This is a genomic window from Microbacterium sp. Leaf159 (assembly GCF_001423615.1).
Lineage (GTDB): Bacteria > Actinomycetota > Actinomycetes > Actinomycetales > Microbacteriaceae > Microbacterium.
Genome location: NZ_LMOU01000001.1, coordinates 963,779 through 1,078,565 on the forward strand (window position 1 = coordinate 963,779; position 114,787 = coordinate 1,078,565).

General features: G+C 67.4%; 99 protein-coding genes and 1 tRNA gene (1 of these 100 only partly in view). 42 read left to right on the forward strand and 58 right to left on the reverse strand.

The window, feature by feature from the left end:
* On the forward strand, positions 1-2,611 hold the 3' portion of the coding sequence (locus ASF80_RS04715; protein WP_056308421.1) for a multifunctional oxoglutarate decarboxylase/oxoglutarate dehydrogenase thiamine pyrophosphate-binding subunit/dihydrolipoyllysine-residue succinyltransferase subunit. Its footprint begins 1,073 nt before the window's first position; 2,611 of the gene's 3,684 nt are visible here — the last part of the coding sequence; its start codon lies off the left edge, out of view; its stop codon occupies positions 2,609-2,611.
* An 87-nt stretch (positions 2,612-2,698) separates the two neighbouring features.
* On the opposite strand, the gene ASF80_RS04720 is transcribed toward ASF80_RS04715, so the two are convergent.
* Genes ASF80_RS04720 through ASF80_RS04730 form a run of 3 tightly spaced genes read right to left on the reverse strand, consistent with a single transcriptional unit; the run spans position 2,699 to position 4,949 of the window.
* A complete protein-coding gene (locus ASF80_RS04720) occupies positions 2,699-4,003 on the reverse strand; it encodes a GNAT family N-acetyltransferase (protein WP_056308423.1) in 1,305 nt (434 codons plus the stop codon).
* A gap of 41 nt (positions 4,004-4,044) precedes the next feature.
* Complete coding sequence (locus ASF80_RS04725; protein WP_053095677.1) at positions 4,045-4,290, reverse strand: zf-HC2 domain-containing protein; 246 nt, start codon at positions 4,288-4,290, stop codon at positions 4,045-4,047.
* Positions 4,287-4,949, reverse strand: coding sequence for a sigma-70 family RNA polymerase sigma factor (locus tag ASF80_RS04730; protein WP_056308425.1), 663 nt, complete (start codon positions 4,947-4,949; stop codon positions 4,287-4,289). The genes ASF80_RS04725 and ASF80_RS04730 overlap by 4 nt, the downstream gene beginning before the upstream one ends.
* Positions 4,950-5,019: 70 nt before the next feature.
* Here ASF80_RS04730 and aroA point away from each other — a divergent pair, with 70 nt between their 5' ends.
* The 3 genes from aroA to bcp are packed head-to-tail and all read left to right on the forward strand — an operon-like array spanning position 5,020 to position 7,895.
* Positions 5,020-6,345: a 3-phosphoshikimate 1-carboxyvinyltransferase gene (gene aroA / locus ASF80_RS04735; protein WP_056308427.1), complete on the forward strand. Its 1,326-nt coding sequence runs from the start codon at positions 5,020-5,022 to the stop codon at positions 6,343-6,345.
* Entirely contained in the window at positions 6,342-7,412 is a 1,071-nt protein-coding gene (rsgA, locus tag ASF80_RS04740) for a ribosome small subunit-dependent GTPase A (protein WP_056308430.1), read from the forward strand. The genes aroA and rsgA overlap by 4 nt, the downstream gene beginning before the upstream one ends.
* 9 nt (positions 7,413-7,421) lie before the next feature.
* Complete coding sequence (gene bcp, locus ASF80_RS04745) at positions 7,422-7,895, forward strand: thioredoxin-dependent thiol peroxidase (protein ID WP_056308432.1); 474 nt, start codon at positions 7,422-7,424, stop codon at positions 7,893-7,895.
* A gap of 24 nt (positions 7,896-7,919) precedes the next feature.
* On the opposite strand, the gene ASF80_RS04750 is transcribed toward bcp, so the two are convergent.
* A complete protein-coding gene (locus tag ASF80_RS04750) occupies positions 7,920-8,303 on the reverse strand; it encodes a hypothetical protein (RefSeq protein WP_056308434.1) in 384 nt (127 codons plus the stop codon).
* 235 nt (positions 8,304-8,538) lie between these two features.
* On the opposite strand from ASF80_RS04750, the gene ASF80_RS04755 reads away from it, so the two are divergent.
* Positions 8,539-8,787 (forward strand): WhiB family transcriptional regulator, encoded by a 249-nt coding sequence (locus tag ASF80_RS04755; protein ID WP_028503730.1) that lies wholly within the window; start codon positions 8,539-8,541, stop codon positions 8,785-8,787.
* A 74-nt stretch (positions 8,788-8,861) separates the two neighbouring features.
* Here the strand turns inward: ASF80_RS04755 and ASF80_RS04760 are convergent, their stop codons facing one another.
* Together ASF80_RS04760 and ASF80_RS04765 are read right to left on the reverse strand one after the other, a co-directional pair.
* Entirely contained in the window at positions 8,862-10,346 is a 1,485-nt protein-coding gene (locus ASF80_RS04760; RefSeq protein ID WP_056311771.1) for a sensor histidine kinase, read from the reverse strand.
* A 24-nt stretch (positions 10,347-10,370) separates the two neighbouring features.
* The gene (locus ASF80_RS04765; RefSeq protein WP_056308436.1) at positions 10,371-10,757 is read right to left on the reverse strand and encodes an Rv3235 family protein; all 387 of its coding nucleotides are present in this window, start codon (positions 10,755-10,757) and stop codon (positions 10,371-10,373) included.
* 128 nt (positions 10,758-10,885) lie between these two features.
* Here ASF80_RS04765 and ASF80_RS04770 point away from each other — a divergent pair, with 128 nt between their 5' ends.
* Complete coding sequence (locus ASF80_RS04770) at positions 10,886-11,497, forward strand: hypothetical protein (protein ID WP_056311773.1); 612 nt, start codon at positions 10,886-10,888, stop codon at positions 11,495-11,497.
* Here ASF80_RS04770 and ASF80_RS04775 read toward each other — a convergent pair.
* Positions 11,485-11,763 carry a helix-turn-helix domain-containing protein gene (locus ASF80_RS04775; RefSeq protein ID WP_056308438.1) on the reverse strand — a complete coding sequence of 93 codons (279 nt, stop codon included), beginning with the start codon at positions 11,761-11,763 and terminating at the stop codon, positions 11,485-11,487. The genes ASF80_RS04770 and ASF80_RS04775 overlap by 13 nt on opposite strands.
* A 97-nt stretch (positions 11,764-11,860) precedes the next feature.
* Between ASF80_RS04775 and ASF80_RS04780 the strand changes: the two genes are divergently transcribed.
* Both ASF80_RS04780 and ASF80_RS04785 read left to right on the forward strand, forming a co-directional pair.
* Positions 11,861-12,484, forward strand: coding sequence for an SAF domain-containing protein (locus ASF80_RS04780; RefSeq protein ID WP_056308440.1), 624 nt, complete (start codon positions 11,861-11,863; stop codon positions 12,482-12,484).
* Positions 12,481-13,722 (forward strand): AAA family ATPase, encoded by a 1,242-nt coding sequence (locus tag ASF80_RS04785; RefSeq protein WP_056308442.1) that lies wholly within the window; start codon positions 12,481-12,483, stop codon positions 13,720-13,722. Before ASF80_RS04780 ends, ASF80_RS04785 begins: the two co-directional genes overlap by 4 nt.
* On the opposite strand, the gene ASF80_RS04790 is transcribed toward ASF80_RS04785, so the two are convergent.
* Together ASF80_RS04790 and secA are read right to left on the reverse strand one after the other, a co-directional pair.
* Positions 13,646-14,872, reverse strand: a complete 1,227-nt coding sequence (locus ASF80_RS04790) for a pyridoxal phosphate-dependent aminotransferase (protein WP_056308444.1) — start codon at positions 14,870-14,872, stop codon at positions 13,646-13,648. The genes ASF80_RS04785 and ASF80_RS04790 overlap by 77 nt on opposite strands.
* 71 nt (positions 14,873-14,943) lie before the next feature.
* On the reverse strand, positions 14,944-17,754 hold the full coding sequence (gene secA, locus ASF80_RS04795; protein WP_056311775.1) for a preprotein translocase subunit SecA: 2,811 nt from the start codon (positions 17,752-17,754) through the stop codon (positions 14,944-14,946).
* A gap of 164 nt (positions 17,755-17,918) precedes the next feature.
* On the opposite strand from secA, the gene ASF80_RS04800 reads away from it, so the two are divergent.
* A complete protein-coding gene (locus ASF80_RS04800) occupies positions 17,919-18,521 on the forward strand; it encodes a PadR family transcriptional regulator (protein WP_056308447.1) in 603 nt (200 codons plus the stop codon).
* Between the two features lie 63 nt (positions 18,522-18,584).
* Positions 18,585-19,925, forward strand: a complete 1,341-nt coding sequence (locus ASF80_RS04805) for a hypothetical protein (RefSeq protein WP_056308449.1) — start codon at positions 18,585-18,587, stop codon at positions 19,923-19,925.
* A gap of 82 nt (positions 19,926-20,007) precedes the next feature.
* Here the strand turns inward: ASF80_RS04805 and hpf are convergent, their stop codons facing one another.
* From hpf to mtrA, 5 genes are all read right to left on the reverse strand, one after another.
* On the reverse strand, positions 20,008-20,664 hold the full coding sequence (gene hpf, locus ASF80_RS04810; protein ID WP_056308450.1) for a ribosome hibernation-promoting factor, HPF/YfiA family: 657 nt from the start codon (positions 20,662-20,664) through the stop codon (positions 20,008-20,010).
* Between the two features lie 94 nt (positions 20,665-20,758).
* On the reverse strand, positions 20,759-21,445 hold the full coding sequence (locus tag ASF80_RS04815) for a ComF family protein (RefSeq protein WP_056308452.1): 687 nt from the start codon (positions 21,443-21,445) through the stop codon (positions 20,759-20,761).
* 104 nt (positions 21,446-21,549) lie between these two features.
* Positions 21,550-23,268 (reverse strand): LpqB family beta-propeller domain-containing protein, encoded by a 1,719-nt coding sequence (locus tag ASF80_RS04820; RefSeq protein WP_056308454.1) that lies wholly within the window; start codon positions 23,266-23,268, stop codon positions 21,550-21,552.
* Positions 23,265-24,944, reverse strand: a complete 1,680-nt coding sequence (gene mtrB, locus ASF80_RS04825) for an MtrAB system histidine kinase MtrB (protein WP_056308456.1) — start codon at positions 24,942-24,944, stop codon at positions 23,265-23,267. The genes ASF80_RS04820 and mtrB overlap by 4 nt, the downstream gene beginning before the upstream one ends.
* 7 nt (positions 24,945-24,951) lie before the next feature.
* Complete coding sequence (gene mtrA, locus ASF80_RS04830) at positions 24,952-25,632, reverse strand: MtrAB system response regulator MtrA (RefSeq protein WP_056308458.1); 681 nt, start codon at positions 25,630-25,632, stop codon at positions 24,952-24,954.
* A 96-nt stretch (positions 25,633-25,728) separates the two neighbouring features.
* Between mtrA and ASF80_RS19535 the strand changes: the two genes are divergently transcribed.
* The 6 genes from ASF80_RS19535 (at position 25,729) to ASF80_RS04860 (ending at position 32,237) form a co-directional block, all read left to right on the forward strand.
* The gene (locus ASF80_RS19535; RefSeq protein ID WP_056311776.1) at positions 25,729-27,255 is read left to right on the forward strand and encodes a hypothetical protein; all 1,527 of its coding nucleotides are present in this window, start codon (positions 25,729-25,731) and stop codon (positions 27,253-27,255) included.
* Entirely contained in the window at positions 27,252-27,893 is a 642-nt protein-coding gene (locus tag ASF80_RS04840) for a DUF4129 domain-containing protein (protein WP_056308460.1), read from the forward strand. Before ASF80_RS19535 ends, ASF80_RS04840 begins: the two co-directional genes overlap by 4 nt.
* Entirely contained in the window at positions 27,890-29,083 is a 1,194-nt protein-coding gene (locus ASF80_RS04845) for a DUF4350 domain-containing protein (RefSeq protein WP_056308461.1), read from the forward strand. Before ASF80_RS04840 ends, ASF80_RS04845 begins: the two co-directional genes overlap by 4 nt.
* A 102-nt stretch (positions 29,084-29,185) precedes the next feature.
* Positions 29,186-30,109 carry an AAA family ATPase gene (locus tag ASF80_RS04850; RefSeq protein ID WP_235559985.1) on the forward strand — a complete coding sequence of 308 codons (924 nt, stop codon included), beginning with the start codon at positions 29,186-29,188 and terminating at the stop codon, positions 30,107-30,109.
* Positions 30,110-31,417 (forward strand): DUF58 domain-containing protein, encoded by a 1,308-nt coding sequence (locus ASF80_RS04855; RefSeq protein WP_056308465.1) that lies wholly within the window; start codon positions 30,110-30,112, stop codon positions 31,415-31,417.
* A 34-nt stretch (positions 31,418-31,451) separates the two neighbouring features.
* Positions 31,452-32,237: an aquaporin gene (locus ASF80_RS04860; RefSeq protein WP_056311779.1), complete on the forward strand. Its 786-nt coding sequence runs from the start codon at positions 31,452-31,454 to the stop codon at positions 32,235-32,237.
* 27 nt (positions 32,238-32,264) lie between these two features.
* Here the strand turns inward: ASF80_RS04860 and ASF80_RS04865 are convergent, their stop codons facing one another.
* A complete protein-coding gene (locus tag ASF80_RS04865; protein WP_056308468.1) occupies positions 32,265-33,257 on the reverse strand; it encodes a stage II sporulation protein M in 993 nt (330 codons plus the stop codon).
* A 16-nt stretch (positions 33,258-33,273) separates the two neighbouring features.
* On the opposite strand from ASF80_RS04865, the gene ASF80_RS04870 reads away from it, so the two are divergent.
* Entirely contained in the window at positions 33,274-34,083 is an 810-nt protein-coding gene (locus ASF80_RS04870) for an RDD family protein (RefSeq protein ID WP_056308470.1), read from the forward strand.
* 28 nt (positions 34,084-34,111) lie between these two features.
* Here ASF80_RS04870 and ASF80_RS04875 read toward each other — a convergent pair whose 3' ends face one another.
* The 4 genes from ASF80_RS04875 to ASF80_RS04890 form a co-directional block, all read right to left on the reverse strand.
* Positions 34,112-35,326 (reverse strand): ABC transporter permease, encoded by a 1,215-nt coding sequence (locus ASF80_RS04875; protein WP_056308473.1) that lies wholly within the window; start codon positions 35,324-35,326, stop codon positions 34,112-34,114.
* Positions 35,323-36,111, reverse strand: a complete 789-nt coding sequence (locus ASF80_RS04880; RefSeq protein ID WP_056311781.1) for an ABC transporter ATP-binding protein — start codon at positions 36,109-36,111, stop codon at positions 35,323-35,325. The genes ASF80_RS04875 and ASF80_RS04880 overlap by 4 nt, the downstream gene beginning before the upstream one ends.
* Positions 36,108-37,067: an efflux RND transporter periplasmic adaptor subunit gene (locus ASF80_RS04885; protein ID WP_235559883.1), complete on the reverse strand. Its 960-nt coding sequence runs from the start codon at positions 37,065-37,067 to the stop codon at positions 36,108-36,110. The genes ASF80_RS04880 and ASF80_RS04885 overlap by 4 nt, the downstream gene beginning before the upstream one ends.
* An 82-nt stretch (positions 37,068-37,149) precedes the next feature.
* Positions 37,150-37,356 (reverse strand): DUF3499 family protein, encoded by a 207-nt coding sequence (locus ASF80_RS04890; protein ID WP_056308474.1) that lies wholly within the window; start codon positions 37,354-37,356, stop codon positions 37,150-37,152.
* Between the two features lie 165 nt (positions 37,357-37,521).
* Between ASF80_RS04890 and ASF80_RS04895 the strand changes: the two genes are divergently transcribed.
* Positions 37,522-37,863, forward strand: a complete 342-nt coding sequence (locus tag ASF80_RS04895; protein ID WP_056308476.1) for a metallopeptidase family protein — start codon at positions 37,522-37,524, stop codon at positions 37,861-37,863.
* A 30-nt stretch (positions 37,864-37,893) separates the two neighbouring features.
* Here the strand turns inward: ASF80_RS04895 and ASF80_RS04900 are convergent, their stop codons facing one another.
* The 4 genes from ASF80_RS04900 to manA all read right to left on the reverse strand — a co-directional run bounded on the left by ASF80_RS04900 (position 37,894) and on the right by manA (position 44,113).
* Positions 37,894-39,276 carry a DUF5719 family protein gene (locus ASF80_RS04900; RefSeq protein WP_056308478.1) on the reverse strand — a complete coding sequence of 461 codons (1,383 nt, stop codon included), beginning with the start codon at positions 39,274-39,276 and terminating at the stop codon, positions 37,894-37,896.
* Positions 39,273-42,347, reverse strand: coding sequence for a glycosyltransferase (locus tag ASF80_RS04905; RefSeq protein WP_082488185.1), 3,075 nt, complete (start codon positions 42,345-42,347; stop codon positions 39,273-39,275). Before ASF80_RS04905 ends, ASF80_RS04900 begins: the two co-directional genes overlap by 4 nt.
* 148 nt (positions 42,348-42,495) lie before the next feature.
* Positions 42,496-42,813: a WhiB family transcriptional regulator gene (locus ASF80_RS04910; RefSeq protein ID WP_082488186.1), complete on the reverse strand. Its 318-nt coding sequence runs from the start codon at positions 42,811-42,813 to the stop codon at positions 42,496-42,498.
* A gap of 157 nt (positions 42,814-42,970) precedes the next feature.
* Positions 42,971-44,113, reverse strand: a complete 1,143-nt coding sequence (gene manA / locus ASF80_RS04915; RefSeq protein ID WP_056308480.1) for a mannose-6-phosphate isomerase, class I — start codon at positions 44,111-44,113, stop codon at positions 42,971-42,973.
* Between the two features lie 87 nt (positions 44,114-44,200).
* Between manA and ASF80_RS04920 the strand changes: the two genes are divergently transcribed.
* From ASF80_RS04920 to ASF80_RS04935, 4 genes are all read left to right on the forward strand, one after another.
* Positions 44,201-45,616 (forward strand): O-antigen ligase family protein, encoded by a 1,416-nt coding sequence (locus ASF80_RS04920; RefSeq protein WP_056308482.1) that lies wholly within the window; start codon positions 44,201-44,203, stop codon positions 45,614-45,616.
* A complete protein-coding gene (locus tag ASF80_RS04925) occupies positions 45,613-46,911 on the forward strand; it encodes an O-antigen ligase family protein (protein ID WP_056308484.1) in 1,299 nt (432 codons plus the stop codon). The genes ASF80_RS04920 and ASF80_RS04925 overlap by 4 nt, the downstream gene beginning before the upstream one ends.
* A 100-nt stretch (positions 46,912-47,011) precedes the next feature.
* The gene (locus tag ASF80_RS04930; protein WP_056308486.1) at positions 47,012-47,968 is read left to right on the forward strand and encodes a glycosyltransferase family 2 protein; all 957 of its coding nucleotides are present in this window, start codon (positions 47,012-47,014) and stop codon (positions 47,966-47,968) included.
* 5 nt (positions 47,969-47,973) lie between these two features.
* Positions 47,974-48,564 carry a hypothetical protein gene (locus ASF80_RS04935; protein WP_056308488.1) on the forward strand — a complete coding sequence of 197 codons (591 nt, stop codon included), beginning with the start codon at positions 47,974-47,976 and terminating at the stop codon, positions 48,562-48,564.
* A gap of 18 nt (positions 48,565-48,582) precedes the next feature.
* Here the strand turns inward: ASF80_RS04935 and ASF80_RS04940 are convergent, their stop codons facing one another.
* The gene (locus ASF80_RS04940) at positions 48,583-48,948 is read right to left on the reverse strand and encodes a hypothetical protein (RefSeq protein WP_056308490.1); all 366 of its coding nucleotides are present in this window, start codon (positions 48,946-48,948) and stop codon (positions 48,583-48,585) included.
* 48 nt (positions 48,949-48,996) lie between these two features.
* Positions 48,997-49,695: a hypothetical protein gene (locus ASF80_RS04945; RefSeq protein ID WP_200934744.1), complete on the reverse strand. Its 699-nt coding sequence runs from the start codon at positions 49,693-49,695 to the stop codon at positions 48,997-48,999.
* Between the two features lie 66 nt (positions 49,696-49,761).
* Here ASF80_RS04945 and pseI point away from each other — a divergent pair, with 66 nt between their 5' ends.
* Positions 49,762-50,823: a pseudaminic acid synthase gene (pseI, locus tag ASF80_RS04950; RefSeq protein WP_235559884.1), complete on the forward strand. Its 1,062-nt coding sequence runs from the start codon at positions 49,762-49,764 to the stop codon at positions 50,821-50,823.
* 2 nt (positions 50,824-50,825) lie between these two features.
* On the opposite strand, the gene ASF80_RS04955 is transcribed toward pseI, so the two are convergent.
* Positions 50,826-52,322: a bifunctional UDP-2,4-diacetamido-2,4,6-trideoxy-beta-L-altropyranose hydrolase/GNAT family N-acetyltransferase gene (locus tag ASF80_RS04955; protein ID WP_056308492.1), complete on the reverse strand. Its 1,497-nt coding sequence runs from the start codon at positions 52,320-52,322 to the stop codon at positions 50,826-50,828.
* A gap of 107 nt (positions 52,323-52,429) precedes the next feature.
* Between ASF80_RS04955 and pseB the strand changes: the two genes are divergently transcribed.
* From pseB to ASF80_RS04970, 3 genes are read left to right on the forward strand one after another with little or no spacing between them, the layout of a single operon-like run.
* A complete protein-coding gene (pseB, locus tag ASF80_RS04960) occupies positions 52,430-53,419 on the forward strand; it encodes a UDP-N-acetylglucosamine 4,6-dehydratase (inverting) (protein ID WP_056308494.1) in 990 nt (329 codons plus the stop codon).
* Between the two features lie 2 nt (positions 53,420-53,421).
* Positions 53,422-54,546, forward strand: coding sequence for a DegT/DnrJ/EryC1/StrS family aminotransferase (locus tag ASF80_RS04965; protein ID WP_056308496.1), 1,125 nt, complete (start codon positions 53,422-53,424; stop codon positions 54,544-54,546).
* Positions 54,543-55,274 (forward strand): cytidylyltransferase domain-containing protein, encoded by a 732-nt coding sequence (locus tag ASF80_RS04970; protein ID WP_082488187.1) that lies wholly within the window; start codon positions 54,543-54,545, stop codon positions 55,272-55,274. The genes ASF80_RS04965 and ASF80_RS04970 overlap by 4 nt, the downstream gene beginning before the upstream one ends.
* A 25-nt stretch (positions 55,275-55,299) precedes the next feature.
* Here ASF80_RS04970 and ASF80_RS04975 read toward each other — a convergent pair whose 3' ends face one another.
* The 8 genes from ASF80_RS04975 to rfbA all read right to left on the reverse strand — a co-directional run bounded on the left by ASF80_RS04975 (position 55,300) and on the right by rfbA (position 65,669).
* Positions 55,300-56,037: an ABC transporter ATP-binding protein gene (locus ASF80_RS04975; protein WP_056308498.1), complete on the reverse strand. Its 738-nt coding sequence runs from the start codon at positions 56,035-56,037 to the stop codon at positions 55,300-55,302.
* Positions 56,037-56,855: an ABC transporter permease gene (locus tag ASF80_RS04980; RefSeq protein ID WP_056308500.1), complete on the reverse strand. Its 819-nt coding sequence runs from the start codon at positions 56,853-56,855 to the stop codon at positions 56,037-56,039. The genes ASF80_RS04975 and ASF80_RS04980 overlap by 1 nt, the downstream gene beginning before the upstream one ends.
* Positions 56,856-56,865: 10 nt before the next feature.
* Positions 56,866-58,002 (reverse strand): UDP-galactopyranose mutase, encoded by a 1,137-nt coding sequence (gene glf / locus ASF80_RS04985; protein WP_056308502.1) that lies wholly within the window; start codon positions 58,000-58,002, stop codon positions 56,866-56,868.
* Between the two features lie 93 nt (positions 58,003-58,095).
* Entirely contained in the window at positions 58,096-60,165 is a 2,070-nt protein-coding gene (locus ASF80_RS04990) for an acyltransferase family protein (RefSeq protein WP_056308504.1), read from the reverse strand.
* A gap of 75 nt (positions 60,166-60,240) precedes the next feature.
* On the reverse strand, positions 60,241-62,385 hold the full coding sequence (locus ASF80_RS04995) for an acyltransferase family protein (protein ID WP_082488189.1): 2,145 nt from the start codon (positions 62,383-62,385) through the stop codon (positions 60,241-60,243).
* Positions 62,382-63,797: a dTDP-4-dehydrorhamnose reductase gene (gene rfbD, locus ASF80_RS05000; protein WP_056308506.1), complete on the reverse strand. Its 1,416-nt coding sequence runs from the start codon at positions 63,795-63,797 to the stop codon at positions 62,382-62,384. Before rfbD ends, ASF80_RS04995 begins: the two co-directional genes overlap by 4 nt.
* Positions 63,798-63,801: 4 nt before the next feature.
* A complete protein-coding gene (gene rfbB, locus ASF80_RS05005; protein ID WP_056308507.1) occupies positions 63,802-64,800 on the reverse strand; it encodes a dTDP-glucose 4,6-dehydratase in 999 nt (332 codons plus the stop codon).
* Positions 64,800-65,669 (reverse strand): glucose-1-phosphate thymidylyltransferase RfbA, encoded by an 870-nt coding sequence (rfbA, locus tag ASF80_RS05010; protein WP_056308509.1) that lies wholly within the window; start codon positions 65,667-65,669, stop codon positions 64,800-64,802. The genes rfbB and rfbA overlap by 1 nt, the downstream gene beginning before the upstream one ends.
* Before the next feature lie 104 nt (positions 65,670-65,773).
* Between rfbA and ASF80_RS05015 the strand changes: the two genes are divergently transcribed.
* From ASF80_RS05015 to ASF80_RS05045, 7 genes are all read left to right on the forward strand, one after another.
* Positions 65,774-68,521, forward strand: a complete 2,748-nt coding sequence (locus ASF80_RS05015; protein ID WP_157520977.1) for an LGFP repeat-containing protein — start codon at positions 65,774-65,776, stop codon at positions 68,519-68,521.
* A gap of 42 nt (positions 68,522-68,563) precedes the next feature.
* Complete coding sequence (locus ASF80_RS05020; RefSeq protein ID WP_056308513.1) at positions 68,564-69,289, forward strand: glycosyltransferase family 2 protein; 726 nt, start codon at positions 68,564-68,566, stop codon at positions 69,287-69,289.
* Complete coding sequence (locus ASF80_RS05025; RefSeq protein WP_056308516.1) at positions 69,286-69,684, forward strand: DUF2304 domain-containing protein; 399 nt, start codon at positions 69,286-69,288, stop codon at positions 69,682-69,684. The genes ASF80_RS05020 and ASF80_RS05025 overlap by 4 nt, the downstream gene beginning before the upstream one ends.
* Positions 69,671-70,927, forward strand: a complete 1,257-nt coding sequence (locus tag ASF80_RS05030; protein WP_056308517.1) for a hypothetical protein — start codon at positions 69,671-69,673, stop codon at positions 70,925-70,927. Before ASF80_RS05025 ends, ASF80_RS05030 begins: the two co-directional genes overlap by 14 nt.
* A 71-nt stretch (positions 70,928-70,998) precedes the next feature.
* Positions 70,999-72,027, forward strand: coding sequence for a GDP-mannose 4,6-dehydratase (gene gmd, locus ASF80_RS05035; protein ID WP_056308519.1), 1,029 nt, complete (start codon positions 70,999-71,001; stop codon positions 72,025-72,027).
* A 3-nt stretch (positions 72,028-72,030) separates the two neighbouring features.
* On the forward strand, positions 72,031-72,969 hold the full coding sequence (locus ASF80_RS05040) for an NAD-dependent epimerase/dehydratase family protein (protein WP_056308521.1): 939 nt from the start codon (positions 72,031-72,033) through the stop codon (positions 72,967-72,969).
* On the forward strand, positions 72,966-74,153 hold the full coding sequence (locus ASF80_RS05045) for a DegT/DnrJ/EryC1/StrS family aminotransferase (RefSeq protein ID WP_056308523.1): 1,188 nt from the start codon (positions 72,966-72,968) through the stop codon (positions 74,151-74,153). Before ASF80_RS05040 ends, ASF80_RS05045 begins: the two co-directional genes overlap by 4 nt.
* A 3-nt stretch (positions 74,154-74,156) precedes the next feature.
* Here ASF80_RS05045 and ASF80_RS05050 read toward each other — a convergent pair whose 3' ends face one another.
* Genes ASF80_RS05050 through ASF80_RS05080 form a run of 7 tightly spaced genes read right to left on the reverse strand, consistent with a single transcriptional unit; the run spans position 74,157 to position 82,957 of the window.
* Positions 74,157-75,257, reverse strand: coding sequence for a glycosyltransferase family 4 protein (locus ASF80_RS05050; RefSeq protein ID WP_056308525.1), 1,101 nt, complete (start codon positions 75,255-75,257; stop codon positions 74,157-74,159).
* Between the two features lie 26 nt (positions 75,258-75,283).
* Complete coding sequence (locus ASF80_RS05055; RefSeq protein WP_056308530.1) at positions 75,284-76,375, reverse strand: acyltransferase family protein; 1,092 nt, start codon at positions 76,373-76,375, stop codon at positions 75,284-75,286.
* Positions 76,372-77,508, reverse strand: a complete 1,137-nt coding sequence (locus ASF80_RS05060; RefSeq protein ID WP_056308531.1) for an NAD-dependent epimerase/dehydratase family protein — start codon at positions 77,506-77,508, stop codon at positions 76,372-76,374. The genes ASF80_RS05055 and ASF80_RS05060 overlap by 4 nt, the downstream gene beginning before the upstream one ends.
* A 52-nt stretch (positions 77,509-77,560) precedes the next feature.
* A complete protein-coding gene (locus ASF80_RS05065) occupies positions 77,561-78,451 on the reverse strand; it encodes a glycosyltransferase (RefSeq protein ID WP_056308533.1) in 891 nt (296 codons plus the stop codon).
* Positions 78,448-80,379, reverse strand: coding sequence for a DUF6541 family protein (locus ASF80_RS19540; RefSeq protein ID WP_321163975.1), 1,932 nt, complete (start codon positions 80,377-80,379; stop codon positions 78,448-78,450). Before ASF80_RS19540 ends, ASF80_RS05065 begins: the two co-directional genes overlap by 4 nt.
* The gene (locus ASF80_RS05075) at positions 80,376-81,275 is read right to left on the reverse strand and encodes a glycosyltransferase family 2 protein (protein ID WP_235559885.1); all 900 of its coding nucleotides are present in this window, start codon (positions 81,273-81,275) and stop codon (positions 80,376-80,378) included. The genes ASF80_RS19540 and ASF80_RS05075 overlap by 4 nt, the downstream gene beginning before the upstream one ends.
* A complete protein-coding gene (locus tag ASF80_RS05080) occupies positions 81,272-82,957 on the reverse strand; it encodes a glycosyltransferase (RefSeq protein ID WP_056308539.1) in 1,686 nt (561 codons plus the stop codon). The genes ASF80_RS05075 and ASF80_RS05080 overlap by 4 nt, the downstream gene beginning before the upstream one ends.
* Before the next feature lie 230 nt (positions 82,958-83,187).
* Here ASF80_RS05080 and ASF80_RS05085 point away from each other — a divergent pair, with 230 nt between their 5' ends.
* Both ASF80_RS05085 and ASF80_RS05090 read left to right on the forward strand, forming a co-directional pair.
* Complete coding sequence (locus ASF80_RS05085) at positions 83,188-84,021, forward strand: ABC transporter permease (protein WP_056308541.1); 834 nt, start codon at positions 83,188-83,190, stop codon at positions 84,019-84,021.
* The gene (locus ASF80_RS05090) at positions 84,005-84,748 is read left to right on the forward strand and encodes an ABC transporter ATP-binding protein (RefSeq protein ID WP_056308544.1); all 744 of its coding nucleotides are present in this window, start codon (positions 84,005-84,007) and stop codon (positions 84,746-84,748) included. The genes ASF80_RS05085 and ASF80_RS05090 overlap by 17 nt, the downstream gene beginning before the upstream one ends.
* Positions 84,749-84,782: 34 nt before the next feature.
* Here ASF80_RS05090 and ASF80_RS05095 read toward each other — a convergent pair whose 3' ends face one another.
* Positions 84,783-85,814 carry a glycosyltransferase gene (locus ASF80_RS05095; RefSeq protein WP_321163958.1) on the reverse strand — a complete coding sequence of 344 codons (1,032 nt, stop codon included), beginning with the start codon at positions 85,812-85,814 and terminating at the stop codon, positions 84,783-84,785.
* Positions 85,815-85,963: 149 nt separating this feature from the next.
* Here ASF80_RS05095 and ASF80_RS05100 point away from each other — a divergent pair, with 149 nt between their 5' ends.
* Together ASF80_RS05100 and ASF80_RS05105 are read left to right on the forward strand one after the other, a co-directional pair.
* Entirely contained in the window at positions 85,964-87,724 is a 1,761-nt protein-coding gene (locus ASF80_RS05100) for a DUF4012 domain-containing protein (protein ID WP_056308548.1), read from the forward strand.
* A gap of 194 nt (positions 87,725-87,918) precedes the next feature.
* Positions 87,919-88,449: a hypothetical protein gene (locus tag ASF80_RS05105; RefSeq protein ID WP_235559886.1), complete on the forward strand. Its 531-nt coding sequence runs from the start codon at positions 87,919-87,921 to the stop codon at positions 88,447-88,449.
* A 352-nt stretch (positions 88,450-88,801) separates the two neighbouring features.
* Here the strand turns inward: ASF80_RS05105 and ASF80_RS05110 are convergent, their stop codons facing one another.
* From ASF80_RS05110 to ASF80_RS05135, 6 genes are all read right to left on the reverse strand, one after another.
* Positions 88,802-90,256, reverse strand: coding sequence for an LCP family protein (locus tag ASF80_RS05110; protein WP_056308551.1), 1,455 nt, complete (start codon positions 90,254-90,256; stop codon positions 88,802-88,804).
* Complete coding sequence (purE, locus tag ASF80_RS05115; RefSeq protein WP_056311793.1) at positions 90,253-90,720, reverse strand: 5-(carboxyamino)imidazole ribonucleotide mutase; 468 nt, start codon at positions 90,718-90,720, stop codon at positions 90,253-90,255. The genes ASF80_RS05110 and purE overlap by 4 nt, the downstream gene beginning before the upstream one ends.
* A gap of 108 nt (positions 90,721-90,828) precedes the next feature.
* A complete protein-coding gene (locus ASF80_RS05120; protein ID WP_056308553.1) occupies positions 90,829-91,953 on the reverse strand; it encodes a 5-(carboxyamino)imidazole ribonucleotide synthase in 1,125 nt (374 codons plus the stop codon).
* A 106-nt stretch (positions 91,954-92,059) separates the two neighbouring features.
* A complete protein-coding gene (locus ASF80_RS05125) occupies positions 92,060-92,614 on the reverse strand; it encodes a PH domain-containing protein (RefSeq protein WP_056308555.1) in 555 nt (184 codons plus the stop codon).
* Positions 92,615-92,672: 58 nt separating this feature from the next.
* A complete protein-coding gene (locus ASF80_RS05130) occupies positions 92,673-93,437 on the reverse strand; it encodes a biotin--[acetyl-CoA-carboxylase] ligase (protein WP_235559887.1) in 765 nt (254 codons plus the stop codon).
* Positions 93,438-93,439: 2 nt separating this feature from the next.
* The gene (locus ASF80_RS05135; RefSeq protein ID WP_056308558.1) at positions 93,440-94,723 is read right to left on the reverse strand and encodes a CDP-glycerol glycerophosphotransferase family protein; all 1,284 of its coding nucleotides are present in this window, start codon (positions 94,721-94,723) and stop codon (positions 93,440-93,442) included.
* A gap of 152 nt (positions 94,724-94,875) precedes the next feature.
* On the opposite strand from ASF80_RS05135, the gene ASF80_RS05140 reads away from it, so the two are divergent.
* Positions 94,876-95,901, forward strand: coding sequence for a glycosyltransferase family 2 protein (locus ASF80_RS05140; RefSeq protein ID WP_056311797.1), 1,026 nt, complete (start codon positions 94,876-94,878; stop codon positions 95,899-95,901).
* Between the two features lie 39 nt (positions 95,902-95,940).
* Here the strand turns inward: ASF80_RS05140 and ASF80_RS05145 are convergent, their stop codons facing one another.
* From ASF80_RS05145 to ASF80_RS05155, 3 genes are read right to left on the reverse strand one after another with little or no spacing between them, the layout of a single operon-like run.
* Positions 95,941-97,377, reverse strand: coding sequence for a CDP-glycerol glycerophosphotransferase family protein (locus tag ASF80_RS05145; RefSeq protein WP_056308560.1), 1,437 nt, complete (start codon positions 97,375-97,377; stop codon positions 95,941-95,943).
* Entirely contained in the window at positions 97,374-98,627 is a 1,254-nt protein-coding gene (locus tag ASF80_RS05150; RefSeq protein WP_056308562.1) for a CDP-glycerol glycerophosphotransferase family protein, read from the reverse strand. Before ASF80_RS05150 ends, ASF80_RS05145 begins: the two co-directional genes overlap by 4 nt.
* 53 nt (positions 98,628-98,680) lie before the next feature.
* Positions 98,681-100,369: a S1C family serine protease gene (locus ASF80_RS05155; protein WP_056308564.1), complete on the reverse strand. Its 1,689-nt coding sequence runs from the start codon at positions 100,367-100,369 to the stop codon at positions 98,681-98,683.
* A 100-nt stretch (positions 100,370-100,469) separates the two neighbouring features.
* Here ASF80_RS05155 and ASF80_RS05160 point away from each other — a divergent pair, with 100 nt between their 5' ends.
* Complete coding sequence (locus tag ASF80_RS05160) at positions 100,470-101,669, forward strand: aminotransferase class I/II-fold pyridoxal phosphate-dependent enzyme (protein WP_056308566.1); 1,200 nt, start codon at positions 100,470-100,472, stop codon at positions 101,667-101,669.
* Between the two features lie 30 nt (positions 101,670-101,699).
* On the opposite strand, the gene ASF80_RS05165 is transcribed toward ASF80_RS05160, so the two are convergent.
* Complete coding sequence (locus tag ASF80_RS05165; RefSeq protein ID WP_056308568.1) at positions 101,700-102,512, reverse strand: carbon-nitrogen hydrolase family protein; 813 nt, start codon at positions 102,510-102,512, stop codon at positions 101,700-101,702.
* A 92-nt stretch (positions 102,513-102,604) separates the two neighbouring features.
* Between ASF80_RS05165 and ASF80_RS05170 the strand changes: the two genes are divergently transcribed.
* Positions 102,605-102,678 (forward strand) — tRNA-Met (locus tag ASF80_RS05170).
* Positions 102,679-102,744: 66 nt separating this feature from the next.
* Here the strand turns inward: ASF80_RS05170 and ASF80_RS05175 are convergent.
* The 3 genes from ASF80_RS05175 to ASF80_RS05185 all read right to left on the reverse strand — a co-directional run bounded on the left by ASF80_RS05175 (position 102,745) and on the right by ASF80_RS05185 (position 107,214).
* Positions 102,745-103,002, reverse strand: a complete 258-nt coding sequence (locus ASF80_RS05175; protein ID WP_056308570.1) for a hypothetical protein — start codon at positions 103,000-103,002, stop codon at positions 102,745-102,747.
* A gap of 176 nt (positions 103,003-103,178) precedes the next feature.
* On the reverse strand, positions 103,179-106,073 hold the full coding sequence (locus tag ASF80_RS05180) for a UPF0182 family protein (RefSeq protein WP_056308572.1): 2,895 nt from the start codon (positions 106,071-106,073) through the stop codon (positions 103,179-103,181).
* A 46-nt stretch (positions 106,074-106,119) separates the two neighbouring features.
* Positions 106,120-107,214, reverse strand: a complete 1,095-nt coding sequence (locus ASF80_RS05185; protein WP_082488191.1) for a PDZ domain-containing protein — start codon at positions 107,212-107,214, stop codon at positions 106,120-106,122.
* Between the two features lie 117 nt (positions 107,215-107,331).
* Here ASF80_RS05185 and ASF80_RS05190 point away from each other — a divergent pair, with 117 nt between their 5' ends.
* Positions 107,332-108,765: a zinc-dependent metalloprotease gene (locus ASF80_RS05190; protein WP_056308575.1), complete on the forward strand. Its 1,434-nt coding sequence runs from the start codon at positions 107,332-107,334 to the stop codon at positions 108,763-108,765.
* Between the two features lie 816 nt (positions 108,766-109,581).
* On the opposite strand, the gene ASF80_RS05195 is transcribed toward ASF80_RS05190, so the two are convergent.
* Positions 109,582-111,303, reverse strand: coding sequence for an ATP-dependent helicase (locus ASF80_RS05195; protein ID WP_056308577.1), 1,722 nt, complete (start codon positions 111,301-111,303; stop codon positions 109,582-109,584).
* On the reverse strand, positions 111,300-112,196 hold the full coding sequence (gene nudC, locus ASF80_RS05200; protein WP_056308578.1) for an NAD(+) diphosphatase: 897 nt from the start codon (positions 112,194-112,196) through the stop codon (positions 111,300-111,302). Before nudC ends, ASF80_RS05195 begins: the two co-directional genes overlap by 4 nt.
* Positions 112,197-112,293: 97 nt before the next feature.
* On the opposite strand from nudC, the gene ASF80_RS05205 reads away from it, so the two are divergent.
* On the forward strand, positions 112,294-113,610 hold the full coding sequence (locus tag ASF80_RS05205) for a phosphotransferase (RefSeq protein WP_056308580.1): 1,317 nt from the start codon (positions 112,294-112,296) through the stop codon (positions 113,608-113,610).
* Here the strand turns inward: ASF80_RS05205 and ASF80_RS19245 are convergent.
* On the reverse strand, positions 113,556-114,787 hold a 1,232-nt coding region (locus ASF80_RS19245; RefSeq protein WP_235559888.1), incomplete at its 5' end, for a PD-(D/E)XK nuclease family protein. The genes ASF80_RS05205 and ASF80_RS19245 overlap by 55 nt on opposite strands.

A 114,787-nucleotide genomic window follows, 5' to 3' on the forward strand; every position in this document is an offset into this window, starting at 1 on the left:
CATCTTCGCGGCGCTCCGCATCCCGTACGCTCCGATCCGCTGGAACCCCGACATCGCGGTCGACCTCGCAGAACGCGTCGACAAGCAGTCCCGCGTGCAGGAGCTCATCAACTCCTTCCGCGTCCGCGGCCACCTGATGGCCGACATCGACCCGCTCGAGTACGTGCAGCGCTCGCACCCCGACCTCGAGATCGAGAGCCACGGCCTCACCTTCTGGGATCTCGACCGCGAGTTCGTGACCGGTGGATTCGGTGGACGACGCATCGCGAAACTCCGCGACATCCTCGGTGTCCTGCGCGACTCGTACTGCCGCACCCTCGGCATCGAGTACATGCACATCCAGGACCCGGAGCAGCGTCGGTGGTTCCAGGAGAAGGTGGAGGTCAAGTACCAGAAGCCCGGCCACGACGAGCAGCTGCGAGTCCTTCGCAAGCTCAATGAGGCCGAAGCGTTCGAGACCTTCCTGCAGACGAAGTTCGTGGGCCAGAAGCGCTTCTCACTCGAGGGCGGCGAGTCCCTCGTCCCTCTCCTCGACGAGATCCTCCAGGGCGCGGCGACCGCAGGCCTCGAGGGCGCGGCGATCGGCATGGCTCACCGCGGCCGTCTGAACGTCCTGACGAACATCGCCGGCAAGACCTACGGTCACGTCTTCCAGGAGTTCGAGGGCACGCAGACGCCCGGTAACCAGCGCGGCTCCGGCGACGTGAAGTACCACCTCGGCACCGAGGGCACCTTCATCGCCGACGACGAGTCGGAGCTCCCGGTCTATCTCGCTGCCAACCCGTCGCACCTCGAGACCGTCGACGGAGTCCTCGAGGGCATCGTGCGCGCCAAGCAGGACCGCAAGCCGATCGGCACCTTCGCGTGGCTTCCGATCCTCGTGCACGGCGACGCCGCCTTCGCAGGCCAGGGCGTGGTCGTCGAGACGCTGCAGATGTCGCAGCTTCGCGGATACCGCACGGGCGGCACGATCCACGTGGTCGTCAACAACCAGGTCGGCTTCACCACCCTCCCGAACGACTCGCGCACCTCGGTGTACTCCACCGACGTCGCCAAGACGATCCAGGCTCCGGTGTTCCACGTGAACGGCGACGACCCCGAAGCCGTCATCCACGTCGCTCAGCTCGCCTTCGAGTACCGCGAGCGGTTCCACCGCGACGTCGTCATCGATCTCGTCTGCTACCGCCGCCGTGGTCACAACGAGGGAGACGATCCCTCGATGACGCAGCCGCTGATGACCGACCTCATCCAGGCGAAGCGCTCCGTGCGCAAGCTGTACACCGAGTCGCTCGTCGGTCGTGGTGACATCACCGAAGAGGAGTACGACGAGGCCAAGGCGGACTTCCAGAACCGCCTCGAGATCGCCTTCGCCGAGACGCACGCCGCCGAGACCGGCGCGAACCCGGTCGCCCAGGAGCTCCCCCCCGTCGACGAGCAGGTCGGCGCCCCGGAGGTCACGGGGGTATCGAACGAGGTCATCCAGCTCATCGGCGACGCGTTCGTGAACAAGCCCGAGGGCTTCACGGTGCACCCCAAGCTGCAGCAGCAGCTCGAGAAGCGTCTCGACATGAGCCGCAACGGCAACATCGACTGGGGCTTCGGAGAGCTGCTCGCCTTCGGCTCGCTCCTCGTCGAGGGAACCCCCGTGCGTCTCGCCGGTCAGGACTCGCGCCGCGGCACGTTCGTGCAGCGTCACGCGACCCTGCACGACCGCGCCAACGGCCAGGAGTGGCTGCCGCTGTCTAACCTCTCCGACTCGCAGGGCCGTTTCTTCGTCTACGACTCGCTGCTGAGCGAGTATGCGGCGCTCGGATTCGAGTACGGATACTCGGTCGAGGCGCCCGAGGCGCTCGTGCTGTGGGAAGCGCAGTTCGGCGACTTTGTCAACGGCGCGCAGTCGGTGATCGACGAGTACATCTCGGCGGCCGAGCAGAAGTGGGGCCAGCAGTCGAGCGTCACGCTGCTCCTCCCCCACGGCTACGAGGGCCAGGGACCGGATCACTCGTCGTCGCGCATCGAACGATTCCTGCAGATGTGCGCGCAGGACAACATGATCGTCGCGCGTCCGTCGACACCCGCGTCGTACTTCCACCTGCTGCGTCGTCAGGCCTACGCCCGTCCGCGCAAGCCGCTGATCGTCTTCACCCCGAAGGCGATGCTGCGTCTGCGAGGCGCGACGAGCCCGGTCGAGGCCTTCACGCAGGGCCGGTTCGAGCCCGTGCTCGACGATTCCCGCGATCTCGACCGCACTGCCGTCAAGCGCGTGCTCGTGCACTCCGGCAAGGTGCACTGGGATCTGCGCGCCGAGCTCGAGAAGAACCCGAACCCCGAGGTCGCCCTCGTGCGGCTCGAGCAGCTGTACCCGACCCCGATCGAGGGGCTGAAGGCAATCACCGACTCCTACCCGAACGCAGAGCTGGTCTGGGTTCAGGAGGAGCCGGAGAATCAGGGCGCGTGGCCGTTCCTCGCTCTCGCCTTCGCCGACGTCCCCGGTGACCGGACCTTCCGTCCGGTGTCGCGTCCGGCATCCGCATCGCCGGCCACGGGATCGTCGAAGGTGCACGCCGCAGAGCAGGCGAAGCTGCTCCGCGACGCCCTCACACTGAGCTGAGAGACACCACCACACGAAGAAGGAGCCTCGACGAGATCGTCGAGGCTCCTTCTTCGCGTGCGCGGAGGATGCCGGTCCGCGGACCCGTCAGTACCAGATGTCGAGCGCCGGCGCAGGGAACGAGACGAACGCGCGGTCCAAGGACTCGACGACATCCCGGTCGGCGACGATACGTCCTGCACCGTGCAGCGATGCGGCGCGGACTCCCCCGGCATACAGGATCGAGAGCGCGGAGATGTCGAGCTCAGCGTCCACCCGGTCCGCGTCGTCGACCGGGTCGACCGCCGGCGTGCCCTGAGCGTCCACCCGCAGGCGCCAGTCACCCGCAGTGAAGCCGAGCGGATCGCTGACGCGGATGATCACATCGAGCGGCGCGGAGTACGTCCTCGCAGTGAGCGCGGTCGAGATGTCGAGGATCCGCAGCCAGCCGTGGTCGTGAACGGTCTGCGTCACACCGCGCGGATCGCGCACGAGCCAGGGAAGAGCGTCGTCCAGCGGACGGAGATCCGCGGTGACCTCATCGACGAGGTCGTGCTGCAGAGCGAACTGCCAGAGCGCGGCCGTCGCCTCCGGCGTCTCCGCGACGAGCAGCCGGACGTCGAGGGCGAAGCGGAAGGATCCGCTTCCGTCACGCAGGGTGATCGCCATCGCTCCGCGCACCTCGCCATCCCGATCGATGAAGCGGATGCCGCGAACCTTGGCGCCGTCGGTGTTGCCCGGCGCGAGCCCCGCGATACCCGTCCACCGCGACGGCCAGCCGGGGATCTGTCCGGAGCGCGCACTGCGTGCGCGGTCGTGCACTGTGCCCAGCGCCTCGGCGAGGGCTTCCCGATCGACATACTCGACACGTCCCTCGACGGCGGGTCCTGCCCACCCGGCGTGGCGCGTGTCCACGGTGAACTTCGCCATCGGCAGCGCCGAGCCGAACCCATACCTGCCGTAGATCGTCGCTTCGGAGACGGTGAGACCGGCGATCGGCACTCCCGCGGCCGCTGCGGACCGCAGTTCGCCCTCGAGAAGAGCCCTGGCGATCCCCCGGCGTCGATGCGTGGCGGAGACGGTGACACCGCTGATCGCCCACATCGGCAGCTCTCCGCCGCCGGGGAGCGTCACCGGAGTCACCCACGAGTCGATGGTCGCGACCGGCATCGTGTCCGCCGCGGCGGTCTCGTAGACGCCTGTGTTGCGACGGGCGTCGAAGGTCTGCTGCCCGAAGGCCAGCTCCTCCGCCGACGGCACTGCGCCGAGGAAGCCTCGCGTGGTCGCTCGCTGGAAGATATCGGCCCGGGGCTGGTCGGACCCGTCGACGACGCGGTAGGTCAGCGACCCGGCGGCGAGACGCTCGGTCGATTCTGGATCGGCAGGGATGTCGCGTGAGTCGATGACCGTCATGCATCCACCCTACGGGCAGCTGCGCGCCGCGGAGGGCGTGCTCAGTGCTGAGCGGACTGGACCTCGCGAAGTCGCGCGAACACCTGATCGCGCAGCTCCTCCGGGGCCGTCTCCTTGCATGCACGCGCCACGACCTCGGTGAGGGTCGTCGCGACGAGCGCCTCGTCCCTGCAGGACGGGCAGTTCTCGAGATGCTCACGGATCTCGGTGTGCTCGGTGTTGCACACCTCGTTGCGGAGGTACTCCTCGAGATCCTTGCGGGCTTTGTCGCAGCCGCAATCGGTCATTTCGTGCTCCTCGGGTCGGCCGCGGAGATTCCCCGCTCCGCAGCGTAGTCAGCCAGCAGCTCCCGCAGCATCCGTCTGCCTCGATGCAGACGGCTCATCACGGTGCCGATGGGTGTCTTCATGATGTCCGCGATCTCCTGGTAGGCGAAACCCTCGACATCAGCGAGGTACACCGCCAATCGGAAGTCCTCGGGGACGGCCTGCAACGCGTCCTTCACGACGGATGCCGGCATGTGGTCGATCGCCTCAGCCTCGGCTGATCGGCCGTGCGACGCCGTGGTCGACTCCGCACCGCCCAGCTGCCAGTCCTCGAGCTCGTCGATCGTGCCCTGGAACGGCTCGCGCTGCTTCTTGCGGTAGATGTTGATGTACGTGTTGGTGAGGATCCGGTAGAGCCACGCCTTCAGGTTCGTGCCCTGCGAGAACGTCGCCCACGAGCCGTACGCCTTCACGAACGTCTCCTGCACGAGATCCGCTGCATCGGCGGGGTTCCTGGTCATGCGCATGGCCGCGGCGTAGAGCTGATCCATGAAAGGGATCGCCTGCTCCTCGAATTCGCGCCGAGGGTCGCTGACCGTTTCTGCGGTTGCCGTGTCATCCATCACCGGCCAGTCTAGGCCGCTGAGGTCCACGGACTCGCGTTCCAGCGTTGCGAGCATGCTCTCTCCTTCTCGTCGAGCGGACGCCATTCTCTCTGGCGGACACTCGCGTTTACTAAGGTGGGAACCGATGAGCGCCAACAGGTATTCCCCCTCCCCTGTCCAGGGCGTCTATGTCGCGCCGTCCACCACCGATGCGGTCCACGCCACCGTGACGATTCCGGGGTCGAAGTCCCTCACGAATCGCGAGCTCATCATCGCCGCGATCGCCGACGGCCCCGGCCGCCTGATCGCGCCTCTGCACTCCGACGACTCCCGCCGCATGGTCGACGCTCTGCGTGCTCTGGGCGTGGGGATCGAAGAGGTCGAGGGCGACGGCGAGTTCGGACCGGACCTCGTCATCACGCCCGCGAAGCTCGTCGGCGGCACGACGGTCGACTGCGGCCAGGCAGGCACGGTGATGCGTTTCATCGCCCCCCTGGCAGGGCTCGCGCAGCACGACGTGCACATCACCGCACACGAGACGGCGCTGCACCGCCCCATGGGCGGACTCATCAGTGCTCTGCGCGATCTCGGGGTCGACATCGACGACGAGGGCACCTGGGCGCTGCCGTTCACCATCCGCGGCCACGGCCGCATCCGCGGCGGGCGCGTGGAGATCGACGCCTCGGCCTCGAGCCAGTTCGTCTCGGGGCTGCTGCTCGCCGCCCCGCGCTTCGACGTCGGACTCCATCTCGTGCACACGGGGTCGCACCTGCCGAGCCTTCCCCACATCGACATGACGATCGAGGCGCTCAGCCGCCGCGGCATCCGCATCGAACGCCCCGCGACCGGAGAGTGGCTCGTCGAGGCCGGCGTCCCCCGCGCCAAGGAGATCGCGATCGAGCCCGATCTCTCGAACGCGGCACCGTTCCTCGCCGCCGCGCTCCTCACCGGGGGCTCGGTGTCCGTACCGGGGTGGCCTGTGCACTCCACGCAGCCCGGAGCGCTTCTTCCCGAGATCCTGCAGGCCATGGGCGCCCACGTCGGCCGCCACAGCGGAACGCTGACGGTCAAGGCCGGTTCCGAGATCCACGGACTCGACATGGACCTCTCCGCGGCGAGCGAGCTGACCCCGACGCTGGTCGGACTGGCGGCCTTCGCCTCGAGCCCCACGACGATTCGCGGCATCGGCCACATCCGACTCCACGAGACCGATCGGATCGCCGCCCTCATCGGCAACATCCGCGCGCTCGGCGGCGAGGCGGAGGAGCTCTCCGACGGCCTCCGCATCGTGCCGCGCCCGCTGCACGGTGGCGGATGGGCCGCGCATCACGACCACCGGATGGCGACGACAGGAGCCCTCATCGGTCTCCGCGTGCCCGGCGTCGAGATCGATGACATCGGCACGACGTCGAAGACCCTTCCCGAGTTCACCCTCCTCTGGGAGCGGATGCTGCGGGGCGCATCCGCGTGAGCTGGCTCGACGACTCCGACGACCTCGAGGACGCCTTCGAGGAGTACGACGAGAGCAACATCCGCACGCGCCCGAATCCCAAGGCGAACCGCCCTCGCACCAAGCGTCGCCCCGCGCACGACGATGCGCAGATCGGACGCGTCCTGGGCGTCGACCGCGGCCGGTACTCCGTGCTGCTCGACGAGGACACCCCCGACGAGCGCATGATCACGGCGGCTCGGGCGCGGGAACTCCGCCGAAACCCGATCGTCACCGGAGATCACGCGAAGGTCGTCGGAGACACGTCCGGCGAAGACGGGACGCTCGGGCGGATCATCGGCATCGCCGATCGCACCTCTCTGCTGAGGCGCAGCGCCGATGACACCGACCAGGTCGAGCGGGTCATCGTCGCCAATGCGGATCAGATGCTCGTCGTGGTGGCCGCCGCCGACCCGGAGCCGAGAGCACGACTCGTCGACCGCTACCTCGTGGCTGCGCTGGATGCCGGCATCCGCCCCCTCCTGGTCGTCACCAAGACCGACCTCGCCGATCCCACCGCCTTCCTGTCGCACTTCGACGGACTCGACCTGCGTGTCTTCACCAGCGCACAGGAGGAGATGCCCGTCGACGAGATCGGCGCGACCCTGGTCGGTCACTCGACGGTGTTCGTCGGACACTCCGGTGTGGGCAAGTCGACGCTCGTGAACGCGCTCGTGCCGAGCGCGCTGCGTGCCACCGGCCATGTCAACCAGGTCACCGGACGAGGTCGGCACACCTCCTCCTCGACCGTCTCACTGCGCTATGCGGGGCCGGAAGGCACGGGGTGGGTCATCGACACCCCCGGGGTCCGCTCATTCGGCCTCGGGCACGTCGATCCTGCCAACATCCTCGCCGCCTTCACGGAGCTCGCGGTGATCGCCCAGGATTGCCCTCGCGGCTGCACCCATCTCGCGGATGCTCCCGACTGCGCCCTCATCGAAGCGGCCGAGAGCGGAGAGCTGAACGAGACGGGGCGCGCGCGCCTCGACTCGTTGCAGCGGCTGCTGCAGACCTTCGCCGACAAGGCCGAGCAGGCACCCGGCCGCTAGGCTGGAGTGGTGACTGTGCGCCTCGAACCCGGAACCGCTGCCCCCGACTTCGCCCTCCTCGACCAGGACGGCGAGACCGTCCGACTCGAGGACCTGCGCGGACAAAAGACCGTGCTGTACTTCTACCCGGCGGCGATGACTCCCGGCTGCACGACTCAGGCCTGCGACTTCCGGGACAGCATCTCCTCACTGCAGGGCGCCGGGTACCGGGTCGTCGGCGTGTCGCGCGACGAGCCGGCGAAGCTCGCGGAGTTCCGCGAGCGCGACGGACTCACGTTCACCCTGCTGAGCGACCCGGACCACGCCGTGCACGTGGCTTACGGCGCATGGGGCGAGAAGATGAACTACGGCAAGGTCGTCGAGGGCGTGCTTCGCTCGACCTTCGTCCTCGACGAAGAGGGCACGATCACTCTGGCCCAGTACAACGTCAAGGCCACCGGGCACGTCGCGCGTCTGCGCAAGCTGCTCGGCATCGACGCCTGAGCCCGGGCGGCAGCGAGCCGTCCGTCAGTCGACCGGAGGCTGGTTCTCTGCGCGCGTGCTCGCGATCAGAAGGATGAAGCACAGCAGCGCGGGGACTCCGACCGCGAAGGTGAAGACCCACGCGATCGGCTCGATGGTGAGCGATGCGAGTGCCAGCGCCACAGCGAGGACCTGGAAGACGATGCCGCCCGAACGCGCCCACGAATGACCGGCGCGGGTGCCGATCGCGAACGCCACGAGAGCGCCGGCTCCGATCAGCGTCAGCACGATCAGCGCGAGCGCCGTGGGTAGGGATGCCGCGTCGCCGGCCCCGAGGCCGAAGAGCTCGATCAACGCGAAGACGACGAGCGCCGCGCCTTCCGACGCGAGGACTGCCGCAGCTGCCAGAGCGAGGCCGGGTGAGCGCACGATGTGTCTCCTGAGAATCGAATGAGAACCGGCGAAACCCTTGATTTCGCCGGTTTCATGTAACAGAATAGACAGCGTCATGTGCTCCCACAGCGGCGTGGGGCGGGCTTCGTGCTCGCATCACAGAATGCGGGCATCCGTCCGTATCTCATACAGGGTAGCCGAACCCGATCTGCACCCGAAATCCGAGTCGTCGCGTCGCGATGATCTACGTAATCCACACCGAGGAGCCCCCATGGACTGGCGCGACAAGGCCGCCTGCTTGACTGTCGATCCCGAACTGTTCTTCCCCGTGGGGAACACCGGTCCGGCGGTAGACCAGATCGAGAAGGCCAAGACCGTCTGCGCCACCTGCACGGTGACCGAGATCTGCCTGCAGTACGCCCTCGAGTCCAGCCAGGACTCGGGCGTGTGGGGCGGCCTCTCCGAAGACGAGCGCCGCGCCCTCAAGCGCCGCGCAGCCCGCGCCCGCCGCGCCTCCTGAGCATCGAAGAAGCGGCCCGAGACGATTGGTCTCGGGCCGCTTCTTCATGCCCGGCCCGCGTGGGCCCGGTTCGTCTACTTGGTCAGCCAGCGGAGCGGGATGTCGATGACGACCTCGGTGCCTCCGCCGTCACTCCCCCGCCACTCGATGGAGCCGCTGAGCTCACCCTGGATGAGCGTCCGGATGATCTGCGTCCCGAGGCCCTGACCGATCCGCCCCTCAGGCAGCCCCTTGCCGGTGTCGCGGACGGTGACCCGCAGGTTCTCCTCGGTGCGGTGGGCGTCGATCGTCACCATGCCCTCCTGACCTGCGAGGCCATGCTCGACCGCGTTCGTGACGACCTCCGTCAGCGCGAGGGCCAGGGGGGTCGCGTACTCGCTCGGCAGCACCCCGAAGCGACCGGTCGACTGAGTGCGCGCACGGGTGTTCGGTGCCGAGGCGACCTCGGCCACCAGTTTCAGCACGCGGTGGAAGACCTCGTCGAAATCGACCTTCTGGGTCAGCCCCTGCGCCAGGGTGTCGTGCACGACGGCGATCGAGTCGACGCGGCGCATCGCCTGGGTCAGGGCGTCGCGCGCCTCGTCGGAGTGCGTGCGCCGAGCCTGGATGCGCAGCAGCGACGCCACCGTCTGCAGGTTGTTCTTGACGCGATGATGGATCTCGCGGATCGTCGCGTCCTTGGTGATGAGCTCCTGCTCCTGGTGGCGGAGCTCGGAGACATCGCGGCACAGGACGATGGCGCCGATGCGCGTGCCATGGTCCTTGAGCGGGATCGCGCGCAGCGACACCGTGACTCCCCGCGCCTCGATGTCGGTGCGCCACGGAGCGCGCCCCGTCACGACCACCGGCAGCGACTCGTCGACCTGACGAGACGGCGGCACGAGTCGCGTGGTGACCTCGGCGAGAGACTCTCCCTCGAGTTCGTCGTCGAACCCCATGCGGTTGAACGCCGAGAGGGCGTTGGGGCTCGCGAAGGTCGTGATGCCGTCGACATCGATGCGGATCAGACCGTCCGATGCTCGTGGGGCGCCGCGTCGCGGCGAGGTCGGCGCCGCCGGGTCGGGGAAGCTGCCGTCGGCGATCATGCGGAAGATGTCGTTCGCGCATTCGTCGAAGGTGATCTGCTGTCGCGACGGCGTGCGAGCCTCGCCGAGGTTCGTGTGGCGTGTCACGACTCCGATGACGGCGGCCGGGTGATCACGACCGTGACGTTCATTGACGATCGGCACGGCTCGCACACGCGTCGGCGTCTCCTCGAACCAGTCCGGAGACGAGGAGTCCACGATCTCCGCCGACTCGAATGCACCCTGGACCTGAGTGCGCCATTGCGGGCGCACCCGCTCCCCCACGATGTCGCGGTAGAACAGCGTCGCCGCGCCGCTCGGCCGGGCGTGCGCGACCGCGATGAAAGAGCCGTCGTCCGTCTGGATCCAGACGACGATGTCCGCCGAGGAGAGGTCCGCGAGGAGCTGACCGTCGCCGGCGAGACGATGCAGCCACTCGACGTCGTTGTCGGTCAGGCGACCCTGGGCATGGGCGAGATCACTGAGGGTTGACACCACACCAGCCTAGAGTGCGTGTGCTCAGAGAACGGCCAATGACGTCGCCCGCCAGCGGCGGTCCAGGCCCTCGAGCCGGATAGCCACCGCCCGCGTTCGTCCTGGGCCTGCGACGACCACGACTGCCTCGACCTTGCCGTCCACCGGCTGGGTCACTCGGATGGAGAGTATCTCGAAGGTCGGGCGCGCAGGCGAGACCCCCCTCGCGCTGCGCGCCCTTGCCGACAGGTTCGCACGCGTCACCAGACTCCGGTACGCGTCTTCGTTGAACCAGCGTGCGAGCTGATCGACTTCTCTGACCCCGGCGAGAACCTCGAGTACGCCCTGCGTGAGGCTCCGAAGCAGCGGTTGCGGGTCCGGAAGCTCCGCGCTGGACGTGGGCTGGGGTGCGAAGTACTCGTGAAGCGTCATCTGTGGCACTCTCGATCGGGGAAGACTGCGGCAAGTAGAGCACGCACTTCCGGGCCGCTCGGGCCTGATCCGACATCTATGTGGATAACTCGTACATGCTCGCGCCGAGATCGCCTACGGTGAGGCGCGTGCACTGGGATCGACTGTTCGAAGACCTCGAAAGCCAGCTCGCTGCCGAGTGGGAGAGCGAGCGCGCGGCGCTCGACGCAGAGTCGGAGCGATTGCGGGTGTCCCGCCTCGAGCTTCGAAGCCGTCTCAGAGTGCTGTGCGCGGCGGCTGCGCCCGCGACCGTCGATCTGCCCGGCGGCACGCACATTCGGGCACGTCTGCATTCTCTGGGCTCCGACTGGGTCGCGGCCACGATCGTCGAGGCGGACGAGACGGGCGCCGCCCGCTCGACACGCATCCTCCCGCTGCATGCTGTCCGGGGGCTCAGCGTCGATCACGGCCTGCTCCTCGCCAGCTTGGATGACTCGGACGCCGCAGCCCCGGTGCTCCGCGAGCGGATGTCGCTGGGTTTCGTCCTCCGCGATCTCGGGCGTCGTCGAGTCCCGGTCCGGATCGTCAGCGTCGACGGCTCGGACTTCCACGGCACCGTCGACAGGGCCGGCGCGGATCACCTGGACATCGCACTGCACGACCCGGGCGAACCGCGCACGGCGCAGGCGGTGCGGGGTTTCCGCATCATTCCGTTCTCAGCGGTGACGTCAGTGCAGACCGTCGGCGATCACATGCCGTGACTGTGGGACGTGCCCCACACCTCAGGAAAGCTCGCCTCGTTCGCCTGGCGCCACAGCGCCATCCGCCGCGCCTCTTCGGACTGCTCCGCGAGATACTCCGAAAGGCTCGGCTCCTCTATGCGCCACCGTGCGGGCGAACCGAGCTGGGAACCGCGCAGTCGCCCCTGATAGACGAGCTCGATCACCTCGTCGACCTCGATGCTCAGGAGCTCGGCCACCTGCGCAGGCGCGAGGTACCGCTGCGAGGTCGGGGACGAGTCAGGCATCCTCCCATTGTCCCCCCACCGTGCGGATCCGCCACGACCGGGACGGCGCTGTGGATAAGTCTCGAGCAGACCGACCGAATTCTGTGACCATGTCGACATGCACAAGTTCGCCCGTCCTCGTCGAGCCGTCTGGGGCGATGCCCGCTTCCTGATCGGCATCGTGCTCGTCCTCCTGTCGACCGGCGGAGTGTGGGCCGTCGTCTCTTCAGCGGGCGCGACGACACCCGTGCTTCAGGCGAACCGAACGATAGTCCGGGGCGAGGCGCTCGTCTCCGGAGACTTCCGGATCGTCGAGGTCGGTCTCGGTGCGATCACCGATCGGTATCTCGCCCCGCAGGACCTCCATCCGGGGCAGGTCGCCTCCCGCACCGTCGCCGAGGGCGAGCTCATGTCCGGCGATGCTGCGGAGGATGCGGACACGAACAGGACCACCACGATCGTCGTCGAGAGCAGCACCGGCGTCCCGGCCGAGGTCGCCGCCGGAAGCATCGTGGAACTCTGGCACGCGCCTCCGCTCGACGGCGGGGGCGCGACCCAGGACGTTCCTCGCATCCTCGTGCCCGAGGCCATAGTCGCCTCTGTCACCCGGACCGACGGGATGCTCGCAACCGACGACACCACGGTGGAGATCGTCATCGATCGCACCGAGGTCGCAGAGGCGCTCGCAGCGATCACCGGGGGCTCGGTGCTGTCCGTGGTCCCGATCGGGGCGGGCTCGTGACCTCGGTCATCGTGGCGATACCCGCGGCGCGGGCGGCAGGCCTGGCCTCCGAGCTCGAGATGGAGGGCATCGACGTGGTCGCCGTCGTGCCGCCCAGCGGAGTCCTGCCGCTTCCGAAGGGTGTGGATGCCGCGATCGTCGCCGCCACTCGTGCCGTTCTGACGCCTGACCTGGTCGCGTCGTGCGACCGGGCCGGTGTGAGGATCATTCCGGTGGGCGACGGCGACAGCAGAATGCTCGCCCGGTACGGCCTCGCTGCGGCGTTGCCGGCCGATGCGAGTGGCTGGGAGGTGGTCGGCGCTCTGGCTGCGGAGGTTCCGAATGCCGCCGCCGGCGCGCACTCCGCATCGCATCGGGTATCCGTCGTCTGGGGTCCCTCCGGAGCCCCCGGGCGCTCGACCATAGCGATCCAGTTGGCAGTCGAACTCAGGCGCAGCGGCCGCCGGACCGCTCTGGTCGATGCCGACACGGTGGCGCCTTCACTCGCGCTGCTCCTGGGGCTCGCCGACGACGCCCCCGGTATCGCAGCCGCGTGCAGACGGGCAGATCTCGGCGCCCTGGACTCGGCGGAACTCACCCGACTGGCGAGCGTGCTCCCCACGAGCGCGGGTGAGATCGACGTACTCGGCGGGATCAATCGGCAGGGGCGATGGCCGGAGCTCGCTGCTCACCGTCTGCAGGCGGCACTCCGCGCCTGCCGCGTCTGGGCGGAGGAGACCGTCGTCGACGTCTCGAGCGCGTTCGATGCCGATGACGAGGCCACATACGACCTCGCCGGTCCACGCCGTCATGCCGCGACCGTTGCAGCGCTGCAGGAGGCCGACGAGATCATCGCCGTCGCGGCGGCGGATCCTCTCGGTATCAGCCGCTTCATCCGGGAGCATGCCGAGCTGCGACGGCTCGCCGCGACCGCGTCGGTGCGGGTCCTGGTCAACCGGGTGCGCCCCGGCCCTCTCGGCATCGATGCCCGCGGACAGGTCCGACGCACCCTCGAGCGGTTCGCCGGGATCACCGACGTCACCTTTCTGCCGTTCGATCAGCGCGCTGCCGATGCAGCCCTGCTCCATGCGCGACCGATGGCGGACCTCACCCCGCGGTCCTCCCTGGTCGCCGGAGTGCGCCGCTTCGCGTCGGCGCACTCCCCGGCCACGGCGGAGTCCGCTACTGCCGGTAGCTCGAGAGGAAGTTCCCGAGGCGCTCGACGGCTTCTGCGAGCACGCGCGGCTCGGGAAGGGTGACGAGTCTGAGGTGATCAGGGGTCGGCCAGTTGAAGCCCGTCCCCTGCACCAGAAGGATGTGCTCCGACACGAGCAGGTCGTAGACGAGCTTCGCATCGTCTCTGATCTCGTGGACGTTCGGGTCGAGGCGCGGGAACGCGTAGAGAGCACCCTCCGGCTTGACGCAGGAGACACCGGGGATCGACTCGAGCCCCTCCCAGGCGATGTCGCGCTGCTCGTGCAGTCGGCCGGTCGGGGCGATGAGCGAGTCGATCGACTGCACGCCGCCGAGTGCCGCCTGCACCGCGTACTGAGCCGGGACGTTGGGGCAGAGCCGTGTCGAGGCGAGCAGATTGATCCCCTCGAGGAACCCCTTGGCGTGCGACTGCGGTCCGGTGATCACGAGCCAGCCGGAACGGTAGCCGGCGACGCGATAGGTCTTGGAGAGTCCGTTGAAGGTCAGACACAGGAGGTCGGGCGCCAGCGTAGCGGTCGGGATGTGAACGGCGCCGTCGAACAGGATCCGGTCGTAGATCTCGTCGGAGAGCAGCAGCAGCTGATTCTCGCGCGCGATCTGCACCATACCCTCGAGCACCTCGCGGGAGTAGACGACGCCCGTCGGGTTGTTGGGGTTGATGATCACGAGCGCCTTGGTGCGCGGGGTGATCTTGGAGCGGATGTCCTCGAGATCGGGCTGCCAGCCGTTGTCCTCATCACACAGGTAGTGCACCGGGGTCCCGTCGGCCAGGCTCGTCATCGCCGTCCACAGCGGATAGTCGGGTGCCGGGATGAGAACCTCGTCGCCCTCGTCGAGAAGCGCCTGCATCGTCATCGTGATGAGCTCGGACACGCCGTTTCCGAGGAAGACGTCCTCGGGGTCGAATCGAGGGAACCCCTCGATCTCCTCGTACCGACTGACGACGGCGCGACGAGCGGAGATGATGCCCTTGCTGTCGCTGTACCCGTGAGCCGTGGGAAGGGCTGCGAGCATGTCGTGGACGATCTGGTGGGGCGCCTCGAATCCGAAGATCGCGGGGTTCCCCGTGTTGAGCTTGAGGATCCGGTGGCCTTCTGCTTCAAGCCGCGCCGCCTCGACGAGCGTGTTTCCACGGATCTCGTACAGGACGTTCTTGAGCTTCGACGACTGGTCGAAGTGGCGCGTTGGTGTCATCGGCCAAGCCTACAGCGACAGAAAGAGGGGCCGGATCCACTCGGATCCGGCCCCTCTTCGACGCATCGCGCCTACTTCTTCTTCTTGCCCTGAGCTCGGCGCTGCTCACGGTTCCCCGCTGCCGGTGCCGCCCCCTCGGTGCGCTGGCCGAAGGCTCCGCGCGCGGCCTCCTGCTCGGGTTCGGCCGCCTCGGCCGGCGCCTGCCGGGCCGCAGCGGCCTGGCGCAGCTTGTCGGTCGCCGCCTGCTGCACCTGACCGCGATCGTTGCGGACCTCGACCTCGCCGGCGTCGTTCGCCGCAGAGTACTCGAGACGCTGCTCGCCGCCGCCGTCAGCCAGGCCCTTGGCCTCGACCTCGGCTGTCTGCGAGTCGCCCGCACGGCGGACCTCGACCTCGAGGTTGTAGAGGTATCCGACGGATTCCTCCTTGATCTGACCCATCATCGACTGGAACATCGCGTAGCCCTCGCGCTGGTACTCGATGAGCGGGTCGCGCTGCGCCATGGCACGCAGGCCGATGCCGTCCTTGAGGTAGTCCATCTCGTAGAGGTGGTCGCGCCAGCGACGGTCGAGTACCTGCAGCACGACTCGACGCTCGAGCTCGCGGGTGGCCGCGTCACCGAGCGACTCCTCGCGGGTCTCGTACGCGATCTTCGCGTCGGAGAGCAGCTCGCGGGTCAGTCCGTCGGCGGTGATCCCGCCCTTGCGGCCCGCGGCCTCGGAGACGACCTCGTCGATCGTCACGCTGACGGGATAGAGCGTCTTGAGCTCGGTCCAGAGCGCGTCGAAGTCCCAGCTCTCGTTGTGGCCCTCACCCGTGTGGTCGCGCACGACGCCGCTGATCGCGTCTTCGATGAAGTGCTGAACCCGGTCGGCGATGTCGTCGCCCTGGAGGATGTGACGCCGGTCGGCGTAGATCGCCTCACGCTGGCGGTTCAGGACGTCGTCGTACTTGAGGACGTTCTTGCGCATCTCCGCGTTGCGGGACTCCACCTGTGACTGTGCGCTGCGGATGGCGCGCGAGACGAGACCGGATTCGATCGGGACGTCGTCGGGGAAGTTGGTGCGCGCGAGGATCGCCTCGGCCGCTCCGGACTGGAACAGCCGCATCAGGTCGTCGGTCAGGCTCAGGTAGAAGCGGCTCTCACCGGGGTCCCCCTGACGGCCCGAGCGACCGCGCAGCTGGTTGTCGATACGACGGGACTCGTGGCGCTCGGTGCCGAGGACGTACAGACCGCCGGCCTCGATGACCTTCTCGGCCTCCTCGGAGACGACGTCCTTCATCGCCTCGTACGTCTCATCCCACGCGATCTCATACTCTTCAGGCGTCTCGACGGGGTCGAGTCCCTTGCCCTTGAGCTCCTGCACGGCGAGGAACTCGGCGTTTCCGCCGAGCATGATGTCGGTTCCACGACCGGCCATGTTCGTCGCCACGGTCACGGCGCCGAGGCGACCCGCGCGAGCGACGATCTCGGCCTCGCGTGCGTGATTCTTCGCGTTGAGGACCTCGTGCTTGACGCCCTTCTTGGCGAGGAGTCGCGAGAGGTACTCGCTCTTCTCGACGCTCACCGTGCCCACGAGCACCGGCTGGCCGTTCGAGTGGCGCTCGGCGATGTCCTCGACGACCTGGGCGAACTTGGCGGTCTCGTTCTTGTAGACGAGGTCGGACTGGTCCTTGCGGACCATCGGCCGGTTCGTCGGGATCGGGATGACGCCGAGCTTGTACGTCGACATGAACTCGGCCGCCTCGGTCTCGGCGGTACCCGTCATGCCGGCGAGCTTGTCGTACAGACGGAAGTAGTTCTGCAGCGTGACGGTCGCGAGGGTCTGGTTCTCGGCCTTGACCGGCACGGCCTCCTTGGCCTCGATCGCCTGGTGGATGCCCTCGTTGTAGCGGCGCCCGACCAGGATGCGGCCTGTGTGCTCATCGACGATCATGACCTCGTCGTTCATGACGACGTAGTCGGTGTCCTTCTTGAACAGCGCGAGGGCCTTGATCGAGTTGTTCAGGAACGAGATGAGCGGCGTGTTCGCGGACTCGTAGAGGTTGTCGATGCCGAGGTAGTCCTCGACCTTCTCGATGCCGGGCTCGAGGACACCGACGGTGCGCTTCTTCTCGTCGACCTCGTAGTCCTCGCCGGCTTCGAGCGTGCGGGCGATCTTCGCGAACTCGGCGAACCAGCGGTTCGCCTCGCCCGACGACGGACCCGAGATGATCAGCGGCGTTCGAGCCTCGTCGATGAGGATCGAGTCGACCTCGTCGACGATCGCGAAGTAGTGCTCGCGCTGGACGAGATCGTCCTTGCGCCACGCCATGTTGTCGCGGAGGTAGTCGAAGCCGAATTCGTTGTTCGTGCCGTAGGTGATGTCGGCCGCGTACTGCTCACGACGCACGGCCGGAGTCTGGCCTGACACGATGATGCCGGTCGACATGCCCAGCGCACGGTACACGCGGCCCATGAGCTCGGCCTGGTAGCTCGCGAGGAAGTCGTTGACGGTGATGACGTGGACGCCCTCGCCCGCGATCGCGTTGAGGTAGGCGGGGAAGGTCGCGACGAGCGTCTTGCCCTCACCGGTCTTCATCTCGGCGATGTTGCCGAGGTGGAGCGCCGCCCCACCCATGATCTGCACGTCGTAGGCGCGCATGCCGAGTGTGCGCTTCGCCGCCTCACGGACGGCGGCGAAGGCCTCGGGCATCAGCTGATCGAGGGACTCGCCGTTGGCGAAGCGCTCGCGCAGCTCGACGGTCTCGTTGCGCAGCTCATCGTCTGTGAGCTTGGAGATGTCCTCTTCCAGCGCATTGACGGCCTTCACCACCTGGTTCAGGCGACGGATGACCCGCCCTTCACCCGCGCGCAGCAGCTTCTCAAGAGGATTGGCCACAGATGTCATCTCCCTGTCGATGGTTCCGGCGGCGCCGCTGGTCGGGCGCGTGCCAGGCATACCTTGCCATGTTACCTGTCCGTGACCTGCACGTCGTCTGCATGGCGAACCCGCTTCGCGTTTCCGAGTATGTATATATTGATCCACGACACCGGGAGGCACACATGTCGGTACGCCAGAGTCTGCTCGCGATCCTCGCGCAGGGTCCGTGTTACGGCTACCAGCTGCGTCATGAGTTCGACCGGCGCACGGGCTCGGTCTGGCCGCTGAACGTCGGCCAGATCTACAACACTCTCGAGCGCCTCGAACGAGACGGGCTCGTGGACCGCGGCGACGCTGACGCGCAGGGTCACGTCTACTGGGAGATCACCGAGGCCGGGATGACGGAGGTCGACCGCTGGCTCGCAGCACCCGTGGAGCGGGGTCTGGCGACCAGGGACGAGCTCGCGATCAAGCTGGCCGTCGCGGCGACGCTTCCCGGGGCGGATGCCGCGGAGGTGATCGCAACGCAGCGTGTGGCCTCTCGACGTCATCTCGGGACACTTCGCGACGTCAGAGATTCGCGGGAAGACGACACACCCGAAGACCTCGCCTGGTCGCTCGTCGTCGATTCCATGATCTTCGCGGCCGATGCCGAGCTGCGCTGGCTCGACCATGTGCATGCCCGCCTCGCCGAGCATCCGGAGCACGCGCTCGCGCTCGAGCTGACGGCCGACCGCCCCAAGCGCGGGCGGCCGGCGCGTCCGTCCGTCGCCGCCCTCGCCTGACCGACGTTCGCCTGGAGCGGATGCACAGCCAGCACTCTCGTTCGGGAAACTAGGATCAGTCCTATGGCTGGAATATGGGGCAGACGCAAGCGCGAGCAGGAAGAACTGGCCGCACAGGATGCCGATCTGGCACGCCGTGCCGAGCAGGCGCTCGTCGCCGCGGACGAGCGGATCCGGAGCACCTCCGACGAGCTGGCGTTCGCTGAGGCCGAGCTCGGAGGGCAGCTCACGGGAGACCTGAAGAAGGCGCTGAGCGCGGTGCGCACGCATCTGCGCGAGGCCTTCCAGATGCACCAGCTGAACCACGACGAGATCCCCGACACCGCGGAAGAGCTGCGTACCCGAAACGCGCGTATCGTCCAACTCTGCGACTGGGCCCAGGATCTGCTCGACGAGAAGACGACCGACCTCGCCGCCTCCGTCGCGAAGGTGCGCCGTGCACCGGAGGTCATCGCCCAGGTGCGCAAGGACGCCGCCGAGCTGAGCTCCCGCATCCCTCACACCAACGAGACGGTCGCCCGTCTCTCCGCGCGCTACGCGGACTCGGCGATGCATCAGATCACCGCCAGCGCCGCCGAAGCAGAGCAGCTCATCGCCTTCGCCACACACGGCGCCGCGGTCTCCGAGCGACGCCGTGCGGCCAAGCAGAACGAGGAGGCCAACCTCGCCCTCGAGACGGCGACCGAAGCGACGCGCCGCGCATCCGCGCTGCTCGACGCGGTCGAGGATTTCGAGATCGAGGCTCTGCGTGCCGAGTCGACGCTCGCCGAGGTCGTCGCCGACTCGCGGGGCGACCTGATCGCCGCGCGCACAGCGCCGCAGGTTCCCGCCGTCGCCACAGCCGTGACCGCTCTGCAGGACGCCCTCAGCGCGCTCTCCCCTGCGGGCTCCCCCGGCGACCCGTTCGCCGAGCTTTCTCAGCTCCGCGAGGCGAACACCGCTCTCGACGATGCGATCGCCACGGCTCGCCACCGCGCAGAGCACCCGCTCCCCAGCATCCAGCAGGTCCAGCACGCGATCGACGACGCCGACCGCCAGCTCGGCGTCGCCCGCGGGCTCATCGCCGGACACCGAGGCTGGATCGGGGCGGACGCCCGCACCCGACTCGCCGAGGCCGAGCGCCTCCGCGTGGATCTGTCCGACCTCCTTCCCGCCGAGGAGACCCGCGACGAAGCGCTCGCGAGCGCACGACGGGTCGCACACCTCGCCGCTGAGGCATTGCAACTCGCCCAGCGCGACATCGACTCGTCCCGCCCGCAGGATCAGGGCTGGGGCGGCGGCGGCGACGGCTGGGGTGGCGGCGGCTGGAGCGGCGGCGGGCGACGAGGCGGCGGCGGCGACATCGCGTCCGGAATCCTCGGCGGGCTCGTGATCGGCAGCATCCTGGACGGCATCTTCGACTGACGCGCACGGCGCAGACGCGAGAACGGCGCAGACGCGAGAACGGCCCGGCTCCTTCAGGAGCCGGGCCGTTCTCATGTCGGTCTCAGGAGGCGAGGGCCTCAGACGGCGGCGCCGCCGTCTCGAGAGCGATCACGCCGTAGTCCCAGCCCTTGCGTCGGTAGACGACGCTCGGGTGATCGGTGCGCACGTCGACGAACAGGAAGAAGTCGTGTCCGACGAGCTCCATCCGATCGACCGCCTCTTCGACGGTCATCCACTCGGCACCGAAGTTCTTGGTGCGGATGACGACGGGCGAGTAGACCTCGTCTTCGTCGTTCTGGACGGGCACTGCGCCCGTCGCGACTGCGCGAAGCACGTCGACAGAGGCCGGCTGGACGTCGATGCCCTCCAGCGCTCCGGTCTCCTTCTCGAAGTGTGCTCCGCGGGGATGCTGTCGGCCGTCGACTCGCTTCTCCTTGGCCCTGCGCAACTGCTCGGCCATCTTGTCGACCGCGAGGTCGAGGGCGACGAACTTGTCGCCGTCGGTGGCCTCTGCACGGACGACCGGCCCCTTGCTGATGAGAGTCAGCTCGACCGTTTCGTCGGGCACATGCCCGTTTCGGTACACCCGATGGGTGACCTTGACATCCAGTCGTTGCGCCCGCGACGCGAACGTCTGGATCTTGGCGATCTTCTCCTCGACAACGGTGCGGAATCGGTCGGTGATACCCACCCCGACGCCAACGATGCTCGTTTCCATTGCTGCCTCCTTGTCCCGGTCCTCCCGGCCAAGGGCGGACCGTGGTCGCCTTGTGACCCCCAACGGTAGTCCGCCTGACCGCGGATGTCACGGGTCATTTCCTGCGTGTCCCCGATGCGTTCGCATTCCGTTCGCTGTGACGTGGTGTGGCGGCCAGCGCGACCGCCGCGAGTACATGGAAGCCAGCGGCGCGGAGCGCCCGCTCGCCCTCATCGAAGGTCGCACCCGTGGTGACCACGTCGTCGACGAGCACGACGGCGCGCCCCTCACCAGGCCGCCGGACGCGCATGGTGCCTCGCACGTTCTGCGCCCTGCTCTCGGCGTCGAGCCCCCGCTGGTCCGCGCTCCGACCACGCGTGCTCAGCAGGCTGGAGGGTGCGGCCCCCGCCCTCCGGATGAGGAGATCGGGCACTCGGTAGCCTCGTCGTCGGTATGCGGCCCTCGTCGTCGGAACGGGCACGACGAGGACGGATTCTCCCGACGACTCCGCCAGCACCTCGCGGAGCACCTCGCCGAGCGCCTCCCCCAGCGGCCGGGCGAGCACGGTCTCGCCCTCGTCCTTGACCCGGCGGATGCACCGGGCTGCGACCGACTCGAAGGACATCGCGGCGCGCACATGCAGACCGCCGGGCGAGGTCCGCTCGCGAGGCGCGGCTCGAAGGCCATCACGGCACGACCCGCACAGCATCGTCTCGGGCTCGCCGCAGCCCGCGCACGACGCCGCGAGCAGCAGGGTGAGCATCTCTGTTCCGACAGCGCGGACGGAGGCGAGTGAGAGCATCCGTCGATCCTCTCGGAGCGGGGGTGCTGCGGGGCCCTTCGCCGGCCCGTGGGCCGGCAACTGTCAACAGTTCCGCGCATGACCGGGCTGTGCAGAAGAGACGGTCAGTGCCCCGCCCTGGTCGCCAGCAGCGTGACTCCGTCGATCGACTCGCTCCACGCGGAACCGCTCCGCGCGAACACTCCGCCTTCAGCACCGAGCACCCTCACACCCGCCGGAGCGCGCGACCCCGCGATCGACACGGCCCCCGTCGGAGCGACCTCGGACGTGCCCGGTCCTCCCACGATCTGTGTGAGGACCATCCGGTCATCGGGGTCGGTCAGCAGCCCGAGGCGGTCGGCACCCAGCCAGACGAGCCCGCTGACCCCGCCGTCGAGCTGCGCCAACGGCTCAGCGGGACCGAGCTCGGTCGGCACGCCGGCCTCGTCGCGGACGATCGCGGAGACGACGACCCAGCGCTCACCGCCGATCACGACGACCGCTGCGATGCGCGCGCCGTCTGCGGAAACGCGCACGGCGGAGATCGACGAGGCATCCGGCCATGCGCCCGTGATCGCGTGCGGAGACACGTCGCTGCCGATCGCCTGAAGCGCCGACGGCGCATTGGACGGCACGGACCAGGTGTAGTCGAAGGGGTCCATGGACGGTCGGATCAACGACGCCCTGGCGTCGAGCTCGTTGAAGCCGTCATCGCCGGTCACGTACACGTGCCCGTCGGCGAGCAGAACGGCCGCGTGCGAACCGTCGATCGCGACATCGATCGCGCTGATGGGCTGGGTGGCGCCGAGGATCTCCTCCGACACTCCCGGGATCGGTGTGATCTCGCTGCCGACGAGTGCACCGAACTCACCGTCCTTCAAGATGAGGCTGCCCGCGTCCGCAGGATCTTCGATGACCCTGACGACGCCGGCGTCGAGTGTGCGCCCGTCGACGCTGAATCTGACCTGGTCGACCTGCACCCCTGCGGCATTCAGGGTCGCCTGCAGCTGCGTACGCATGCGAGCGAGGGTCGTCGCATCGAGGCCGAGGGCCGCGCGATTCAATGCGACGTCGGCGACCTGATCGGGACCGATGGGCACGGCGTCACGGGCGAGCTGCACGCCCTGCGGGAAAGCGCTCTGGACCGCAGGGTCGAGCCACGGACTCGGCGCTCCGCCGATCAGGGACTGCGCGATCGTGGTGGCGATCGTGGCGCGGCGCGGGAACCACCTCACGTCGGGCACCAGTCTCTCCCACGTCTGGTCGTAGTACTGCAGCGCGTAGTCGTCGTAGACGCGCGAGAACCGGGATTCGTCGATCACCACACCGTCGGGGGCCTCCGCGATACGCCACTGCCCCTCCTCGAACACGACGACGAAGGCGGAGTTCGACGGCCCGAAGGCCTCGGAGTACGCTCCGGTCGCGTCGACACTCGCGACCTGATCGAACCTGACCCTCACCTCGGCCGAGTCCCCGTCACGGGCGTCGACATCGTCATCGACACTCGAGGTGAAGGAGCGCGTGGCCCCGCTGATGTCTATCGACACCCCGGTGTTCGGGCGCCAGGTCGATGCGAGATCGGGCGTGAGGAACTTGCGTGCGGTGTCCCAGTTGTCGGCCGGAGTGATCGCGGCCTCCATGAACCCCTCGACGATCGCCGCAGGTCCAGCTCCCTCGGCAGGACCGGAGGCGAGCGGGAGGAAGTCCTGGTCTTCCGGTGATGCACCGAGCGCGAGCCCCGGCTGCACATCACCCGTCGTCGGGAGCCCCGAGCACGCCGACAGAAGCAGAGCGGCCGTGGCGATGGCGACCCCGCGCAGCACGCGTCGAGTCCGCGAGATCATTCGAGGCTCCCTCTGTCGAAGAGCTCGGCCGGAAGATCGGCGAGTTGGATCGGCTGCGTGGCGTCACCGATCTCCCCCAGCGAATCCTGGGGCTCGAGGGGAATCGGCGAGGGGCCGTCGGAGGCGTCTCCACGGCGCGGCAGGGTGAGGACGAAGTTCGTGCCGACGCCGAGCTCGGACCATACGCCGAGCGTGCCTCCGTGCAGGGTCGCGTCTCCGAGAGCGATCGAGAGCCCGAGGCCCGTGCCTCCGATCGTGCGTTGACGAGAAGGGTCAGCTCGCCAGAACCGGTCGAACACGCGCTCGGCATCCGCCGGGTCCATACCCAATCCGAAGTCGCGGACTCCCGCAGCCACCGCGTGCTGATTGCTGTCCACCGTCACGACGATGGGACGCCCCTCGCCATGCTCGATCGCATTGCCGATCAGGTTGCGGAGCACTCGCCGTACGCGGCGTGGGTCCATGTCGACCGGAGAGTATCCGCCTGGCGCGACGAGGCGCAGTTCGCTGCCCCGCCCGTCGGCGAGCGGCTGCATCTGCTCGATGATGTCCTCGGCGAGGTGCGCGAGACTCGTCGCCTCGAGTTCGAGCTGCACGGACCCGGCGTCATAGCGGCTGATCTCGAGCAGGTCCGACAGCAGCGTCTCGAAACGCTGCACCTGGGTGTGCAGGAGCTCCGTGGTCCGTGCGGTCGTCGGGTCGAACTCGCCGCGCTGATCGTTCAGCATGTCGGCCGCGAGCCGGATGGTCGTGAGGGGCGTCCTGAGCTCGTGCGACACGTCGGAGACGAACCGCTGCTGCACGAGGGAGAGCTCGCCGAGCTCCTTGATCTGCGACTCGATGCTGTCGGCCATCGCATTGAACGACCGCCCGAGCGTCGCGATCTCGTCTTCGCCGTGCACGTCGATGCGCACGGCGAGATCACCCGAAGCCAGGCGCGCACTGGTCTCGGCGGCCTCGACGATCGGGGTCGAGACGGTGCGCAGCACGACGAAGGAGATCGCCGCGACGATCGCGATGAGGCCGATGCCGGCGATCCACAGCGTGCGCTGCACGAAGGTGAGGGTGTTGTCGGCGTCCGCGAGGTCGTAGGCGAAGTACACCTCGAACGGTCCGGCCTCGGGCACCTGGAGCTGCTGCCCCACGATGACTCCCGGCACGGCCCGACCGTCGACGTCGAGCGACGCGGACTGCCAGGACTGCCAGTCGTCGAACTTGACCACGCGGTTCCGGAGAGCCGGGCTGATGCTGTTGGCGCTCAGGCCGGCGGTGAAGCCGTTCAGAGAGACGGCGGCAGCGTCGCCGTCGACCCGGAATCCGGCGAGACCCTCCGCGGTCGAGTTGCGGCCGAGGTCCTCCTGCACGCTGTCCCACAGCTCCCGCAGCGCTGCGGGGTCATCGCCCAGTGCCGTGGCGTCCAGCGTCGTCTGCGCCTGGTTCACCGAACGCGCCGCGTCTTCGAGCGCCTCGTTCTTGCGCGATTCGAACAGATCGTTCTGGATCACGAGCGCCATGGTCACGCAGGTGATCAGAATCGCGGTCGAGGTCAGGAGCAGCGTGATCGTCAGGGTACGGAACCGCAGGGATCGTCGCCACAGAGCCCGGGTGACGGTGGGCCAACCGCGCCAGTCGCGGATGACAGCGACCGCCGTGGTGGTCGCTGCGGTGGCGGCCATGGTGCTCTTAGCCCGCACTCCCGGCACGGTAGCCGACGCCCCGCACCGTCATGACGATCTTGGGGTTGTCCGGGTCGAGCTCGACCTTCGCGCGGAGACGCTGGACATGCACGTTCACGAGGCGAGTGTCTGCCTTGTAGTGGTAGCCCCAGACCTGCTCGAGCAGCATCTCCCGCGAGAACACCTGCTGCGGCTTCGAAGCGAGCGCGACGAGCAGCTGGAACTCGAGCGGCGTGAGAGCGATGGGGGCCGTGCCCCTTCGCACCTCATGCGCGTCGACGTCGACGGTGAGGTCGCCGACACGCAGTTGCTCTCCCACCGTCTGGGGCGAGGGGCGCAGACGGGTGCGGATACGGGCGACGAGCTCCTTCGGGTTGAAGGGCTTGACGATGTAATCGTCCGCGCCGACCTCGAGGCCGCGGACCACATCGGCCGTGTCGCTGCGGGCGGTGAGCATGATGACGGGGACTCCGGACTCGGCACGGATCCGTGCGCAGATCTCGATTCCGTCCATGCCGGGGAGCATCAGGTCGAGCAGAACGAGATCGGGACGCTGAGTGCGCCACTCCTCGACGGCCCGTGCACCGTCGGCGCAGAACACCGGCTCGAAGCCCTCCGTGCGCAGCACGATGCCGATCATCTCGGCGAGCGCGGTGTCGTCGTCGACCACAAGAATGCGTGAGGTCATAACTGTTACCTTATGGCACTCAGTACCACGACCCCCATGTCTACGCGCCCGAGCGGTGTTGTGACACGATGGGAGCGCACGACGGAGGGAGTGCCGGTGAGCGGCCAGACGTGGACCCCTGCCCCCAAGAAGGGCATCATCCCCCTGCATCCCATGACGTTCGGGATGCTGCTGACCAGGTCGTTCGCGGCGCTGCGTCACAACCCGAAGGTGCTCTTCGGCTTCGGCGTCGTGATCCAGCTCGCGGTCGTGGTACTCAGCGCCACGGTCATGGGCTTCGTGTTCGTCACGACGTTCACACGACTCGAATCGCTGTCTGCCGCCTCGCCGGACTTCGAGGCCGTGTTCGCCGGCACCATCGCGATGAACATCGTGGCCGGTATCGCCGTGGGTCTGGCATCCATCGCCTTCACCGCACTGATGCAGGGAGTCGTCGCCGCCGAGATCGGCTTCGCAGCGATCGGAGTGAAGGCCACCCTCGGCACTCTCTGGCGCAAGATGATCCCGTCGTTCTGGCGGCTGGCGGGCTTCGCCTCACTCTCGATCATCTTCGTCTTCGGCATCATCGTGATCGTCTTCCTCGTGATCGCCGGCTTCATCGCCGGCGGGCTCGGAGGCTCCGCCGAGGCCATCGGCGGGATCGTGATCCTCGTGGTGCTGCTCGTGCTGGCGACCATCCCCCTCGTCGTCTGGCTGACGACGAAGCTGCTCCTCGTTCCCTCGATCCTGGTTCTCGAGAGGGCGAAGTTCCGCGACGCGCTCGTGCGGTCGTGGCGCCTGACGCGTGGCCGGTTCTGGGTCGCTTGGGGTGTCACGTTCCTGATCGGCGCCATCATGGGCGTCGCGATGCAGGTCGTGAACCTGCCCGTCTCGCTGGTCGGCTCGATGCTCGGTTCGGTGATCGCGCCGACGGGGTCAGCGGACACCGCGTCGATCATGGCGTTCGTCTTCGCCCTCCTCGCACCGCAGATCCTGCTTCTCGTGCTGCAGGCGATCACCCTCGTGGTGCAGAGCAGCGCGGGCACCCTCGTGTACCTCGACAGCCGGATGCGCTACGAGGGCCTCGACCAGGCGCTCATCAGCCACGTCGAGCGCCGGGACCTCGGATGGACGGATGAACAGCTCGGCGACCCGTTCATCGTCGACGCGGAGCGGGCCGTGTCGAGCGCTCCGCCGCCGAAGCAGGTTCCCGAGTGGGCGATGATGACGCCGACGGGCTACGAGATGCAGCCGTACCCGGGCCAGCAGTACGGCGGACAGCCGTATCCCGCCCAGCCGTACGGTGCACCGCAGTACCCCGCACCACCGCAGTACCCGGGACAGTACCCCGCAGCGCCGCCGTACCAGGGACAGCCTTACCAGGGACAGCCGTACCAGGGACAGCCGTACCAGGGACAGCCATACCAGGGACAGCCGTCTGCCGCGCCGCAGTACCCCGCTCAGCAGGCTCCTCCCCTCCCGCCCTATGCCCAGCAGCCGGCAGCGACCCAGCCACCGACCGCACCCCAGCCACCTGCCACGTTCACACCGCCGCCGGCGTACTCCCCGCCCGCATCGCCTCCGGCCGAGTCCGCTGACTCGACCTGGGCCGCGCCCGGCACGGGTGGCGAAGGGGCGGCATGATCCGTCCTCTCGACGACGTGCTCATCCCCGACGGGGAAGAGGCACGGAAGTGGGCGGAGCAGGAGCTCGCCGACCCGCGCTACGCCGACGCGAAACCGACCTGGTTCGACAACCTCGCGCGCGACATCGGACGATTCCTCGCGGACCTGTTCAGCTCCGACAACAGCGCGAACGTGGGTCCCTCCGCGCTGATCATCGTGAGCATCATCGTGTTCGGAGCACTCGTCGCGGCGCTCATCATCTGGGGGCGCCCGCGTCGCGCCCAGGCCATCCGGCGCGCACGAGGCGATCTCCTCGGAGCCGACGATGACCGATCCGCGACGCAGCTGCGGGCCGACGCCGATCGCTGCGCGCGCGCAGGCGACTGGGACGAGGCCACGATCCTTCGGTTCCGCGCGCTCGCCAGAGGACTTCTGGAGCGGGATCTCATCGACCCCTCCCCTGGAGCGACCGCGCAGGCGATCGCCCGAGAGGTCTCCGTCGTGTTCCCCGTCGAGACGACGCCCGTCCGCGATGCAGCGGTCTCCTTCGACGACGTGCGCTATCTTCGGCATCCCGCCACCGAATCGAGCTATGCCGAGCTCGCCGCGACCGATGACCGCCTGAGCGCCCTGCGACCGGAGACGGTGATCGCGTGACCGTCGTCGAGCAGCGCGATGCACCGGCATCCACGGCGGAGCGTGCCCCGCGCGGGCGACGCCTGAAGTCTCTTCTCGGGTGGGCGATCGTCGTCGCGCTCGTGCTCGGCGGCGTGTTCGTGGCGACCCAGGTCGCCGTCCGCATGCCCGATCAGCGCGGCTCACTCGATCCTGAGAGCGTCAGCGACTCCGGTGCGATGGCGCTCGCTCAGATCCTCGAGGAGCAGGGTGTCGAGGTCTCGGTCTTCCGCTCCCGCGCCGAGGCACGTGCAGCACTCGACGAGAACACCACTCTCGTGATGGCCAACCCGTACACGCTGTCCGACGACGGCATCACCGAGCTGATCGCCCCCGCCGACAGGGTCGTCTTCCTCTCGAGCAGCACGCACCTCCTGAACCTCCTGCGCATGGGAGACAACGCCCCGGCTGATTCGAGCCCGGTGGAGGCCGACTGCAGCGCGCCTGAGTTCGCCGACGTCGGCACGATCCGGCCAGACCGCATGTTCGCCCCCGCTGACGGCGTCGAAGGATGCTTCGGCACCGACGATGCCTCGGCCGTGCTCGTCGACGAGGACGACGGTGCGACGCGCATCGTCGTCGAAGGCTCACGTCTGTTCAGCAACGCCTACCTCGCGGACGACGGCAACGCCGCACTCGGACTCGCTCTGCTCGGCCAGTCGGACCGCGTCGTCTGGTACATCCCGAGCTTCAGCGACACGGACATCGAAGGCGAGACGCCCGAGAGCCTCGGCTCGCTCACACCGGGCTGGGTGACGCCGGCGATCCTGTTGCTGATGATCGCCGGGCTCGCGGCCGCACTGTGGCGGGGCCAGCGCTTCGGGCCGCTCGTCGCCGAGACGCTTCCCGTGACCGTCCGCGCTTCGGAGACGATGCACGGACGCGCCCGGCTGACGGCGAAGGCGGGTGACGCCGCACACGCCTCTGAAGCCATCCGCGACGGGAGCAGGCGCAGGCTGGCGCGCAGGCTCGGCCTCGCGGTGAACGCGACGGCCGAGGAGATCGCGGATGCCGCCTCAGACCGCCTCCGGATCCCGCGCGGCACTCTGCACGACCTTCTCGCGGGTCCCTCCCCCACCGACGATCCGTCGCTGATCGAACTGGCGCGTCGGCTGCAGGAGCTCGAGAGCGCCGTCGACGACTCCACCACCGTCGAGCGGAGACCGGAATGATCCGCCGACCACCACGCCGAACCGCCGTCCATCCATCCGAACGGAAGCCGAGGACACCACGTGACCGCTGAGAACTTCAACGACGCCGAGCTGCGTCAGGCCATGCACCGCGTACGGACAGAGGTCGACAAGGCCGTCGTCGGTCAGGCGGGCACGGTGACCGGTCTGCTGGTCTCGCTGCTCGCACGAGGGCATGTGCTGCTCGAGGGCGTACCCGGTGTCGCCAAGACCCTCGTCGTCCGCTCGTTCGCTCGCGCACTGGGCCTCGACACGAAGAGGGTGCAGTTCACTCCCGATCTGATGCCGGGAGACGTGACCGGATCGCTCGTCTACGACGCGCGCACGGGCGAGTTCGACTTCCGTGCGGGCCCGGTGTTCACGAACATCCTGCTCGCCGACGAGATCAACCGCACACCCCCGAAGACGCAGGCAGCTCTCCTCGAGGCCATGGAAGAGCGCCAGGTCTCGGCGGACGGAGTGAGCCGGCCGCTCCCCGATCCGTTCCTCGTCGCCGCCACGCAGAACCCGATCGAGCACGAGGGCACGTACTCGCTGCCCGAAGCGCAGCTCGACCGCTTCCTGATGAAGCTGGTCGTCGGCATGCCGGAGCGCGACGCGGAGGTGTCGGTGCTCCGCAAGCACGCCTCGGGCTTCTCGCCCCGCGAGCTCACGGGTGTCGAGGCCACGGTGACCGCGGACGAGATCCGTGCGGCTCAGGCCGCAGCCGCACGCGTGGACGTGACGGACGACGTGCTCGGCTACGTCGTCGATCTCGCCAGAGCCACGAGGCAGTCGCCCTCCGTGGAGCTCGGCGCGAGCCCCCGTGCATCGACCGGCCTGCTCGCCGCTGCGAAAGCCTGGGCCTGGCTCAACGCGTCGTCGGCCGTCACCCCCGACCACGTGCAGACGATGCTTGTACCCGTCTGGCGCCACCGTCTGCAGCTGCGCCCCGATGCCCAGATGGAGGGCGTCTCGGCCGATGCCGTCCTCACCTCGGTCGTGCAGCAGACCAGGGTGCCGATCTAGGTGTTCGTCACCGGCCGTCTCGCCCTCGCCGTCGCCGTCGGCATCGTCCCGCTCGTCCTCGCCGGCCTCGCGGACTATCCGCCGTACGCCGCGCTCGGCATCTGGGTGGGACTCTGCGTTCTCCTGGTCGTGGTCGACGTGCTGACGGCGCCCAGCCCGCGCTCGGTCGTCGTGACCAGGCGCGTGCCGACGCGCACCAGGCTCGGTGAGCTCGTGCCGGTGAGCGTCGCGCTCCAGAACCAGGGCCCTCGCACACTGCATGCGCTGATCCGCGACGCCTGGCAGCCGACGGCGGGGGCCGTCGAGGGCCGTCAGCGTCTCAGCGTTCCATCGGGCGAGCGCCGCCGCGTGTCCATCCCTCTTCTCCCCCGGCGACGCGGAGAGCTGTCAAGCGAGTTCGTGATGATCCGCTCCCGGGGCCCCCTCGGGATCGCCGGCAGGCAGGCACGCCACCGGGTGCGCGGTTCGATCCGCGTGCTTCCCGCCTTCTCGTCGCGCAAGCATCTGCCCTCCCGACTCGCACGCCTGCGTGAGCTCGACGGCAACACCAGCATCCAGGTCCGCGGCCAGGGCACGGAGTTCGACTCGCTCCGCGAGTACGTGCGAGGCGACGACGTCCGCTCGATCGACTGGCGCGCCACCGCTCGCGCCGGCACCACGATGCTTCGCACCTGGCGTCCTGAACGCGACCGTCACGTCGTGATCATCATCGACACCGGCCGCACGGCCGCCGCACGCGTCGGCGATGGCACACGAGTCGACGCCGCACTCGAAGCGTCGCTGCTGCTCGCCGCACTCGCCGCGCGTGCCGGCGATCACGTGCACCTTCTGATGTACGACCGTGTCGTGCGCGCACGCGTCACCGGTGTGGAGGGCACCACTCTCCTCCCCGCGCTCACCGACGCGATGGCCCCTGTGCATGCCCGTCTCGTCGACACCGACTGGCACGGCGCATTCGCTGCGGTGCGCACGCTCACGACGCGCCCTGCGCTGATCGTCGTGCTGACGGCGCAGGATGCAGCGGAGTCCGCCAGAGGGTTCCTCGGAGCCTTCCCCGATGCTTCTCGGGCGACGTCCATCCTCGTGGGGTCGGTGACCGACGACGGCATCGCCGATCTCGCGCGGCAGCGCGGATCACGCGAGGAGATCTATCTCGCAGCCGCCGCGGAGCGGACGATGAGAGACGCCGAGAACGTGGCGGATGCCGTCCGGCGCGCCGGCGGCGAGGCGATCGCCGCCGACCCCGAGACCCTGCCCCCTCGAATCGCCGACAGGTACCTCGAGCTGAAAGCCGCCGGGCGGCTGTGAGCACCCCGATCGGACGCAGGAAGTGACGAAGACCATGAGTGACGCACGCAACGGATCCTCCACGATGACGGTCCGTCTGACCGCCGAGGCGTTCGGCTCGTCCGCACTCGTCCTCGCCATCGTCGGCTCCGCGATGTTCAGCGCACGGTTCGGTGCGGGCACCGACACGAGCGACCAGGGCACCGGGTTCGTCGGCATCGCCCTCGCGGCGGGATTCGCCCTCACCGCCGTGTTCTACGCGTTCGGACCGATCTCCGGTGGTCATTTCAACCCCGCGGTGACCGTCGGCGTCGCCGCTGCCGGCCGGATGCCGTGGCGCGAGGTGCCCGCGTACATCATCGCCCAGTGCATCGGAGGTCTGATCGCATCGACCCTGGTCTTCCTGATCGGCCTCTTCGGTCCGGACGGCTGGCTCGAGGCGCAACGCGTCGAGGGTTTCGCCAGCAACGGGTTCGCCGCCGCCTCACCTGCGGGATTCGGCCTCGGCGCCGCGATCATCGTCGAGGCGCTCTTCGCCGCGGTCCTCGTCCTCGTGATCCTCGGGGTGACGCATCCCGTGCGCGGCACCGCTTTCGGCGGTGTCGTGGCGGGCCTCACTCTCGCCGCGATTCATCTGGTGATCCTGCCCGTAGACTACGCCTCGGTGAACCCCGCCCGATCCATCGCCACCGCCGTCTACGGGAACACGGAATCCCTCACGCAGCTGTGGGTCTTCCTCATCTTCCCGGTCGTCGGTGCCCTGCTGGCAGGGTTCGCGTATCGAGGGCTCTTCGACCTCCCGGACGGGAGCCGCGAGAGCGCTGCGAAAAGCGACAGCTGACCGGCGAAGGAATCGGAAGGGCTCCGGTCAGCCCGCCAGGAGCCTGGGCGTCCCCGCTTCGTACTCGACGAGATCTCCGGTCTGGCCGCGGCGGTACGCTCGTCCGCCGATGACGAGCATGTAGATCAGGAAGGCGGCGAGGGCTGCCACACCGATGCCGATCTTGACGGGCCAGGGCAGTGCCCAGCCCGTGACGAACCCCTCGATCAGCCCGGACACGAACAGCGCGAAGACGAGTCCGATCGCCACGGTCGCGAGCGACCGCCCTTCCGCGGCGAGGGATTCCCCACGGGACCTGTTGCCCGGCGCGACCCACGACCAGAACAGGTGCAGCCCGCCCGCAGCGGCGACGAAGATCGAAGTCATCTCGAGCAGACCGTGCGGAAGGATGTAGAGGATCATGACGTCGACCTGACCGTGCGCTGTCATCACCGCAGCCGACACGCCGAGCCCCATCGCGTTCTGCACCAGCACGTTGATCGGCCAGAGCCCCGTGATGCCGAAGAGCACGCACTGCAGTGCGATCCAGGCGTTGTTCCACCAGACCATCCCCATGAACACCGCAGCGGAGTTCTCGGTGTAGTAGCCGGTGAAGCTCTCGTCTGCATATTGCTCGAGCGCATCCGGGGGCCCGAGGGTCGCGAGCAAAGCGGGATCCGACGAGATCCACGCGGCGGTCCCGACGACGATCGCGATGAACGAGACGGCGATCACCAGAGTCGTCCAGCGCAGCCGGTAGAGAGCGGCAGGCAGCTGCAGAGAGAAGAAGCGTGCCGTCTGGGTGAGGATGCTGTCGGAGGCTCCCGTCAGCCGCAGTCGTGCGCGCACGAGGATCGTCGACAGGTAGGCCCCCTGCGGAGATTCACCGACGGACGTCTTGAGCTCGGCGAGATCGGCGGATGCTGCGCGGTACCTGACGATCATCTCGTCGACTCCCGCTCCGTCGAGCCGGGCGCGGCTCAGCTGCTCCAACCGCTCCCACTCGGCGCGGCGTGCATCTGTCAGCGCATCGGCATCCACCTGATTTACTGTACTCATGTCTGCCCCGCTCGATGCATCCGACGAGGTGCTCTCCGGTGAAGCCGTGGCGATCGACGTCCAGCCGATCGGCTTCGTGCTGCGAGCGGCCGGCGCGATCATCGATCTCCTGGTCGGATTCGCCGTCTTCCTCCTGACGCTCTTCCTGCGGCTGTGGCTGCTGGACCTCGGCATCCTCGACGAGGCGACCGACACGATCGCCGCCATCGCGTCGATCGTGGTCAGTTTCGTCGTGCTGCCGATCACGATGGAGGTCGCGCTCAAGGGCCGAAGCCTCGGCAAGCTCGCGGTCGGCGGGCGCATCGTGCGCATCGACGGAGGCGCGACGGGATTCCGCCATGCCTTCATCCGCGCCCTCCTCGGGGTTCTCGAGATCTACATGACGCTCGGCAGCGTCGCGGTGCTCGCCGGCGCGTTCAGCGCCCGTTCTCAGCGCCTCGGAGACATGGTCGCGGGCACCTACAGTCAGCGCGTACGCGCACCGAAGCTCATCCCCTCCGTCCCCGTCCTCCCGCCGATGCTCGTCGGCTGGGCCCAGATCGCGGACGTCGCTCGCCTGCCCGATCGTCTCGCCCGCCGCATCTCCCAGTTCCTGCAGAGCGCACCGCGGATGGTGCCGGCCGCTCGTGCGCGGGTCGCGCAGGACCTGCTCACCGAGGCCTCCCCCTTCGTGTCGCCGCTGCCCGCGGCAGCGCCGGAGGTCGTTCTGGTCGGGATCACGGTCCTCCGGCGCGAACGCGAGCGCCGGGCTCTGCAGAACGCCGACCGTCGCGCGGAGAAGCTCACCGGACGGCGCGTCGGGATCTGACGTCTCTCCGCTTCGCGATCCTGTCCCGTCAGAACCGGATCGCGTCGATGACCTTCACTCGCAGCGCGACGAGCGCGGGGATGAATCCGGAGACCGCGCCCACGATGATGGACGCCGCGAGACCGACGAACGCAGCCCGCATCGGGAAGGGCGGGATGTCCTGGATGCCGTAGAACAGCGAGGTCACCACCCACTCCGAGCGCAGCACGGCGACGACGATCGCGATACCGACGAGGCCGGCGACGGTGGTCGCGACGAGGCTCTCGAGGAAGACCGAGAAGAAGACGCGACCGGATGTCGCCCCGAACGCACGGCGGACCCCGATCTCACGCACCCGCTGACGCATCGCGACCAGCTGGATGTTGATCAGGCTCAGAGCGCCCAGCGCGAGAATGACCGCTGCGATGCCGCCCGTGACCATCTCGAACGTCGCCTGCGCGTCCAGGGCTCCCGGCTGCGCCGCCCAATCGGAGCGGCTGACCGATACTGTCTGTCCCTCGGGCAACCCCGCCCGCAGATCCATCGCGAGCACGGGGGCGATCCCATCGACTTCGGTCTGCCCGAGCCACACCTCGTACTGCGGCCAGGCTCCTTCCGGAAGGGCATCGACCCGAGCTCGATACGCGTCGTAGAGGATGTCGACACGAAGCTCCTCGTCGCCGAAACCCTGTCGGGGCACGACGCCGACCACCTGATAGGTGCCGCCCGCCGCTCCGGAGAGAGTGAGGGTCGGGTGCTGTGCCACCGGTACCCGACCGATCCGGTCCCACAGCGCTTCAGTGATCACGACCGGTGGCGCGAGGGCTTCGACATCCGCGTCTCGTAGCCACCGACCTTCGAGCAGCTGCTCACGGTGGATCTGCGAGTACAGCGGATCGATCAGGCGCGCGTTGACATCGACGATGCCGTCCGGCAACTGCACGGGGACGGTCATGCCCTGCGCGATCCGCGCGGTGTGACTGAATCCGAAGCGTTCCGAGACCCGTGCGAACCGCTCGTCGAAGGCGTCGACGTCGACCGGCATGCCGTCGGCCGTGCTGACACCGACGACGAGCGTCGCCGCCCGCCCGCCCCACCGATCCGACTGCTCCGCCTGGAACTGCCTCTGGTACTCCGAGAGCGCGACGACACCCGTGAGCGCCGCCACTGAGACAGCGATGCCGATCAGACTGAGCAGCACCCGCAGCTTGTGCACCCGGATCTCCGCCCATGCGTCGGAGAGGGCGCCGAGCATCCCGGTCATGAGGCCGCCTCCCGGCGCGTCGCCGGCGCCGGTGCCGTTGCCACCGGCGCGAGATTCGAGGGCACCGACGCCGCCAGTGTCGACGCCTCGAAGGCGCGGCTGAGGTCGGCCGTCTCGAGCACGCCGGCATCGAGACGATAGTGTCTGCGCGCACGAGCGGCGACGTGCAGGTCGTGGGTGATCGTCACGAGCGCCGCGTCCGTCTCGGTCGCGACCTCGTCGAGAAGCGACATGACGGTGGCTCCCGTGTCGATGTCCAGAGCGCCGGTCGGCTCGTCGGCGAGGATCAGCACCGGGCGACGCACGAGCGCCCTGGCGATCGCCACTCGCTGCTGCTCGCCGCCGGAGAGCCGGTCGGCGATCTGCTCGATGCGGTGGCCGAGGCCGACCCGCTCCAGCATGTCGGCTGCGATCTGTCGTCGGTTCCAGAAGAGCCGCCCCTTGGCGTGGCCGAGCGGCATCATGACGTTGTCGAGCGCGGTGCGCCCGGGGAGCAGGTTGAACTGCTGGAACACGAAACCGACATTGTCGCCGCGCAGGCGATCCAGTCGCCCCGACCGCATGCGCCGCACCTCACGCCCTTCGAACGCGACCGTGCCGCTGGTGGGGGTGTCGAGCATCCCGAGGATGTTCAGAAGGGTCGACTTGCCGGAACCGGAGCGGCCGACGATGGAGACGTGATCGCCGGCGCTCACGTCGAGCGTGATCCCCCGGAGGATCTCCAGCTCCGAGTCGTCGGGCAGCCTCACACTCTTGGTCACGTCGGCCAGAGCGACGAGCGTCACCAGCTCGTCCCACTGTCGCACTGCTCGACGCCCGGTGCGACCTCGTAGCAGAACTCCTCCACCGGAGCGACGAAGCCGGGGACGAACTGCCTGATCGACTCGCCCTCTTCGAGCCCCGAGACGACCTCGACCATGGTGCCGTCGTTCACTCCGAGAGTCACCGGTCGCTCCGCTGGTTCGCTTCCGTCACCCGCATCCACCCAGACATTCCCGGTGCCCGCACCGCCCTGCACCGCAGTGACCGGCACGACCAGTGCGTCGTCGACCTGCCCGAGCGCGAGGTCCATCGTCGCGGGCAGCCCTGCGAACACGACCTGATCGGCCGGCACCGCGCAGCGCACACTCGCGGTGCCCTCCGTGCTCACCTGCACGCGCACCCCGGTGCAGGTGAACGGCGCCGGTCCCCCGGTGATGCTCACGGAGGCCTCGGCGGGCGCGTTCACCAGTCGGTACAGCTGCGCGGGTTCCACCGTCGCCAGCAGGTGGTACCTCGCAGGGGTGAGGGTGTAGCTCTCTGTCCCCGCCGAGGTGACCTGGCCCTTCACGAGGGCGATCTCCGACACATCCCCCGCTTCGGCGGCGACGACGTCGATGTCCTTCTTCGGTTCGTCCTGCCTGATCGTGAAGAGCTTCTGGCCGGCGGCGACGGATGCCCCCTCTGCGACGTGGACTGCGACGACGGTTCCGTTGATCTCGTTGCGCACAGGGAACGAATCGTCTCGCGCGACGTTGCCGCTCAGGGTGAGCGCGTTCACGACGGAGCCGCGTTCGACCGGGATGACCGGATCGCTGATCGACGACTCCGGGCTGACCATCGCCTCGGTGCGGTCGGGGAAGAACGCGATCTTCACGAGTGCCGCCGCGCATGCTCCGAACACGAGCACGAGAAGAAGGGGGAAGATCCAGCGTCGCCAGACGATCACGGCTGCCTTTCCGGCCGCGCCGCCCTGGCGCATCCGCGGTCAGCGTAGCCGGGATGCCGGAGGGACCCGGGCCCGGCCGGCGGCGTGTCTCAGCCGCCGTTCCGGTCTGATCGGATCAGGCGCGCAGGGCCTCGTGCCGAACCACGAGCCAGCCGGCGGGGACCGACAGCCGATCCGCGTGCTGGGCGCAGAGATCGTGCGCGTGCGGATGGTTCGCCATGCCGAGCGGACCCAGCGCCGCCATCTGATCGCCGTAGTCGTAGGTGAGCGTCGCCACGGCTTCACGCGCGCAGCCGACCTTCGAGCAGAGTCTTGCGTCCATTCCCGCCAGGTTACGGGCCGCTGCCGACGACGGACGTATGCCGCGCCGCCTGCGGCCGCAGACTCGGCCTAGACTTTCGCTATGCCTCGTCGTCCCCGCGCCTCCGCCGTTCCGCGCCGTGGTGCTCGGCACGGGCGACATGGTCGTCTCGGGCGCAGCGAGGTCGTGCGTCCTCCGCTGGCACCGCTCGACGGTCGCATCGACCGGTTCGACCTCACCGTGGGCACGGCAGTGGAATTCCTCCGAGGCACCTGGCCGGAACTGCAGGAGGTCCGGTTCGAGATCGGCGCGATGCCTGCGTTCGAGGCGACGGATGAGGTTCCTCGCTGGCACCTCGACCATGAGAAGCAGCGCATCGTGCTCTTCCGACTGCCGATCGAGCGGCTGCTCCCCCCTGGGCACGACGACGGCGCCCACCGACGGATGGCCATCGAGAGCGCGGTCTTCCGTGCCGCGGCGGAATACGTCGGACGCGAGCCCTGGGACCTCGGCGGCCACGACCACTGAGGCCGGAGAGCCTCGGCCGCACCGTATGCGTCAGGGATAGACGGTGATGCTCTGCTGGGCTCCCGCCGAGGGCCATACCGGCCAGACGGCGAGCGCCCCGGTGGCCGTCATCGCGACGGACGCGTGTACGGGACCCGAGGTCGACAGAGAGTACACCGTGCGCTCCGTCACCGGCACCGTCGCGGACGACTCCGCGGGGACCGTCACCTCGATGGGCTCCCCGCCGTCGACGGGGGTGAGCTGCACGGTGGAATCCGAGTCCTCGCTGTTCACGAGAACGACCTCGGGCGACGGACCGGCCGGGATCGACACATAGACGTCGTCCTCGACCTCCGGCGCAGGAAGGACCCAGGCGAAGTCGGTCTGCGGCCCCGCCCCGTCCTGCTGCCGCACCGCGGCCAGCACGGGGGCAGAGGACTCGATCCGCGCCGTGTACTCTCCAGGCGCGAGCGTCGAGAGCGAGAGCTCGGTCGGAACGTCGGCCGTGAGCGGCACTTCGAGTTCCGCAGCGGTCGCGGAGGAACCGAGCTTGCTCAGGGTCACGACCGCCTCGGCATCGACGTCCGGCGAGAGCAGCCGCACGACCGCCATGTCGGAGTTGTCGCCCTCGTTCTCGAACACCTGGATCCCCGGAAGAACGGGATTGCGCTGCGGTGCAGCCACAGCATCCTGCAGGTCGGCACCCGCCGGGTCGAGCGTCCGCGTGAGCGACGACTGCAGCGCTGCGCGCACCGGCGAACCGGTGGCGGTCACCTTGACGACCGGATAGTCGGACCCGACCGCGATCGAGGTCAGCGGAAGGGCGATCTGAGATTCGGCCGGAACGATCACGGTGCTCGACGCACGGACCGACCCGTACAGGCCGAGAGTCACTGTCGAGGGCACGACGCCGGGATTGGTGAGGACGATGAGATCCTCCGTCCCGGTGGCGACGGTGCCGCCGACGAGCCACGACTCGAGGCCGGCGGGTCGACAGGGAGCGGCGGCGAGACCGAAGAGGTCGTCCTCTGCGAGCGAGAACGACTCGGTCGCGCCGAGCAGCGGCGCTTCTCGGCCTTCGACCGCTCCGACCAGGCGCAGGGCTGTGCCGCCGTCAGCGAGGTCCTTCGCCGGCAGTGGACTCGACTCCGGACGCCCGGATGACCCCTGAGCGGTCAGGCGCGGCTCCGCCGCAGAGACCATCTCGAGCGACTTCGAGGGGTTGCGCCCGATCGCGCGGAAGTCGCCGTTGCAGACGAGCACCGTGTCGCCGGGAAGAGGCGTGACGTCGGCCTGTGCGGGCTCATGCGTGACGGTGGGCCACGGCGCGGTCACCGCGACCACGGCCCCGATGACGCACGCCGCGGCGACGACCGCGCCGGTCAGGACTCGAGCGCCGGTGGCGGCCACCCGGAATGCACGGTTGGTGCTCATGGTCGCGCCTCCTCGTCGTGGTGGGGTCCTTCGTCGGGGGCGCCCTCTGGGCCCTCTGCCGCGGGCTCCGCAGCCGACACGTCCGCGGCGGACTCTCCGTCGACAGCGTCCGGGGACTCTGCGCCGGCAGGTTCGCCAGTGGCCGAGTCGACGGCATCCGCCTGTTCATCCGGTTCGGCGGGAGTCTCCGGCACGGTGTCCGGGACCTCCGACGACATGTGGTCGTCGCGGTCCTCCGGGTGCCTGGGCAGCACGAGGGGCTCCTCCGCCGCTCGCCCGACGATGCGCGACTTGGCGCGGGCCGCGCGTCGAGACGCACGTGTCGGCACCGAAAGCAGGAGCGCGGCGAACACGAGCACCAGCTGGAGCGTGATCACCAGACGCGCAGTCGCCTCCTGGCCGGCAGAGAGCGAAGCGCGGGGCGATGCCTCCGCTTCGAGCCGATAGAGGACGCCGCGATCCGTGGTCCCCGCCTGGACGAAGCCCGCACGCTGATCGAGCGACGTCACAGCCACCGTGCGCAGCGTGCGCGCGCGGTCCGACTCGTCGTCGGACACCTTCGCCAGGAGCACGTAGGAGATGCCCTGCTCCCCGAGTTCCGCCGCGGCGTCGAAGTCGCGCGCCGAGAGCAGGTCGACCGCGAGGGTCGTGAGGTCGGTGCCTCGCTGCTCGGTCGCCGTCGACAGGATCGTCGTCTGCGCGCTCAGCGTCTCGCTCCCGCCCCACGCCACCTCGGTCGCGAGCCCGCCGTCGTTCTGCGGCGTGAGCACCAGCGTGCCTACGGGCCGATCCGCGCCCGCCTGTGCGGCGACGTACGCCGGCAGCGTCGAGGCGGGACCGTCGCGGAGCGCCGAGGGCGAGGGATCCGAGTGGAATGCGGAGAGCGACGGGACGGCGCAGACCGCGATCGCGAGACCCGCGACGGCGGCACTCAGAACGCGAACGCGCGGGATCGTGAGCGCGGTGTCGAGTGTCACGAGCGCAGCCCCGGTCACGCCGATCCACGCGAGGCTCAGCCCGGTTCCCGGCCAGATCGCGACCGGCACTCCCTGCGCGAAGGAGACGGTGACGCCCACGGCGAGGAACGCCGTGGCGAGCCCTGCGAGGGCGACCACGAGAAGCGTGATTCCGGCGCGCCAGCGAGGCGCGACGGCCGAGACGAGAGCCAGCAGAGCGAGTGGTGCGAGCAGCAGCGCAGCCCAGGGCGCCAGCTCCAGTCCGAGCCACGATGCCCAGCCCGCCATACCTCCTGAGGGGAAGCCTGTGGCCAGCGCGAGCCGACCGGCGGCATCGGCTGTCGCCTGCGGACCGGCCCAGATGGACCCGGGGTCGGCGAGGACGGCGATGAGGCTGCCGTGACGCAGCTGCCAGAGCACGAGGGGTGCGAAGAGGGCGATGGCGGGCACCGGAACCCAGAGAAGGCGGATCGCTCCGCGGATGCGCGCACCGGCGAGCGTGATGCCGAGCGCGACGACCCAGAGCAGCAGGAGCGCGGGCGCGAGCGAGGGGGCGCACGCGGTCACGGCGGCGAACAGGATCGATGCCGCCCCGGCCGCGCCCCACGAGCGATGCGCGACGACCGCAGCGTGGAAGAGCCATGGGAGGAGCAGGTGCACCAGCACGCCCGTGGGGCGACCGTCTACCAGGGCGGTGAGGAAGGTAGGGGCCAGTGCCCACACGATTCCGGCGAAGATGCGGAGGCCCGCGCGGTCTGTCACTCTGGTGGCGGCGAACCATCCGCCGAGCACGGCGAGCGGCAGCGCGAGAACCCAGAGCAGTACGAGAGAGAAAGAGGGGGCTCCCGGCCACAGGGAGCCGAGAACGGCGATCACCGCGGCGAAGGGATCGGCAGGACCGACCACCCCGACGCCGAGCCCACGCAGCCCCCAGGCGGCGTCGCTCCACAGTGCTTCGACGGTCGCACGCAACGGCAGGAGCGCCCCGCCGCCCAATACGGGCCACGCGAGGACGGTGGTGAACGTGGCGATGCTCACGACGAGCGCTGCCAGCACGGCCCAGGCACCGCCGCCCGAGAAGAACCGGAGCTCGCTGACGGCTCCGCCTTCGCTGCCGTGCCCGTCGTCGAGGCGCCGGCGCAGATCAGAGCTGCTCACGCGGAGCGGCGCGATGCTCGACCAGCTGGAGGTGCGGAACGCGCGGATGCTGCCGCGTGAGCGGGCGATCGCCGCGAAACGGAACATCGCGGTCACGGCGGCGCCCCATTCCGGGGCCACCGCCTCCGGGCGCTTGCCGACGAGGTGCGTCACCGATCGCCAGAGCGCGAGCGGGAGGAGCGTGAGCCAATGCAGCGGCACGGCGACCGCGGGTGCGTAGGCGAGGCGACGATGCAGCTGGGCGAGCCTCGTCGCGAACGCGCGCTTGCTGCGACCGTGCGGCAGAGCACCGGGGCCGTCCGGCGAGACCGATACCCGAGCCGAGGGCGCGAGCACCACACGTCCGCCGCCGAGTCGCGCGCGAACGCCGAGATCCAGCCCCAGGTCTGCTCCGGGAAGCGCGGGGTCGGGGCGGAGGGCGTCGCGCACCTCGCCGCGGATCAGCATCCCTCGGATGTCCGCTCCGAGCGCGTCGTCGGAGCCGTCGTGCTGTCCCTGGTCGAGTTCGCCCGCGGCCAGTTCGACCGTGCGCCCGAGAGTCGTCATACTCACGCCCAACGAGACGATCTCGCGATCGTTGTCGGTCTGCACGAGCTTGGGGGCCACGATCGCGGCCGACGGGGAGCGCTCGAGGGTTCCCACGAGTCTTTCGAGTGCGCGCTCATGGGGTGCCGTGTCCTGACCGAGCAGCCAGACCGCATTTCCCTCGGAGACGCGGGGGCGGGCGAGATCGACCGCATCGGCGAACGACGTGCCGCTGCGCGCCTGGATGATCCCCTCGACCGCTGCCGCCACGGTCTCGCTCTCACGTGCCGATGCGGCATCACCGCACATCACAAGCGTGATCGCCGCCGGCGGAGTGCTCTGGGATCGCAGAGCGTCCAGTGTGCGGAGCAGTTGCGCACGGGCGGAGGAACCGGGGCGCGCGACGATGATTGCATGAACTCGGGCTGGCATGACCTGGTCAGCCTATGCGCGCCGCGGTATTCCGCAGACCAGCTGCCCCGGCGTGGCCGCGAAGCGATGAGCGAAGCATGCATCGCGTCGGAGACGGCAACGGCGCCGCACCTCGACCGTGGTCATGATGCGGCGCCGATGAAGATCGTCAGCTTGCGCGGCGCTTGAGCTTGCGGCGCTCGCGCTCCGACAGACCACCCCAGATTCCGAATCGCTCGTCGTTGTTGAGCGCGTACTCGAGGCATTCGCCACGGACATCGCACGTGGTGCAGATGCGCTTGGCGTCGCGGGTCGAGCCGCCCTTCTCGGGGAAGAACGCCTCGGGATCGGTCTGCGAGCAGAGCGCGTCGCTCTGCCATGCGAGAGCATTGTCGTCGTCGGCCTCGGCCTTCCGGACCCCGGGAACACCGAGGTTGATCGGATCGACGAACCAGTTCTCCGGTACGTCTGAACGGTAACCCGTCATCTCGCTCTCCAACCCCTAAATTCCGCCCCCTCGGCGGGCCGTGCTCAACTAATTACACCCGTGTCATTCCCATCGGTCAAGTCGCGGATCGTAAACCCTCAATCAGGTCTTGAAGGTTCTTGAGCTTCGTGCGGCGTGTCGCGCCGATGTCCGAGGCTCAGCCGGCAGCGCCGGATTCGCCCGGAGATGCGATGAACGCCTCCCCCTGCCCTGAGAGGGTCAGCCGCTCCTCATCGGGCGTCGCGAAAGCTGCCGCGCCGACCGGGATGGCCACCGCGTCGCCGCTCGCGCCGCGGACTTCGACGCGACCGGCCGTGACGAGCACCATGGTCGGCCCGCTGACATCGACCGACACCGCCTCGCCGTTCAGAGTGACGCGGCTCAGTGCGAAGTCCGTCACGGGCACCGCGTATTCGGTGATCGCCCCGATCTGGGCCGGGTGGAGCACCGGCACCTCTCCGGTGGTCGTGTCGAGGATCGAGAGCAGTTCGGGCACATCGATGCGCTTCGGAGTGAGTCCGCCGCGCAGCACGTTGTCGCTCGCGGCCATGATCTCGACACCGAGGCCCGAGATGTAGGCGTGCAGAAGGCCCGCGCGGAGGAAGACCCCCTCGCCACGCTGGAGCACCACGTGATTCATGAGCAGAGCGACGACGACACCGGGGTCGCCCTGGTACGCATCCGCGATCTCAGCCACGGCCCGCAGCGTGGTGGCCCACTCCCCCGATCCGGCGTCGGCCGCGGCGCGCACCGAGGCGATGACGTCGTCGACCACGGCCTGCGCGTCACCGGACAACAGCCAGCCGATCGTGTCACGGAGCGCGTCTCCGTCGGCGCCCAGTCGAGAGGACAGCTCGGCGACGCCCTTGCCCCCGCCCAGTGCGGACAGCAGGCGTCGGGTATCGGTGAGAGGACGGAGTCCGCTCAAGGACTCGAAACGCTCGCTCAGCGCGACGATCAACTCGGGCTTGTGGTTGTCGTCGCGATAGTTGCGGGTCGGGTCGTCCGCTCCAAGCTCGGCCTCTCGCGCCCATCCGGCCTTGGCCTGCTCGATTGTCGGGTGCACCTGGATCGACAGCGGAGAGGCCGCGGCCAGCAGCTTGAGCAGGTAGGGCAGCGATCCACCTGTGACGGCGTCGAGTGTCCCGCCGCCCCGCACGTCGGCCGGATCCCCCGGGTGGTCTCCGAACCAGACCTCGGCCTCAGGGCCGCCTGCGGGAACGCGACCTTCGAGGTCGGCGAGGAGCGTCGGCGACCCCCAGGCGTAGTCGCGGGGCACGTTGGAGAGACTGAGCAGCATGCCACCAGAGTATTGGCACCGGAACCCGCCGTGCCACGAGCACCACGATCAGGTGCTCCGCGAGCTGCGCGCTGTAGCCTGAACGCGATGGCGCACTACACGAAGCACCCGGTGGCCGCCCCGCCCACCGCGCCCGAGCGCGAGTCGACGGGGCATCTTCTGCTGCGCGGATACATCATCCTCGTCCTGTTCGTGGCGTTCGCGCACTCGGCGGTCTACAACCTGCTGGGCGAGATCGGCGCGGCGGTCACGCTCGTCGTGTTCCTGCTCGCGACGCTCGGCATCGGCGTCCCGATGATCGCTCGCAAGCGTCCGCACGCCTTCGCGTGGCGGCGGCTGCCCTGGGCTGCGACCGCGTACACCGTCGTCGCACTGCTCTCGGTCGCCTGGTCGCAGTGGCCAGGGGCGACGATCATCACCTGGGTGCTGCTGGCGACCGTGACCGTGAACGCGCTGTTCATCGTGCACGTCCTCACCTGGCACGAGATCGTTCGAGCCCTCGCCTCGGCATTCAAGTGGATCCTCGGCCTCTCGCTCGCGATCGAGCTGTGGGTGGCGCTCGTCGTGCACGGACCGATCCTGCCGAACTTCTTCGTCCGCCCCGAGGGCGAGACGAACGCCCACTGGTACTGGGTGCGCGGCAACCTCCTCGACGGCGGCCGTATTCAGGGGATCGTGGGCAACTCCAACCTGCTCGCGATCATCTGCCTGTTCGCGATCCTCACCTTCGGCGTGCTGTTCGCGGCACGTACGCGCTGGCGGACGACTCTGGCACTGTGGGCCCTGCTGGCCGCGTACTTCCTGCTCAGGGCCGGATCCGCGACGGCATATGCCTGTGCGGCCGCGGCGGGTGTCGTGCTCGTCGTAGCACTCTTGATGCGTCGCGCCAAGACGCCCGGCGGACGCACCAGGCTGTACGTGCTCTTCATCGGCGGCGCTGCGGTCATCGGCACCGCCGTGTGGCTGCTGCGTGAGCCGCTGTTCGCTCTGCTCGGGCGCAGTGCGGATCTGACCGGCCGTTCCGACAAGATCTGGGACAAGGTCCTGGAGCGCGCGGCCCAGCATCCGCTCTTCGGCAACGGCTTCTCCAGCCCGTGGGTACCCTTCGACCCCGCCTTCGCCGGATGGATCGAGGACCACGGGATCACGGTGTTCCACGCGCACAACATGTGGCTCGACGTGCTGATGCAGCTCGGCGTGCTCGGCGTGGTGCTTGTCGCACTCGCGTACCTCAGCCTGCTGTGGCGTTCCTGGTTCTTCGCCATCGACCGGCCTCGGTGGGATCTCCAGTCCGATCGCTCCTACTCGGCGATCACCCTGCTGCCGAGCCTGTTCACCATCGTCCTTCTCGTGCAGGGGCTCACGGAGTCGACGCCCATCATGCTGTGGGGATGGATGCTGCTGGTCCTGCTGTCGTTCAAGATCAAGGCCGTGCCGCTCGTCGGAGTCGGTGAACGCGAGCGCGTGATCGAGCGTGGCGAGAGAAGTCGGCGGGTTCCGTGACCTTCGGACGCCGTGTGGCGGATCTGCTCGGCTCGGCCGAGTTCGCCCGCGCCTACACGATCGCCGTGCTGACGGCGGTCTTCGCGGCCTTCACCATCGAGCGCGCGGCGTCCCCGGTGACGCTCGCCACGGTCATCGGCGTCCTCTGCGCGCTCGGCGCCTGCATCCTGTGGGTCCGACGAGAAGAGCTCTCTCTGCTGCGGATCGCCCCATCGTCGCTGCTGGCATTCCTCGCCTGGGCGGCCGTCAGCGTCCTCTGGTCGACAGACAAGTCCGACACCGCGCTCGGATGGATGGAGCTCTTCGGCTTCGCGTTCCTCGCCATCACCGTGGGACACATCCGCGACACCCTGCAGACGGTGCGCGCGCTGGGCGACACGCTGCGATTGCTCCTGATCGTCTCCCTCGGCCTCGAGATCCTCTCGGGTGTGCTGCTGGACACTCCGTTCACCTTCCTCGGGATCGAGGGGCAGCTGGCCGTCGGCGGCCCCGTGCAGGGCATATTCGGCAGCCGCAACATGCTGGGCTTCGTCACCGTGATCGCACTGATCACGTTCGTCGTCGAGTGGCGTTCGCAGTCCCTGACGGCGCGCATCGCCATCCCGTCGATCGCGTTGGCCGGCCTCCTCGCCTTCTTCTCCTCCTCCCCCATGGTCCTGGTCCTCGCCGCGGCCGTCGGCGTCGTGGCGGTGGCGCTCACGATCGTGCGGCATGCGCCCGCCGAGCGACGGACGATCGTGCAGTGGGTGCTCGGAGTGCTCGTCGCGTTGGCGCTGGCGGCAGCCTTCGCCCTGCGGCACGTGATCATCGCGCTGCTCGACGCGGGATCCGACTTCTCGGTCAGGGCGACCCTGTGGAACACGATCCTCGACTTCGTCGCGCTCAAGCCGATCGAGGGGTGGGGCTGGTTCGGTTCCTGGGCGCGCGGAGAGTACCCCTTCACCTACATCAACTTCCTGCTCGACGACCACCACCAGAGCGCGCTCAACGCGTACTTCGACGTGCTGCTGCAGTTGGGCACGGCCGGGCTCGTGCTCTTCCTGCTGTTCGGCGGCATCGCCACCATCCGCTCCTGGCTCGTCGCGAGCGTCCGTCGCTCCGTCGTCTACGCGTGGACACCGCTCATGCTGGTGACGCTCGCGGTGGAGTCGATGTTCGAGAGCTTCACACTCGTCGGAGCCGGCTGGTTCATGCTGGTGCTGTGCGCCCTGCGCGCGGGCCAGACGCGGTCGTGGCGAGAGAGCATCGACGCGGCGCACACCGGGGCGATCCCGACCCTGAGGCCTCAGGCCTGAGCACACCGACGCGCCCTCGGCGGATTCCGAAGCTCTTCCGGGTAGGGTGGGATCTGCTCGCGGCGCCCTGCGGGCGCCCAGCCACCGGAGAAATCACCTCGTGACACACGCCCCCTTCGACCCGGCGTCCGCGACGATCGTCATCGTCACCTTCAACCGATCGCACCTGCTGACCGGTCTGCTCGAGAGCATCACCGCGATGGAGCCGAAGCCCGGCCACGTCGTGATCATCGACAACGCCTCATCCGACGACACGACCGAGGTCGTGGACTCGTTCCGCCCGCGTCTCGGCACCGAGCTCGTCTACCGCCGACTCGACACGAACACCGGTGGATCCGGTGGCTTCAGCGAGGGGATGCGCACGGCCTACGAGATCGGATCCGAGTGGATCTGGATGATGGACGACGATGTCGAGGTCGTCCCCGACGGTCTCGCGAAGATGGGCAAGTGGGCTCCCCGCTTCAAGAGCATCCAGGGACGCCGCTACGACTACGACGGCAGCGAGTTCTACTGGCAGTACCGGATCGCCGAGCGCATGGGCATCCCGATCCCCTTCGCTCCCTCGGGGTTCGACGCCTCGGGCTACAAGGAGATGAACAGCGGATGCTTCGAGGGGATGTTCATCCACCGCTCGATCGTCACGCAGATCGGCCTCCCCGACCACCGCTTCTTCATCTACTGGGACGACCAGATGTACGGGTGGCTCGCGTCCCGCAAGACCACCGCGGTGATCGTCGACGAGTTCGTCCTGCGGCGCACCCGTGAGATCAAGCAGTGGGACATGGGCATCCGCCACATGAACGCCTCGAGCAACGCCTACCGCTTCTACATCATGCGCAACCGCGCGTACATCAAGCACTACTACCGCATCCACGACAACTACAACCCGGTGCTGTTCGGCCTCGGAACGTCGATGACGTTCGCGAAGGAGCTCATCCGCCTACTGTTCGTCGAGCGGACGGTGCGGGGGACGAGCAATCTGTTCCGTGGGCTCAAGGAGGGCGGCAAGCTCGGCCGCGACCGCTCCTGGACGCCGATGCCCGCACTGGAGGACTGACCAGCATGACCGACGAACAGCAGCCCGACGTCCGCTGGGCACCGATGGAGCCCCAGCCGAGCAACCGCGGTCGCATCGCGCTCATCGTGGGGCTCATAGTCGCCGGTCTCGTCATCGTCGGCGTGCTGCTGTTCTTCCTCCTGCCTCGGGGCGACTCCCCGGCGCCCGGTGCGAGCGAGACGCCGTCGGCGTCCGCGTCAGCGACCCCCTCGGCGACCGCATCGCCGTCTGCGGAGCCGGAGCCCTCGATGACGCCGATCACGACGGCGCCGCCTGTCGCGGACCCGAGCGTCGACGCCTTCCGCGGTCAGGTGCAGGGATGGCTCAACGACGCGCTGACCGGACTCGACATCGTGAGCGACTCGACCGGTCAGGATGCGGTCTCCGTCGTGGACACGTTGATCGACGACGCCCAGCGACTCGCCGAGACCCCGCCGCCGTCATCGATCGAGTCGGAATGGCGGGCGGCGCTCGACGTCTACGCGCAGACCCTCGTCACGCTTCGGACCGTTGTCACGGACGGCGGTTCGACCGGTTCCGCGATAGATGACTCGCGCTCTGCCGCAGGAGATCTTCGGGCCATCGTCGGACTCTGACTCGGTGCCGACGGAAGCTCAGGCCTCCTCGGCCTCGAGACGACGAAGCCGCTCTTCGTAGTGCGCCACGAGCTCGAGCCGAAGCCGAGCGCGCTCGTGCTCGACCTGGGCCTTCACCAGCGCGTCCTCGGCGCTGAGGTCGTCGATCTCGAGTCGGACGCGCAATGATTCGAACCGATGCTCCAGCGCCGCGAGCTGAGGCGCGATGCGGTCGAACTCCGACCGGATGTACGAGAAATCCGCCTGCGCGCCGCCGAGGCGTGCCTCGTAGTCTCGCCTGGCCGCTTCGAGCTGCTCCCACCGCGGCTCGAGAAGGGCTGCGACCCTGGCATCGACCCGGTGTTCGACGACGGTGTCGATGCGGCGGCGGATTCTGTTCAGCATTCAGTCCTCAATCATTCGGGTGATTGTCTACGGGCGGGTCGGATCGGATCAGTGGCGGTAGGTGACGCGGCCGGACTCGATCCAGCGCTTCACGAGCACGGACTCCAGCTCGATCCGGTGCTCAGCACCCACTGCCGACGGGTCACCGTACGCGTGGTTCCAGGCGGTCTGGTCGGGCGCGTCGATGAAGGAGAATCCCGACGCGTCGACTTGCGCATCGGGGAACAGACGAGTGGCGATCCAGAGCATCACCGTTCCCGTGGTAGCCCAGTGACCGCCGGAGCGGGGATCGGCCCCCATCGCCTCTCCGAGCGGCAGCACCACCTCGCGATTCGGCATCGTCACGATCCCGAGATCAGCCGGCCAGAACTCGGGGATCTTGGGGTTCTCCCAGAGCAGTCGTCCCGGCTCGATCATGAGATACGCGCGCTCGGTGTACGACTCGAAGAACCAGGGGGTCGGACGCACACCGCGGTTGAAAACCACGACATCCGCACGCCTGCCCACTGCGGGAGGCCCACCGGCCTCGTCCAATCTGAAACCGTTGACGCGGAACACGACATCCGCGGAATCGATGATCGCCGCCCGTTCCTCGGATGGTTCGAGCGGCTGATTCCCGACGACCGCGACTCTGCGGACCGGGTCTGCACGACCGTAGGAGGTGACGAGCGGGCGCAATCGATCGTAGAACTCGGCTTCTTCCGCCGTCGTCTTCTCGCCATCGACGAGCTCCGTCACACGCCCCATGGAACCTCAGCTTAGGGCACGGGCGGCGCAACCCTGCGGCACCGCGACGCGTCTAGAGTTGTCCGCGTGACTTCTGAACAGATCATCGAGCTCCCGACGGCATCGATCGGCGCAGGCGCACCGATCTTCACCATCGCGGAGATGTCCGGGAACCATAACGGTGACCTGAGTCGCGCTCTGGAGATCGTCGACGCCGTGGCGACGACCGGTGCCAGCGCGCTCAAGATCCAGACGTACACGGCCGACACATTGACGATCGATTCGGACAAGCCCGCGTTCCGGGTGCAGGGCGATCACGCCCTGTGGGGCGATCGCAACCTGTATTCGCTGTACCAGGAGGCGCACACCCCGTGGGAATGGCATGCCGAGATCTTCGATCGCGCCAGGACGCACGGTCTGATCCCGTTCTCCACTCCTTTCGACCCGACATCGGTCGAGTTCCTCGAGTCGCTCGGGGTGGAGCTCTACAAGACCGCGTCGGCCGAGATCATCGACCTCCCGCTTCTCCGCGAGGTGGCACGGACGGGCAAGCCGATGATCGTGTCGACCGGCATGGCGACCCTGTCGGAGATCGATGCTGCTGTCACCGCCATCCGCGATGCCGGTGGCACCCAGCTCGTCCTCCTCGCATGCACGGCGGCGTATCCCGCGATCCCCGAGGAGGCGCGACTCGGCAACATCCAGGCACTCAGGGATGCCTTCGGGGTTCCCGTCGGGCTGTCAGACCACACGCTCGGGATCGGCGTCGCGGTAGCCGCCGCCGCCCTCGGGGCGGTCGTCATCGAGAAGCACCTGACCCTGGATCGCGGTGACGGCGGCGTCGACTCCGACTTCTCTCTCACCCCCGGCGAGTTCGGCGCGCTGGTGACCGCGTCCGATCAGGCGCGGATCGCCTCTGCGAGCGGAGTGGCGTTCGGGCCGACGCCGCAGGAGCAGACGGTCCTGGCGCTGCGGCGTTCCCTGTACGTGACCACTGACGTCCGCGCCGGAGATCCCGTGACCGCCGACAACGTCCGGTCGATCCGCCCGGCAGGCGGCCTCGACCCCGACTCCTTCGCCCTCGTGAGCACCAGGACGTTCACCCGCGACGTCGAGCGGGGAACTCCGCTCACCTGGGACGTTCTCTGAGGTCAGCGCTCCGACGGCAGCCGCCACTTGGCGAAGGTCGCGAAACCCGTCTCATCAGGCGGGAGGTGCGGGAGATAGCCGGCCTTCTGGAAGAGCCGGAGAGATGGCGCGTTGTCCGCGTGCACGACGGCGAGCATGCGACACGGCGCCCGAGCCGGAAGCGCTGACTCCGCGGACGCGAGCACCGATGCCGCAAGACCACGGCCGCGCGCGCTCGGGGCCACGGTGATCGACACCTCCCAGTCACTTTCGGATCGGCGGTCCCACCGGCACGTGGCCAGTGCTGTGCCGCCCGACTCCACGATGAGGAGGGATCGGTCGACGTCGGCGATGCTCCGAGCCACCCAGTCCCGATGCGAGTCCCAGTCGAGGGCACCCTGCGCACGCGAGTTGAGCCGGGTCGCGGGATCGTTCCGCCACTCGAACAGCAGCGAAGCGTCGTCCGGGGTCGCCGTCCGGACGGCGAGGGCGCCGACATGCGGCGCATCCGCGGGGACCACGTCGAGCAACTGCTCCCACGCCGACACGATCCGCCAGGTTCCCCGTCCATCGACCGCACGCATCAGCTGCTCCGCCCGCGTGTCGAGCGCCGCGCCAGACGACAGGATCGCGGCGAGAGTTCCGACTCGCTCCGCGAGGTCGTCGTGCGGAGGTTCACCCAGCGCTACGGCAAGCCCCCGGGAGACGACTTCGCGGTAGCCCGCCCGCTGATTGTCGACGGCGCAGACGAGCGCCATCGGCACTCCCATGCAGGCGAAGTCCCAGACCGAGGTCCCGGCGGCGGTCACAGCAAGGTCGTGCAAACGGGCGAGAGCGGGCAGGTCGTCGACGAATCCTCGCACCTCGACCGCATGAGGGGAGGCCGCGGCCTCGGCGAGCACCTCAGCCCGTGCACGCGGGTCGATCACCGTCACCTGCAATTCCTCCGGGATCCGGTGCATCGCGCGGATGACGCGCGCGGTGAGTCCGTGGGGATCGGTGCCCCCCATGACGACGAGCACCCTAGGGCGTGACCCTCGGACAGGCGGCATCGACCTCTGCCGCAGCACCTGCTCACGCACCACCGCGAGATCGATTCCGATCAGATGGTGGAGGCTGCGTTCCGGATGCGCGAACGACGACTCCGATCCCAGATTCGCGTCGATCGCGAGATCGGTGTCGCGCACCCCATAGGGACCGTCCTGCATGTTGCTGACGATCCCGCCCGATCGCGGCGCCACAGGGGGCACGTCCCAGTAGCTGTCGAGGTGGACGACGTCGGCGCCACGGGCGAGCGAGCCCAGTTCGTTCGCGAGTCGCGGGCCCCGGGATGCGACGATCTCGATGCCATCCGTCATACGTCCGGCCACCGCCGCCCCTGCGTCGTCGATGTCACCGACGATCGCCACGGACCACCCGCGGCTCTGCGCCTCGCGGGCGATCGATACGGTGCGCATGAGGTGGCCCATGCCGAATTCAGCGCCGGCGTTGCAGTGCAGGAGAACCCGTCGACCGTGCATCGAGCCTCTTCTCCCTTCGGGGCGCGCGCGCACCCACCCGATAGGATAGGCCGGGCGCGGAGCAACCCGAGCATCCGCGCCATCACGACAATGCTGAGGGAGACAGAGTGTCGGTTCTCGAGGGCGCGAGCATCCTCATCACTGGCGGCACGGGGTCATTCGGCAAGGCGTTCATCCGCCATGCCCTCACCCACATCAATCCGCGCCGTCTCGTCATCTACTCGCGTGACGAGCTGAAGCAGTACGAGGTGCGACAGCAGTTCGGCGACGACCCGCGGCTGCGCTGGTTCATCGGCGACATCCGCGACGAACGGCGACTCGCTCGCGCGCTGCACGGTGTCGACTATGTCGTACATGCGGCCGCGCTCAAGCAGGTCGACACGGCGGAGTACAACCCGTTCGAGTTCGTGAAGACGAACGTCATCGGCAGTCAGAACGTCATCGAGGCATCCATCGATGCCGGAGTGAAGCGTGTCGTCGCCCTCTCGACGGATAAGGCGTCCAGCCCGATCAACCTGTACGGAGCCACCAAGCTCACCGCAGACAAGCTCTTCATCACGGGCAACCACTATGCAGCGGCGTACGACACGCGGTTCGCGGTGGTGCGCTACGGCAACGTCATGGGTTCTCGCGGCTCGGTCATTCCGTTCTTCTCGAAGCTCGGAGCCGAGGGCAAGCCGCTGCCGATCACGGACCTGCGATGCACGAGGTTCTTCATCACGCTCCCCCAGGCCGTCGAGATGGTGATCGACACGTTCGAGCTCATGCAGGGCGGGGAGCTGCTCGTGCCGCGGATCCCGTCGATGAAGGTCACCGATCTGGCGCACGCGGTCGTGCCCGGCGCAGAGCTTGTCGATGTGGGTCTGCGCCCGGGAGAGAAGCTCCATGAGGAGATGATCAGCCCCGAGGAGGGGCGCCGCGCGGTCACGGTCAGCGACGGAAAGTATTTCATCATCCAACCCGATCTCGCGTCCTGGGGATATCGGATGCCGGAAGGCGCCATCCCGGTGCCGGAGGGCTTCGCTTACCGCTCAGACAGCAACGATGCGTGGTACTCGCAGCAGGAGATCGCCGAGATCATCGAGGCGGGGATCTGACGATGCTGCCCTACGGACGGCAGTCGATCTCGGAGGACGACATCCAGGCGGTCGTGGACGTGCTCCGCGGCGACTGGTTGACGACCGGCCCCGCTGTCGCCGCATTCGAAGCGCGTCTCGGCGAGATCTCAGGCGGGCACCGTGCCGTGACGGCGACCTCGGGCACCGCTGCTCTGCACATGGCTTATGCCGCTGCGGGGATCTCCTCCGGCGACACCGTGATCTCCACGCCGATGACCTTCGTCGCGACGACGGCGATGGCCTCTGTCCTCGGCGCCAAGATCGTGTTCGCCGACGTCGAGGAGGACACGGCGCTGATCGACCCCGACGCGGTGGAGGCGCTGATCGACGAGCGGACCAAGGTCATCGCCGCAGTCGACTACGCAGGTCACCCGGCCGATTACGACCGGCTGACGGCCTCCGCAGCGCGCGTGGGCGCGCTCGTCCTTGACGATGCCGCACACTCGATCGGTAGCAGCTACCGCGGGCGCCCGGTCGGCGATCTCGCCGACCTCACGACATTCTCCTTCTTCCCCACGAAGAACCTCACGACCGGCGAAGGCGGCGCACTCGTCGCCAAGGATCCTCGGATCGCACAGCGAGCGCACGAGTTCCACTTCATCGGTCTCGTACGCGACGCGGACCGCTTCGAGATCACCACGGAGGGCCCGTGGCACCAGGAGGTCCACGAGTTCGGTTTCAACTATCGACTCGACGACATCGCCTGCGCCCTCGGAATCGCGCAGCTCGCCAGGCTCGACGCGTTCAAGCGCCGACGCGCAGAGATCACCCGGCGATATGACGAGGCTCTGGCGCAAGTCGATGGCGTGCGCACGCCCATCCAGCGCGACGACGTCGACGTCATCCGTCACCTGTATCCGGTGCGGATCCTGGAGGGTCGACGCCGGCAGGTGTTCGACCGGATGCGCGCGGACGGCATCGGAGTCCAGGTCAACTACATGCCTGTGTACTGGCACCCGGTATATGCGGATGCCGGGTATCTGCGCGGCATGTGCCCGAACGCCGAGATGTTCTACCAAGAGGAGCTGTCGCTGCCGATCCACCCTGAGCTGACCGACGCACAGGTCGACCAGGTGGTCGATTCGCTCACGAGGGCGCTGCGGTGAGGCGAGTCGCGATCATCACGCAGGCGCGGATGACCAGCACACGCCTGCCCGGAAAGGTCCTTCTTCGTGCCGCAGGCCGCACGATGCTGGATCACCACCTCGATCGTCTGATCCAGACGGGCGTGCCGGTCATCGTCGCCACGACCACGAACGACTCCGACGATCCGATCGCTTCCCTCGCCCGTCAGCGCGGAGTCACGGCGTACCGAGGGAGCGAAGACGACGTGCTGGCTCGGTTCGCGGGCGCTGCGTCGGATTCCGGGGTGGACACGATCGTCAGGGTGACCTCCGACTGTCCCCTGATCGATCCGAGCCTGATCGCCGAGGGGCTTCGCCTCTACGACGCTCTCGACGATCCCTACGCCCATGTGTCGAACGTGATCGAGCGGACATACCCCCGCGGCTTCGACTTCGAGGTGTTCTCCACCGTCGCTCTCGTCGAAGCCCATGAGAACGCCCGGGAACCCGCGGAACGCGAACACGTCACGCCCTACCTCTACGCAGGTCGCTCCGGACGGACGAGTCTTCATGCGGTCACGCAGGAGGACGACGCCTCAGGATATCGAGTCACGTTGGACACATCGGAGGACCTGGTCCTCATTCGGGAGCTCATCGAGTCCTACGACGCGTCGACATTGAGCGCACGCGAGATCGTCGCCGTGTTGAAGCAACACCCCGAGCTCGTCGCGATCAACGCCCACGTCGAGCAGAAGAAGCTCGGCGAGTGAGCCGCGCGGGCGGAGCAGAGATCGCTCAGCCCGCGTTGTAGTCCTTGTTGTAGCGGTCGAGCACCTCGGCGATCGGCGCATCCAGCACCAGTGCGCCTTTGTCGAGGTAGAGGCCCCGCGTGCAGAAACGGCGGAGGTCGCGCTCGTTGTGGCTGACGAAGAACAGCGTGCGCCCCTCGGCCAGCAGCTCGTCGATGCGCTTGTAGCACTTCTCGCGGAAGGCCTTGTCTCCGACTGCGAGAACCTCGTCAACGAGCAGGATCGGCTCGTCGAGCTGCGAGACGACGGAGAACGCGAGCCGCACCTTCATGCCGTTCGAGAGGTGCTTGTAGGGAGTGTCCTCGAAACCGGCGAGCTCGGCGAACTCGATGATGTCGTCGTATCGGCGCGAGACCTCGTCGCGCGACATGCCGTGAAGACCGGCGGTCAGTCGCACGTTCTCCCGCACGGTCAGGTCGCCGACGAAGCCCCCTGTGATCTCGATCAGGGGCGCGACTCCCCCGTTCACGGTCACTGTTCCCTCATCAGACAGCAGGACCTTCGCGACGAGACGCAGCAGCGTGGACTTGCCCTGGCCGTTGCGTCCGACGACGCCGATCGATTCCCCCTGCTGCACGGTGAACGAGACGTCACGCAGCGCCCAGAACTCTCCTGGACGCGAGCGACGCGACGCACCGGCGAAAAGGTCCTTGAAGCTGCGTCGCCCCCGGCGGTTCCGTCGGAAGTGGACGCCGAGCCCCTTCACCTCTATGGCGGTCGACATCACAGCTCCTTCAGCACGGGTCGCTCCAGCGAGCGGAACGTCCAGATCCCGAGGGCGAGGATCACGAGAGTCATGCCGATGCTGATCAACAGAGTGAAGAGGTTCCACTGGTCGGGGAAGAACGGCATGCGGTAGAGCATGAAGATCCCGGCGAGCGGGTTGAAGGCTCCGAGCGTCTGGAACATCCCCGGCAGATCCGTGACGTTGTAGATGATGGGGGTGGCGTAGAACATCGCGCGGAGGATGAGCGCGGTCGTCCGCTCCAGGTCGACGTAGAGGACGCAGAGCGGTGCGACGAGCAGCCCGAGTCCCACGAGCAGGACGGTCTGGAGGATCATCGCGACCGGCATCCAGAGGATGCCCCACCCGACCTGGACGGTGTTCTCGGGGTTCTGCTCGACGAGCAGGTTGATGATCACGAACGCAGCGAGCACCGGCAGGGAGAAGAGGTACTCCATGCCCTTGCTCAACACGATGCGGTTCACCCAGATCGACCGAGGGATCGCCGTGGATCTGACCAGCCGGGAGTCCTTCTTGAAGGCTCTCGTGAAGTCCGAGACCGAGGAGTTGAACCACACCCACGGCAGCAGCGCGCTGATGAGGAACACGATGTAAGGCTCTTCGCCCACGTCACGGTGGAAGATCTGCGTGAAGACGAACCAGTAGATCGCGCTCATCACGAGCGGATCCAGCACCGACCACAGGTATCCGAGGAAGCTCGTCGAGTACCGCACCTTCAGGTCGCGGGCAGAGAGCAGCCACAGGGAATGCAGATAGCGCCGGGGCGTCCCGGGCGCCCCGACAGCAGCGTGACTCACGATGTCGAGTCTACGAGAGCGAGTTGTTCCACAGCGACAGCGCCGAGCCGATAGCCATGTGCATGTCGAGGTACTGATAGGTGCCGAGACGTCCGCCGAAGTGGACGTCCTTCTCGCCCTTGGCGAGCTCGCGGTACGCCAGAAGCCCCTCACGGTCGGTTTCGGTGTTCACCGGGTAGTAAGGCTCATCGTCGCGTGTGGCGAAGCGCGAGAACTCCCGCATGATGACGGTCTTCTCCGACTCGTAGACGTCCTTGCGCTCCGGGTGGAAGTGCTTGAATTCGTGGATGCGCGTGTACGGCACATCCATGTCGGGGTAGTTCATCACGCTTGTCCCCTGGAAGTCGCGGATGCTCAGCACCTCCTGCTCGAAGTCGAGCGTGCGCCAGCTGAGCGCTCCCTCGTTGTAGTCGAAGTAGCGGTCGACGGGCCCGGTGTAGACGACGGGCACCTGGCCGACCGTCGCCTTCTTGTTGAGGGGCTGCGAGTCATCGAAGTAGTCGACGTTCAGCTTCACCTCGATGTTGGGGTGGTCGGCCATCCGCTCGAGCCACGCGGTGTAGCCGTCGGTGGGCAGGCCTTCCCACGTGTCGTTGAAATAGCGGTTGTCGTAGGTGTATCGGACGGGCAGCCGGCTGATGATGTCGCCGGAAAGCTTCTGCGGGTCCGTCTGCCACTGCTTGGCCGTGTAATCGCGGAAGAACGCCTCGAACAGGGGGCGTCCCACCAGCGCGATGCCCTTCTCCTCGAAGTTCGCCGCCGTCTTGGCGTCGAATTCGCCCGCCTGCTCGCGGACGAGTGCTCGGGCCTGGTCGGGCGTGTATGCCGACTGGAAGAACTGGTTGATCGTGCCGAGATTGACCGGCATGGGGAAGACGATCCCCTTGTGGGTCGTGTAGACGCGGTGCACGTAGTTCGTGAAGGAGGTGAAGCGATTGACGTACTCCCACACCGTCGGGTTGGACGTGTGGAAGAGGTGGGCACCATAACGGTGCACCTCGATTCCCGTCTCGGGCTCCGCCTCGCTGTAGGCGTTCCCACCGATGTGGTGGCGGCGGTCGATGACCGTGACCTTGCGGCCTGCCTCAGCGGCACGTTCTGCGATGGTGAGGCCGAAGAAGCCCGACCCGACGACAAGAAGATCCATGTTGCTGCTTTCTGCCCGAGAAGGCTCAGATCCGCACGGCGTCGCGCGGCACACAGCAGACCACTCTACCTGCAGGCGCCTCGACAAACGCTGTCAGCCGGCACTCGCACCGCTGTAGCCGCCCGCATCGAGCATGCTCCTGAGCATCGGGGCGAGCGTGCGCCCATACGTGTCGGAGATGTGGTTGTCGTCGATGTACACCGCGACGTTGCCGATCACGCCTCGGCAGACACCGTCGGGGCAGAGCCACGGGCGGAAGTCGACGCCGACAACACCGTCTCTTGCGGTGAGTGTATCCATGCTCTCCCCCATGGCGAACCCGATCTCCGGCACATCGCAGAAGCTCGCTTCGGCAGTCGATGCGTCCGCCTCGGTCATCGCACACTCGTACATGTCGATGTCGAAGCGTGGGTTGTCCCGCACCGCGATCACTTCGATTCCCTGCGCCGTGAGCTGATCCGCGATCTGCTCGACCCCATCGACGAGCGTCTCAGACGACGACGAAGTCGCCTTGGTCGCGACCAGGTACACGGCGTCCGGCTCGATCCTCATCGCATAGTCGAGTGCGGCCTTCCGCCACTCGTCACATGGTGACGATTCCGCCGAAGGGTCGGGCTCCACCGCTGCCAGAGAGCATCCGCCTCGCAGGAGCGCGAACAACCCCCAGCCCTCCTCATCGGCCACAACCCTCAATGGGGACATCAGCTGCTGCGCATGCGAATCTCCGACCACCAGGACTCGCCGCGTGTCGGGGTCCGCGGCCCTCGCTGTCTGAACACAGCTGCCGATGAGCAACTCTTCGGTCGGCTTGAGCTCATCCTCGCAGCTCCCGCCAAGATCCACCCACTCACCATCCAGGGCGGTGGCGAGCGGGATCAGCGGCACATCAACGGCCGCGAGGTCGATCGGCTCGTCGACCTGCGCCGCGCCCGGGTACCCGCCCGTATCGCTCGCCATCAGGGCCGACTCACGCTGCTCGACGAGCATCTGCCACGTCGTCAGGGGCACGGAGACGATGAGTACGGCTGCCGCCAGCACGAGTGCGCCGAGCCGATGAGAGCGATCGAATATGGCCGCGTCTCGAATGGGCCTCTCGACCAGCATCGACACGAGTCGGGCGAGCACGAATGAGATGAGTACGATTCCGAGACCTGCGAGCCAGCCCGGTTCTGATCGGCCGCTGAGAACCATCCAGGTGACGAGTACGGGCCAGTGCACGAGATACAGCGCGTAGGCATCGCGGGAAACGTATCGAAGCGGTCCGGATTCGAGAAGCACGGCTGGGCCGCCGCGAGGACGATCGCGCCCGGCGACGATCACGAGGGCCGTGCAGACGACCGGCCACAGCGCGAGGTAGCCCGGGAACCCGCCCTGGACATCCAGCACGATTCCACACAGCACGATTCCGATGATCCCGATCCACCCCAGGGCGGACGCCGACCACGCCGACACCCGAATGTGCGGGAGGGCGAGGGCGACCAGCGAACCCGCCGCGAACTCCCACAGCCGCGTGCGCGTGTCGAAATAGGCGAACGACTGCGCGTGCATCGTCTCGACGACCGAGAAGACCATCGAACCCACGAAGATCGCACCGAACACGAGCGCGAGCGCCGGAACGATCAGTGCACGACGCCGTCGGAGCACGAGCCAGACTCCGCCGATGATCAGCGGCCACAGGAGGAAGACCTGCCCCTGCACGGACAGCGACCAGAAGTGCTGGAACGGACTGGGTGTCACGGACGCACGGGCGTAGTAGTCGACCTCGGAGAACGCCAGCGTCCAGTTCTCGACGTAGAAGAGACTCGACCAGGCCTCGCCCCAGACACGTGGCCACTCGGTCTGCGGATAGGCCAGCAGAGCGACCGCGAGAACCCCGACGATCGTCACCGCGGCTGCGGGAAGCAGCCGGCGGAACCTGCGAAGCCAGAACGGGCCGAGTGCGAATGGACGTTCCGACTGGATCCTCCGCACGAATGAGGCCGTGAGGAAGAACGCGGACACCATCAGGAAGACGTCGACACCGCCGGACACCCGTCCGAGCCACACGTGATAGGTGACGACGAGCAGGATGGCGAGCGCACGCAGCCCATCGATATCCGCTCGATATCCCGAGAGACGCGCGGACTCCGGCGCGCTAGGACGAGGCCATGCGAGGTGCGACATTTTCATGGAAGGGCGGCATACCGGCGGTGGGGTTCGCCGCAGTCGTATCGGGTCGACCGTCTGCCGGCTCCCAGCCTAGCCGGTCTCCTCCAGCAGCTGTTCGGCGGCATCATCGATCTCAGATCCCAGCATGCGGACGTACTCGAGGTTGAGGTGATCTGCGTCGTAGTAGACCGGGATTCCGCCGACCACCGCATAGCACGACAGGTCGTCGCAGAACCGATCCGTGAGGTCCAATGATCGGACGATCTCGGAGTCCGCGGCATCCGCAGCAGCGACGACAGGATCCGGAGGCTGCGCCTCGGTACGGGAGCGCGCACACTCGATCGGCGCATCGACGTTCAAGATGACACAGTCGGGCGATCGCACCTCACCGTTGAAGGGAGGGTCGGCAAGAGCGAGAACGCGGGTACCTCGGTCGGACCAGTCCCCCCAGAATTCGACCAGTCCCTGCTCCATCTGCACCGCCGACGACTCGCCGCTGCCGTCATCGGCCGTCTGCAGACGTGATGCCATGGCCGTCATGACGAGGTCGGGCTCTGCCTGCTCGATGGTCTCCGACAGGTCGCTGGCCCACGTCTCGCACAGCTCGGCATCCGAAGGCGCCCAAGCACCTCGGAACCCGACGAAGGCGATGTCGGCGACCGGGCACCCCCCGAAGTAACTCGTCGTGACGATCCAATGACGATCCCGAGCGATGTCGAAGACGGCGCCCTGCCATTGCTGCGCATGCGAGTCTCCCACCAACCACACGCGGGTCGGATTCTCCGCGCCCCCCGAGAAGTCGCACTCCATCGTGGTCTTTCTCTCGCCGTACGTGAGGATCGGCAGGAAGTCGCCGCACTCGGTCGGCGTGAACGAGTAGAGATTCTGTTCGGTCATCACCGAATATTCCGCAGGGCCGAAGCGCTCGGGGCAGTCTGCCTGCGGCGCAAGTGCGAGGGGCCCCTCGCACGAGGTGGCGACGACCTCTTCCGGCGGCCTGTCCGCCGCGGCGCGAACCGTGTACATGGTGAGGACGGCCGCCACCAGCCCTCCGATGACCACCATGCCCGCGACCATGAGCAGCAGGGAACGACGGGGCGACGCCTGCCAGAACCGCCATCGTTGTCCGCGATCCTCGATGAATCTCTTGGTCAGTTCCGCGAGCACCAGTGACAGCGCGAGCACTGCGAGCTTCGAGACGGTGGACGCCTCCGACCCCATTGCGAAAGGGGCGACGACGATGAGCGGCCAGTGCCAGAGGTAGAGCGAGTAAGAAACCCCTCCGACCCATTGGATGGGCCTCAGCGCCGTCACCTTCGAGTGCCACAACGAGGCATGGGCGTTGCCCGCGAGGATCACCATCGCAGTACCGAGGACAGGAGCAATCGCGGCATACCCGGGAAAGGCCGTCGTGTGATCGTAGGTCAGCGCCGAGAACGCGATCAGAGCGAAGCCGACCACGCTGATGAGATCAGCCACCAGGCGTCCGAGCGGCAGTCGCACACCGATCAATGCGACGGCGCCCCCGACCGCGAACTCCCATCCGCGGGTGAACGTCGCGAAGTACGCCTGGGACGGTGCGACGATCGTATAGACGACGCTCGCGCCGAGCGAGAGGACTCCGACGGCCGCGATGACTACGAACAGCGCCGTGCGAAGTCGTTCCCGGTTCCCTCCCCTGGTCGTCTTCGCCCCGCCCCGGCGCGAGAACGCAACGGCCGCGATCAGCAGGAGCGGCCAGAGGATGTAGAACTGCTCTTCCACAGACAACGACCAGTAGTGCTGGACGAGGCTTGCAGCGTCGTTCAAGGCCGAGTAGTTCACCGACATGGCGGCCAGGAACCAGTTCTCCACATACCCGGCGCTCGCGGCGATCTCCCAAGCGTTCCTGTCCCAGCGAGGGTAGGGCAGGAAAGAGACGAGAAGTACGAGCGAGACCGTGAGGACGAGGAATGCGGCCGGAAGGAGACGCCGCACTCGGCGGGCGTAGAACGCCCCGAGGCGCACGCGCCCTGTGCGGTTGATCTCTCCCACGAGATGACCCGTGATGAGGAACCCGGAGATGACAAAGAAGACGTCCACACCGACGTACCCGCCGGTGAGACGGACCGGCCACAGGTGGTTGAGGACGACCAGCCCGATCGCGATAGCACGCAGGGCCTGGATATCGGTCCGGATGATGCGCGGCTCGCGGACCGCGGTAGCGGCACCCGCGCTCAACAGCGATGCACTCACAGCGCGAGATACTCCCGCAGCATCTCGTCACCGGGACGAGGCGAGAATCCGACTGCGCTCACGCGTGTCAGGTCCAACACACTGTTCAGCGGGCGAGGGGCGACCGGCGCCGTCGCGTTCGTGAAGTACTCCGCCGTCGTCACTCCCGTGACCCGTGCGGGATCGTGACCGACCAGCTCGAACACCCGGCGAGCGATGTCCGCCCACGTGGAGGTCGCACCGTCGGACGTCAGGTTGTATACGCCGAACTGCGGGCAAACCTCGAGGAGGTGGCGGATGAGGCGTGCGATCTCGGCGGCGAAGGTCAAACGACCTCGCTGATCGTCGACGACCTTCGGATCGATCCCGCGTTCGGCGAGTGACGCCATCGTGCGCACGAAGTTGTTGCCGCTTCCGATCACCCACGACGTGCGGATGATGTAATGACGCGGCGCGGTCGCCACGGCGATGTCCCCCGCGGCCTTCGTCTGACCGTAGACACCCAGCGGGCAGACGGCGTCGTCCTCCCGATACGGGCGATCGGCGGAGCCGTCGAACACGTAGTCGCTGGAGACATGGACGAGCGTGATGCCGTGCTCACTCGCGATGCGCGCGAGCGCAGCGGGCCCGGCGGCGTTGACCGCCCAGGCGTCGGAACGCCCCTCAGCCGTCTCTGCTCGGTCGACGGCCGTGTACGCAGCGGCGTTGATGATGGTGTCGTAGTCGCGCCATCTGCGAGCGTCGGCCAACGCTGCCGATCCGAGGTCGAAGTCGGCCCTGGTGGTCCATTCGACGTTGCCGAGATCTTCGAACTCGGCTCGGAGCGCCGTGCCGAGCTGCCCTCCGGAACCGATCACGAGCGTCTTCCGAGGTGCCACAGGGACGACATCGGCGAGCCGTGGGTGGGCGAGGTCCTTCGCCGAGACCTCGGCCTCGGCGAGCGGGATCGGCCACTCGATCGCCGAGGTCTCATCGGCGAGGTTGAGGAACGAGTACGACGCGTCCGGCGACCAATGGTCGTTCACGAGATAGGTGTAGGCGGTGTCGGGCTCGAGCGTCTGATACGAGTTGCCCACACCGCGCGGGACGAAGATCGCCTTGGAAGGGTCGAGCTCTGCGGTGAAGACGGCACCGAAGCTCGGGCCTTCCCGGAGATCCACCCATGCGCCGAAGATGCGGCCCGTCGCGATGGACACCCACTTGTCCCAGGGTTCCGCATGGATTCCCCGAGTCGTACCGACCGCGTCGTTGAAGGAGACGTTGTTCTGCACCGGGCCGAAATCCGCCAGTCCGAGGGCGGTCATCTTGTCGCGCTGCCAGTTCTCCTTGAACCAGCCCCGCGAGTCGCCGTGCACCGGAAGATCGAAGATCTCCAGTCCGGGAATCGTCGTCTCCGTTCGGCTCAGCGACTTTCCGAACTCAATCTCGCTCACCGCGTCACTGTCCCTTCGAGGCGTAGAACGCCTCGGTCTGATCCTTGGACGGGGCCCACCACGCCTCGTTCTCGCGATACCACTCGATCGTGGCCGCGAGTCCGGACTCGAAGTCCGCGAACCGGGGAGTCCAGCCCAGCTCGGTACGCAGCTTCGTGGAATCGATCGCGTAGCGCAGATCATGGCCGGCGCGGTCCGTGACGTGATCGTACGCGTCGCGCGGCTGGCCCATCTCCTCGAGGATCAGCTCGACGACTTCCTTGTTGTTGCGCTCTCCGTCGGCTCCGATCAGATACGTGTCACCGATCGTCCCCTTCTCGAGGATCGTGAGCACCGCGGAAGAGTGATCGTTCGCGTGGATCCAGTCCCTCACGTTCTCCCCCGCGCCATAGAGCTTGGGGCGGATACCCCGGATCACGTTCGTGATCTGCCGAGGGATGAACTTCTCGACGTGCTGGTACGGCCCGTAGTTGTTGGAGCAGTTCGAGATCGTCGCCTGCACTCCGAACGAACGCACCCATGCACGCACGAGGAGGTCGCTGCCGGCCTTCGTGGACGAGTACGGCGAAGAAGGGTTGTACGGCGTCTGCTCCGTGAACCGATCCGGGTCGTCGAGTTCGAGATCTCCGTAGACCTCGTCCGTCGAGATGTGGTGGAAGCGGGTCTCGTACTTGCGCGCCGCCTCGAGCAGCGTGTACGTGCCGATGATGTTGGTGTCGAGGAACGGCCGGGGGCTGTGCAGCGAATTGTCGTTGTGCGACTCGGCGGCATAGTGCACGACAGCATCGGCTTCGGCGGTGAGCCGGTCGACCAACTCGGCATCGGTGATGTCGCCGTGCACGAAACGGACCCGATCCTCGGGCAGTCCTGCGAGGGACGCGCGGTTGCCTGCGTAGGTGAGAGCGTCGAGCACGGTGACCGTGTGTTCGGTGTTCTGCACCGCATAATGCACGAAGTTCGAGCCGATGAAACCGGCGCCTCCGGTGACGAGGATGTTCGACATCAACGACCTCTTTCCAGGGTCTCGAGCAGGTAGGTGCCGTAGCCGGACTTCACGAGCTTCTCCGCACGTTCGCGGAGTTCGTCGTCGGTCAGGAATCCCTGTCGCCATGCCACCTCTTCGGGCACGCCGATGCGGAGACCGGTGCGGCGCTCCATCGTGCGGACGTAGTCGCCCGCGTCCGACATCTGATCGAACGTCCCGGTATCGAGCCAGGCGGTGCCGCGCGGGAGAACCTCAACCTGGAGGGTGCCTCGTTCGAGATATGCGCGGTTGACGTCCGTGATCTCGTATTCTCCGCGTGCACTCGGCTCCAGGTTGCGCGCGATCTCGACGACGTCGTTGTCGTAGAAGTAGAGACCGGGAACCGCATAGTTGCTCTTGGGATGCTCGGGCTTCTCCTCGAGGGACACCGCACGCCCGTCGGCGTCGAACTCGACGACGCCGTAGGCGTTCGGCTCTGCCACCCAATAGGCGAAGACGGCCCCGCCCTCGACATCGGTGTAGCGCTTGAGCTGCGTCCCGAGGCCGGGGCCGTACAGCAGGTTGTCGCCGAGCACGAGGGCCACCTTGTCATCGCCGATGAAGTCGGCACCGATGACGAACGCCTGTGCGAGGCCGTCGGGTGAGGCCTGCTGAGCGAACGTGAGGTTCACCCCGAACTGGGAGCCGTCCCCCAGCAGCCGCTCGAACTGCTCCGCGTCATGCGGCGTCGTGATGATGAGGATGTCGCGGATACCCGCGAGCATCAACGTCGACAACGGGTAGTAGACCATCGGCTTGTCGTACACAGGGATGAGCTGCTTGGAGATGCCGATGGTGATCGGGTGCAGCCGAGTTCCTGAGCCGCCAGCGAGGATTATGCCTTTCACCCCCATATCGTGCCACACCTCGACTGGACATCCCGGGCGAAGAATTTACACCCGCCACATTGATCACACTGGCAACATGGGTCACTTTCCGCCACAATGAGCATGTGACCGGCCAATCCTCTCCTCGTCTGCGCAGACTCATCGCTAGTGCGGCAGCTGTCGTCTTCGCCGCCTCCATACTCGTCGCGAGTCCGGCAAGCGCGGCAAGCACCGCGCCCGCTGCGAGTTCCGTCGCGGGCGCATCCGCTGCGTTGAACGCGACGGTCTCGACCGGAGTAGCCAGGTCCGCAAATCTCGCCCTCTTCCGCGCGGGCAACATCATCTCTGACGCGACGTTCTTCAACTCGACGACGATGAGCGCCGGCCAGATCGACTCCTTCTTCAGAAGCAAGGTCGGTGCGTGCCAATCCGGTTACGTCTGCTTGAAGGACTACCGGCAGAACACTCCCAATCGACCCGCGGACAAATACTGCAACGGATACAGCGGCGCGGGAAACGAATCTGCGGCGACGATCATCTATCGGGTCGCCCAGGCCTGCGGCATCAATCCACAGGTGTTCATCGTCATGCTTCAGAAGGAACAGGGGCTCATCACGCACACCTGGCCGAGCTCCTGGCGTTACGACATGGCGCTGGGACAGGGATGCCCCGATACCGCGCCATGCGATCCCGCCTACGCCGGCTTCTTCTACCAGATCTACGGCGCCGGTCGGCAGATGAAGATCTATGCCGAGGGCCGCTACTTCACGTACTACGCGCCAGGTAAGACCTGGAACATCCAGTACCACCCGAACACGGCTTGTGGCCGCGCACCGGTATACGTGGAGAACATCGCTACCGCAGCCCTGTACTACTACACGCCCTACCAGCCGAACATCGCCGCTCTCCGCGCGGGGTACGGCACGGGTGACGCATGCTCGAGCTACGGCAATCGCAACTTCTACCAGTACTTCGTGGACTGGTTCGGGTCCACCACCTACGAGGTGGTCGGTGGCCTCGCCACCTACTGGAGTTCGCAGGGGGGCGGAAGCGGTCCGCTTGGGCAGCCGACGGGCGCAATGACCACATGGCCGAACGAAGGCTGGTCACAACCGTTCACCGGCGGCGATGTCTTCCAGAAGATTGGAACCACCAACGTGCACGCCGTGCGTGGTGAGTTCAAAGCGGAGTACGGACGAGTCAACGGATTCCGCAGCGGACTCGGCTGGCCCACCGGCGACCAGGTAGGAGTAGCTGGCGGTCTCTACCAGGACTTCCAGAACGGGCGCATCTACACGAAGGCGGGTACCACCGGGGTCGCGATCGCGGCGCCGATGTTCGCCGAGCACGAGGCACAACGGAATATCTTCGGGACCCTCGGATGGCCCAAGGCACGTGCCTATCTGACCGCCGACGGATCCCGCCAAGACTTCGATTCCGGTTCCATCTTCGCCAATGCCGCCGGAGTATTCACCCTCCCCGCGGACATCGTCACCGCCTACGATCGGGCAGGCGGGCTCACCCAGCTCGGGTCCCCGACCAGCGCCGTGGTGAGCGATTCCCTCGGGCAGCATGTTTCGTTCACAGCCGGGTGGATTCAGCGAAACGGCTCAGGCCTCACCCTGGTCAAGGGCGCTCTCGGAAAGTCATACGCAGCGCTAGGCGCCGCATCGAGCGCGCTCGGCACTCCGACCGGAGCCGAACGCCTTCTTCCCGGCGGCGGATGGACTCAGAGCTTCACGGGCGGCGCTCTGTACCACTCGTCCTACGGCACGTTCTCGGTGACGGGCTTCGCTGCAGAACTCGCGGTACTCGGCGGCGTAGACGTCTTCGGTTACCCGAGCGCCGAAGCTGTGGTGGATGGCACCCGCAGCTCCCAGCAGTTCGGATCACGAACGATCGCCAAGGCCACGCCGAGCGGTGGCGCCTACGTGACAACGGGCGCCATCGGCGCGCACTATGCCGCGTCCGGGGGCGTCAAGAGCGTCCTCGGAGCACCGATCGCGAAGGAGCGGTCGCACAACGGGGGCTGGGTCCAGGACTTCGAGGGCGGCCGGATCCTTCATTCGGGTTACGGCACGTACAGCGTCCCGACGCCGATCGCGAAGGTACTCGACGCGAACGGCGGGGTACTCTCTCGCATCGGTTGGCCCGTTGCCGCCGCGGTCGCTACTTCCGACGGGTGGCGCCAGGACTTCTCTGGAGGCACCCTGCTCGCTGCGTCGGCATCCGGCGGCAAGTCCGGCGTGGTCGTCGGAGGAATCGTCAACACCGTTCGCGCTTACAACGCTTTCGCCGAACTCGGATATCCCTCCGAGAGGGAGAACCTGACAGCCAACGGCTGGCGCCAGCGCTTCGACACGGGCACCGTCTTCGTGCCTAACGGGTACGCCCCCAGCGTCGTTAGCGGATCGATCCATGAGCTCTATCTCAAGCTCGGCGGAGAAGCGGTGACCGGAGTCCCCACGGGCCCCGCCACGAAGGTGGGCGCGGGTCGGATGCAGGACCTGCAGGTCTTCGGCATCTACAGCAACCCGACTACGGGGACCTGGCAGTCCAACGGTCTGATCAGGGATCGCTACCGAGCACTGGGCGGTCCCGCAGGCGTTCTCGGCTGGCCGACGGAATCCCTCGCTACGGTGCAGGGCGGCTGGCGACAGCACTTCACCGGAGGTGCGATCTACTCAACTTCCGGTGGTGTCCTGCTGACGGTCAAGGGGGCAATCGGGGCGGAGTACGTCGCACGGGGTGCGGAGGGTGGGGCACTCGGCTGGCCTGCGGCGAATGAGGCTCTGGTGGGCGGTCTGTGGTCGCAGCGATTCCAGAACGGGACGCTGGTCCTCAAGGCCGACGGAACCTTCGAGGTCCGGTGACCGCATCGGGTGCCCGTCGAACGCCGGTATCATCGGATAGCCATGGTTGACTCATTCCGCACGCTCGTCATAGTCCCTGCCTGGAACGAGGAGCAGAACGTCGGCAACACCGTCGCTGAGATCCTCGATCTCGATGAGGGGTACGACGTCGTCGTCGTCGACGATGGTTCCTCCGATGACACCGCCCGCGTAGCTGAGAGGGCGGGGGCGCGGGTTCTGGTTCTCCCCTTCAACATGGGGGTGGGCGGCGCGATGCGAACCGGTTTCACATTCGCGCAGCGCCACGGCTACGACCGGGCGATCCAGGTAGATGCCGACGGACAGCACAACCCCCGCGACATCGCGATCGTGCTCGAAGGTCTCGAGCATGCTGACATCTCCATCGGTGCTCGCTTCGCCGAGATCGGCGATTACAAGGCACGCGGCCCGCGCCGGTGGGCCATGAAGATGCTCGCGACCGTTCTCTCCCGAGTGGGCCGGACCAAACTGACCGATGTCACATCTGGGTTTCGAGCGGGCAACCGAGACGCTATCGATCAGTATGTGCACTATTATCCCGCAGAGTATCTGGGCGACACTGTCGACTCCCTCGTCAGTGCTCTGCATGCCGGACTCACCGTCACTCAGGTCCCCGTGGCCATGCGCCCTCGGGCGTACGGCCGTCCCAGCCAGAATCCTTTCGGCGCCACTGTCTACCTTCTGAGAACGACCTTCGCGCTCACTTTGGCCCTCCTCCGAGGAACCCGCTCGGGAAAGGCATCGGCATGATCATCGCCGCAGGGATCGCGTTCGCGATCATCGTCGTCACTCTGATCGTCGTCCTGCTGCTCCGTCGACAGCTTCGTGAGAAGTACGCCATCCTGTGGCTCCTCATCGGTGTCACGATCCTGGTGCTCTCCGTGTTCCCCTCCCTGCTCGTCGGGCTCTCCGCCTTCCTTGGCGTGGCTGTGCCGTCCAACCTGATCTTTGCCCTATCTATAGTGCTTCTGGTCGGAGTGACTCTGCACCTGTCCTGGGAGCTCTCCCAGGCAGAGGACGAGATCCGACGTGTCGCGGAGGAAGTAGCAATCCTGCGATCAGCCGTGGAGGACCTAGACCGCCGAGTCAACGGCGCCGACAGCGCAGACGGTCCCAGCCGGAACGACCCCGATGGCGCGGTCTGAGACCGGAGCCGCGGCTCTGCGTTGGATTCTGCTCGCGACCGCCGTCGCTGGCATACTCGGATATCTCATCCAGGTCGCCGCGCCGCGACTCCTGAGTGAGGTGTCGTACGTCTCTTTCTCGGTGATGTGGTCGACCGTGTACCTCTGCGTAGCGGCGATGTCCGGTGTCCAGCAGGAGGTGTCCCGCGCCTCTCGCCCGTCCACCGACCACGCTCCGAACACGGTCCTACGGGCGTTCGCTCTGAGCGCTGCGGGCATCGTTCTCGTCGCCGCGATTGGTCTGAGTGTCTGGCTCAGCTCCACGGTGCTCCCCCTCTCCGTGATCGCGCTCGTGTCGGTGCTAAGCATCGGTTTCGTCGGCTACCTCGTCAATGCAGTGCTCAGCGGCGTTCTCTACGGCCTCCAGCTCTGGCGAGGTGTAGCGCTCATCACCATGCTCGATGCAGGCTTGCGCACCGCACTCCTCGCCGCCGCCTTCGTGCTCGGCGCCGATCCCCTGTGGCTCGGATTCGGCATCGCATTTCCGTTCGGACTCTCTTTCGCCGTCGCGTGGGTCGCGCTCAGACAGAAGGTCATCGGACGATTCGTCCTGGACGTCGAGTTCGGTCGGCTCTCGCGAAACGTCTTGAGCACCGTCGGTGCAGCAGCGTGCAGCGGCGTGATGATCTCCGGCCTGCCCCTGTTGCTCGGCGCGACCTCGTCGTCTGTGCCCGCATCGACCCTCGGGGCGCTCATCATGGCGATCAATCTCACCCGCGCTCCCATCGTCGTGCCCGTCATGGCGCTGCAGAGCTACCTCATTTCGGCGGTGTTCCGGGACCGCGCGACAATCCCGGCGCGGCGACTGCTCGCGTTCCTCGGCATCGCCCTGCTCGTCATGGGCGCTCTCTCGGCCGCGGCTTTCCTGGTCGGACCATGGTTGATAACGCTCATCTCGGCCGGGTCCTTCGAGATCGAGTCGTCCGCCATTGCGATCGTCGTGTTCAGCGCTGGGCTCGTCGCCCTCATGTGCGTCACGGGCCCAGCGCTCGTGGCCAAGCGCCGTCACTCGGCGAATGTCATCGGGTGGGCTGTCGCAGCCGCATTGACCCTCGGTTGCCTGGCGCTGCCGTTCGACTTCGAGACCAGGACGCTGGTCGCTCTCACCCTGCCGGCCATGATCGGCCTGACCGTGCATCTCTTCGCCTTGATGAGGAGCGAACGGAACACGGGTCCCGAGGCGCCACGCTACCTACCAGTCTGACGGGAAGCCCTCGGGTAGGATGGTCGAGGCTCACGCCAGACCATCGTTCTCCCGATACAGGAGCAATCTTCATGACCGAAAGCCTGGCGCCGAAGCGCGCCCTCATCACCGGAATCACCGGACAGGACGGCAGCTACCTCGCTGAGCTGCTCCTCTCCAAGGGGTATGAGGTCCACGGCTTGATCCGTCGATCGTCGTCATTCAACACCCAGCGCATCGACCACATCTACCAGCCCGCGCAGTCCGAGAACCACAGGCTGTTCCTCCACTTCGCCGACCTCGCGGACGGATCGCGTCTGGTCACCCTCCTCAACGAGATCCAGCCGCACGAGGTGTACAACCTCGCCGCGCAGTCGCACGTGCGCGTGAGCTTCGACGAGCCCGAGTACACGGGTGACGTCACCGGGCTCGCTACGACGCGACTGCTCGAGGCCATCCGCGCCGCTCACGTCGACTGCCGTTTCTACCAGGCATCCAGCTCCGAGATGTTCGGCGCGACACCTCCGCCCCAGAACGAGGAGACCCCGTTCTACCCGCGCTCGCCCTATGGCGTCGCCAAGGTCTACTCCTACTGGATCACGCGTAACTACCGCGAGGCCTACGACCTCTTCGCGGTCAACGGCATCCTGTTCAACCACGAGTCGCCCCGACGTGGCGGCACCTTCGTGACGCGCAAGATCACGCGCGCCGTCGCGCGCATCGCGGCAGGTCTCCAGGACGAGCTGTACCTCGGCAACCTCGACTCGGTCCGAGACTGGGGCTACGCTCCCGAGTACGTCGAAGGCATGTGGCGCATGCTCCAGCACGACGAGCCCACCGATTACGTCCTCGCCACGAACACTGCTTACACGGTCAAGGACTTCCTGCAGTTCTCGTTCGAGCACGTCGGCCTCGACTGGGAGAAGTACGTGAAGTTCGATGAGCGCTACCTGCGCCCGACCGAGGTCGACGCGCTCGTCGGTGACTTCGGCCGCGCGAAGGACCTCCTCGGCTGGGAGCCGAAGGTGCTCACCCCTCGCCTCGCCCAGATCATGGTGGATGCCGACGCCGCGAGCCTCGAGGTCGAGGGCCGGCACTACGTCGATCAGGTCCAGAGCTGACACGTGCGCGTTCTGATCACCGGGGCGGGCGGAATGCTCGGCTCCAGCATCGTCGAGCGGTGGACATCACGTCGCCCGGACGATGACATCGTCGCGCTCCGGCGCAGCGATGTCGACCTCCGCGACACGGAGGCGACCGGTCGCGCGGTGCGATCGGCGCGACCGGACGTGATCGTCCATGCCGCAGCCGTCGTCGGCGGCATCGCTGACAAGATCGCACGTCCCCTCCCCTACCTGCTCGACAACCTGGCCGTCGATCGCGCCGTGATCGAAGCCGCCGTGTCGAACGAGGTGCCCGGTCTGGTCTATATCGCGAGCGCCGCGGCCTACCCTGCCTCGGCGGAGAGCCCCATCGACGAGTCTCAACTCTTCCGCGGCGCCTTGGAGTCCGCCAACGAGGGGTACGGTCTCGCGAAGCTCACCGGGCTCACGGCCGTCCGCTACGCCGCGCAGCAGACGGGGCTCGCCTATCGGTCGCTGCTTCCGTCGAACCTGTACGGGCCGAACGACACCTTCGCGGCCGATCGGGCTCACCTGATCGCCTCCACGATCCGCAAGACGCACGAGGCGAAGACCTCCGGCTCGTCCTCCGTATCGGTGTGGGGTGACGGCACCGCGCGGCGGGAGTTCACCTTCGCGCCCGACCTGGCGGACTGGCTCGTGGGGGCGATCGATGACCTCGCGAACTGGCCGTCGACCATGAACGTCGGCGCGGGCACAGACCACAGCATCCGCGAATTCTACGAGTTCGCGAGTGAGGTCGTGGACTACGACGGCGACCTCGAGTTCGACGCCACACGGCCCAGCGGGGTTCCGCAGCGCCTGATCGACTCATCCGTCGCCCGATCCCACGGCTGGCTGCCGACGACCACGATGATCGACGGCATGCGTGCCTGCTACGACTCCTACCTGAGACATGTTGCGAATGGAGAACTGCGATGACCTCTGCCGAACGGGCCTACCCACTGGCCACGACCACCTGGGATGACGCGGAGTATGCGGCGATCCGCCGCGTCACCGACAGCGGACGCTTCACGATGGGCCCCCTCGTGAAGGAGTTCGAGGCCGGGTTCGCCGCGCACTTCGGTGCCTCCTACGGTGTCATGGTCAATTCGGGCAGCTCTGCGAATCTGATCGCCGTTGCCGCCGCGGTTCTCGATCCCCGGATCGACCTCAACCGTGGCGACGAGGTCCTCGTGCCCGCTGTGTCATGGCCGACCACGTACTACCCGCTGACCCAGTACGGTCTACGCCCCCGATTCGTCGACATCGACCTCGACACACTCAACGTCGACCTCGACCTGTTGGAGGAGGCGATCGGTCCCCGCACCAAAGCGGTCTTCGCGGTCAACCTGCTCGGCAACCCGAACGACTTCACACGCCTACGACAGATCTGCGAGCGGCACGGGCTGCTCCTGATGGAGGACAACTGCGAATCCCTGGGCGCTGTGAGCGATGGGATCAACGCGGGAACGGCAGGGCTCATGGGAACCTTCAGCTCGTTCTTCTCGCACCACATCGCGACGATGGAAGGCGGCGTGATCCTCACGGACGACGAGCAGATCTATCAGGAGATGCTGTCGCTGCGCTCGCACGGCTGGACGCGCGACCTCCCCGACCAGAACCACGTGCATGACAAGACCGGCAACGCGTGGGACGACCTGTTCAGGTTCGTGCTTCCCGGCTACAACGTGCGTCCGCTCGAGATGGAGGGCGCGCTCGGCCTGGAGCAGCTGAAGAAGATCCCCGCACTCGTGGCTGGCCGCCGCGAGAATGCGGCGTACTTCGCAGAGCGCTTCGCTGGCATCTCCTCCGTGCGTCTTCAGAAGGAGACCGGCGAGAGCAGCTGGTTCGGCTTCTCGCTGGTGCTCGAGGGAGCGCTGGCCGGACGCCGCGCCGACCTGGTCGCCGCTTTCGCCGAAGCGAGCATTGAGTCCCGCCCGATCGTGGCCGGGAACTTCACTCGAAACCCCGTGATGGCTCACCTCGATGCCATCGTTCCGGACGCACTACCTGCGGCCGATAAGGTCCACGAAGACGGGCTCTTCGTGGGCAACCACCACTACCCCGTGCAGGACGGCATCGATCTCGTCGCCGAGACCGTCGAGCGGGTTGCTCGAACCTAGGCCTCAGCCGTTCCCGTCGCGAAGGGCACGTTCGAACGACTCGAGCGTGCCCTTCGCCGTCTTCTCCCATGAGAAGAGCTCAGCACGCTCGTAGCCGCGACGGGTCAGGTCGAGCATCCGCTCCGGATCGGTCGCCGCGGTCGTCATCGCCTTCGCGATCGATCCGAGATCATTCGGGTCGATGAACAGGGCCACGTCTCCGACGACTTCCCTGTAGACGGGGATGTCGCTGATCATCACGGGAAGCCCTGCCATCATGGCCTCGAGGGCGGGCAGGGAGAAACCGTCCGCGAAGGATGGCATCGCGAGGGCCGTCGCCGTCGAGTACAGCTCTCGCATCTCGTCTGTGTCGACCCACGAGCGCAGCTCGACCCAATCCTGCATCCCCGTCTCGGCCACGACCTCGAGGAGTGGGTCATCACCATGACTTCCGGTGACCACGACGCGTGGTCGGACTTCGGGGTCGATCAATGGCAGCGACTTGATGAGCGAAGGCCAGTTCTTGTGAGGGCGCCGGTTGCCGGTAGCGAGGATCATGGGCCCGTCGACGGACGCACGTGTTCTGTCCACGCCCTGCAGGGGCGTGCCGGCGAGCGGAACAAGGTCGATGTTGTCTGCGCTGACCTTCAGATAGCGCACGATCGCCTGACGAGACACCTCGCTGATCGTGAGGATACGAGAGGCGTTGCGTGCTGCGAGACGCTCCATCACCTTGACCGGCAGGGTGTACATCGGCGTCGACATGTACTGGGGGTGGCTCCAGTAGAGCATGTCGTGCATGCTGATGACCGCAGGCATCTTCGTCTTCGCCGGTCCGAGCGTCATCGGAGAGTGCAGTAGATCCGCGCCAGCCGCTGCAGCCGCTCGTCCGCACCTCAGCTCTCCCCACGCCCAGGCGAACCTGTTCTCGCCGCTGATCCCTGACGCTATCCCCTCACCTGGGAACCAGCTCCGGTCGAGTTCCCAGCCCTCCTTGCTGAAGTAACCGATGTACTCGTGTTCCGGAGCGAGGCGACCGAGCTGCGTGTACAGTTCCCGAGCGTACGTCTCCATTCCGCCCTTCTTTCCGGTGAGCGAGAGGAGGTCGACGAAGATTCGTGCCATTACGGAATATCCTTTTTGGGTGTGTTTCACGCGGAGGGTGCGACGATGGCCGAGCGCGGGCTCGAACCGCGGCTGCGCACACGCCGCATGCACGGGCGCTCGACGAGGAACCAGCTCAGCGCGGCAAGGGCGACGGTTCCGATGATCGTGATGCCGATGAAGACGGCCATACCCCATCGATCACCACCGAACAGCACCGTGAGTTGTTGGATCGGCCACGCGTATATGTAGAAGCCGTAGGAGATGTCATTCTTGGCGATCCACGACGGTTGCGGGATCACAGTCGACAGATAGAGCAGGCCGTAAGCGAGGAACGGAGAAGATATCTGCCCGCCCCAGTGCGGGATGAATGCGATGGACACGAGAGCGAGGAGGAGCGACGCGAGCGCGATCCACCGGTTGATCCCGAATCGCTCGATCACCAGAAACGCGACAGCTCCGCCGAGGAAGAAGGGAAGGAGTTTGAAGAGCAATACGAAGCTGCCGTCGAGCCCGACCCGTTCAGCGAGACCCACGTTCATCCACACCAGGACAGAGGCGAGGAAGACAGCGGCGGCAGGCACGAACGAGCGACGGAAGAACGCCCACGCTCCGAGGATCCAGACGATCAAGTAGCAGAGGAACTCGTAGTACAAGGTCCAAAGGGATCCATTCCACGCGTTCGGGTACGGAACCGTGTCCAGAGTCGCCCCGATGTCATAGTTCACGATATCGAGACCGAGGTTGGCCCACACGTACTCGAGTGGAGTGATGGGCGTGCTCACGTACCCGGCGAGGGTGCCGTTCTCGATCATCGCTGCAATGGGGCCGAACACGGCGGCCGTCACCAGAAGGCACACGACGAAAGCGGGGTAGATCCGCGCGACGCGATGCAGCAGATAATCTCCAGCCCCTGTGCGGAAGCGACTCCTCGTGATGAGGAATCCGCTCAACACGAAGAATCCCGCGACCGCCCACCCACCGAGGTTCTCTCCCTGGATCTGCGGTCCGACGCCCGTCCCTGCGATATACCAACTGTGCGCGAACAGGACCAGGCCTGCAAGGACGAGACGGAACAGGTTGAGGCTGTTATCGCGATACGGGAACGGGCTTCCCGCGAGTGCGTTGCCGGCGCTCACTTCAAGAGGTTCCGAGAAGCCATCTCGTCCAGCGACTTCTGGTACGTGTCACCCTCGATCGGCTCGGTCAGCACCCATTCCGCGAAACGCTTCACACCGTCCGCGAACGCCACGCGGGGCGTGAAACTGAGCGTCTCTTCAAGTCTTGTCGTGTCGGCCACGTTGTGGCGGATATCGCCGAGTCGGTAGTTGCCGGAGATATGAGTGGGGACGTCAGTGCCGAAAGCTGCGAACAGCGCTCCCACAACTTCCTGGACGCTGGTCGCGACACCCGATCCGACATTGAAGATATTGCCGGCTGCCTCCGGGTGGGTTGCTCCAAGGAACGTCGCTTCGACCACATCGTCGATGTACACGAAGTCACGGGTCTCGAGACCGTCTTCGAAGATGTTTATTCCCTTCCCCTGTCGGATCAGAGTGGAAAAGATCGACAAGATGCCCGTGTACGGATTCTTGAGCGACTGCCCCGGCCCGTACACGTTCTGGTAACGGAGCGACACGGGCTCGATGCCGATCGTCGGAGCGACCGTCATGATCAAGGATTCCTGCATCTGCTTCGTGATCCCGTACACCGATGACGGGTGGAGTTTTGCACTCTCGTCGGTCGGAATGAGCTCGAGCCCGCCCTCGCCGCCGAACTTGACCTCGAAATCGCCGATGGACATGTCCGCGTCCTGGCGATGCGCCGGATAGACGATACGTCCGTCAGAGGTGCGGTACGCGCCCTCACCGTAGATCGAGCGAGACGAGGCGACCACGACACGACGAACCGAGTGCGGCTCATTCGCGAGGAGGTTGAGGAGTTTCGCTGTACCGCCGATGTTCGTCTCGGTGTAACGATCGATCTCATACATCGACTGCCCCGTGCCGGTCTCTGCCGCCAGGTGCACGACGATAGTGGCGCCCTCGAGTGCGCGTCGGAGGTCATCGGAGGAAGTCACGGTGCCTTCGATCACCGTCGCAATGCCGTCGATGGATTTGAGCAACGGCGAATCGTTGCGAGGATCCGAGCCATGGACCTGAGCGATGAGGGCATCAAGAACAGTTACGGTATGACCCGCCTCGACGAAGCGACGCGCGAGTCGCGTGCCGATGAAGCCCGCGCCTCCGGTGATGAGGACGTGTTCAGCCATGTGATGTCTCCTGTAGGTGGGTGCAACCGCTCGGACGCGGAGATTCAGCCGGTCAGAGCGCGAAGATGTGCGCCAGCGTCGAGTTTATCCCGGCCCCGGTGCCGCGCCGGGCGACGCCCGGGAGCTCGGCGATTCCATGCAGTCGTGACATCAGACGGATTCGCGCGGTGATCTCCGTCCGCCGCCACCCCTTTACCTGGGCGAGGGCAGCTGCCTGGCGGTAGTACGTGCGCTCATCTCGGAAACGACGCCCGTCGAGAAGAGTCCTCTGCGACGCGCTTCCGCCGTGTCTACGATACGAGAACGCCATCTCGGGCGCGTACGCCAACGTCCCTCCGTCGAACGCAATATCCATGAGAAGCGCGAGATCCTGGATGATCGGCAGTCCGTCACGGAAGTCGATCCGCTTCAGGGTCTCGGTCCTGAACGTCAGCGACGGCCAATACAACCAGTCACCGCGGATCAGGCTGGTCGCCATCCGATCACCTTGCAGAACTGCCACCCCGGTGCCACCCCGGGGCGCGAGAATGCCCTGCTTGACCCGATCCACGAGAGGCGCAATCTCTCGGCCGGTCTCATCGATGACTATGACGCCCGGCTGGATCACATCCGCGCTCGGCACGCGTGCCGTCGCGCGCTCGATAACCTCGAGATAGTTGGGATGCATGAGGTCGTCGCATCCCATAATCGTGACGAACTCACTGGACGCACGGCGGATGGCTTCGCGATAGTTCTCCGTGATGCCAAGGTTCACGTCGTTGCGGGTGTACTCGACTCGATCGTCGTCGAGCGCCGTGAAGAATTCCCGTACGGATTCGTCCGGGTAGCAGTCGTCGATCACGACGACCCGCCAGTCCGTGACTGTCTGCGCCTGCACGGAGCGGATGGTCTCGTAGAGGTGGCCGGGGTCTCCCCAGAAAGGAATGAAGATCTCGTGGGTCATGGTGTGTCACATCCTGTCACTCGGTAGAGGCGAGCGTCGCCGACCTCGTCCACGAGCTCGACTGCCTCCGAATCGTCGAGGTCGGCGAGTCCTCGGTACTGATGTTCTGCTCCATGGATCTCCTGTGTCCCGAAGTCGAGCACATACTCGACATCGGCTCGGTCGAGTGCGTCGCAGACCGCTGACCCCGGCTCGGCATCGGCGAGGTCGTCCAGGATGAGCAAGTCGTCCGTCGTGAAGTCCATCAGCACGTGCGGCATCAACACCTCGCGATCAGAGAACGCGTAGGCAAGGCCGGCGCCGGTCCACCCGCTGCCGGCGATCGTCGCACCCTCAGGGACCTCGTCCGGAAGCCGCTCGAGCAATGCCTTCTCATCAAGCGTGATCAGGCGAGACTGGTCAGAGTACGTGTAGACCGCGGACGCCAGTCGGATTGCTTCGCCGGACGCGTAGATCTGTCCGCCGAGCGCCGCGATCGAGACCACCGCGATCCCCGCGATCAGCGGGCGCCGACCGTCAGCCTTGTGAATGCGACTGCGAACCCAGCGAAAAACACCCGCAGCACCATAGGCCGCGATCGGGACCACGACCATCGGAAGCAGCGCGGCGAGACGCGGTGAGTTGTTATACCAGGCGGCAGTCAGCAGATCGCGTAGCTGATGCCAAGGAAGTGCGCTCGCGACGATGTACAGCGTTGCGACGACTACCAATGCGAGAAGCGCGAAGATATCCGCCCTGTGCCGCGTGCGCAAAGCTGCGACGACGCCAGCAAGAAGCAGCCCAGCCACGACCCACGGAACGTTGCCGTACGTCGGAGCCACCGTGATCGCCTGCCCAATAGCCTGCGCTACGGACTGCTCCACCGGCCATCCCCGCGCCTCGGCAGCAGGTTTGAGCACCTTCCAGGCTCCGGCCGCGGCGATCAGCGAGGCGCCCACGACGATGGAGTAGCGAACGACGGTCGCCCGTTCCGGGCGTGTCTGCAGGAGACAGACGAAGGCGACGAGTCCTGCAAGCACCGACAACACCATCCAGGCCACGAAAGCCCCAGGATGCGCCACAGCGATCCCAGGCAGGCCACCGAGCACAGCGAAGACCAGCACCAGAATCGGGGGCGCAGACTTCTCGCTGCCGAGACGCAGCATGGAGACCATCGCCGCGAGCGCAGCAGGTACCAGCGCCACACCGAGCAGATACGGGTACAGCACGCCGTAGTCGAGCATCAGTATCGGAAAAGCCGGGATCAGACCGCTCAGCGCGCCGGCGGCGATCAGCGTGGATCGCGAGCTCCCCATCAGCGTGCGAGTGAGCAGCAGGATGGTCGCGGGCCAGACCAACGCTGCAACGACGATCGTCACGGCGTTCGAGGCTGCCATGATCGACATCCCCGAGAGCTGCGCGACCAGCGCCACGGATGCGTGCCAGCCGCTCGGATAGAACCAGACGCCGCCGGTGTCGCTGGTCATCGAGCCGACAGTCAGCGGCGAAGCCGATCCTGTTTCGAGCACGAATCTGATCGCGTTGAGATGGAATATGTTGTCGAACGACTGCGAGATGTTCTCTGGTGCGCCGATGATCGCGAACACCTGCGCGCCGACGAGGACTGCCGCACCGCCGACGATGATCGCCGTCAGCGGCGAGCGAGTGGTTCCGACCGGCATGGGGTCTCTGCGTCGCGTCAGCCACCCCACTACAGCGGCCACCGCGCCGACCACTGCGGTCGTGATCACGACCGGCAGCCATGACCAAGACAGGCCGGTTGCCGTTGACCAGATGGCGCTTATCGCGATGACGCTCGCTGATGCCAAAGGCGCAAAAGCCCAAGCCCACAAGCCACGCAGTGTCAGAAGCCACGCGACGAGGTAGCCCGGTGCGAACAGCAGAAGGATCGCGGCGCCGAGTCCAGGCAGAGCCTCGAACCACGTCATCGCGCCTGGCTCTCCGGATACCGGATCTTCGGGTTGAAGGTGATGCCCTTCAGCCACTTTCCGAGAAGCTTCGCGCGCAGATCGAGAGGCACCCGACCGCGGTGGAGACTGACGAACAGCCGAGCGCCGAACTCGACGAAGTACAGCAGGCCGCGGTGGTGGAGCTGCCACGATGCCTCGTTGCGCACGCCGTACGAGAACTTCCACAGGCTTTTGCGGTCCACCATCGCGAAGTTCACGCCGCGGTTGTCACCCATGTCATGGACGACGACGCTGTCGAGCACCTGCACGCCGGGGCAGCGCGCGGTGAGCCGCAGCGTGTACTCACGGTCGTCGAACCAGATGAAGTACTCGGAGTACGGCAGACCGTATTCCGCGATCGCCCAGCGCGGGATCAGGACGGACACGAAGGAGCACGCCGTCACCATGACGTTCTTCTGCCCCTTGACGAGCAGCCGCCCCCAGTCCCATGTGGTCACAGGGTTGTTCATCTCGCAGATGCTTCCGTCGGTGAACTCCACGACCGAGCAGGCGAAGGGCACGTCACCCCCGAGTTCGGCGACAGCGCCGTCGAAACCCGCGATCAGACTGGCGAGGGCCTCGGGCTTCGGGTAGCAGTCGTCATCCATGATCCAGACGTGATCGGCGCCCGACGCGTACCCGCGGAGCATCCCTTCCGAGAACCCTCCCGCTCCCCCGGAGTTGGTCGCCATCGTGACCACTTCGAGGGGTACCGAGGCGTCAAGGGATGCCAGGTACTCCGCGGTGCCGTCGGTCGACGCGTTGTCGATGACGAAGAGCGTCTCGACCTGGTGTGTCTGGGCTTCGATCGATGCGATCACGGTCTTCAGCTTCTCCAGCCGATTGAACGTGACGACCACTCCTGCGACGCTCACCACGAGCCCACCTCTTTCTCGAACCATGAACTCGCGGACTGCTGGGAGAGCAGCTTCTTCTCTGCCTTGCGTTCTTTGCGCCAGAGGGCTTCTCTGGCCGACTCGTCTGCGACGAGGGGCGCGACCGTCTCGGCGAGACGACGAGCTGCGACGCGTGCGTAACGCGGCACGAGCGCGGACGGCGGGATGATGTCCCCCTGCGCACCCACGTCGGTCGAGATGACCGGCACGCCGTGCGCGATCGCCTCGAGCGTGGTGAGCGTGAGTCCCTCGTTGTGCGAGGCGACGACGAGGACGTGCGCCTCGTCGAGCGTCTCGGACACCGGCGTTCTCGAGGTACGACGGATGATGTCCGCCGTCATCCCATCGGCCGCGATGATGTCGTCCACCCAACTGGAGAGTTCGCCGTCGCCGTGAAGGATGAATCGCAGCGTATGCCCCTGGCGCTTGAGCCGGTGCGCCATTGCGACGAAGACCTCTGGAGCCTTCTGGCGTGCCATGCGTCCCACGAAAGCGACCGTGAACGGCTCGTCAGCAGCGCGAGAACGGAACTCCGCGTCCTTCGGCTTGACCGTCAGACCTCCCAGCGGCGCCATCACGACACGATCGGCGGGAATGCGCTGGACGTCGGTCATCCAAGCTGCGAGGCTCGGCGAGATGACGTGGTGCTTCGTCATCGATCGCGATGCGATCGCACTCGACAAGGGGTAACCACCGCCTGTGTACTCGACGATGTGAGTGCTGTCGACGATCGGTATACCCGGACGGGAAGCAGCAATCCAGGCCACCCGGTCGTAGAGCCACTGGTTGTGGTGGATCACGACGCCGCGCACATCGAAGGTCCGGAGCAGCCCGCGCAGCAGGGGCTCGACACCGGGTGTCTGCGACTCCACGGTCGGTTCGGAGAACGGCACGATCAGGGCACCGTCGAGCTCAGGTCGGGTGACCCACGGCTGATGGGAATCCCGGTTGCTGATCACGATCGGGAGGAATCCCGCTTCGCGTACGAGGCGGACCGTCTCGAACGCCCAGAGCTCAGCCCCGCCGAGCTCGAACCAGTGCAGTCCGATGATGACGGCTTTCTGCGCACCCTCAGCGGCCGGAGGCGCGAGAACGATCACGTCATCTTCATGCTCGCCGCCGGGAAGGAACTCCCGCGCGTAGCTTCGGGGTTCGATCGCGGTTGTCAGCTTCTTACGGAATCGCAGCAGAGACAGGTCACGAGCGTCGTCGTAGAGCAGTGGCGCCCTCGACTTCACCTGCCGCGCCATACCGCCGATGAGACCGCGGCGAGGTGGACGGTAGGGATCCGCGGCGAGGACGTCGTCAGAGGAGATATGAAGATGACGGGTCGACGAGGCCACCAGCGCTTCGGACTCGGCCTCCGGGTGCTCCGGTTCCCGCTTTTCCGACTGCACGACGCTGACGACCTCAAAGGACTCGAGACGATTCCGGTTGTTGCGGGACATGCCGGTGAAGGTGGTGTCGTCCGTCAGCCGGGGCGTGGTGTCTACAGACCCGTCGTAGAGGTGCACGCGGAGCGTGCGTTCGGGAGCCATCAGCGCATGGAAATTCAACGCTCCCACGAGCAGGCGACGCTCCCGATCAGAGAGATGTGCCCCCGTCTGCTGATCCGAGAAGCTGAAGAGTGCGGGCTGGTCGAGAGCTTTGAGAAGTGTCACAGATTCAGGTTGCTTTCAGATCGACGGACGCACGAGACCTCGGTGATCCTATCAGCGACAGCCCTGCGCACCCTGGATCGCCCCTGAGTCGCGCAGCTGCTCCATCCCATCGATCTGCCAGGGAACGAGTGCGCGGACTCGTATGATTGCTCTCGGTGCGCGCGAGACGGTCGGCGCATACGGAAGGTGGAATCGCGGTGCAACAGACTGGCACAGTCGATGACCAGAGGATGACGACCCCCGGAGCGAATCGAGGTCTCCTCGAGGTCTTCCGACAGCGGCATCTCCTCTCGCTCATCGTCCGCAAGGAAGTGCAGATCAGATACCGGGGCTCGATCTTCGGTTGGCTCTGGTCCTATGTGAAACCATTGGTCCAGTTCGTCGTCTTCTTCGTCGCGATCGGTGTGTTCCTCGGCCTGAACGACCGCGTCGACTTCTTCCCGATCTACCTGCTCTCCGGCATCACGGTCGTCACCTTCTTCAACGAGGCGTTCGCGAACGGCACGCGGTCACTCGTGGACAATGCGGCCCTGATCAAGAAGATCTACCTGCCCCGAGAGATGTTCCCCGTCGCGAGCATGCTGATCGCCGCCGTGAACACGGTTCCGCAGATCATCGTGGTGATCGCCATTTCGCTGTTCTTCGGGTGGACTCCGTCCTTCGTCTCACTAGGAGCAATCCTGCTGGCGCTGGTCATCATCGCCGTTCTCGCCAGCGGCCTCGGACTGTTCTTCGGTTCGATCAACGTGACCTTCCGTGACGCCCAGAGCTTCGTCGAGATCATCGTCATGGTCGCGATCTGGGCGTCGCCCGTCATGTACGAGTGGACGCAGGTCGCCCGCGTCGTTCCCGACTGGCTCTTCGTGCTCTATCGACTCAACCCGATCACGGCCGCTGTCGAGCTCTTCCACTACGGAGTCTGGTACCCGCTCGGGCCCGACGCCGCTCCCCTGCCCGACGTATGGATGTACGGGCTGATCGCACTCGTGACGTCATTCATCGCGCTGGTCATCGGCCAGCTCGTCTTCCGCCGACTGGAGGGCCGCTTTGCCCAAGACCTCTGATACGCAGGCGCTGCCGCGGATCATCATCGATGACGTCCACAAGACCTTCAAGCTCCGACACACTCACTCCATCAAGGAGACGGCGCTCGCCGCGATCCGTCGCAAGCCGCTGACGACCGACTTCCACGCTCTGGACGGCGTCTCGTTCGAGATCGGCGAGGGCGAGTCGGTCGCACTGCTCGGCTTCAACGGATCCGGCAAGTCGACCATGCTCAAGCTGATCTCGGGAGTGCTCGAGCCCGATGCCGGCTCTGTGCTCACCCGCGGTCGCGTCGCGGGTCTGATCGAGGTGGGCGCAGGCTTCCACCCCGACCTCTCCGGCCGGGAGAACATCTTCCTCAACGCGGCGATCCTGGGTATGAGCAAGAAGGAGACCCAGGCGCGGTACGAGGAGATCGTCGCCTTCAGTGAGATCGAGCAGTTCATCGACACCGAGGTGAAGCATTACTCCTCGGGGATGTTTCTCCGTCTGGCCTTCTCCGTGGCCATCCACACCGAGATGGACGTGCTCCTGATCGACGAGATCCTCTCGGTCGGCGACGAACCGTTCCAGAAGAAGTGTCTCGCTCGGGTGCGCGAGCTGCATGCGAAGGGCAAGACCCTCGTCGTGGTCAGCCACGATCTGAACATGGTCGCGAATCTGTGCGATCGCGGCATCCTTCTCCAGAACGGCAAGATCCGCTACGACGGCCCCAGCAAGGACGCGGTCGAGGTCATGCGCTCGTAAGAAGACGAGGCCGGCTGGGCCCGCCCGCGAGGCCTCACAGGTCGGCGTGCAGACCCCACACGCGCTCTGCGGCGCCGAGCCACGAGAACGATCTCGAACGATCCGCGCCCAGCACACTGAGGCGTCTGGCCCCGTCACCGACGGCATTCTCGACTGCCGCGGCCATGTCGGACGGGCCGACGATCACTCCGCCGTCCGCGATCACGTCACGGTGCACTCCGCTCTCGACGGCGATCACCGGCACTCCGAGCGTCATGGCCTCGATGACACGCCATGGCCACGCCGCGAGCGCGCTCGTCGCCACCAGCGCGGAGGCACCCGCGAAGACCGCGGCCCGGTCGTCCGCAGACAGCGACCCGCGCACGTGCGCACGTGATTCGGGCAGTCCGGCGGCCGCTGCGATCTCAGCGAACCGCGGCTCCGCTCCCTCCGGTGCGTCGAGGACCACCGCGTCCTTGCCTGCAGCGACAGCGGCGCGGAATCCGGTCTCCAGCGACTCCGCGGTGCCGGTCAGCACGACGTATCCGGCCGGCAGGGAGAGAGAGGCGCGTCGCGCGACCGCGTCGAGCGGGACGACGAAACCTGAGGGAGCAGCGCCGGAGATGACACGGATGCGCCCCTTGAGCTTCGCGACCTCGGCGAGCCGCTCACCCACCGCGTGCGATGGCACGACGACCGCATCCGCGTGCTTGACCGCGCGCTTCAGCATCGCGCGCTGCCAGGCGACCGCGGCCTTGGGCAGGACTTCGGGCGACTCCCAGGCGTGCAGATCCCAGAGCGTGACCGTCGTCTGGTCATGGTCGTGCACTCGATCGTGTCGAACGAGAGGCGCCATCAAGGTCGCGGAGTGGATGAGACCACCCCCGACTCCCGGAGCGATCCCGAGCTGCCAGGACGCCGCGAGCTCCCGTCGCGCGAGCGAGAGCCTGCGCACGTCGGCGAGGCCGGGGATGTGCACCTCGGAGCCTGCCGGGATGATCGCCTCCACAGCGCAGCCGGACGGGGCCGTCGACACGAGCGCCGCCGCGAGATCCGAGGCCGCCGATGCGTGATCCGGATCGACCACATGCGTCAGTTGATCCAGAACAACACGCAACCGAGCACCCATGCGACAACAGTAGTCGTCAGACGCTGAAGAACCCGGGAGCACGACCGTACAAGGCCGGAGTGCACCGCGCAGACCCCTGATATGCCGCTTCGTGCTTGAATGCAGGGGTGAGTGACGGACGCCTGCCTGTACGTCGTCGGTGGTTGCGGTGGACCATCGGCGTGATCGTGACGTTCCTCGTGCTCGCGATCGGGTGGGTGACGATCCGCGGCATCGGCGCAGTGAACGATCTGCAGCAGGTCGCGACGTCGTCATCCACGCTCAAGGAGGCGATCGGCCAGGGCGACCTCGACAAGGCCGCATCGCTGTCGGCCCGCATCGCCCATCACGCGGAGTCCGCCCATGACCTCACATCGGATCCGATCTGGCAGGGCTTCGGGTTCGTGCCGTGGCTGGGGCCGAACTTCACGGCGGTGGCCGATGTCGCCGAGATCGCCGACGATGTCGCCGCCGATGCGCTCGTGCCCGTGCTCGAGGCCGCCGGGGAACTCGACCTCGCCAGCCTGGGCCTGTCGGGCGGGGTCATCGACCTCGCACCTTTCGCGCAGATCGAGCCCTCACTCGCTGATGCCAGCGCCACGCTCAGTTCCGCCGAGGATCGCGCTCTCGGCATCGACGCGGATGCGACGCTCCCCCCGCTCGCGGATGCCGTGCGCGAGATGCGATCGACCGTCACGCAGGCCGCGACGGTGGTGGGTTCGCTGCACGGCGCCGCGGCTCTGCTGCCCACCATGCTCGGTGCCGAGGGCCCGCGGAACTATGTGCTGGCGATGCAGAACAACGCGGAACTGCGTTCATCCGGCGGAATCATCGGCGCGATCGCGCTGCTCCATGCGGAGAACGGCCGGATCACGTTGGTCCAGCAGGCCTCGGTCCCGGACTTCCCCGCGCTGGACACTCCGATCCCGCTCAGCGAATCGACCGTCGCGCTCTTCGAGGACCGTCCAGGCCGCTACATGCAGAACCTGACCAGCATCCCGGACTTCACCGAGGCAGGCCCCGCGATCGCCACCCGCTGGCAGGACCGCTTCGGGCAGCCCGTCGACGGTGTCATCGCGGTGGACGCGGTCATGACGGAGAACCTGCTCGAGGCCACCGGGCCGCTGACCTTCGGCCCTTTCAGCGTCACGAAGGAGACGGTGGTGAGCCTGCTCCTCTCGGAGATCTACGCCGCGGTCCCAGACCCGAGGGCGCAGGACGAGATCTTCTCGCAGGCCGCCGCCGCGCTGCTGTCTGCCGCCCTGTCGACGGCCGAACCGAAGGACCTGGTCTCCGCCTTGGCGGCATCGGCGGATCAGGATCGTATCCGGATCTGGAGCGCGCACGAAGAAGAGGAAGCGCTTCTCTCCGGTACTTCTCTCGGCGGCGCGATTCCGACCGACGACACCGAGACCCATGTGGGCGTGCTGTTCAACGACACCACCGGCGGAAAGATGGATTACTACACCGACGCCACCATCTCGACCTCGATCGGCACGTGCGACGGTCAGCCGACCACTCAGGTGACGGTGACGTGGACGAACGATGCCCCGGCAGATGCTGCCACGTCGCTGCCGCCGTACGTCACGGCCGACGGCTTCTACGGCGTGCCGGCAGGGTCGACCCGCACGCTGATCACCGTGTACGGGCCCGAGGGCGCCACTCCTTCGCACATCGACCGCGACGGGAAGGAGGAGAGCGTCCAGACGGCGCTCCTCGGTTCGCGCGCCGCCGTGCAGCACGAGGTGCTGCTGGCCCCCGGTGAGACCTCTACGATCACCGTCGAGTACCAAGGAACGGGCGCGGGCGAACGGCTCACGGTCGTCGATCACACGCCGATGATCCGCACCCCGGAGACATCTCGGGAACAACTGCGTTGCGCGTCGTGACTTTCCCCATCCGATGATGTAGGGTCATTCTCACTGGGGAATATCTGGGTTCTGCAATTCTGTCGTGGGGACAGGAAGAACTCACGCAGTCGGATGCAGGGGTGTATCCGAGGGCGATTCCGCATGAAATTCTGGGGAGAATCATGCTGAAGAAACTGGCTGCAATCAGCCTTACTGCTGGCGTACTCGTGCTCATGGCACCTGCTGTCGCCTCTGCCGCGCCGGTCGTTCCGACCGAGTCCGACTCGTACTCGGGCACACCGCGCGTGGGCGTCGATGATCCGATCATCGACATCTGCGACGTATCGACCGTCGCCTTCGGCGCAGGATACTTCCTGCCGTCCGAGAACGTCGGAGTGTCCGTCTCGGGTCTCAATGCCGGTGACTCCGCGGTGTCCGGGAACACGGCGGCTGCCGACGGCAGCCTCCTCGTCACCTTCCGCCCGCCGTCCGACGGCAACGGTTCGTACGCGCTCGCCTTCACCGGCTCGCGCTCGTACACCGCGACCATCACGGTCTCCAAGGGACACGACGACGCCTCGAGCTGCGATCACGACCCCGGGGTCGCGAGCGCAGGTACCGAGCTTCCGCTCACCGGCGGCGGACTCGAGCTCGCCCTCACCGGCGGCAGCGTGTCGCCGTGGATTCTCGGCGGAGGAGCCGCTGCCCTCGTGGCAGGTGGAGCCCTCGTCGCGACAGGAGTCGTGCGCCGCAAGCGCGCCTAGGTCAGATCCTCGCTTCGTGCGGGGATCGACTGGACGACGGTGATCCCTCCCCCTCCGATCACCGTCGTCTGGTGAATCCGGTCTCGTACCGGAGGCCCACGACCGCCACTCTCACTCTCAGGTGGCGGTCGTGGGCTTATTCGCGCCCTCGGGAGGGCGGGAATCGCACCATCCACGCCGTATGGCGCGGTAATCCGCGCCCTCATGCTCAGGCGGTCGCATAGACCGCCCCACCGCACACGCTGCCCCTCGGGCACGGGGCACGACTCACAGGCCGCACGCACCGGCTCACCTAGACCGTGCCCGCGCAACGCCGATCTCCGATCGCCGAGCGCTACTACCCGTTCCCGTGTCAGGGCGTCGGGGTCGGGGTCTCCGTCGGCGGGTGCAGCGTCTGCTGCATCAGGTCGTGGATGTACGCGTAGTCGGGCGTGTGCTCGTCCACGCCGTTCTCGGGGGTGAGCTCGATCGTCGTGATCGTCTGCTCCTTGGCCTTCGTCATCAGATCGAAGAACTCAGGCAGCTTGTCCTGAGGCAGGTCGGTGCTGATGAGGGCGGTGCCCGCGGCAGCCACCTCATTGAAGCGAGTGAGCACCGTCTGCGGCGTGAACTGCGCGAGGATCGCCTCCTGCAGTTCACGCTGGCGCTTCATGCGGTCCCAGTCGCTCGTCGTGTACCGCGAGCGCGCGTACCACTGGGCGGTGTCACCGTTCATGTGCTGCTGGCCGACCTCGATCCACCCGATCGCCCAGGCATCGACGTCGTAGGGATCCGTGCCCTCCGGCGGGCCGCCCATCGGCAGCCGCTCCGTGACGTTGATGTCCACACCCCCGAGCGCATCGACGAGAGCTGCGAAGCCGTGCATGTCCACGAAGACGTAATAGGGGATCTCGATGCCGAGAACGCCCTCTGCGGCATCCTTCGTCGCCTCGATGCCCGGATCGGAGCCTTGCGCGACCGCATCGGGATACAGCCCTTGACCCTCGTCTTCCCGGCAGATCTCCGCGGCGTTGCGCACGTGGTTCATCCAGCCGTTCCATCCGCAGGAACTCGAGCCGTGCCCCTCGAAGCCGTTCGGATACAGCGCCTGCATCGGGCTGCCCTCGCTGAACGGCGCGTTCGGGAGCTCGCGCGGGATGCCCGTGATCGTGACGGCACCGGTCGTCGCGTTCACCGAGACGACCGAGATGCTGTCGAACCGCATCGAGTCGCGGCCGTCTCCGCTGTCGGCGCCGAGCAGGAGGATATTGTAGTACCCCTCGCTCGGCGGCAGGCTGGGCCCGCTCTGACCGAAGATCGTGCTGATCGTGCCGCGAGCGGTGCCGACGTACGATGCCGCATAGCCCATCCCCGTGCCGACCAGGCCGAGGAGCAGCAGGGCGACGAGCGGAATGGCGAATTTCGACGGTGCCGGGATCCGGACGATCCGCACGAGCCGGAGCACGTCGAAGGTGAGGACGAGCCACAGCACGATGTAAGCGATGATCAGCACCTGCACCAGCGTGAGGACCACGGCCGAGAACCAGCCGCCCCCGACGGTGAGCCACAGCAGCACCGGGCGCGCGAACAGAGCGAGTCCGGCACCGACGATCACCAGGAACCACGCGAGAAGCGTCGCACCCAGTCCGAAGCGCCCGAGCCTGCGGTTGCCTGCGAGCACCTGAGCCGAACCCGGCACCAGCACGTTCAGCAGCACCAGCCACCAGCCGCGCTTGGTCATCGTCCCGGCATCCGCCGGATCCGGATTCCTCAGCGGGCGCGTCTCGATCAGCGGTCGCGCCGACCCGCGCGGCGGCGCAAGGGTCACAGCGACCCCTTCAGCCGTTCGTTCTTCTCCTCGACCTGAGCTTCGAGGTCGAGCGCATAGGCTTCGACGCGGTCGGCGAGGTCGTCGTCGGACGTTCCCAGGATGCGCGCGGCGAGGAGTCCGGCGTTGCGCGCTCCCCCGATCGACACGGTGGCCACCGGGATCCCGGCGGGCATCTGGACGATCGACAGGAGCGAATCCATACCGTCGAGGTAGGCGAGCGGCACCGGGACGCCGATGACCGGCAGCGCCGTCATCGAGGCGAGCATGCCCGGAAGATGCGCGGCGCCACCTGCACCGGCGATGATCACGCGGATGCCGCGCGCCCGAGCTTCCCGCGCGTACTGCATGAGCTTGTCGGGCGTGCGGTGCGCCGAGACGACCTCCACCTCATGCGGGATCCCGAAGTCGGTCAGCGACTGAGAGGCATCGCTCATCACGCGCCAGTCGGAGTCGGAACCCATGACGACACCGACGAGGGGCGCTGCGGAGGAGTGCAATGGCTCAGTCACCCACTCAGGCTACGGTCTACTGCTGGGAGAACCCCCGAACGGCACACCTCTGAAACACCCTCAGTCGAAGTGAGCCGCTGCCGCCCTGGCGACGTAGACGGCGTCGTCGAGGTCATCACCGGAGACGTTCACGTGGCCGACCTTGCGGCCAGGGCGCGGCGACTTGCCGTAGGTGTGGATCTTGGCGGTCGGGTGCTCCCGCATCGCACCGGCGAAGCGGTCGCCGAGCGCCCCCTCCTTCGGTCCTCCGAGGATGTTCACCATGACCGACCACGCGGCGCGCGGGGTCGTGTCGCCCAGGGGCAGATCGGCGACGGCGCGCAGGTGCTGCTCGAACTGCCCGGTCACGGCACCGTCCTGGCTCCAGTGACCGCTGTTGTGAGGACGCATCGCCAGTTCGTTCACGAGGATCCGCTCGTCATCGGTCTCGAACAGCTCGACAGCGAGCATGCCGGTGACGCCGAGTCCTTCGGCGATAGACCGACCGATCTCGCCGGCCACCTGGACCAGACGCTCGGCGGCCTGCGGCGCGGGGGCGATGACCTCGGCGCACACGCCGTCACGCTGCACGGTCTCGACGACAGGGTAGGCGACGATCTGACCGCTGGGGCGCCGCGCCACCTGCTGCGCGAGCTCGCGCACGAAGCCGACGAGCTCCTCGACCAGCAGCGCCTCGCCGTCGGCGAGGCCTGCGAACCAGTCCTGAGCCTCTTCGGCGGCACGGACGACGCGGACGCCCTTGCCGTCATACCCGCCGCGCGGGGTCTTGACGACGCCCTGTCCCTCGTGCTCGTCAAGGAAGGCCTGCAGTTCTGCGACGTCGCGCACCGGCGCCCAGTCGGGCTGCGGCACTCCGAGTTCGGCGAGGCGAGCACGCATGACGAGCTTGTCCTGAGCGAACTGCAGCGCATCAGGACCCGGATGCACGGCGACACCGTCGGCGACCAGCGCTCGCAGGATCTCCTGTGGGACGTGCTCGTGATCGAAGGTGACGACGTCGACATCCTTCACGAACGCGCGAACCACCTCGAGGTCGTGGTAGTCGCCGACCGCGGTCGCGGCGAGCTGCGCCGACATGCCCTCGTCTTCAGCGAGCACCCGCAGGTCGAGTCCCAGCTCGACCGCCGGGGCGATCATCATCCTGGCCAGCTGGCCTCCACCGATCACGCCAACGCGCAGCGCCATGTGCCGCCTCCATTCGTCCTGACCATTCTCGCGCATCCGCGCGATCACGGATCACACGTCTCGCACTGATCCCTGATCGCCGATCCCCCGGGGCGATCGTCGCCGATCAGGATCCGGGGTATCCGTCCGGCCCCGACTGCGCGTCGCGGTGAGCGAGGATCTGACTCACTTCGATCTGGTCGGCCAGGGTCTCGTGCACGAGAGTGACGTTGGGCACGTTCGCGAGCCGCAGAGCCGCGTCGACCCCATTCGAGAGCGTGATGGTCCCGACACCCCACATGCGCTGCAGCACGCCGCGGCGCACGCCGATCGTGTAGCCGCGGGCGTGAGACATCTCCTGCCGATTGCGCGCGCCGATGCCGTGGTTGACGATGACCCGGCGCGTGGTGACCGTCACCGATCGCGAGTACCAGACGACATAGGGGACGACCACGAGCAGCAGCACGAGCGCGCCCGCCGCAGCGAGCAGCATCCAGTTCTCGAACGGCGACGGAAGGTTGTCGTAGAAGTACGCGGTGGCGCCGAACGCCGCGATCAGGACCAGCGCCGACCAGAACAGCCGGCGCGCGTGGGCTCGGAACCGCGCGATGAGCAGTTCTTCTGTGGGCACGCCTGGCGGTGGCATCGTCGGCCTTCCGCCGAGAGTCACGGGCTGGGTCACTCCTCCATTGTGCCCGCAACTGCGGACATCGGCGTCTGTGCGCCCGGGCGTGTCAGAGTCACGCGGGTCGGACGTGCACCACGTCACCCGCCGAAACGGCGGTCTCGACGCCGTCGTGGCGCACGAGAAGCCGTCCGTCTGCGTCCAGCGCCGCGGCCGTCCCGACGAGGACTCGGTCCCCGGGGAGCGACACCCGCACCTCGAGGCCGATGGTCGCGCAGCGATCGACTGCCGCCGCATGCAGTCCGCTCGACACCGCGTCTCCCGCCGCGGCGAGCGCCGCGACCAGGGTGTCGAGATCACGCAGGTACACCGAGAGCAGGCGGTCGGCATCGACTTCTGCGCCCAGGACAGCGAAGGACGTCGCGGTGGGAACAGGCAGGTCGGATGCCGTCATCGCCGTGTTCACGCCGGTGCCGACGATCACCGCGTCGCGCGTCGCCTCGGCGAGGATGCCGCAGATCTTCCGACCGCCGACGAGCACGTCGTTCGGCCACTTGACCGCCACCTCGTGCTCGGGAAGCTGCTCGGCGATGGCATCGGCCATCGCGACACCGGCGGCGAGGGGTATCCACCCTCGGGCGTCGATGGCGGACGGGAGCCGCCGCAGCAGCACCGACACAGCGAGAGACGCCCCGGCCGGCGCGGTCCACGTTCGATCGAGTCGTCCGCGGCCCGCCGTCTGATTGTCGGTGAGCAGCACGGAGAGGTGCGGCCATGCCTGCCCGTCGGCAGACCGCTCGCGAAGGACCGCGTTCGTCGAGCCGGCTTCGGAGAGCACGTCGAGACGCGAGGCGACCGCACGAGAGAGGGGAAGCTCCACCGTCAGACCTCTTCCTCGTCGGCCTCTTCGTCGTCGTCGTCCTCGTCGGTGCGCACAGAGCCGATCTCGTGCGCCTGCCAGCGATCCCACTTCTGCATGAGCTGTTCGATCGCGGCATGGAATTTCTCGGTGGCGACGCCAGGCGTCGTGTCGCCGAAGTAGTGCTGCACCCACATGCGCAGCCGGGCGATGGCCGCCTCGTCTGCACGGACGCGCTCGACCTCCGCCACGATGTCCGACGCGGCATCGGCGCTCAACCACTCGCAGTCCGAGAGGTATCCGTTGGTGTCGATCGATGCACGCTCATCGGCGGGACGCGTGATCATCAACGGCTTTCCGACGGCCAGACGGTCGTAGACCATGGCCGAGATGTCGACGATCGCGACATCGGCCGCAGCGAGCTGCCACCCGAGATCCGCACCGTCGTCGTACACGTGCTGTGCCGTCGGATCGGAGGCGTTCGCCGCGGCGATGTCGGCGATGATCCGTCGATGCGCTGCGCCGTATGCATCGTCGACCACACCGCTGCGCGGATGCGGGCGGTAGATCACGCGGTGGCTGCGGGACGCGAGCAAGGCCGTCACCAGCGCCTCCCCGTGGGTTGCGATCGAGCCGTAGTGGGCGCTCGGGCGGTCGCCCTCCCAGGTCGGCGCATACAGCACGACGGTTCGCGCGTCGGGCGTGTAGGGCAACGTGCCGGAGTAGTGATCCGCCTGCGGCCGACCGATCTCGATCGTGCGGTGGTCGATGTCCCAGTCCCAGAGCGTGCGGGACAGACGGTCGCGCGCGGCCTGACCTGCGACGAAGGCGTAGTCGTACGCCTTGTACTGGTTCGTGGTCATGTACATCTTGTCGGACTCGCCGTGGTTGATGAACACGTGCCAGCGCCGCCCGTAGCGGAACATCTGGAAGTTGCGGGTGTTCTGGTTCACGTACAGCACGATCCGGATGTCCTGTGCGGTGATGAACCGTTCGAGGTCCCGCACTGTCGGGACGAACGCGACAGGCGGACCGTCCTCGTCGAGAAGCTTGTCGGCACCGGTGGCGGAGCGGGACAGCACCACCACGGGCCAGCGCTTCGCGAGCTCTTTCAGCGGGCTGTACCACTGCCGCATCTGATACATGTTGACCGCGCCGTCCGCGAAGTAGACGGCGACCTTGTAATGCTCGGTCGGGTGCGGCTCCTGGTCGGCCAGGCGACGCCTGACCCGCTGCACCGCCTTGCGCGAGGCGAGCGCCCGCTTCAGCAGACGGTAGGCCTTCTTCGCATCGGACACTGCACCCATCCCTCCAGGATACCGAGTGCTGGCGCCGCGCCCGACGGATGTCGCCGCAGCGCATCGGGATGCGAATCAGCGAACGTCCGAGAAGCGCATGCCATGATCGTCATGTGCCTGACAATGACATCGACGTTCCCGAGACCGGGGTGTCGTTCGTCATGCCGGTGCTCAACGAGCGCGCCTATCTGGAGCACGCGATCCGCTCGGTGCTCACGCAGGAGCTGACGGTGCCGGCCGAGCTCGTGCTCGCACTCGGCCCCTCCACGGATGGCACGACCGAACTCGCGCAGCGCCTCGCCGCGGAGGACGACAGGATCCGCCTCGTCGACAACCCTGCGGCGCACATCCCCGTCGGGTTGAACGCCGCGATCCGCGCCAGTCGCTACGACACGATCGTCCGCGTCGATGCGCACTCCGAGCTCTCGCCCGGATATGCGGCGCGCGCGTTGGACGCACTCGAGCGCACCGGAGCCGCCAACGTCGGAGGCGTCATGCACGCCGACGGACGGACTCCCTTCCAGAAGGCGGTCGCACGCCTGTACAACTCCCCCGTAGGACTCGGCGGCGGCGCCTATCACGGCGGCACTCAGGAGGGCGAGGCGGAGTCCGCCTATCTCGGCGTGATGCGCCGCGCCGTGATCGAGGAGGTCGGGCTCTTCGACGAGTCGATCCGCCGCGGCGAGGACTGGGAGCTCAATCTGCGCATCCGCCAGGCCGGTCACCTGGTCTGGTTCGATCCGAGCCTCTCCGTCACCTACTGGCCCCGCGAGAGCTGGCTGCGCCTGGCTCGGCAGTTCCGGGCCACCGGCGCCTGGCGTGGAGAGCTCGTGCGCCGTTACGGCCGCCGCAACGGCATCCGCTTCTTCGCTCCCCCGGCTCTGGTGGTGCTCGTCGCGATGGCCCTGGTCGTGGGGGCGCTGCAGCTGACCGGCGCGATCACCGGGCTGATCTCCACGATCATCTCGGCGATCGTCTACCTTCCCCTCCTTGCTTATGCGCTGCTGGTGATCGCCGTCGCGTCGCTGCCGGGCGGCGGACGATTCCGTCAGCGGCTGTGGACGCTGGCTGTGCTGCCGACCATGCATCTCTCCTGGGGGCTGGGCTTCCTCGGTGGAGTGCTCCGGGGCGCCGGGGACACTGTCGACGCCTCGAGGCTGGGCACGCGCAACACGCCCCTCCCCTAGTCCGGTTCCGGCTCGGTCAGAACACCGCGGCAGGCGGTCTCAGCGGGTGACGTACCCCTGGTCGAGGATGCGCGCGACCACCCGCTCGGCCGCATGACCGTCGTCCCTGGCGTTGAACTGAGCCTTCCACGCGGCATAGCGCTCCGCGAAGGCGCTCTCGTGCCCGTGGTCGGCGAGGGCAGCGACGAGTTCGTCCTGCGTGCGCAGAAGCGGCCCCGGTGCCCGTGTCTCGAGATCGAAGTAGAACCCGCGGAGCTTCCCGCGGTAGTGATCCAGGTCGGGCACGAGGAAGTACATCGGCTTGCCCGTGACGCTGAAATCGAACATCACCGACGAGTAGTCGGTGATCAGGGCGTCGGCAGCGAGCAGCAGCTGAGAGGTCTCGGGGTACCCGGTGACGTCGATCACCCGCGCGCCGGCACGGTCGCGGTCGGTCTCGATCGTGCGTGAATGCCCCCGCACGAGCACCACCGAGTCAGTCGTCCTGGCGAGCTCTTCGGGGTCGATGAAGTCGACCATCGCCGTGCGGTCGTCACGCCACGTCGGCGCGTACAGCAGCACGCGCTCGCCCTCGCCGATGCCGAGGGCAGCACGGATCGCGGCGGGATCCCCGGTCACCAGGGCGTCGTTGCGCGGATACCCCTCGACCCAGAAAGGCCGCCCGAGGAACGCGTATGCCTTGCGGAGAATGCGCTCGGAGTAGGTGTTCTGTGCGAGCAGCACGTCCCAGCGACGGGACTCCTTGACGACGGCGGCCATACGACGGGGGTCGAACCCCGGCCGATGCAGCGCCAAGCGCTTGAGGGGCGTTCCATGCCAGGTCTGCAGCACGCGCTGCCCTGGCTTGCGCGCGAATCGACGCCGCAGCCAGTCGTTCACGATCAGCAGTCGCGCCGCCGCGCGGGCGCGCCACCATTCGGGGCTGCCCTCGACGACGGCGATCGCGCCTTCCGGGACCGCCACCGACAGGTCTACGACACTCCAGTAGCGCACGACGTCAGGTGCCTGCGCAGAGAGCGCCCGGTCGATCGCCTGGGGGTTGCAGCCGACGCTGCGCCCGTAGAAGCTCTCGAAGAAGACCGCGTTCTCGGTCGCGCCCTGATGCGCGAGGTAGCGTCCTTCGAGCGTGGCCTGCCCCTCCGGCGACTCGTACGCGGGGTCGACCGGTGCGGCGATACGGGCGGTCGCGCCGTCGACGGCCACGCGGACGCCGGCCAGCACCTCGGGACCGATGTGCAGACCGTCGAGGTCGACGTCGGGGATGCGGATCTCGTAGTCGCCCGCCGGCAGAGGAAGCTCAGGGCCGCCCCATCGCGCTGCACGGAGCGCGAACGTGGCCTTCCAGGTCTTGCCGCCACCGGTGATGCGAGCATCGACTCGGGCACGCGGCCCGATCAGCTGCGCGGTGGCGGGACGGTGACCTGCCCCTGCGATGATCAGCGACTCTGCCGTCTCATCGATGCGGGCCGTCGTCATGCTGCTCCCTTCGGCGCGGGGATGCCTCGCGCACGGATCGTCTCGTACACGCGCCGGGTGTTGCGTCCGTCACGGAACGCGTGCATCTCCGCGCTGAGCGTAGCGGAATGCTGCGACCTCGCGGCGAACACGCCGTCATCGTCCAGCAACGCGGACAGCTGCACGAGGAGAGAATCCCAGTCGGTCGCGGCGTCGTCTCCTGCCACGTCCTGGAAGCGACCGTAGAAGCCCCGCGTGCGGGCGTACTGCTCGGCGTCTGGCGCCAGGTAGAGCACGGGCATCCCGAGCAGTCCGACGTCGTAGGCGAGCGAGGAGTAGTCCGTGATCAGGACGTCGATCGCCGGGAGCGCGGGCGTGATGTCGGGCAGGAGGCCGGCCCCGAGCATCCGCACCCGTCTGCTCGGCAACGACGGCGCGTATCCGCCCTCGCCGAGGGGATGGGAGCGCACCAGCAGCACCGCGTCATGCTGTTCCAGTACGCGGATGATCTGCACCCACTGAGCGGCATCCGGAACCGCGGGGTCGACCGCGCCGTCACGCCAGGTCGGGGCGTACAGGATCGTCCGCGAAACGCGTGGCGGATCACCCAGCACGCGGCCGAGCAGCGCGGATGCCGCAGCTCGCCGCTCGTGCGGTTCCCCGGCGGACAGGACGTCGACGCGGGGTTCTCCGGTGACGACGACACGCGCGTCGCCGAGCGCGAATGCGGACTCCAGACGCCCCCTGGAGCGGTGCGAGGCCGCAGGAAGCACGCGGATCCGCTGAGCGGCACGGCGATACAGGATGCCGATCAGACGTCGGAGCACCGGCGCCCCCGGGACCTCGGGAACCTGGGTCGTGGCCGGCGAATCGAGTCCGATCCGCTTGAGCGGGATGCCGTGCCACAGTTGCACGACGAAGGCGCCGGAGATCGCGTAGCGATTCACATCACCGAGACCGTGGGTCACCACGACGACACCGGCGCGGGCCGTGGCCCACCACCCGCGCAGACCTCCCTTGCGGACGGTCCGCAGGCCCAGAACTACGGCGTCGCGGTCCTCGCGGTCCGATGAGGTCAGCCACAGCGTCTCGTGACCCTCCGCCGCAGCGTGACGCTGCAGAGCCAGTGCACCGTCGCCTACGCCCGCTCCGCAGCCGAAGACCCAGCGGGTGCCTCGAGGCACGAGGAGCGTGCCGACGCGTCCGGCGAGGTAGAGAGGGATCCGAAGCAGCTTGGCCGCATTGCCGGAGCCGAAAGAGAAGGACGCCACACCGCGAGCCTATCGCGGGGTGGCGTCCTTCTCTGTGAGCGGGGTTCCGAGGGTCAGCCTGCGAGCTCTCCGAGCGTCACGTCGATCTCGTACTCCTTGCCACCGCGGATATAGGTGACCTTCGCGTCGCTGCCGGCAGCGGCGGCGCGAACCTGAGCGGTGAGGTCGCTGGCGCTCGTGATCGGCACGCCGTTGAAGGCGGTGACGATGTCGTCGGCCTTGAGACCGCCGGCTGCGGCAGCTCCGCCGTCGGTGACCTCTGCGATGTAGGCGCCAGCGACCTCGGCGTTCTCGACCGAAGCCGCGTCACGGACCGATGCACCCAGCAGACCGTGGCTCGCCACACCACCGGCGATGATCTCCTCCGAGACGCGCTGGGCGATGTTCGCCGGGATCGCGAATCCGATGCCGATGGATCCGGATTCCTCCGAGCTGCCCGAGCTGGCGATCGCCACGTTGATGCCGATCAGCTCGCCCTTGCTGTTCACGAGGGCACCGCCGGAGTTGCCGTGGTTGATCGCCGCGTCCGTCTGGATCACGGCTATCGAGATGGACTCCGAGCTCTGCTGCGAGGTGTTGCCCGGCAGATCGAACTGGAACGGACCCTCGCCCTCGCCCTCGTCCGGCGTCTGCTCCTCCTGCGGGGCGTCCTCGGACGACGAGTCGGGAAGGGCCGATGACGCGATCTGGATGCTGCGATTGAGCGCGCTGACGATGCCCGTCGTGACCGAGTTCGACAGTCCGAGCGGAGCACCGAGCGCGACGGCGGTATCGCCGACGTTGAGCTTCGACGAATCGGCGAAGTCGATGGGGGTCAGATCCGACGCACCCTCGAGCTTGATGACCGCGAGGTCGTAGATCGGGTCGGTTCCCACGACGGTCGCCGTGAAGATGCGCCCGTCCGAGGTCGTGACGCGGATCGTCGGGTCGGCGACGGCTCCGCCGAGCGTCACGACGTGCGTGTTCGTCAGCACGTAGCCGTCATCGCTGATGATGACGCCGGAGCCGCTGCCGGCCTGGTCAGAACCGGCCACCTCGATCGTGACGACCGACGGCAGCGCCGCGGTGGCGACCGCGGTGGTCTCGTTGACCGAACCGGGGTTGTTCACCGTGACCGTGTCGGGGCCCTGGGCGACACCGGTCGAGTTCTGGTTCGAGATGCCGTTGAGGAGCGCTCCTCCACCGAAGCCGGCGACACCGCCGACGAGGGCTGCGGCGACCACGATCGCGGCGAACTTGACGCCGGCCCGGGGCTTCTGGCCCTTGACCTTGGTCGCCCCGTCGACGGGCTGCCCCGGCTGAGCGGTGTGGATGCCGAACGCCGCTCCGGGAGCTGTGGCGGTGGCAGCACCGGGGTGAGTGGGTGCCTGATGACCGGGCGCCTGCTGACCGGGAGCGCCGAAGTACGGCTGCGGAACCGTCTGCGCTGCCGGCGACACATGGGCCGCGGGGGCCTCGAACACCGGCGTGGGAATCTGCGGGGCTGCGCCGGCGGATGCCGGGGATGCCGGGGTCGTCTCCGGAGCGCTGGGCACGCTCGGTGCGCCCTGATGAGGCGCCGGCGTGGACGCGAACGTCTGCGGAACCTCATGTCCCTGGCTCGATCCCGGCGCGGCGGCGGTGCCGGTGGTCTCAGCGGTGGCATCCGTCGTCGAACGGTCGACGACCTCTGCTGCCTCGGTGGACGGCACCGCGTCGTTCGACGCGGGTACCGAGTGGTCCTGGGTGTTGTCTTCGTTCATGGTGTGTGCTCCTTCAACGACGCTCCTTCAGAATGGCGCGTGTATCTGTGCGTTTCGTATGGCGAAGATGAGTTTCACCTATGCCCTTAGCCTGTTCTTCATGAGTGTCATCCCAGGCGCATGGCGGCGCACGGCAGCGGGAGCCGGTCTGCTCGCACCCGACGGAAGCGTCGCGCCCACCATCTTCGCAGAGATGTCCGCTGCCGCGGCTCGAACCGGAGCGATCAATCTCGGCCAGGGCTTTCCCGATGAAGATGGCCCCTCCGAGGTGCTCGACGCCGCACGTGAGGCCATCGCCCGCGGGGCCAACCAGTATCCGCCGGGGCGAGGCATCCCCGATCTGCTCGCGGCGATCAGCGAGCACCAGCGACGCTTCTACGGACTCGAAGTGGATCCGGCTCGCGAGGTGATCGTGACCGCCGGTGCCACCGAGGCGCTGACGGCGACGCTGCTCGCTCTGATCGACGGCCCGGACGACGAGGTCGTCGTGTTCGAGCCCTACTACGACTCGTACGCAGCGGCTGTCGCCCTTGCCGGCGCTCGGCTGCGCACCGTGCCGCTGCGCGCTCCCGACTTCCAGCCGGACCTCGATCAGCTCGCCGAGGCCGTCACGGATCGCACCAGGATCATCCTGATCAACGATCCGCACAATCCGACCGGGTCGGTCTTCGACCGTGCGGTGCTCACCGAGGTGGTCCGGCTCGCCGAACTGCACGACGCGATCATCGTCACGGACGAGGTGTACGAGCACCTCGCCTTCCGCGCCCCGCACACGCCGGTGGCGACGCTCCCCGGGGGCGCCGAGCGCACTCTGACGATCTCGTCGGCGGGAAAGACGTTCTCGGCGACCGGCTGGAAGATCGGCTGGGTGCACGGCCCCGCGGATCTCATCACCGCCGTACTCACGGTGAAGCAGTATCTGACGTATGTGAACGGCTCGCCGTTCCAGCCGGCGATCGCGGTGGGGCTGCGCCTCTCCGACGACTACTTCACCGGGGCTGCCGCGACGCTGGAGGCGAAGCACGAGATCCTGGGATCGGGCCTCCGAGCCGCGGGCTTCACGGTGTATCCGCCGCAGGGCGGCTACTTCACGGTGGCCGACGCGTCGACGCTCGGAGGGGCGGATGCGGCACAGTTCTGCCGCGAGCTGCCTGAGCGCGCGGGAGTCGTGGCGATCCCACTCACGGCCTTCGTCTCCGAGGACCGGCGCGGTGACTATGCGGGTCTGGTGCGCTTCGCCGCGTGCAAGAAGGTCGCAGTGCTCGAAGAGGCGGCCTCACGCCTCGCCTCGAGCTTCTGAGTCGCCCCTGCTGAGCCGCGGACCGGCCGCTCAGCGCGGAGCGACCGAGTAGCGGCGCACGCGCAGCGAGGGATTGACCGCGCGGACCCTGTCGATCGCTGCACGCTCGACGGCGGCGACTGCGATGCCCTCCGCCGTTCCGACCCCTGCCAGCACCACGCCCTGAGGGTCCACGATCTGTGAATGTCCGACGCCGACCGGCGTCGGGTGATCGGCGGCGATCACGTACGTGGTGTTCTCGATCGCCCGTGCGGCGAGAAGCGTCGTCCAGTGGTGCTCCTTGAGCGGGCCGCGCACCCATTCGGCAGGCACGACGAGGGCGTCCGCGCCGGCGTCTATGAGCGTGCGCGACACCTCGGGGAACCGCAGGTCGTAGCAGGTCATCAGACCGAACCGGATGCCCGCGATCTCGAACGTGGCCGCCACACCGGTCTCCCCCGCCTCGACCCAGTCGGACTCGGTCTGGCCGAACGCGTCGTACAGATGCTGCTTGCGATAGGTCGCGAGGATCCCGTCACCGCGCACCGCCACGACCGTGTTGCGCACGTGCATCGAGTCGGAGGCGCGCTCGGCGAGCCCCGCCACGATCACGACGCCGTAGTCCGCGGCCAGCGCGGTCAGCGTCGCCACGAACTCGCCGTCCAGTGTCTCGGCGTTCTGCGCGAGGGTCGTATCCATCGGGTCCACGAAGTAGCTCGAGTACTCGGGGAACACGATCAGCGTGGCGCCCCGCGCGGCCGCATCCGCTGTCAGCTGCGCGATGCGCTCGCGGTTGTCCGCGCGCGACGCCGTCGGCGCGAACTGGCAGACGGCGACGGGGACGGCGGCAGTGGTCTCTGGCATGTTCCCCATCCTCCCGCATGGCGTCGGCCCGGGCACCGTTCCCGGCCCCGATTCGCGCGCTCTCAGAATCCGTGATAAGTTTCTTCTTGTGCCGCGGGGTGGAGCAGTTCGGTAGCTCGCCGGGCTCATAACCCGGAGGTCGCAGGTTCAAATCCTGTCCCCGCAACAAATGAAAGGCCCTCTGACTCGGAGAAATCCAGGTCAGAGGGCCTTTCGCTTTCCCTCGTGAACGTCAGTAGTCCCACTCGAGTGAGGGGTCGGCAGGCACGAGGGGCCGGTCATCCCGCTCCTGGCGCGGCTCCACGGTGACCTTGACCCGGGTGGCGGCGCAGACCAGCACGCTCATCATGCCGGCGCGGGCGGAGAAGCCGACGAAGGTGGGGCGCGTGCGGGCAGCCGTCTCGATCTTCCCCATGAGGTCGACCAGATCCTGCTCGGCGGTGAGCACGAACTCCTCGTCGTCGAACACTATGCGGGTGATGGTGCCCATCTGCTCCCCTTCGATCGGGAGACGCGAGATCGCCTCTGCAATCGACGCTAGACAGACTCGTCGCTCACGGCGCGGGGGTTGCGCGGAGCGCCCGACCATGCACCCTCCGGGAGAGAAGCCCTGGAAACGCGAATGGACGCCCTCTCGGGCGCCCATTCGACGATGTCACTGCGGGTTCACTCCCCCGATGAGCTCTCCAGCCCGAGAAGCGTGTTCACCGCGTCGGTGAGGCGCTTGTCGGCCTCGGCGAACTTCGTCAGGTCGCCCTCCTTGAGAGCAGCCTCACGGTCGGTGAGCGCCTGCTGCGCCGCGGCGAGTGCCTCGGCCTCGGCGTCGGTCGGCGTGGTCGGCTCGGTGGGAACCTCACCGGTGTCGGGATCCGGCTCGGTGGGCTCGACCTGATCATCGCCACCCGTCGCGCCGGCGTCACCGCCGAACAGCGTGTCGAGCGCGGCGGTCAGGGTGTCCTCGAAGGCGACCTTGTCGCCGAAGGCCACGAGGACCTTCTGCAGGCGGGGCAGCTTGGTTCCCTCGGACGACTGCACGTAGACGGGCTGCACGTAGAGCAGACCGCCACCGACGGGCAGTGTGAGCAGGTTTCCGTACAGGACCTCGGACTCTCCCTGCTGCAGCAGGTTGAGCTGCGGCACCACGGCCGTGTCCGAGTTGTAGGTGTTCTGCACCTGACCGGGGCCGGGAACCGTCGTATCGGTGTCGATCTCGAGCATCCGAAGCTGTCCGTAGCCCTCGGCCTTCACTCCGGCCTCGGAGCCTGCATCCGAGTCGACGGCCAGATAGCCCATCAGGACGTCACGGTTGCTTCCGCCCTGTGCGGACGGGATGAACGTCGAGAACATCGAGAACCGCGGCGAATCCTGTCCTGGCATCTGCATCGTCAGGTAGTACGGCGGCTGCAGGACCGAGTCACTGCGCGGGTCGTTCGGCGTCTGCCAGCGGTTGTCCTGCTGAGCGAAGGACCCTGCGGTGTCGATGTGGTACGTGCCGAGGATGTCGCGCTGCACCTTGAACAGGTCGGTCGGGTAGCGGACGTGGCTCATCAGATCCGCCGACATGTCGCTGACGGACTTCAGCGTCGACGGGTAGATGTTCTGCCACGTCTGCAGCACCGGATCCTGGTCATCCCACGCGTAGAGGGTGACCGAACCGTCGTAGGCGTCGACCGTGGCCTTGACCGAGTTGCGGATGTAGTTGATCTCGTCGATCGCGAGCGTCGGCGACGGGAGGTTCGAGTCGGCGATCGCATCCGACAGGCTCACGTTCGTCGAGTACGGATAGGTCGAGCTCGTCGTGTATCCGTCGATGATCCAGACGATCCGGCCGTCCACCACGCTCGGGTACGGGTCGCTGTCGAGCTCAAGGTACGGAGCGACCTTCTGCACGCGCGTCTTGGGGTCGCGGTCGTACAGGATCTGCGAGTCGTCGTTCACGAGGTTCGAGAACAGGATCTGCTCCGACTGGAACTTCAGCGCGTACAGGAGCTTCGTGAAGGTGTTGCCGATCTGCGGCCCACCATCGCCCTCGAACGTCGTCTTGGTCTCGCTCGCGCCGTCCTTGCCTCGCGGGTAGTCGATCTCGACGGGATCGGTCCCGTCAGGAGCGCCGACGATCGAGTACTCGGGAGAGCTCTCGCCGAAGTAGACACGGGGCTCGAACTTCTCGCCGTCGGTGAGGAAGCCCGACGAGGGGATGCCTCGTTCGAGGAACACCGGCTCGCCGTCGCTGGTGCGCTGGTTGCCGGCGGCTGCCACGAGTCCGTAGCCGTGGGTGTAGACCGCGGCGCGGTTGTTCCAGTTCGTGACGTCGACGCCGTTCATGTCGAGGTCACGGACCGACACCACGGTGTCCTGCATCTCGCCGTCGATCTCGTAGCGGTCGACGTCGAGCTTCTCCTGGAACTGGTAGTAGCCGCGGTACTGCTCGAGCTGGCGCACGGCCGGGCTGATCACGTTCGGGTCCACGATGCGGATGGATGCCGTGGTCTCGGCGTCCTCGCGCAGCTGGCCGGCTTCGGCGTCGGTCTCGGCCTCGAAGGGAGTGGTCTCGAGGTCGGCGACCCCGTACGCCTCCTTCGTCCCGTCGATGTTCCGCTGGTAGAACTCGGCCTGATAGGCGTTCTGGTTCGGGCGCACCTGGAAGGTGGTCACGGCCCACGGGAAGCCGACGCCGACGACGAGCGAGGCGACGATGAGCAGCGCGGTCGCGGCGAGCGGGAAGCGCCAGCGGCCGATGACGGCCGTGACGAAGAAGAGGATCGCCACGATCGCGGCGATGATCGTCAGGATCGCGAGTCCGGGGATGGTCGCATTGACGCCCGTGTACGCGGGGCCGACGATGCGGTCGTCCTGGGCGACGAGCGTCTTGTAGCGGTCGAGCCACAGGCTGGCGGCCTGCACCAGCAGGTAGAGGCCGGCGATGATCGCGAGCTGGATGCGGGCGGGCTTCGAGATGCGCAGCTCGCCCTGGCCGATCCGCACCGAACCGTAGAGGTACGACACGAGCGCGGTCACGATGAGCGTGAGCAGGAGCACTGCCGACACGAAAGCCAGCAGGATCGAGTAGAACGGCATCGCGAACATGTAGAAGCCCGTGTCCACGCCGAACTGCGGGTCAGTAGTGTCGGTGGCGACGCCGTTGGCCCAGAGCCACACGGTCTTCCACTGACTCGCGGCCGAGAACCCGGCGAACAGACCGAAGAAGATCGGCATGCCCCACATCGCGAGGCGACGCAGCGGCTCGATGACCTCCTGGTACCGGTCGAGCTGCGAGCTAAGCCGCACGTAGACGGGACGCAGTCGGTACGCGAGCTGGATGGCGACGAACAGCGGTACGGCCATGCCGAGGAATCCGACGACGAACATCACCGCCGTGGCGAACCATTGGGTGGTGAGGACTCCCGCGAAGCCCACCTGGTCGAACCAGAGGAATTCGGTGTAGAGCGACGCGAAGACGAAGAAGACGGCGATCAGCGCGGCGATGATCGCCAACGAGATACCGAAGATTCTTCGCGAGGTTCGGGGAGTGGCCGGGTTCGGTGCAGAAGTCGAGGTCACCCTCCCATCCTAGGCACGCCTTACTGTGCTGCGGCTGTCATCCCTATCACGGGGAGGTCACGACGTCGCAGGTCGGGAGCGATCCCACGTCGCCGCCGTTCGCGATCACCTCGAGTGCGTCGAGTGATTCCTCCAGCGTCGAGGTGCTGATCACGGTGAGTCCGTCCGGCACGTGACCGGTGACCTCGTCGCAGTTCGTACTGGGTGCGAGGAAGTAGTCGGCTCCCGCGTCGCGGGCACCGTAGAGCTTCTGGCGGATGCCGCCGATCGGCCCGACCGTGCCGTCGGCCTCGATCGTGCCGGTGCCGGCGACGTTCTCGCCGCCGTTGAGCTCACCCTCGGTGAGGGTGTCGATGATCCCGAGCGCGAACATCATCCCTGCGCTCGGGCCGCCGACGTTGTCGAGCTGCAGGGTGACATCGATCTCGAAGTCGTAGTCGGTGCGCAGGGTGACACCGATCAGCCAGGTGGTCACGCCTGCGTCGACCTGCTTCTCGGGCGTCACCTCGACGACCTTCTCCTCGCCGCCACGCTGCACGGTCAGCTCGACCGGGTCTCCCCCGGCATCCTGGATCGCCTGTCGCAACTGCTTCGCCGAGGTCACCGCGGTGCCGTCGATCGCGGTGATGACGTCCTCGGCCTCGAGGCTCCCCTCGGCGGGTGCGTCTTCGACGACATCGACCACCGCCACCTCGGCGCCCGTGTCGTAGCCGAGCTCGTTCAGCGCGGCGGCGGTCGCCTCGTGCTGCGAATCGACCATCAGGGTCGCGTTGCGCTCGTCGCGCTGCTCGGTGGTGACGCCTTCGGGGAACACGGAGTCGAGCGGCACGACGGCGCGAGACGGATCCGTCCAGGCGAGCGCCAGTTCGAACCAGCTCGGCGTGCGCTCTCGGTTGCCGACCACCTGGACGGTGGTGAGGTCGAGCGTGCCGGCGGTCTCGAAGGTCTCGGCGCCCTCGACGTGGATGAGTGGCACCTGCTCGCCGTCCGTGCCCGCGGCGGTGCCGAGGGTGTCGTAGACGGGGCCCGGCCGCTGGATGACGTAGGGCGTGGGGAGGAAGGTGAGAACGACGAGCGCGATCAACGCGACGATCAGCGCCCAGACTCCGAGTCCGAGCTTCACAGACCGTGTTCGATCCACAGTGTTCCTCCGTCGTTCGCGGGCGGCGTACAGCGATCTGCCCGCTTCGGGGTCTCGCGGCCGATCCTGTGACTAGCGTAGATGCCACGGCTTTAGGCGTGCTGAGAGGCGAGCGACATGTCAGACAACGACCCGACCCCCGAGGACTTCCAGGAGTTCCTCCGACGAATGATGTCCGGCCAGGGTGCCGGCGACATCGACCCCGAGGCGCTGCAGAACGCGTTCGCGGGTATGGAAGGCATCCAGTTCGACCCGGCGATGATGCAGACGATCATGTCGCAGCTGCAGGGCGCCTTCGGCGGCGACGCGTGGGAGAACGCGCTCCGCCAGGCGCTGCACATCGCGAACCGCGACGGGCTCGGGATCACCGACGGCTCGCGCACATCGCTGGTCGACTCGTTCGCGCTCGCCGATCTCTGGCTGAGCGAGGCGACGACCATCTCCGAGCTCGCCGAGGCTCCACGTGCGATGACCAGGGGCGAGTGGGTCGAAGCGACCCTGCCCGTGTGGAAGGAGATCGCCGACCCCGTGTCGACGAGCATCGCCGATGCGCTCACCAGCGCACTCGACACCCAGGTGCCCGAAGACATGCGCGAGGTCGTGCAGGGCGCAGGAAAGCTCATGCGCGGGCTCGGCGGCTCGGTGTTCGCCGCGCAGTTCGGCCAGGTGCTCGGCAACCTCTCGCTCGAGGTCGTGTCGGGCGGAGACGTCGGCATCCCCGTTCTCCCCGCCGGCACCGCGGCCGTGATCCCGCAGAACCTCACCGCCTTCGGCGAAGGTCTCGAGATCCCCGAAGACCAGATCACCCTGTATCTCGCGACCCGTGAGCTGGCATACGCGCGCCTGTACCGCCACGCCAAGTGGCTGCACCTGCACGTCATGGCGCAGATCACCGACTTCGCGCGCGGGGTCACCGTCGACGTCGACGCTCTCGAAGACGTCGCCAGCCGACTCGACCCCTCGAACCCCGAAGAGCTCCGCGCGGCGATCGAGGGCGGAGCCCTGCTCCCCACTCAGACCGAGGCTCAGCGAGAGGCGCTGGCACGTCTGGAGAACCTCGTCGCCACGATCGACGGATGGGTCGACGTGGTCACCGCGCAGGCGACGTCCCGCCTTCCCGACGGCGCCCGGATCGCCGAGGCGGCGCGTCGCCGTCGCGCGGTGGGCGGCCCCGCTGAGGATGCGCTCGGTGCGCTCGTCGGCCTGAAGCTGCGGCCGCGCCGCCTCCGCGAGGCCTCGGCCATGTGGCAGGCGGTCACCGACGCCGTGGGCACCGCCGGACGCGACGCGCTCTGGGACTACCCCGACCTGATGCCGACCTCTGACGACATCGACGACCCCTCGAAGCTCGTCGCGAGGCTCCAGGCGACGGCGCGTGGCGAGCAGCCCGTCGCCGACGAGTTCGACGAGGCACTCGCACGTCTGCTCGACGGCGACGACTTCTCGGGTGAGAAGCCCGAGGCAGACGGCTCGTCAGAACCGGATGATCCGGCATCCGACGCTCCGAAGTCCGACGGCGACGACGGCCCGGGCGGCGACCGCCCGGTGTGATCGGCGGCGTTCTGCTCGCCGGGGATCCCCTCGACGGGCAGAACGGCAGACGAGTTCTCCACGGATGCCGCTGACGGCGACATCTCGAGCAGCGGAGTCCGCAGAATCGAGGGATGTCTCCGCTGACTCCCCCGATCACCACTCGCCTGGACCCCGCCGTGCCGTTGCTCTGGCGCGACGGAGAGACCCTGCAGATCGGCATCGAGGGCACCCTCCGCATCTCGGCGTCGGAGCCCTGGGTCGAACGGCTGATCGCGCGGATGGCCGCGGGGTTCCGTCGCTCGGCCTTCGACGTCGTCGCGCATGCGTCGGGCGCGCCCCGCGCCGACGCGCGGATGCTCCTCGCTCGTCTCGAGCCGCTGCTCGTCGACGACCCCGCAGCCCCACGTGCGGCCTGGGTCGAGAGCGTCGCCGTCCTCGACGGACGTTGCGAGTATCGGATGCGCGACGCGCTGCTCGATGAGGGCGTGTCCGCAGGCGCGCGTGAGGAACCGGGAGACATCGGCGTCGTCCTCGTCGAGGGCGCCGCCGCGGCCCTGCACTTCGCCCGCTACCTCCGTGAGGACATCGCCCACCTGCCCGTGTCGCTGGAGCGCGGTCGGACGACGATCGGTCCGTTGATCGTTCCCGGTGACTCGCCCTGCCTCACCTGTCGGGATGAGCACGAGCGCGACCGCGACTCGGCGTGGCCGCGGATGCACGCGCAGCTCATCGGCAGGGAATCCGGTCCGATCAGCGTCTCTCGGATCGCGGAGGCTGCGACCGTGGTCGCGCGTCTGCTCGCGACGACGACCGCACCCGGGTCCTTCGTCGAAGTCAGCGGCGACGGTCGGCGCGCGTGGCGTTCACTGACGTTTCACGAAGAATGCCGGTGCCGCGAGCAGTCGTTCCTATCTCTGCCAGGAACCGCGACGGCGCCCGCTCCCCTCGTCCCGCTGACCGGGACCACGACAGCGACAGCGTACGCGCGGCGCGCGTGACCCCGACGTAGGCGAGACGGCGCTCCTCGTCGATCGCGTCGAAACCGGTGGCGTACGAGATCGGCAGAGCGCCCTCCGCCCATCCTGCGAGGTACACGTGCGGCCACTCGAGCCCCTTCGCCGCGTGGAGCGTCGACAGGGTCACGGTGCGCATCGTGGGCTCGTGCTGGTCTTTGGCGCGCGCCATGAGCGCGTCGCTGAAGGTGCGCAGATTCTCGTCAGGACCCGCGTCCTCCGCCAGCCGGAGGATCGCCCGCCTCGCCTCCCACCCGTCGCGCTGGGCTCCGCCGGCTTCCGGCGGCTCCTCGGTGAGACCCAGTTCCCGAAGCACCCGCTGTACACCGGGGAGGAACCCGTGCTCGGTCGGCGCCACGGCGGCGGCGCGCAGCGCGAGGATGGCCTGACGCACCTCCGGCATGGCGAAGAACCGCGTTCCACCCAGCACCGATGTGGCGATGCCCTCGGCGGCGAGCGCCTGCTGCAGCACGGCGGACTGCGCATGGGCACGGTACAGCAGCGCGACGTCTGCAGGCGACGCTCCGGCTTCGATCCGCGCCGACACGGCGGCGGCGATGCCCTCGGCCTCCTCCCGCTCGGTGTCGTAGGCCGTCACGGTCGGCGAATCCGCGTTGAAGGTCTCCCGCGCAGGAACGAGTTCGAGCGCGCCCGGTCTGCCCTTCATGAGAGCGTTGGCCGCTTCGAGGATCGGAGCCTGCGAGCGGTAGTTGGTCTCGAGCCGCACCACCGTCGCCTCCGGATGACGTCGTTCGAACTCGAGCAGGAAGCGCTGCTCGGCACCGGCGAACGAGTAGATGGTCTGGCTCGCGTCACCGACGACGCAGATGTCCTTGCGATCCCCGAGCCAGAGCTCGAGCAGTCGGTTCTGCAGGGGTGAGACGTCCTGGTACTCGTCGACCGTGAAATGGCGGTACTGCTCGTGCACGGACGCGGCGACCCGCGGCTCCGCCTCGAGCATGCCTGCACACGCCAGCAGCACGTCCTCGAAGTCGAGCTGACGACGCTCATCCTTCAGCGCCTCGTACCGCTGCTGCAACTCCATGAGCTGCTCCGTATCGATGCCGCTCAGGGAACGGCCGAGTGACGCGTGCTGCTCGACCGAGAGCATCGAGACCTTGCGCCATTCGATCTCCGAGGCGATGTCGCGGAGAGTGGCGGTGCTCGGACGCAGACGCATCGCGTCGGCGGCCTGACCGAGCATCCGCACCTTGTTGTCGATGATCGACGGTGCGGGAGAGCCGGCGAGAGTCGGCCAGAAGAAGTTCAGTTGCGCGAGTGCCGCAGCGTGAAAGGTACGCGCGGCGACGCCTTCCACACCGAGCGCACGAAGGCGGCCCCGGAGTTCGCCCGCAGCCTTGGCCGTGAAGGTCACCGCCATGACCCGTGACGGCGAGTACGCGCCGGTGTCCACGCCGTGCGCGATGCGGTGGGTGATCACCCTCGTCTTGCCGGTGCCGGCGCCGGCGAGAACGGCGACGGGTCCTCGGAGGACGGATGCCGCTTCGCGCTGTCGATCGTCGAGGGCTTCGAGCGCGCTCACGCGCGCTCCTCGAACCACGACACGATGAGAGCACGGGCGATGGATGCGGGGCCCGGCAGTCCGACGGGACCGTCGCCCGCGAGCGCGGATCCGATCTCGTCTCGGGTGAACCAGCGCACGTCGATGATCTCCTCACCGTCCGGGCGCAGCTCGTGGTCGTCGACGGCCACCGCGCGGAAGCCGAGCATCAGCGACCGCGGGAACGGCCACGGCTGCGACGACACGTAGCTGAGCGACGCCAGACGGACTCCGGATTCCTCCTCGAGCTCACGGTGGACCGTGGACTCGAGAGACTCCCCCGCCTCGGTGAAGCCCGCGAAGCAGGAATACATCCGCCCGCCCCAGTTCGCGTTCGCGCCGAGCAGCAGCCGCTCACCGTCGGAGCTCTCGACCGCCACGATCACGGCCGGGTCGGTACGAGGGAAGTGCTCACGCCCGCACACGAGACAGTGCCGCGACCAGCCGGCCTGGCGAAGCTCCGTCGCTCCGCCGCAGGCAGGACAGAACGGCGCGTCGCGCAGCCAGCCGCTGAGCGCCAGCGCTTCGATCAGGAGCTCGGTGTCTTCTGCGCTGAGACGCGCACCGAGGTCGCGGAGCCCGAGCCAGGTCTCGTCCGGGGTCGTGTCGACGGTGTCGCCTTCGGGCGGCAGCACGGCGAGCATGACGGCGGCACCGCGGGTGTCGCGTCCGAGGAGCGCCCACGTCGCGTCCGTGATCTGCGAGGGCGAGACCCTGAGCAGAGTGGCCGCGTCGAGGTCGTCACCGGCGATGCGCACCCGTCCGTCACGCACGGCGATGACCCGCGTGGTCTCGTCGAAGCGCAACCGGTCGATGACCCCCGGCTCGGTCCTGAGGTCTGCGGCTCGGTCGAGGGACGTGTTCTTCGCGGTCATCGGCTCCCTCTCTCACGGGCGTGGCGGAAGCGGGACCGCCCCCGCGTCCACCTACCCTGGGGGTATGGGACGCTCTCCATTCACTCTAGCCGCGGCGGTGACTGCCGCACTGCCCGGCGCGGAGGTCACCGGAGCCCGCATCCTCAGCGCCGACGGCGACGGACGCTTCGACTCCGCCGTGGCCTCGCTCGCCGACGGACGCGAACTCGCGATCCGAGTGGCCGATGACGACGAGACCGCACGCGAGCTCGCCGGCGAGGCGCTCGCCCTTCGTGCCCTCACCGCAGGAGCGCGGGCGATGCTTCCCTTCAGAGCTCCCGAGTACATCGGCGAGACACGGCTGGGCGACGCACGCGCGCTGGTGACCGAACTGCTGCCCGGATTCCAGATCGAGGCGGCGATGGTGCCGGGCGGCCGCGGTGCCGCAGAGTCGATGGGTGCGGCGATCGCCGCGGTGCATTCCCTCCCCACGTCGGTCGTCCGAGGTGCAGGTCTGATCACGCGATCGGCGCAGGAGAGTCGCGACGAACTCGCCCGACTCGTGGATTCCGCCGCATCGACCGGACGCGTGCCCGCGAGACTCACGGTGAGATGGCGTGAGGCCGTCGCCGACGACGACCTCTGGCGCTTCGAGTCCACCGTCGTGCTGGGCGGCGTGCAGGCCACCTCCTTCATCTTCCGCGACGACCCCGAGCTCGGGCCGGAGGTCACCGGCCTCATCGGATGGCACTCCCTGGCCGTCGGCGACCCTGCGGTCGACCTCTCCTGGCTCTCCGCCGCTCCGGATGCGTCTGCCGATGTGCATGCGTCGTACGCGCGCGCCTCGGATCGGGTTCCCGACCCTGCACTCGAGGTGCGCGCGCGGTTGCTCGCGGAGCTCGAGTTCGCGCGCTGGCTGGTGCACGGAGACTCGCTGCGCCGACCCGACATCGTCGATGACGCCGCAGCTCTGCTCGAGGCACTCGCCGAAGGACTGCACGACGACGACCTGGGAGTCATCGCCTCGCGCAGCGAAGGAGTCGATTCGGCCCTCGATGCTCTCGACCGCGTGCCTGCGAGCACGCTCTCCGGCGTCGACACGTCGATGCAGACAGACGCATACAACCCCAACGAGCTGTGGCGCGATGAGGATGCCGACGGCGACAGCACGAGCGATCTCAGTGACGCCGCCGCGGATGCCGCTCATCGCCTGCAGGTGGGCGGGCTCGAGACGGAGGATCTCACGTCGGTGCGCTCGGCAGTCTCTGACGACCGCTCGTCAGCCGACCGTGCGACGGATGGACGTGACGGCGACCGCGACCGGGATCGCGACGCGCAGCGCGCAGGAACGACCGACGGCGGCTCGCCGGAGGACGAGGCTCAACGTGCAGCGCGGGCGGCGCTCCAGCGCTGGAAGAGCTCCGACTCGGAGTAGACCCGGTCGCCTCGGATGACGAGGTCGTCCGCGACGTAGTACAGCGCGACGTCGATGTCATCGAGCGGCACTCCGAAGCGGCGGTGATACGCGAGGCGGTAGAGCGCGAGCTGCAGCATCCGCTCTTCTCGCTCCTGCGCCGTGCGGGGAGCCTTGCCCGTCTTCCAGTCGACGATCTCGATGCGACCGCCTCGGTCTTCTCGCCGGTAGACCGCATCGAGCTTGCAGATAACGATGTGGCCCTCGCCCGAACTCGTGCCGCCGCCCAGGGCGAAGTCGATCTCGATCTCGACCGCGATCGGCTTCAGGCCGCCCCACTCGCTGCGCTCGAAGATCTGCTGGAGACCACCGAGATCTTCGGCGTCAGCCGGGGAGACCTCCGCCCCGCTGCCCTCCGCTCCGAACGCGGGGTCGTCTTCATCGATCTCCCAGAGGGCCTCATCGACGCGGTGTCCGACACCCACGAGTTCACTGCGTCGCTCCACCCAGGCATGGAACAGTGTGCCCAGTCGGGTCTGTCGATACGGCCGCTCGGGCATCGGTCGCACGATCGACGACAGCGTGCCACCGAAGTCCGTGACGTAGTCCTTGAAGCGGGAGGCGGGCACGCGCGTGGGGGGCGGTGCGTCCGTCCCCCGCAACCTCGCCGCCCGTTCTGCGAGCAGCCGAGTCAACTCGGGAGAGGCCTCCGGGTCGCTCGTGGCCGCTGCACGAACCGATTCTGCGGCCTTCTCGACCACCGCTCGACGCGCGCCGAGCGGATCGATGGGCCAGGAGAGGGTCGCGCCGGGGCCGTCGTAGGGATTGAGCTCAGGGTCGACATCGTCGATCGATCGCGCACCGGTGGCCTCGATCGCCTCGATCAGGTACGGACTCGGCGCCTTCGGCTGCTTCTGCCCCGCCCAGTGCGCGCCGGTCAGGAGCAGATCACTGCGCGCCCTGGTGACGGCGACGTAGGCGAGCCGACGCTCTTCTTCGTGCTGATACTCCCGGTAGGAGTCCTTGAACACCGTGAGCGCGCCCGGCGCCGTCTTGCTTCGACTCGTGAGCGATGCGATCCCGGCCTTGAGCCGCTTGGCCGGGTCGAGCTCCTCATCGGAGGGAGGTATCCAGCTGAACGTCGGCAGCGCCGCGCTGTCGCCGCGCAGAGCGAATGGCAGCACCCCGAAGCCGAACC

Bases quoted from the DNA above. Each gene is read 5' to 3' on its own strand.
- ASF80_RS04720 (WP_056308423.1), bottom strand. From the start codon at position 4,003: ATGACGGTCATCGACTCACGCGACATCCCTGCCGATCCAGAATCGACC.
- ASF80_RS04725 (WP_053095677.1), bottom strand. From the start codon at position 4,290: ATGACCGATTGCGGCTGCGACAAAGCCCGCAAGGATCTCGAGGAGTAC.
- ASF80_RS04730 (WP_056308425.1), bottom strand. From the start codon at position 4,949: ATGCTCGCAACGCTGGAACGCGAGTCCGTGGACCTCAGCGGCCTAGAC.
- aroA (WP_056308427.1), top strand. From the start codon at position 5,020: ATGAGCGCCAACAGGTATTCCCCCTCCCCTGTCCAGGGCGTCTATGTC.
- ASF80_RS04755 (WP_028503730.1), top strand. From the start codon at position 8,539: ATGGACTGGCGCGACAAGGCCGCCTGCTTGACTGTCGATCCCGAACTG.
- ASF80_RS04765 (WP_056308436.1), bottom strand. From the start codon at position 10,757: ATGACGCTTCACGAGTACTTCGCACCCCAGCCCACGTCCAGCGCGGAG.
- ASF80_RS04775 (WP_056308438.1), bottom strand. From the start codon at position 11,763: ATGCCTGACTCGTCCCCGACCTCGCAGCGGTACCTCGCGCCTGCGCAG.
- ASF80_RS04780 (WP_056308440.1), top strand. From the start codon at position 11,861: ATGCACAAGTTCGCCCGTCCTCGTCGAGCCGTCTGGGGCGATGCCCGC.
- ASF80_RS04790 (WP_056308444.1), bottom strand. From the start codon at position 14,872: ATGACACCAACGCGCCACTTCGACCAGTCGTCGAAGCTCAAGAACGTC.
- ASF80_RS04800 (WP_056308447.1), top strand. From the start codon at position 17,919: ATGTCGGTACGCCAGAGTCTGCTCGCGATCCTCGCGCAGGGTCCGTGT.
- ASF80_RS04805 (WP_056308449.1), top strand. From the start codon at position 18,585: ATGGCTGGAATATGGGGCAGACGCAAGCGCGAGCAGGAAGAACTGGCC.
- hpf (WP_056308450.1), bottom strand. From the start codon at position 20,664: ATGGAAACGAGCATCGTTGGCGTCGGGGTGGGTATCACCGACCGATTC.
- ASF80_RS04815 (WP_056308452.1), bottom strand. From the start codon at position 21,445: ATGCTCTCACTCGCCTCCGTCCGCGCTGTCGGAACAGAGATGCTCACC.
- ASF80_RS04820 (WP_056308454.1), bottom strand. From the start codon at position 23,268: ATGATCTCGCGGACTCGACGCGTGCTGCGCGGGGTCGCCATCGCCACG.
- mtrB (WP_056308456.1), bottom strand. From the start codon at position 24,944: ATGGCCGCCACCGCAGCGACCACCACGGCGGTCGCTGTCATCCGCGAC.
- mtrA (WP_056308458.1), bottom strand. From the start codon at position 25,632: ATGACCTCACGCATTCTTGTGGTCGACGACGACACCGCGCTCGCCGAG.
- ASF80_RS04840 (WP_056308460.1), top strand. From the start codon at position 27,252: ATGATCCGTCCTCTCGACGACGTGCTCATCCCCGACGGGGAAGAGGCA.
- ASF80_RS04850 (WP_235559985.1), top strand. From the start codon at position 29,186: ATGCACCGCGTACGGACAGAGGTCGACAAGGCCGTCGTCGGTCAGGCG.
- ASF80_RS04860 (WP_056311779.1), top strand. From the start codon at position 31,452: ATGAGTGACGCACGCAACGGATCCTCCACGATGACGGTCCGTCTGACC.
- ASF80_RS04870 (WP_056308470.1), top strand. From the start codon at position 33,274: ATGTCTGCCCCGCTCGATGCATCCGACGAGGTGCTCTCCGGTGAAGCC.
- ASF80_RS04875 (WP_056308473.1), bottom strand. From the start codon at position 35,326: ATGACCGGGATGCTCGGCGCCCTCTCCGACGCATGGGCGGAGATCCGG.
- ASF80_RS04885 (WP_235559883.1), bottom strand. From the start codon at position 37,067: ATGCGCCAGGGCGGCGCGGCCGGAAAGGCAGCCGTGATCGTCTGGCGA.
- ASF80_RS04890 (WP_056308474.1), bottom strand. From the start codon at position 37,356: ATGGACGCAAGACTCTGCTCGAAGGTCGGCTGCGCGCGTGAAGCCGTG.
- ASF80_RS04900 (WP_056308478.1), bottom strand. From the start codon at position 39,276: ATGAGCACCAACCGTGCATTCCGGGTGGCCGCCACCGGCGCTCGAGTC.
- ASF80_RS04905 (WP_082488185.1), bottom strand. From the start codon at position 42,347: ATGCCAGCCCGAGTTCATGCAATCATCGTCGCGCGCCCCGGTTCCTCC.
- ASF80_RS04910 (WP_082488186.1), bottom strand. From the start codon at position 42,813: ATGACGGGTTACCGTTCAGACGTACCGGAGAACTGGTTCGTCGATCCG.
- manA (WP_056308480.1), bottom strand. From the start codon at position 44,113: ATGCTGCTCAGTCTCTCCAACGTGCCCCGCGACTACGCCTGGGGGTCG.
- ASF80_RS04920 (WP_056308482.1), top strand. From the start codon at position 44,201: ATGGCGCACTACACGAAGCACCCGGTGGCCGCCCCGCCCACCGCGCCC.
- ASF80_RS04935 (WP_056308488.1), top strand. From the start codon at position 47,974: ATGACCGACGAACAGCAGCCCGACGTCCGCTGGGCACCGATGGAGCCC.
- ASF80_RS04940 (WP_056308490.1), bottom strand. From the start codon at position 48,948: ATGCTGAACAGAATCCGCCGCCGCATCGACACCGTCGTCGAACACCGG.
- ASF80_RS04945 (WP_200934744.1), bottom strand. From the start codon at position 49,695: ATGGGGCGTGTGACGGAGCTCGTCGATGGCGAGAAGACGACGGCGGAA.
- ASF80_RS04955 (WP_056308492.1), bottom strand. From the start codon at position 52,322: ATGCACGGTCGACGGGTTCTCCTGCACTGCAACGCCGGCGCTGAATTC.
- ASF80_RS04965 (WP_056308496.1), top strand. From the start codon at position 53,422: ATGCTGCCCTACGGACGGCAGTCGATCTCGGAGGACGACATCCAGGCG.
- ASF80_RS04975 (WP_056308498.1), bottom strand. From the start codon at position 56,037: ATGTCGACCGCCATAGAGGTGAAGGGGCTCGGCGTCCACTTCCGACGG.
- glf (WP_056308502.1), bottom strand. From the start codon at position 58,002: ATGGATCTTCTTGTCGTCGGGTCGGGCTTCTTCGGCCTCACCATCGCA.
- ASF80_RS04990 (WP_056308504.1), bottom strand. From the start codon at position 60,165: ATGTCGCACCTCGCATGGCCTCGTCCTAGCGCGCCGGAGTCCGCGCGT.
- rfbB (WP_056308507.1), bottom strand. From the start codon at position 64,800: ATGTCGAACATCCTCGTCACCGGAGGCGCCGGTTTCATCGGCTCGAAC.
- ASF80_RS05020 (WP_056308513.1), top strand. From the start codon at position 68,564: ATGGTTGACTCATTCCGCACGCTCGTCATAGTCCCTGCCTGGAACGAG.
- ASF80_RS05025 (WP_056308516.1), top strand. From the start codon at position 69,286: ATGATCATCGCCGCAGGGATCGCGTTCGCGATCATCGTCGTCACTCTG.
- ASF80_RS05030 (WP_056308517.1), top strand. From the start codon at position 69,671: ATGGCGCGGTCTGAGACCGGAGCCGCGGCTCTGCGTTGGATTCTGCTC.
- gmd (WP_056308519.1), top strand. From the start codon at position 70,999: ATGACCGAAAGCCTGGCGCCGAAGCGCGCCCTCATCACCGGAATCACC.
- ASF80_RS05045 (WP_056308523.1), top strand. From the start codon at position 72,966: ATGACCTCTGCCGAACGGGCCTACCCACTGGCCACGACCACCTGGGAT.
- ASF80_RS05050 (WP_056308525.1), bottom strand. From the start codon at position 75,257: ATGGCACGAATCTTCGTCGACCTCCTCTCGCTCACCGGAAAGAAGGGC.
- ASF80_RS05060 (WP_056308531.1), bottom strand. From the start codon at position 77,508: ATGGCTGAACACGTCCTCATCACCGGAGGCGCGGGCTTCATCGGCACG.
- ASF80_RS05065 (WP_056308533.1), bottom strand. From the start codon at position 78,451: ATGACCCACGAGATCTTCATTCCTTTCTGGGGAGACCCCGGCCACCTC.
- ASF80_RS19540 (WP_321163975.1), bottom strand. From the start codon at position 80,379: ATGACGTGGTTCGAGGCTCTGCCTGGACTCGGCGCCGCGATCCTTCTG.
- ASF80_RS05085 (WP_056308541.1), top strand. From the start codon at position 83,188: ATGACGACCCCCGGAGCGAATCGAGGTCTCCTCGAGGTCTTCCGACAG.
- ASF80_RS05105 (WP_235559886.1), top strand. From the start codon at position 87,919: ATGGCACCTGCTGTCGCCTCTGCCGCGCCGGTCGTTCCGACCGAGTCC.
- purE (WP_056311793.1), bottom strand. From the start codon at position 90,720: ATGGGTTCCGACTCCGACTGGCGCGTGATGAGCGATGCCTCTCAGTCG.
- ASF80_RS05120 (WP_056308553.1), bottom strand. From the start codon at position 91,953: ATGGCGCTGCGCGTTGGCGTGATCGGTGGAGGCCAGCTGGCCAGGATG.
- ASF80_RS05135 (WP_056308558.1), bottom strand. From the start codon at position 94,723: ATGGGTGCAGTGTCCGATGCGAAGAAGGCCTACCGTCTGCTGAAGCGG.
- ASF80_RS05140 (WP_056311797.1), top strand. From the start codon at position 94,876: ATGCCGGTGCTCAACGAGCGCGCCTATCTGGAGCACGCGATCCGCTCG.
- ASF80_RS05145 (WP_056308560.1), bottom strand. From the start codon at position 97,377: ATGACGACGGCCCGCATCGATGAGACGGCAGAGTCGCTGATCATCGCA.
- ASF80_RS05155 (WP_056308564.1), bottom strand. From the start codon at position 100,369: ATGAACGAAGACAACACCCAGGACCACTCGGTACCCGCGTCGAACGAC.
- ASF80_RS05160 (WP_056308566.1), top strand. From the start codon at position 100,470: ATGAGTGTCATCCCAGGCGCATGGCGGCGCACGGCAGCGGGAGCCGGT.
- ASF80_RS05165 (WP_056308568.1), bottom strand. From the start codon at position 102,512: ATGCCAGAGACCACTGCCGCCGTCCCCGTCGCCGTCTGCCAGTTCGCG.
- ASF80_RS05175 (WP_056308570.1), bottom strand. From the start codon at position 103,002: ATGGGCACCATCACCCGCATAGTGTTCGACGACGAGGAGTTCGTGCTC.
- ASF80_RS05190 (WP_056308575.1), top strand. From the start codon at position 107,332: ATGTCAGACAACGACCCGACCCCCGAGGACTTCCAGGAGTTCCTCCGA.
- nudC (WP_056308578.1), bottom strand. From the start codon at position 112,196: ATGACCGCGAAGAACACGTCCCTCGACCGAGCCGCAGACCTCAGGACC.